The organism is Brevibacterium sp., assembly GCF_031179145.1.
Taxonomy (GTDB): domain Bacteria; phylum Actinomycetota; class Actinomycetes; order Actinomycetales; family Brevibacteriaceae; genus Brevibacterium.
The window spans coordinates 60,187-156,957 of sequence record NZ_JAPSIB010000008.1; the positions used below are offsets into that span (position 1 = coordinate 60,187).

The 96,771-nt window shown below is 65.8% G+C and carries 85 protein-coding genes and 1 riboswitch (1 of these 86 only partly in view); of the genes, 58 read left to right on the forward strand and 27 right to left on the reverse strand.

Going from position 1 to position 96,771, the window contains the following annotated elements:
- On the forward strand, window positions 1-172 hold the final stretch of the coding sequence (locus RIT73_RS07790) for a GAF and ANTAR domain-containing protein (RefSeq protein ID WP_309131507.1). The gene continues 560 nt to the left of window position 1, outside the view; only the last 172 of its 732 coding nucleotides appear in the window; the start codon falls outside the window, past its left edge; it ends in the stop codon at window positions 170-172.
- 118 nt (window positions 173-290) lie between these two features.
- Window positions 291-680: a hypothetical protein gene (locus RIT73_RS07795; RefSeq protein ID WP_309131508.1), complete on the forward strand. Its 390-nt coding sequence runs from the start codon at window positions 291-293 to the stop codon at window positions 678-680.
- A 76-nt stretch (window positions 681-756) separates the two neighbouring features.
- Here the strand turns inward: RIT73_RS07795 and RIT73_RS07800 are convergent, their stop codons facing one another.
- Together RIT73_RS07800 and RIT73_RS07805 are read right to left on the reverse strand one after the other, a co-directional pair.
- A complete protein-coding gene (locus RIT73_RS07800; protein ID WP_309131509.1) occupies window positions 757-1,233 on the reverse strand; it encodes a GNAT family N-acetyltransferase in 477 nt (158 codons plus the stop codon).
- 71 nt (window positions 1,234-1,304) lie between these two features.
- Complete coding sequence (locus RIT73_RS07805; protein WP_309131510.1) at window positions 1,305-1,907, reverse strand: GNAT family N-acetyltransferase; 603 nt, start codon at window positions 1,905-1,907, stop codon at window positions 1,305-1,307.
- Window positions 1,908-2,182: 275 nt separating this feature from the next.
- Between RIT73_RS07805 and RIT73_RS07810 the strand changes: the two genes are divergently transcribed.
- The 12 genes from RIT73_RS07810 (at window position 2,183) to RIT73_RS07865 (ending at window position 15,762) form a co-directional block, all read left to right on the forward strand.
- On the forward strand, window positions 2,183-3,262 hold the full coding sequence (locus tag RIT73_RS07810; RefSeq protein ID WP_309131511.1) for a TetR family transcriptional regulator: 1,080 nt from the start codon (window positions 2,183-2,185) through the stop codon (window positions 3,260-3,262).
- On the forward strand, window positions 3,259-4,806 hold the full coding sequence (locus tag RIT73_RS07815; protein WP_309131512.1) for an ABC transporter substrate-binding protein: 1,548 nt from the start codon (window positions 3,259-3,261) through the stop codon (window positions 4,804-4,806). The genes RIT73_RS07810 and RIT73_RS07815 overlap by 4 nt, the downstream gene beginning before the upstream one ends.
- A gap of 1 nt (window position 4,807) precedes the next feature.
- Window positions 4,808-5,761 (forward strand): ABC transporter permease, encoded by a 954-nt coding sequence (locus tag RIT73_RS07820; protein WP_309131513.1) that lies wholly within the window; start codon window positions 4,808-4,810, stop codon window positions 5,759-5,761.
- Window positions 5,758-6,708, forward strand: a complete 951-nt coding sequence (locus tag RIT73_RS07825) for an ABC transporter permease (protein ID WP_375294985.1) — start codon at window positions 5,758-5,760, stop codon at window positions 6,706-6,708. The genes RIT73_RS07820 and RIT73_RS07825 overlap by 4 nt, the downstream gene beginning before the upstream one ends.
- Window positions 6,705-8,483 (forward strand): ABC transporter ATP-binding protein, encoded by a 1,779-nt coding sequence (locus RIT73_RS07830; RefSeq protein WP_309131514.1) that lies wholly within the window; start codon window positions 6,705-6,707, stop codon window positions 8,481-8,483. Before RIT73_RS07825 ends, RIT73_RS07830 begins: the two co-directional genes overlap by 4 nt.
- Before the next feature lie 116 nt (window positions 8,484-8,599).
- Window positions 8,600-9,238, forward strand: a complete 639-nt coding sequence (locus RIT73_RS07835) for a M23 family metallopeptidase (RefSeq protein ID WP_309131515.1) — start codon at window positions 8,600-8,602, stop codon at window positions 9,236-9,238.
- A 99-nt stretch (window positions 9,239-9,337) separates the two neighbouring features.
- Window positions 9,338-9,682: a hypothetical protein gene (locus tag RIT73_RS07840; protein WP_309131516.1), complete on the forward strand. Its 345-nt coding sequence runs from the start codon at window positions 9,338-9,340 to the stop codon at window positions 9,680-9,682.
- 228 nt (window positions 9,683-9,910) lie between these two features.
- Window positions 9,911-11,977, forward strand: coding sequence for a transglycosylase domain-containing protein (locus tag RIT73_RS07845; protein ID WP_309131517.1), 2,067 nt, complete (start codon window positions 9,911-9,913; stop codon window positions 11,975-11,977).
- Between the two features lie 96 nt (window positions 11,978-12,073).
- Window positions 12,074-13,285: a serine hydrolase domain-containing protein gene (locus tag RIT73_RS07850; RefSeq protein ID WP_309131518.1), complete on the forward strand. Its 1,212-nt coding sequence runs from the start codon at window positions 12,074-12,076 to the stop codon at window positions 13,283-13,285.
- Window positions 13,282-13,971 (forward strand): peptidyl-tRNA hydrolase, encoded by a 690-nt coding sequence (locus RIT73_RS07855; RefSeq protein WP_309131519.1) that lies wholly within the window; start codon window positions 13,282-13,284, stop codon window positions 13,969-13,971. Before RIT73_RS07850 ends, RIT73_RS07855 begins: the two co-directional genes overlap by 4 nt.
- 111 nt (window positions 13,972-14,082) lie before the next feature.
- On the forward strand, window positions 14,083-15,144 hold the full coding sequence (locus RIT73_RS07860; RefSeq protein ID WP_309131520.1) for an FUSC family protein: 1,062 nt from the start codon (window positions 14,083-14,085) through the stop codon (window positions 15,142-15,144).
- A 9-nt stretch (window positions 15,145-15,153) separates the two neighbouring features.
- A complete protein-coding gene (locus RIT73_RS07865; RefSeq protein ID WP_309131521.1) occupies window positions 15,154-15,762 on the forward strand; it encodes a hypothetical protein in 609 nt (202 codons plus the stop codon).
- An 86-nt stretch (window positions 15,763-15,848) separates the two neighbouring features.
- Here the strand turns inward: RIT73_RS07865 and RIT73_RS07870 are convergent, their stop codons facing one another.
- The 3 genes from RIT73_RS07870 to RIT73_RS07880 form a co-directional block, all read right to left on the reverse strand.
- Window positions 15,849-16,019 carry a hypothetical protein gene (locus RIT73_RS07870; RefSeq protein ID WP_309131522.1) on the reverse strand — a complete coding sequence of 57 codons (171 nt, stop codon included), beginning with the start codon at window positions 16,017-16,019 and terminating at the stop codon, window positions 15,849-15,851.
- A gap of 225 nt (window positions 16,020-16,244) precedes the next feature.
- Window positions 16,245-19,508, reverse strand: coding sequence for a choice-of-anchor G family protein (locus RIT73_RS07875; RefSeq protein WP_309131523.1), 3,264 nt, complete (start codon window positions 19,506-19,508; stop codon window positions 16,245-16,247).
- 497 nt (window positions 19,509-20,005) lie between these two features.
- The gene (locus RIT73_RS07880) at window positions 20,006-21,097 is read right to left on the reverse strand and encodes an NYN domain-containing protein (protein ID WP_309131524.1); all 1,092 of its coding nucleotides are present in this window, start codon (window positions 21,095-21,097) and stop codon (window positions 20,006-20,008) included.
- Window positions 21,098-21,261: 164 nt separating this feature from the next.
- Between RIT73_RS07880 and lhgO the strand changes: the two genes are divergently transcribed.
- Window positions 21,262-22,458 (forward strand): L-2-hydroxyglutarate oxidase, encoded by a 1,197-nt coding sequence (gene lhgO, locus RIT73_RS07885; protein WP_309131525.1) that lies wholly within the window; start codon window positions 21,262-21,264, stop codon window positions 22,456-22,458.
- Between the two features lie 129 nt (window positions 22,459-22,587).
- Window positions 22,588-23,157 (forward strand): dienelactone hydrolase family protein, encoded by a 570-nt coding sequence (locus RIT73_RS07890; protein ID WP_309131526.1) that lies wholly within the window; start codon window positions 22,588-22,590, stop codon window positions 23,155-23,157.
- 15 nt (window positions 23,158-23,172) lie between these two features.
- Here RIT73_RS07890 and RIT73_RS07895 read toward each other — a convergent pair whose 3' ends face one another.
- Together RIT73_RS07895 and RIT73_RS07900 are read right to left on the reverse strand one after the other, a co-directional pair.
- On the reverse strand, window positions 23,173-23,985 hold the full coding sequence (locus RIT73_RS07895; RefSeq protein WP_309131527.1) for a hypothetical protein: 813 nt from the start codon (window positions 23,983-23,985) through the stop codon (window positions 23,173-23,175).
- Entirely contained in the window at window positions 23,982-24,947 is a 966-nt protein-coding gene (locus tag RIT73_RS07900) for an ATP-binding cassette domain-containing protein (RefSeq protein WP_309131528.1), read from the reverse strand. Before RIT73_RS07900 ends, RIT73_RS07895 begins: the two co-directional genes overlap by 4 nt.
- 194 nt (window positions 24,948-25,141) lie before the next feature.
- On the opposite strand from RIT73_RS07900, the gene RIT73_RS07905 reads away from it, so the two are divergent.
- The 15 genes from RIT73_RS07905 (at window position 25,142) to RIT73_RS07975 (ending at window position 42,068) form a co-directional block, all read left to right on the forward strand.
- Window positions 25,142-26,635, forward strand: a complete 1,494-nt coding sequence (locus tag RIT73_RS07905; RefSeq protein WP_309131529.1) for a histidine kinase — start codon at window positions 25,142-25,144, stop codon at window positions 26,633-26,635.
- Window positions 26,635-27,354 carry a response regulator transcription factor gene (locus tag RIT73_RS07910; RefSeq protein ID WP_309131530.1) on the forward strand — a complete coding sequence of 240 codons (720 nt, stop codon included), beginning with the start codon at window positions 26,635-26,637 and terminating at the stop codon, window positions 27,352-27,354. The genes RIT73_RS07905 and RIT73_RS07910 overlap by 1 nt, the downstream gene beginning before the upstream one ends.
- 42 nt (window positions 27,355-27,396) lie before the next feature.
- Entirely contained in the window at window positions 27,397-28,392 is a 996-nt protein-coding gene (gene galE / locus RIT73_RS07915) for a UDP-glucose 4-epimerase GalE (RefSeq protein ID WP_309131531.1), read from the forward strand.
- A 71-nt stretch (window positions 28,393-28,463) separates the two neighbouring features.
- Window positions 28,464-29,633, forward strand: coding sequence for an FAD-dependent oxidoreductase (locus tag RIT73_RS07920; protein ID WP_309131532.1), 1,170 nt, complete (start codon window positions 28,464-28,466; stop codon window positions 29,631-29,633).
- 12 nt (window positions 29,634-29,645) lie between these two features.
- On the forward strand, window positions 29,646-29,978 hold the full coding sequence (locus tag RIT73_RS07925) for a VOC family protein (RefSeq protein ID WP_309131533.1): 333 nt from the start codon (window positions 29,646-29,648) through the stop codon (window positions 29,976-29,978).
- Window positions 29,979-30,314: 336 nt separating this feature from the next.
- Window positions 30,315-32,741, forward strand: coding sequence for a DUF222 domain-containing protein (locus RIT73_RS07930; RefSeq protein WP_309131534.1), 2,427 nt, complete (start codon window positions 30,315-30,317; stop codon window positions 32,739-32,741).
- Between the two features lie 166 nt (window positions 32,742-32,907).
- Window positions 32,908-33,384, forward strand: coding sequence for a GNAT family N-acetyltransferase (locus tag RIT73_RS07935; protein WP_309131535.1), 477 nt, complete (start codon window positions 32,908-32,910; stop codon window positions 33,382-33,384).
- A gap of 176 nt (window positions 33,385-33,560) precedes the next feature.
- Window positions 33,561-35,273, forward strand: coding sequence for a formate--tetrahydrofolate ligase (locus RIT73_RS07940; RefSeq protein ID WP_309131536.1), 1,713 nt, complete (start codon window positions 33,561-33,563; stop codon window positions 35,271-35,273).
- 308 nt (window positions 35,274-35,581) lie between these two features.
- A complete protein-coding gene (locus RIT73_RS07945; RefSeq protein WP_309131537.1) occupies window positions 35,582-36,442 on the forward strand; it encodes a transketolase in 861 nt (286 codons plus the stop codon).
- Entirely contained in the window at window positions 36,429-37,421 is a 993-nt protein-coding gene (locus RIT73_RS07950) for a transketolase C-terminal domain-containing protein (protein WP_309131538.1), read from the forward strand. Before RIT73_RS07945 ends, RIT73_RS07950 begins: the two co-directional genes overlap by 14 nt.
- A gap of 10 nt (window positions 37,422-37,431) precedes the next feature.
- Entirely contained in the window at window positions 37,432-38,085 is a 654-nt protein-coding gene (locus tag RIT73_RS07955) for a GntR family transcriptional regulator (protein WP_309131539.1), read from the forward strand.
- Window positions 38,086-38,236: 151 nt separating this feature from the next.
- Window positions 38,237-39,007: an SDR family NAD(P)-dependent oxidoreductase gene (locus RIT73_RS07960; protein ID WP_309131540.1), complete on the forward strand. Its 771-nt coding sequence runs from the start codon at window positions 38,237-38,239 to the stop codon at window positions 39,005-39,007.
- Between the two features lie 47 nt (window positions 39,008-39,054).
- On the forward strand, window positions 39,055-40,095 hold the full coding sequence (locus RIT73_RS07965; protein WP_309131541.1) for a TRAP transporter substrate-binding protein: 1,041 nt from the start codon (window positions 39,055-39,057) through the stop codon (window positions 40,093-40,095).
- Entirely contained in the window at window positions 40,088-40,801 is a 714-nt protein-coding gene (locus RIT73_RS07970; protein WP_309131542.1) for a TRAP transporter small permease subunit, read from the forward strand. Before RIT73_RS07965 ends, RIT73_RS07970 begins: the two co-directional genes overlap by 8 nt.
- The gene (locus RIT73_RS07975; RefSeq protein WP_309131543.1) at window positions 40,794-42,068 is read left to right on the forward strand and encodes a TRAP transporter large permease subunit; all 1,275 of its coding nucleotides are present in this window, start codon (window positions 40,794-40,796) and stop codon (window positions 42,066-42,068) included. Before RIT73_RS07970 ends, RIT73_RS07975 begins: the two co-directional genes overlap by 8 nt.
- Window positions 42,069-42,220: 152 nt before the next feature.
- Here RIT73_RS07975 and ykgO read toward each other — a convergent pair whose 3' ends face one another.
- The gene (ykgO, locus tag RIT73_RS07980) at window positions 42,221-42,343 is read right to left on the reverse strand and encodes a type B 50S ribosomal protein L36 (RefSeq protein ID WP_309131544.1); all 123 of its coding nucleotides are present in this window, start codon (window positions 42,341-42,343) and stop codon (window positions 42,221-42,223) included.
- Window positions 42,344-42,410: 67 nt separating this feature from the next.
- Here ykgO and RIT73_RS07985 point away from each other — a divergent pair, with 67 nt between their 5' ends.
- Together RIT73_RS07985 and RIT73_RS07990 are read left to right on the forward strand one after the other, a co-directional pair.
- Complete coding sequence (locus RIT73_RS07985; protein WP_309131545.1) at window positions 42,411-43,436, forward strand: GTP-binding protein; 1,026 nt, start codon at window positions 42,411-42,413, stop codon at window positions 43,434-43,436.
- A 131-nt stretch (window positions 43,437-43,567) separates the two neighbouring features.
- On the forward strand, window positions 43,568-44,791 hold the full coding sequence (locus RIT73_RS07990; RefSeq protein ID WP_309131546.1) for a GTP-binding protein: 1,224 nt from the start codon (window positions 43,568-43,570) through the stop codon (window positions 44,789-44,791).
- 53 nt (window positions 44,792-44,844) lie between these two features.
- Here RIT73_RS07990 and RIT73_RS07995 read toward each other — a convergent pair whose 3' ends face one another.
- The 4 genes from RIT73_RS07995 to RIT73_RS08010 all read right to left on the reverse strand — a co-directional run bounded on the left by RIT73_RS07995 (window position 44,845) and on the right by RIT73_RS08010 (window position 48,273).
- Entirely contained in the window at window positions 44,845-45,627 is a 783-nt protein-coding gene (locus RIT73_RS07995) for an NAD(P)-binding domain-containing protein (RefSeq protein WP_309131547.1), read from the reverse strand.
- Between the two features lie 119 nt (window positions 45,628-45,746).
- Window positions 45,747-46,583 (reverse strand): MetQ/NlpA family ABC transporter substrate-binding protein, encoded by an 837-nt coding sequence (locus RIT73_RS08000; protein ID WP_309131548.1) that lies wholly within the window; start codon window positions 46,581-46,583, stop codon window positions 45,747-45,749.
- Window positions 46,584-46,630: 47 nt separating this feature from the next.
- Window positions 46,631-47,305, reverse strand: coding sequence for a methionine ABC transporter permease (locus RIT73_RS08005; RefSeq protein ID WP_309131549.1), 675 nt, complete (start codon window positions 47,303-47,305; stop codon window positions 46,631-46,633).
- Window positions 47,302-48,273 carry a methionine ABC transporter ATP-binding protein gene (locus RIT73_RS08010; protein ID WP_309131588.1) on the reverse strand — a complete coding sequence of 324 codons (972 nt, stop codon included), beginning with the start codon at window positions 48,271-48,273 and terminating at the stop codon, window positions 47,302-47,304. Before RIT73_RS08010 ends, RIT73_RS08005 begins: the two co-directional genes overlap by 4 nt.
- A gap of 310 nt (window positions 48,274-48,583) precedes the next feature.
- Between RIT73_RS08010 and RIT73_RS08015 the strand changes: the two genes are divergently transcribed.
- From RIT73_RS08015 to RIT73_RS08025, 3 genes are all read left to right on the forward strand, one after another.
- Window positions 48,584-49,831 (forward strand): metallophosphoesterase family protein, encoded by a 1,248-nt coding sequence (locus RIT73_RS08015; protein ID WP_309131550.1) that lies wholly within the window; start codon window positions 48,584-48,586, stop codon window positions 49,829-49,831.
- Between the two features lie 194 nt (window positions 49,832-50,025).
- Complete coding sequence (locus tag RIT73_RS08020; protein WP_309131551.1) at window positions 50,026-51,024, forward strand: glycosyltransferase; 999 nt, start codon at window positions 50,026-50,028, stop codon at window positions 51,022-51,024.
- Between the two features lie 108 nt (window positions 51,025-51,132).
- Window positions 51,133-51,714 carry a GtrA family protein gene (locus RIT73_RS08025; RefSeq protein ID WP_309131552.1) on the forward strand — a complete coding sequence of 194 codons (582 nt, stop codon included), beginning with the start codon at window positions 51,133-51,135 and terminating at the stop codon, window positions 51,712-51,714.
- 94 nt (window positions 51,715-51,808) lie between these two features.
- Here RIT73_RS08025 and RIT73_RS08030 read toward each other — a convergent pair whose 3' ends face one another.
- The 6 genes from RIT73_RS08030 to RIT73_RS08055 all read right to left on the reverse strand — a co-directional run bounded on the left by RIT73_RS08030 (window position 51,809) and on the right by RIT73_RS08055 (window position 59,009).
- On the reverse strand, window positions 51,809-53,134 hold the full coding sequence (locus RIT73_RS08030) for a polysialyltransferase family glycosyltransferase (RefSeq protein ID WP_309131553.1): 1,326 nt from the start codon (window positions 53,132-53,134) through the stop codon (window positions 51,809-51,811).
- Window positions 53,131-54,150: a glycosyltransferase family 2 protein gene (locus tag RIT73_RS08035; RefSeq protein ID WP_309131554.1), complete on the reverse strand. Its 1,020-nt coding sequence runs from the start codon at window positions 54,148-54,150 to the stop codon at window positions 53,131-53,133. The genes RIT73_RS08030 and RIT73_RS08035 overlap by 4 nt, the downstream gene beginning before the upstream one ends.
- 10 nt (window positions 54,151-54,160) lie before the next feature.
- Window positions 54,161-55,492, reverse strand: a complete 1,332-nt coding sequence (locus tag RIT73_RS08040; protein WP_309131555.1) for a DUF6716 putative glycosyltransferase — start codon at window positions 55,490-55,492, stop codon at window positions 54,161-54,163.
- The gene (locus RIT73_RS08045; RefSeq protein ID WP_309131556.1) at window positions 55,492-56,538 is read right to left on the reverse strand and encodes a hypothetical protein; all 1,047 of its coding nucleotides are present in this window, start codon (window positions 56,536-56,538) and stop codon (window positions 55,492-55,494) included. Before RIT73_RS08045 ends, RIT73_RS08040 begins: the two co-directional genes overlap by 1 nt.
- 129 nt (window positions 56,539-56,667) lie before the next feature.
- Window positions 56,668-57,555: an N-acetylneuraminate synthase family protein gene (locus tag RIT73_RS08050; protein WP_309131557.1), complete on the reverse strand. Its 888-nt coding sequence runs from the start codon at window positions 57,553-57,555 to the stop codon at window positions 56,668-56,670.
- A gap of 119 nt (window positions 57,556-57,674) precedes the next feature.
- Window positions 57,675-59,009, reverse strand: a complete 1,335-nt coding sequence (locus RIT73_RS08055) for an acylneuraminate cytidylyltransferase (protein ID WP_309131589.1) — start codon at window positions 59,007-59,009, stop codon at window positions 57,675-57,677.
- A gap of 149 nt (window positions 59,010-59,158) precedes the next feature.
- Between RIT73_RS08055 and RIT73_RS08060 the strand changes: the two genes are divergently transcribed.
- Entirely contained in the window at window positions 59,159-60,757 is a 1,599-nt protein-coding gene (locus tag RIT73_RS08060) for a hypothetical protein (protein WP_309131558.1), read from the forward strand.
- Here the strand turns inward: RIT73_RS08060 and RIT73_RS08065 are convergent.
- On the reverse strand, window positions 60,744-62,648 hold the full coding sequence (locus RIT73_RS08065; RefSeq protein WP_309131559.1) for a phospholipid carrier-dependent glycosyltransferase: 1,905 nt from the start codon (window positions 62,646-62,648) through the stop codon (window positions 60,744-60,746). The genes RIT73_RS08060 and RIT73_RS08065 overlap by 14 nt on opposite strands.
- Window positions 62,649-62,693: 45 nt before the next feature.
- Between RIT73_RS08065 and RIT73_RS08070 the strand changes: the two genes are divergently transcribed.
- The 12 genes from RIT73_RS08070 (at window position 62,694) to RIT73_RS08125 (ending at window position 76,912) form a co-directional block, all read left to right on the forward strand.
- A complete protein-coding gene (locus RIT73_RS08070; protein WP_309131560.1) occupies window positions 62,694-63,446 on the forward strand; it encodes a DUF4190 domain-containing protein in 753 nt (250 codons plus the stop codon).
- Window positions 63,447-63,602: 156 nt separating this feature from the next.
- Complete coding sequence (locus RIT73_RS08075; protein WP_309131561.1) at window positions 63,603-64,079, forward strand: DUF4190 domain-containing protein; 477 nt, start codon at window positions 63,603-63,605, stop codon at window positions 64,077-64,079.
- Between the two features lie 2 nt (window positions 64,080-64,081).
- Window positions 64,082-65,050: a 16S rRNA (cytidine(1402)-2'-O)-methyltransferase gene (gene rsmI, locus RIT73_RS08080; RefSeq protein WP_309131562.1), complete on the forward strand. Its 969-nt coding sequence runs from the start codon at window positions 64,082-64,084 to the stop codon at window positions 65,048-65,050.
- 484 nt (window positions 65,051-65,534) lie between these two features.
- The gene (locus RIT73_RS08085) at window positions 65,535-66,617 is read left to right on the forward strand and encodes a hypothetical protein (protein WP_309131563.1); all 1,083 of its coding nucleotides are present in this window, start codon (window positions 65,535-65,537) and stop codon (window positions 66,615-66,617) included.
- A gap of 238 nt (window positions 66,618-66,855) precedes the next feature.
- A complete protein-coding gene (metG, locus tag RIT73_RS08090; protein ID WP_309131564.1) occupies window positions 66,856-68,565 on the forward strand; it encodes a methionine--tRNA ligase in 1,710 nt (569 codons plus the stop codon).
- A gap of 5 nt (window positions 68,566-68,570) precedes the next feature.
- Complete coding sequence (locus RIT73_RS08095; protein ID WP_309131565.1) at window positions 68,571-69,650, forward strand: TatD family hydrolase; 1,080 nt, start codon at window positions 68,571-68,573, stop codon at window positions 69,648-69,650.
- A gap of 270 nt (window positions 69,651-69,920) precedes the next feature.
- Window positions 69,921-71,087: a ubiquitin-like domain-containing protein gene (locus RIT73_RS08100; protein WP_309131566.1), complete on the forward strand. Its 1,167-nt coding sequence runs from the start codon at window positions 69,921-69,923 to the stop codon at window positions 71,085-71,087.
- A 344-nt stretch (window positions 71,088-71,431) separates the two neighbouring features.
- A complete protein-coding gene (gene groES / locus RIT73_RS08105) occupies window positions 71,432-71,725 on the forward strand; it encodes a co-chaperone GroES (protein WP_113902438.1) in 294 nt (97 codons plus the stop codon).
- Between the two features lie 37 nt (window positions 71,726-71,762).
- Entirely contained in the window at window positions 71,763-73,352 is a 1,590-nt protein-coding gene (gene groL / locus RIT73_RS08110) for a chaperonin GroEL (RefSeq protein ID WP_309131567.1), read from the forward strand.
- A gap of 261 nt (window positions 73,353-73,613) precedes the next feature.
- On the forward strand, window positions 73,614-74,486 hold the full coding sequence (locus tag RIT73_RS08115) for an ABC transporter ATP-binding protein (RefSeq protein ID WP_309131568.1): 873 nt from the start codon (window positions 73,614-73,616) through the stop codon (window positions 74,484-74,486).
- Window positions 74,483-75,901 (forward strand): FtsX-like permease family protein, encoded by a 1,419-nt coding sequence (locus RIT73_RS08120; protein ID WP_309131569.1) that lies wholly within the window; start codon window positions 74,483-74,485, stop codon window positions 75,899-75,901. The genes RIT73_RS08115 and RIT73_RS08120 overlap by 4 nt, the downstream gene beginning before the upstream one ends.
- Window positions 75,902-75,919: 18 nt before the next feature.
- Window positions 75,920-76,912, forward strand: a complete 993-nt coding sequence (locus RIT73_RS08125) for a pseudouridine synthase (RefSeq protein ID WP_309131570.1) — start codon at window positions 75,920-75,922, stop codon at window positions 76,910-76,912.
- Window positions 76,913-76,916: 4 nt separating this feature from the next.
- On the opposite strand, the gene RIT73_RS08130 is transcribed toward RIT73_RS08125, so the two are convergent.
- Complete coding sequence (locus RIT73_RS08130) at window positions 76,917-78,227, reverse strand: replication-associated recombination protein A (RefSeq protein WP_309131571.1); 1,311 nt, start codon at window positions 78,225-78,227, stop codon at window positions 76,917-76,919.
- Window positions 78,228-78,229: 2 nt separating this feature from the next.
- On the reverse strand, window positions 78,230-78,607 hold the full coding sequence (locus RIT73_RS08135) for an MmcQ/YjbR family DNA-binding protein (protein WP_309131572.1): 378 nt from the start codon (window positions 78,605-78,607) through the stop codon (window positions 78,230-78,232).
- Between the two features lie 270 nt (window positions 78,608-78,877).
- Between RIT73_RS08135 and RIT73_RS08140 the strand changes: the two genes are divergently transcribed.
- From RIT73_RS08140 to RIT73_RS08180, 9 genes are all read left to right on the forward strand, one after another.
- On the forward strand, window positions 78,878-79,459 hold the full coding sequence (locus RIT73_RS08140; protein ID WP_309131573.1) for a dihydrofolate reductase family protein: 582 nt from the start codon (window positions 78,878-78,880) through the stop codon (window positions 79,457-79,459).
- A gap of 58 nt (window positions 79,460-79,517) precedes the next feature.
- Window positions 79,518-80,180, forward strand: coding sequence for a GntR family transcriptional regulator (locus tag RIT73_RS08145; protein WP_309131574.1), 663 nt, complete (start codon window positions 79,518-79,520; stop codon window positions 80,178-80,180).
- A gap of 217 nt (window positions 80,181-80,397) precedes the next feature.
- Window positions 80,398-81,924, forward strand: a complete 1,527-nt coding sequence (gene guaB, locus RIT73_RS08150) for an IMP dehydrogenase (protein WP_309131575.1) — start codon at window positions 80,398-80,400, stop codon at window positions 81,922-81,924.
- 271 nt (window positions 81,925-82,195) lie between these two features.
- Complete coding sequence (locus RIT73_RS08155; protein WP_309131576.1) at window positions 82,196-83,755, forward strand: SidA/IucD/PvdA family monooxygenase; 1,560 nt, start codon at window positions 82,196-82,198, stop codon at window positions 83,753-83,755.
- Entirely contained in the window at window positions 83,752-86,385 is a 2,634-nt protein-coding gene (locus RIT73_RS08160; RefSeq protein ID WP_309131577.1) for a GNAT family N-acetyltransferase, read from the forward strand. Before RIT73_RS08155 ends, RIT73_RS08160 begins: the two co-directional genes overlap by 4 nt.
- Before the next feature lie 89 nt (window positions 86,386-86,474).
- Window positions 86,475-86,576: riboswitch (TPP riboswitch) on the forward strand.
- Window positions 86,564-87,475 carry a hydroxyethylthiazole kinase gene (locus RIT73_RS08165; protein WP_309131578.1) on the forward strand — a complete coding sequence of 304 codons (912 nt, stop codon included), beginning with the start codon at window positions 86,564-86,566 and terminating at the stop codon, window positions 87,473-87,475. (Overlaps the previous riboswitch by 13 nt.)
- The gene (gene thiE, locus RIT73_RS08170; protein WP_309131579.1) at window positions 87,472-88,179 is read left to right on the forward strand and encodes a thiamine phosphate synthase; all 708 of its coding nucleotides are present in this window, start codon (window positions 87,472-87,474) and stop codon (window positions 88,177-88,179) included. Before RIT73_RS08165 ends, thiE begins: the two co-directional genes overlap by 4 nt.
- Window positions 88,176-89,042: a bifunctional hydroxymethylpyrimidine kinase/phosphomethylpyrimidine kinase gene (gene thiD / locus RIT73_RS08175; RefSeq protein ID WP_309131580.1), complete on the forward strand. Its 867-nt coding sequence runs from the start codon at window positions 88,176-88,178 to the stop codon at window positions 89,040-89,042. The genes thiE and thiD overlap by 4 nt, the downstream gene beginning before the upstream one ends.
- Window positions 89,043-89,090: 48 nt before the next feature.
- Entirely contained in the window at window positions 89,091-89,825 is a 735-nt protein-coding gene (locus RIT73_RS08180) for a TenA family protein (protein WP_309131581.1), read from the forward strand.
- An 81-nt stretch (window positions 89,826-89,906) separates the two neighbouring features.
- Here the strand turns inward: RIT73_RS08180 and RIT73_RS08185 are convergent, their stop codons facing one another.
- The 6 genes from RIT73_RS08185 to nadA form a co-directional block, all read right to left on the reverse strand.
- Entirely contained in the window at window positions 89,907-90,122 is a 216-nt protein-coding gene (locus RIT73_RS08185) for a hypothetical protein (RefSeq protein ID WP_309131582.1), read from the reverse strand.
- Between the two features lie 74 nt (window positions 90,123-90,196).
- Window positions 90,197-91,222 (reverse strand): universal stress protein, encoded by a 1,026-nt coding sequence (locus RIT73_RS08190; RefSeq protein WP_309131583.1) that lies wholly within the window; start codon window positions 91,220-91,222, stop codon window positions 90,197-90,199.
- A gap of 123 nt (window positions 91,223-91,345) precedes the next feature.
- Window positions 91,346-92,602 (reverse strand): cysteine desulfurase family protein, encoded by a 1,257-nt coding sequence (locus tag RIT73_RS08195; RefSeq protein WP_309131584.1) that lies wholly within the window; start codon window positions 92,600-92,602, stop codon window positions 91,346-91,348.
- Between the two features lies 1 nt (window position 92,603).
- Window positions 92,604-93,476, reverse strand: coding sequence for a carboxylating nicotinate-nucleotide diphosphorylase (nadC, locus tag RIT73_RS08200; RefSeq protein WP_309131585.1), 873 nt, complete (start codon window positions 93,474-93,476; stop codon window positions 92,604-92,606).
- Window positions 93,470-95,191 carry an L-aspartate oxidase gene (gene nadB / locus RIT73_RS08205; RefSeq protein WP_309131586.1) on the reverse strand — a complete coding sequence of 574 codons (1,722 nt, stop codon included), beginning with the start codon at window positions 95,189-95,191 and terminating at the stop codon, window positions 93,470-93,472. The genes nadC and nadB overlap by 7 nt, the downstream gene beginning before the upstream one ends.
- Before the next feature lie 7 nt (window positions 95,192-95,198).
- Window positions 95,199-96,482: a quinolinate synthase NadA gene (nadA, locus tag RIT73_RS08210; RefSeq protein WP_309131590.1), complete on the reverse strand. Its 1,284-nt coding sequence runs from the start codon at window positions 96,480-96,482 to the stop codon at window positions 95,199-95,201.
- Window positions 96,483-96,771: the final 289 nt, after the last annotated feature.

The following is a 96,771-nucleotide window of genomic DNA, read 5'->3' on the forward strand; positions in this document are numbered from 1 at the left end:
CATCGACATTGCGATTGGAATCACCATGGCCCAAGCGCAGTGCAGTCAGGATGAGGCCTTCGCCATCCTCAAGAACGCGTCTTCACACCGGAACATCAAACTGCGCGCATTGGCTGAAGAGCTCGTGGACACCATGGGCCACTCGACTCCAGTCACGATCTTCGACCGCTGAACGACACCACAGAGCACGGCTGTCTCGGCACCCCGGATCGAGTTGCTGACCTGCACTGCTTTCGATAACCTCAGAACACGGTCAAGCAGTCGGCCCCGAAAACCAAGGGGACCACTGTATGTACACGATGCTGAACAATCGGAAGGCATCCAAATTCGACCTGTATCTTCCAGGACGGCTGGTTGCCTCCCTGCACTACAGCATCGACGAGAACGAGATCCTCTACGTCTTCTGTGAAGTCATTGAGCAGGAGGATTCAGACCAGCATTGCCGAGCCCTGATGCAGCGTGCAGTCAGCGAAAGTCTCAACCGTCGATTGAAGATCAACGTCACATGCCCGATCGCGCTCAACCACCTCGGCGAGACAGCGCTGCGCCTGGGACTCGGCGGGCAGCCGGTGGCACAGACAGCCAAGGCGAGTGAGCCGGTGACGCAGATCAAGCCGAGCGAGCAGTTGATTCAGACCACGCTCAAGCACGAGCCGGCTGGCGCCGAGGCTGTGTCGTAGGCGCTTCTTGGTCTCAACGGGATGAGGGCAGCCTCCACTCGGGCAGTCTGATCACGGGGAGCGGTGCCAGGCGGGGTCACCGATGTTCGCCATCGAGCGGGATCTCCGCGTGCACGGTGCCGTCGCCACGTTGCTGGAGGGTGGCGCCGGCGCGGCGCAGGGTAGCGATGGCAGGGGAGTTGCTCGCAGTCGTTCGTGCGATCAGCCGCAGAGCTCCGAGCTCGTATGCCCGACGAACGATGAGCCGAAGTACGGTGGCGCCCAACCCGAGCCCCCGCCAGGATCGCGCCAGCCAGATGCCGTACTCGAGCGATTCGGGTGCCTCGGAGTCTGAGCGGTGCAGGCGGATGGCTCCGACAATTCGGCCGTCGACGCGGATGGCGGCAGTTTCCTCCTCTCCGCCCTTCAGCCCTGATCGACGATGCCGATGATAGGCGCGCAGCCATGCCACGCGGCGGGGGTTCCAGCTGTCACCGAGAGGTGGAGTGACTTCGTCGGGTGCAGCGTCAGAGGTTGCGACCTTGACCAGTTCGTCCAGGACATCCTCATCCACAGAGACGAGTTCGACGTGTCGCTTCCGCGAGTCTTTCGAACGAGCGGGTTCTGAGGCAGGTGCCGCGTCCATCACCTGGTCGATTCGCCTGCTGGTGGCGTACCAGGAGTCAGGAGCGATTTCCTCATCCACAATTCGCAACCTTTGTCGCAGACGAACTCACTTGCTCCGGTCGGCTGAAATCCAAGGCGGCGATACGCTCTGACACCGGCCTTGTTCTCCTCCATCACGCCCAGCACGAGCGTGTCTGCGCCCGCTTGGCGAGCGACCTTCTCACAGGCCGACATCAGGGCATCCACCACTCCGGTTCCCCGCGCCCCCGGAGGGACCCACATGCCGACAACCACCCAGACGCCGTCGAATTCGTGAACTCCGGTGAGGCCGATGACCTGGTCACCGCGTGAAGCCAGGAACGACACAGGACGTGCTGCGCGTCGACGCCATTCCTGCTCGTCGAAGGCTTCCTCCCGGGACAGCGTGGACCCGAACATCTCAGGAGATTCTGCCAACGCTTCCAGGCGTGCGCTCCGGAATTGCCGCCAGTCGGCAGGGCCCACTGGGACTATGTGAAGTTCAGGGGGAGTCATCATGTCCGTCCGGAGTGCCTGGTGAACGAAATCGGTCGGTCCGGCATCAGTCTCGGCCGGCCGCTGAGAATGGTTGTGCGCAGTCATGATGTGAGCTCCTCTGCTCGGCGAGCATCATCGCGGGGAGCTCATCGGTCTGATGGCTCGCCTGGTCGATGAGTCTACTCATTGGCGTTGCGTCAATTGCACGACCTTTCCGCGTGACTTCGGGCAGATGCAACGCGATCGAGATGATGGGCGAGGACGGGGGAGAGGTGAATGAGATACCGGTCCTTGTGGATGCGGCGCGCTGTCGGTAACGAAAACTACTTAATCTCATAGAAACCATTGCGTTAATCGCAAGACCTGGTAGAACTATAAGGGTGACTTCGACCGGCAATGATGCAGAGGGCGACCCGGGCACCTTGGGAACGCGCGTGCGTCGGGCCATCCAGGCCGCGGGGATCAACCACAGCGAGGTCGCGCGCAGGATCGGAATCGAACCGAGCAAACTTTCCAAATCATTGGCCGGCACCCGCAACTTCCGGGTGGAGGAGCTCTCCCGGATCGCATCCCTGACCAATGTCACCACGGACTGGCTGACGACCGGACGGACCGGGGAGCCACCTCGGCGACGGATGGTGTCGAACTTCAAAGCCGAGCCCGCGGACGGGGCCACGCTCAAATCCACGGCCGTCCCCACTGGCAGCGAGACGTTCACCGCATCGTCCGGCGCCGGATCAACGATCACCGTCGAACCGGCCGCCACCGCCGTCGACAGCGACCAGTGGCTGTCGAAGGGGAAGCGGAACCGCCGCCGCATCGTCGCCGCGGCGTGGGAGCTCTACGCCGATCGCGGTATCGACAACGTCCCCACCAGCGACATCGCCGCTGCCTGCGGGCTGAGCGTATCCACCGTCAACTACCACTTCCGGACGAAGACCCAACTGCTCGAGGCCGCGCTGCGCTACTCCCTTGAGATCATCACCCGCGCCCGTGACCTGACCGCGCCCAAGGACCCGATCGCGGCCCTGCGCCACTTCTCCTGGCTCCACGCCGGCACGGACCAGGGTGTGCGCCGGGTGTGGTCGATCTGGCTGCAGAGCTGGTCGCGCGCCGTCGTCGACGAACGCTCCCGGCTCAACCTCACCTCTGTCTACACCGAATGGCTCGCCGTCGTCGCCGGAGTCATCTCCGCAGGGCAGAGGGTCGGGGCGATCCGGACCGGGAACACCCTGCGAATGGTCAAGAGCCTGTCGATCTTCATCGACGGGCTCGGCATCGCCCGCGCCACCGGGCAGATACCCATCACCGATGAGGAGGCGCTCGGGATGCTCGAGGACTACCTGCGGGCCCACATACTCCACCAGCCCGACGAACCTCAACAACCCGACGAACCTCAACAACCCAACGAACCTCAACAACCCGACGAACCTCAACAACCCGACGAAGGGGAGAGATGACTACACCGAACCGAAGACAAGTCCTGGGCGCCGGGCTCTCGGTGAGTGCGCTGCTCGGACTGAGCGCCTGCGGAGGTCAGACCGGAGCCGCCATCGACGCCGGCGAACCGGTCAAGGGAGGAACCCTGCGGGTGGGCCTCACCGGCGGAAACTCCGCCGACACCATCGATGCGCACATTCCCGTCAACAACGGCGACGTCTGCCGCACCGTGAACATGTACAACGCCCTCTACGGGTGGGACGACAACGCCAAGGTCGTGCCCCTGCTCGCCGAGTCCCTCGAGTCCAATGGTGACGCGACCGTGTGGACGGCGACGCTGAAGAAGGGCGTCAAGTTCTCCGACGGCAGGGACATCACCCCCGACGACGTGATCTTCACGTTCAAGAGGATCACGGACCCCGACGATCCGAAGACCGCGGCGGCGAACTTCACAATGCTCGACGAGGTCGTCGCCACCGGCGATCGCACCATCGAATTCCGACTCAGCGAACCCAACGGACTCTTCAACGACGCAGTCGCCGAATACACCGCGGGGATCGTGCCCGTCGACTACGACCCGACCAACCCGGTGTGCTCGGGCCCGTTCAAGCTCAAATCGTTCACTCCGGCCCAGTCGACGGTGCTCGTGCCCAACGAGCACTGGTGGGGACACGAGGACACATACCTCGACGAGGTGTCGCTGCTCAACTTCAACGACTCCGATGCCCTCATCAACGCCCTGCTCTCGACCCAGGTCGACGCGATCGCGCAGATCCCCGTCGCCCTCGTGGAGGTTATCGACGCCGATGAGCGCATGAACATCCTCAACTCAGAGACCGGCATGTGGCTGCCGTTCACGATGCGCGTCGACAAAGCCCCCTTCGACGATGTGAGAGTGAGGCAGGCATTCCGGCTCGTCGTCGACCGGGAGCAGATGATCGAGCAGGTCCTGTCCGGGTTCGGCACGATCGGCAACGACATGTTCGGCCCGCTGAGCGCGAACTACCCCGACTTCCCGCAGCGCAAGCAGGACATCGCCAAGGCCAAGGAGCTCCTCGCCGAGGCGGGCTACCCCGACGGCCTCGACGTCGAGCTCGTCACCGCCCCCATCCAGTCCGGCGCCGTCGAATCGGCGCAGGTCTTCGCCCAGCAGGCCAAGGAAGCGGGCATCCGGGTGAAGATCCGGCGGGTGGATGTGACGACGTTCTTCGGCGACCAGTACCTGCAATGGGACTTCGCGCAGGACTTCTGGTACACCCGAGACTTCATGCCGCAGGTGATCGCCTGCTGCCTCGAGGAGTCGCCGTTCAACGAGACCCACTGGAACGACCCGGAGTTCCTCAAGGTCTTCGACAAGGCGCGGGCGATTCCGGACGTCGACGAGCGGAGGAACCTCGAGCACGAGCTGCAGCAGATGCTCTACGACCGCGGCGGCTACATCATCTGGGGATTCGCCAACCAGGTCGACGCCTTCCAGAAGTACGTCGGCGGACTCGTGCCCAACGCCACCGGACGTCCGCTGTCCGGCTGGCGCTTCGACCGAGTGTGGATCGGAAAGGTCTGACATGTTCGCAAAAGTCATCGGCCGCAGGCTCATCCTCTCGGCCTTCATCCTGCTCGCGGTCTCGCTGCTGGTCTTCGGAGCCACCCTGCTCCTGCCCGGCGACCCCGCCCGCGCGATCCTCGGCCAGCAGGCCACTCCGGAGCGCATCGCGGCGCTCAACGAACAGCTCGGGCTCAACCAGCCCGCCTGGCAGCGATACTTCAGCTGGCTCGGCGGTCTCTTCGTCGGCGACTTCGGCACCTCGACTGCCTCAGGAGGTCCCGTCTCAGAGCTCATCGGTGAGCGGATCGGCGCGTCCTTCGTCCTCATGCTCCTCGCCGGCGTCATCTCGGTGCCGCTGGGCATCGCGATCGGCGTCTGGTCGGCGCTGCACCGCGGGCGCCGCCGAGACCAGGCGACGACGATGGTCTCGCTCATCCTCGCCTCGATGCCGGAGTTCGTCATCGGCATCGGCCTCATCGCGCTGTTCGCCACCTCGGTGTTCCAGTTCCTGCCTGCCGTGACCCTGGCGCCGCCCGGCGAACCCGTGTGGAACCTGCCGTTGCAGCTGGTCCTGCCCACGCTCACCCTGGTCCTCGTCGTCACCCCCTACATCGTGCGGATGATGCGAGCGACGATGATCGAGGTCCTCGACTCCGGTTATGTGGAGATGGCGCGCCTCAAAGGTGTGCCCGAACAGCGGGTGATCATGCGCCATGCCCTGCCCCATGCACTCGGCCCCGTGGCACAGGTCGTCGCCATCCAGCTGGCCTGGCTGGCCGGCGGCGTGGTCGTCGTCGAGTTCCTGTTCCGCTACCCGGGTCTGGGTCAGGCCCTCATCGACGCCGTGACCTACCGCGACGTGCAGGTCGTCCAGGCGATCTCGATGCTCGTCGCCGCCGTCTACGTCGTCGTCAACCTCGCCGCCGACGTCGTCGGCATCCTCACCAACCCGAAACTGAGGAGTGCAGCATGACCAAGCACACCGCGACCGACACCGCTGCCGGAGGCCCCGGGGCGGTCCCCGCGATGGAAGAGGGCCTGGCGCTCGCCTCGGCGGAGGTGCCGAAGGAGTCGCAGACGACGTACCGTCCGTTCTTCAAGCGGGTGCTCGCGCAGAAACAGGGCCGGATCGGCTTGACGATCACCGTCGTCGTCCTGGCCTTCGCCATCTTCGGGCCGCTCCTGCTGCCGTGGGCGACGGGGAACACCGCAACGGAGTTCGTCGCCAAGCCCTTCAGCGAGTACGGGATCTTCGGCTCCGACAACCTCGGCCGGGACGTGCTCAGCCGGTTCCTCGCCGGCGGTCTCACGCTCTTCGTCTACGCCCTGCTCGCCACGGTCCTGGGCATGGTGCTCGGCACGATCATCGGGATGATCGCCGCTTACACCGGGGGAGTCCTCGATTCGATCATCATGCGCCTCAACGACGTCATCCTCGCCATCCCGCAGCTCGTGTTCGCGCTGCTGGCGATCACGGTCCTCGGGCCGCAGGGATGGGTGCTCGTCACCGTCATCGGCATCACCCACGCTCCGCGCATCGCCCGCGTGGCACGCTCGGCGACCCTCGGGGTGATCACGGAGGACTACATCCTCGCCGCCGAGATGTACGCGGTGCCGCGCTGGAAGATCATCGTCCGTGAGCTGCTGCCCAACATCACCGGACCTCTGAGCGTCGAGGCCGGTCTGCGTCTGACCTACTCGATCGGCTACATCGCCTCGCTGTCGTTCCTCGGTCTCGGCCTGCAGCCGCCCGCCGCCGACTGGGGTCTGATGATCAACGAGAACCGGATCGCGCTGAGCGTCCAGCCCTGGGGCGTGCTGCTCCCGGTCTTCGCCATCGCCGTGCTCACCATCGGCACCAACCTGCTCGCGGACTCCTTCGCCCGGGCGGTCGCCTCGACCTCAGTGGAGAACACATGACCACGAACCCGACCACCACAGACACCGTCACCGAGGCGGGCGATCATTCCGTCGTCCTCCGGCTGACCGACCTGCGGATCTCGACGAATGCCGACGACGAGATCCTCCACGGGGTCAGCTTCGCTCTCAAACGCGGGGAGATCCTCGGCCTCGTCGGCGAGTCCGGATCCGGCAAGACCACGGCGGGCCTGGCCTGCATGGGGCACTTCCGGGAGGGGCTGAGATACTCGTCGGGGTCGGTGAGCCTGTGGCCGCGCGGCGATGAGAACGCCGTCGAGATCGTCGCACTCGACGAGGTGGCCGTCCGGGCCCTGCGCGGCTCCCGGATCGCCTACATCCCCCAGGACCCCGCGCTCTCGCTCAACCCCGCGATGCGGGTGGGCGAGCAGATCAGGGAGGTCCTCGACATCCACGGCTTCGGCAGCTCCGAATCCGAGCGGAGCGCCCGGGTCGCCGAGGTGCTCGGTGACGTCGGTCTGCCCGGGGACAAGGCGTACCAGAAGCGGTGGCCGCACCAGCTCTCGGGCGGCCAGCAGCAGCGCATCGGCATCGCCATGGCCTTCGCGATGTACCCCGACGTGCTCATCCTCGATGAGCCGACCACAGGTCTCGACGTCTCCACCCAGGCGGTCGTGCTCGACACGATCCGGCGGATGACGGTGGCCAACGATGTCGCCGGCCTCTACATCACCCATGACCTCGCGGTGATCCGCGAGATCTCCGACCGGGTGGCCGTGATGCTGCGCGGCGACCTCGTCGAAGAGGGACCTGTCGCCGGGGTGCTCGAGAACCCGCAGCACGAGTACACGCAGATGCTCATGTCCGCCGTGCCCGACCTCGCCGGCCGCAAGACCATCGGCGCTGGCGCCGTCGAAGGGTCCGGCGGGATGACCGCGGCGGGGGCAACGGCGGTTACGAAGGAGGAAGCCACCTCGGCGGAGGACTCCCCGGACGATGGGACGTCGGACAAGGACACCTCGAACAAGGACACCTCGGGTGAGCGCACCACGACGATCCTGATGGACTCGCCGCTGCTGCAGGCTAAGGACGTGGCGCTGGCCTATGGGAAGGCGCAGATCCTCGACGGCATCAACCTCACTCTCAACCCGGGGGAGTGCACGATGCTCCTCGGCGAATCCGGGTCCGGCAAGACGACCCTGTCGCGCTGCATCGCGGGTCTTAACGACGACTACTCGGGGCAGGTGCAGCTGTGGGGTGAGACGATGGCGCCCTCGACGAGGAAGCGGACGAACGAGCAGCGGGTGGGCGTGCAGTACGTGTTCCAGTCGCCGTTCTCCTCGCTCAATCCGAGGCGGTCGATCGGGCAGTCGCTGTCGGTCCCGCTGGAGATGAGCGGCGAGGACAATGCCGCAGCTCGCAAGGCCAAGGTCGAGGATGCGCTCGACGCAGTGCGGCTGGGGCGCAGCTTCTATCACCGGCGGCCCGGCGACCTCTCCGGCGGTGAGCGGCAGCGCGCAGCGATCGCCCGGGCTCTGGTGAATGCGCCGTCGGTGCTCGTGTGCGATGAGATCACCTCGGCGCTCGACGTCAGCGTGCAGGCGTCGATCATCGCGCTGCTGCGGACCCTGCGGCAGGAGCGGGACCTGGCGATGCTGTTCGTCACCCACAACATCGCGCTGTCGCGGCACGTCGCGGACAACCTCGCGGTGCTCAACAAGGGCAAGATTGTCGACTACGGACCCACCGGCGAGGTGCTGGAGAACCCGACGCACGAATACACTCGGGAGCTCATCAACGACGTGCCGAAATTCTGAGGGGTTGGCGCGGGCCTGCGTGGCATCGTGTTGTGCTCGCCGTCATGGTGCGATTAGGGACTCCGTTCGCACCGGACCGGTCGGCACCAGCGTCCAGCGTGTGAGGAGATGTTTGCATGGGACCTGCGCCAACGCCACTCGACATCGAGTACCCGTTCACCGGCCGATGGCTCGTGCAGAACAGTCCGGCCGATCAGGTGCCGAGCCACGGGACGGCAGCATTCGCGAGCTCATACGCCATCGACTTCGTCCCTGTCGACAGCACGGGAGGGACAGCCCCATTGACGTTCTCCTCTCTCGTGCGCCCTGAGCCACCGGACAGGTTTCCCGGGTTTGGGCGCCCGCTGCTGGCTCCGGCTGCGGGGACCATCATTGCTGCCCACGATGAGGAGCCCGACCACGCCGCTCACCGCGGCCTGCCCTCGATCACGTATATGCTCACGCAGCAGAGACGAGCCCGAGCAGGCTGGTTGGAACTGGCCGGCAATCACGTGTTCATCGAACACAAAGGTGTCATCGTCGCACTCTGCCATCTGCGCAGCGGCAGTGTTCAGGTGCGGCCGGGGGAGAAAGTGCGGGTCGGTGACCCGGTCGGCCGGTGTGGGAACTCCGGCAACTCCACCGAGCCCCACGTGCATGTGCAGGTGCTCGACAGTCCTGATGTCGCTTACGCCCGCGCTGTGCCGCTGACGTTCCGAGGAGTTCTGCCGCGCAATGGGGAGATCGTCGACGTCGACCATCATCGGCACGATTGACACGTGCGACTAGGGCAGTGGTGTCGGACTTGCGGGGACGTCGTCTGAGTCTCGTCGTCCCATGGCCTCACGGAGGTTCGATCGGTACATTCGTCAGATATGGAAGACAGATCTGACGAGCCGCTCGACTCAAGTCGTATCAGTGATCAGCCTGCGCTTCGAAGCTCCTCCGGCACTGTCTGGATCGTCGCGGGCGGGCTGTTCCTCATCGTCATTGCAGGCGTGCTGGCAACGATCATTGCCTCCGGGGGCCCAGCGATTCCCTACGCGATCGCCACAATTGCCGTGGCTGGGGGACTGTACCTTGCCTTGCTCATTGCCCGTTTCGCTGTGCGACCGGGGAAGGTCCGCCTGCGGGTCATGGCTGTGTCCATGATCGGCATGGCCGTCGTATCGATCATCGGACTCGTGCTGTGTGTCGGAGCCGCCTCGGGCGGGGCCTGATCAGCCGCCGGTCGATGAATGCGCACGCGGAAGTGAACCGTGCTCTCACGGTGCTCCCCGGTCGCAGTCATTGCATCCTCGAAAAGGACAAGTATCCTGTACCCCGAAACGCCGAGGCGCCTGCTCGGGGCCTCCGATCACTGAAGGGGCTCCGCTATCCGCTTTCGCACTCATGCTTCTCGTCCACAGTCAGCACCGGCAGGTCCCACTCCGCGGACCAGCGCCTTCATGCAGTTCGTCGCTGTGAGCTGCGCCGCCGGGATCCTGGCAGCCGGGATGGCGATTCCCTTCGTGGGGTTCGGAGCCGCGAGCGCCGAGGCGGGTGTCGACATCTTCAACTCGCTTCCCGCCGAGCTCGATGAGCGGCCGCTCGCGGAGCAGTCGCGGATGTTGGCCGCCGACGGCTCGGAGATCGCCACGTTCTATTGGCAGAACCGGCAGGAAGTGGGCTTCGACGACATCTCTCAGGAGATGAAGGACGCCACGGTCGCGGTCGAGGACTATCGCTTCTACCAGCATGACGGTGTCGACATGCAGGGCATTGCCCGGGCCGCGGTGAGCAACATGGTCTCCGATTCCACTCAAGGCGGTTCCACGCTGACCCAGCAGTATGTGAAGAACGTGCTGGCGCAGAACGCGTACGCGGAGGGCGACGAGCAGGGCTATGCCGAGGCGATCCAATCGACCGGCGGTGAGGGCTACGCCCGCAAGGCACGTGAGGTGAAGCTCGCGGTCGCACTGGAGAACCAGTACGACAAGGACGAGATCCTCCACCGGTATCTCAATATCAACAACTACTCGGGGTCGCCGAACGTCTATGGCGTGGAGGCCGCCGCCCAGCGCTACTGGGGAGTGCCTGCCTCCGAACTCAACATCCAGCAGTCGGCCACCTTGGCGGGCATCGTCCAGAATCCCTGGGCATTCAACCCCGAACGCCACCCCGAGCGCACGCTGGAGCGACGCAACACTGTGCTCGCACTCATGCACCAGCACGGATTCATCGATGATGCCCAGTACGAGAAGGCACGCAAGACCGGACTGGACCTCGACATCCATGAGACCGGCAACGGCTGCGCAGCCGCAGGGAACAAGGCGTACTTCTGCGACTATGTGCAGCGCATCATCGAAAACGATGACAGCTTCGGCAAGACCAAGGACGAGAGGCAGCAGCTGCTGCGCCGCGGAGGGCTGACGATCAAGACCAGCCTCGATCCCGACATCCAGGACATCTCGGACAAGGCGGTCAAGGACCGGGTGCCCGTCGACGACGCCTCGCACGCCGGGCATACGTCGGTGACTGTGGAACCGGGCACCGGGCGAGTCATCGCCATGGCCCAGAACCGTGACTACTCGGCGGGTGAGGCAGAGGACTCCTCCCAGACCCAGATCAACTACAACGTCGGACGCAGCCTCAACGGCGCCAACGGCTTCCAAGTGGGATCGACGTGGAAGCCGTTCGTGCTCGCCCAATGGCTCAAAGAGGGGCATGGGCTGAACGAGACCGTCGATGCCAACCGCCGCAGCTATTCCCCGGACTCATGGACGTACGAAGGCTGCCCGTCGATGGGCGGCGAATGGAATCCGCGCAACGCCGAGGATACGAAAGTCAGCTCGTCGATGTCGGCTCTCGACGCCACCCGCACCTCGGCGAACACCGGGTACGCGGCCATGGGGAATCAGCTGAACATGTGCGGCATCATGGACAACGCTCAGTCGCTGGGCGTCAAGTACGGAAGCGGCACCCCCTTGGACGCCGCCCGCGACGACGGCTACATCCCCGCGCTCGGACCCGCTTCGATCCTCGGCACCGTCCAGGTCGCGCCCATCGACATGGCTGCGGCGTACGCGACCTTCGCCGCTGACGGCGAGTACTGCCGGCCGACCCCCATCGACTCGGTCGCGACCAAGGACGGGAAGAAAGTCGATGTGCCCTCGGCCGGCTGCCGACAGGCGCTCGACAAGAAGACGGCCCAAGGCGTCGCCTACGTCATGAGCCAGACCTTCAACGGCGGGACCACGAAGGATCTGAAGATCGGCGCACCGGCAGCGGCGAAAACCGGGACGACGAACTTCGAGGTGGGGTCGACCTCGCTCGGCGGATACACGCGCTCGCTCTCCACGTTCGTCTGGACCGGGGACCCGAAGCGGAACCGTGACTGGCGCAAGGACGGGGCGGGCGCTGTTGACGGGAAGATCTTCGGAGCGACGATCTCCGGCAAGACCTGGCAGTCGATCATGGGCAAGGCGGTCCGCCACACGGAGGGCAACACGGGTTTCCCCAACCCGGGCACATGAGCGCAGGTTCCGGGGAGAGCACAGCGGTTGGCTAGGATGGCAGTCTGGCAAGGTCCCTGGACGGGAACGGGCATCAGCGGACAGGTGTGAGGACGAGTGGAGCAGCTGCAAGTGTCGTCGAACGACGAGCGTGCCGGCGAGGCGCTGCCCGCTCATGTCCGCACAGCCGTCATCGAGACATTCGACCGGCACGCGGCCCAGTGCCGGGGTGGGATGCAGTTCAGCGTCTACCGCGCAGGTGAACCGGTCCTACGGCTGTGCGCCGGCGTCGCAGGAGTGCGCGGGGACACCTCGGCGCGGTCCTGGGGTCCGGACACTCTGGCAGTGGTCTTCTCCGGAACCAAGGGGCTCGTCGCCACGATCGCCGCGATGGCTGTCGGGGCACAGCTTCTAGACGTCGAGGCCCCCGTGAGCAGATACTGGCCGGAGTTCGCGGCCGCGGGCAAGGAATCGGTGACCGTCGCCCACGTGCTCTCCCACACGGTCGGGCTGCCCTACGTCGATCCCGATCCCTCACTCGACGCCCAGAACCGTCCCCGAGAGGGGGAGGGGAAGTGGGCGTTCCTCGACTCGCGGGCGATGGCTGCGATCCTCGCCGGCCAGCGGCCGCAGTGGGAACCGGGAACGGCGATCGCCTACCACGGTGTGACCTACGGATACCTGATGTCCGAGATCATCCTCCGCGCCACGGGCCGCAGCGTCGCCCAGTGGCTGCGGGAGGACCTGGCCGAACCGTTCGGCCTCGACCTCCACCTGGGCCTGGTCGCAGAGGATGAGGACCGGGTCGCCCCGATCATCCAAGCACCGGGGTACAGGGTCGCTCCGCAGGTCACCGACCCGCAGCGCCGCGACGTCATCGACCGGATGTACGCCTCACTGCTGTCGCCGAGCCTGCTGATGAACTCTCGGGAGTTCCACGCCGGCGAGCTTGCGGCAGGAGGCGCGATCGCCACTGCCGACGCGATGGCGAAACTCTACTCACTGCTGGTGACGCCCGGTCACCTCGGCGGGGGCATCGTGGCAACGGAGGCTCTTGAAGTCGCCACGAGCCCGCGCGCCTCCGGGACCGACTGCCTCACCGACCGGCCGCTGGACTTCGGTCTCGGCTACGAACTCGCCGAACCGACGGGCACGTACGGACCGGTGAGCAGGGCGTTCGGCCACTCCGGTGCCGGCGGCAGCATCCACGGGGCGTGGCCGGAGCATGGTCTGGGGTTCTCGTTCCTCACCAACGAGATGCTCAGCGACGCCGCCGACCGGCGGGCGAAGGACCTCCTCGAGGCGCTCGCCGGAATGCGGACATCATGACCGAGCAGATGCGCAGGCACGAACACGACCACGAGATTCCCTGGTCACTGCCCATTGTGGTCCGGCGATCCAAGACTCGGCTCTCCCGACACATCGACGTGCTCGAAGCCACGGCCCGTGCCGTCGTCACCTTCCTCGACGACTCCCGCGCTCAGCCCGGAGGGGAGTGGTACGAGGCCCTCGAGCATTGGCGCGATGGCGCGATCCGCAAAGTCGTGCGCCGCGGAGACGGCAAGCAGTTCGCCGACGCGCAGGCGCTCGGCTGCATCACCGTCACCCACGGAGGCACCGACGACTGCGCCCCCGCCGAGGTGCTCGTGTTCCCGCCCGGGCCCGTGCGGCCCCTGCCGAGGGAACTGGCGAAGCTGCAGGTGGGAGGGACGGAGTTCCCCGACGAAGGGGAAAGTGCGACTCCTGTCGCCGAGGCGGTCGTGACGATCGAGGTGACGCCCCTGGAGACCCTGACGACGGGCAAGGCCGCCGCGCAGTGCGGTCACGCCGCTCAGTTGGCCTATGAGCAGATGCCCGCCGAGGTGCGTGCCCGCTGGCGCGACTCCGGCTTCAGCACTCGGGTGGTGACCGCAACGCGGGAGTCCTGGGCCGTGAATGCGCGGCCGGTGAGCGTCACCGATGCCGGCTTCACCGAGGTGGACGGACCGACGGAGACCACCCGCGCGTGGTGGTGAAGGTGCGGCACTGGTGCTGTGCGGACGGTCCTCGTGACAGAGGGGCGGTCCTCGTGCTGAAGGGACGGTACAGTATCACCGTGCCTTCTCCTCTTCATTCGTGCCGGTGCGATGCGCAGAATCCTTGAGTTCTTCCGCAGCACGCTGATCATGGCTCCCGCCGACTCGGATCGACGGGCTCCCTTGCGCGTCGGGATCGGCGTGGCCGTGCCGTCGCTGATCCTCCTAGTCATCGGTCATCCTGAACTGATCGTCTATGCGGTCTTCGGGGCATTCTGCGGACTGTACGGGCGCGGGGAATCCCATCAGCTGCGCGTCATCCACCAGGTGCAGGCAGCGGGCCTGCTCTTGGCCGGGGTCAGCGGGGGAGTGGTGCTGTCGTGGTTCGACACACCGCTGTGGGGTCTCATCGTCATCGAATCGCTCTTCGCGGCCGCCGGCTCCGTGCTGGCCGACCGCGCCTCACTTCGGCCCGGTGGGCCGTTCTTCGGGATCTTCGCCCTCGGGGCCTGTGCCTCGATTCCACCATTGGGGCCGATCTGGATTCCCATCGCGATCAGCTTTGCCGCAGCCGCCTTCGCCATCGCGGTCGGGTTCCTCGGCTGGTTCCGCAGCCGCAGGTGGAAGACCGGAGCCAAACGCGAGATCATCGACCTTCGCGGTCCCCGCGCCGGGGGAATCATCCGGCACGCCGTGACCTACGCGGTGGCCGTGGGAGCCGGCGGTCTCCTCGGCGCGTGGCTGATCAGCGATCATGCGTACTGGGCGATGGCCTCGGCAGCGGTGCCCCTGGCCGCCGCCGATCTTCCGGGACGCATCGCCCGGGGTGTTCACCGGGTGCTGGGCACATTCTCGGGGCTGATCCTCACCGGGCTGATCCTGCTGCCGGATCCGTCACCGATGATGCTGGCGATCCCGGTGATCCTGCTGCAGTTCCCCACCGAGTACCTCATGCCACGGAACTACGGTTTCGCGCTGACGTTCTTCACCCCGATGATCCTGCTGATGACTCAGCTGGCCAATCCCATTCCACGTTCGACGCTGATCATCGATCGGGGCCTCGAGACCCTGCTGGGAGCTCTGGTCGGCATCGCGGTGGTGCTCGTCGTCGGGTTCTTCAGCTCTCCCAGAAGCCCGGGCGTGCGATTCGTTCGGCGACGAAAGGCTGCGTGAATGATGGGTTTGAGAGCACGACTGCTGGCGGCCGTCTTCCCCGGAGCCTGCCTGATCATCGTCGCAGGGCTACTCATCGACACGGCAGCCCGCACATTCGCGGTGTTTCTGGGGTTCTTCGGGTTCCTCGTGCTGGTGATGTGGCCGATCATCGCCCTCACCGTCCAGATCCGCCATGAGAGCAGATCGTCCCGCGGACGCGAGATCTCGACGCTGCTGGGCAGGTCGTATGTCCTCGTCACTGCCGTGCAGAAGTTCGCCCTGCAGATCGGCATTCCGGTGGTGATGCTGGGCGGCGTGGGGATCTTCTGCCTGATCACAGCAGGGGACGAGCCCGACCAACGGGTTGCGAAGATCGTGTTCGGGTTCGGCGCGCTGCTGCTCCTCGCGGTCTACCTGCTCTTACTCGTCCTCGGTCGCTCCGCGCTGACGCTGCGCTTGGCCGGAATTGCCTGTGTGGTCTTCGGGGCGGGGGCTCTGTTCACTGTGATCACCGAGGTGCAGGATGGGAGCGTCGTCCCCGCGGACATCATTGCTGCCGGTGCCGGCATCGTGGTTTCGGCGGCCGGCCTGTGGCTGCTCGTGACCGGACGCAACTCGATCAAGCGCCGAGGCTGACCAACGCCGCGGCGACGCGGACATCCGCGAGGGCGTCGATCGTACTGTCTGACGCTGGACGTGAGGCTCGACGCGCGCCGGTGGATCTAGAGCTCGTCGTCTTCGCCCTCGTCGAGAGGACGCGTCTTCGTGCCGTTGCCGAACTCGTCGAGGATGATGCGCTGCTTGACCATCTTCCCCTGCTCTTCGTCCCACACCTCGATGATGTCTCCGGGATGGGTGGAGGGCTGGTAGTGGTCTTCATTGACTCCGGTCATTGGACTCACCTCATTCTGTCGTCCAGTGCTTGTACTGACCGTAACCCGGGTCACGTCGGGTGACAAGGGTTTGGGGCAGGAGAGCGGCGAATGCCCGCTCTCCCGCCCCAAACCTCAGCGAGTCACTGAAGTGGGTTTGGTCGATGAATGCCGAACGGCGGGGTTGAAGTCTTCACTTCAACCCCGCCGTTCAGCGGTTACGTCACTGAGTCAGTGTGAACTGATTCAGATCTTGGTGCGATTGCGGCGAGTCACGAGGATCGCTGCGGCACCACCGGCGAGGAGCAGAGCCGCGAGGCCGCTCAGCGCCAGGGTTCCATCGATACCGGTGCGAGGCAGGTCGCCACCGTTGCTGCTGGCCGAGGCGTTCGAGCCAGTCGAAGCGCTTGCAGAAGCGCCTGCGTTGGTCGAAGCCGAAGCCTTGTCCGAGTCATCTGCCGAGGAAGCGTTGGCATCCTTGGCGTCGTCGGAGTCAGCGGTTGCGGCTGCTTCCATCTCGACATCAGCTTCTGCGGCGGCGGCCGGGTCAGCGTCTGCTTCAGCAGCTGCCGACGGGTCAGCGGTTGCAGTTGCTGCTGCGGCCGGATCAGCCGTAGCGGCTGCACCTGGATCGGCGTCGGCGTCAGCGGTCGCTGCAGCCTGAGCCGAGGCGTCGTCCGACGAGGTTGCGTTGGCTGCGACCGAAGCTGCTGCTGCCGGGTTGGCGTCAGCGGCTGCGGTGGTGTCAGCGTTCGCGGTGTCCTCATCGTTGGCGTTGGCAGCTGCAACTGCAGCGGCCTGCGACGAAGCGTTGGCCTCAGTCGTGGCATCGGTCGAGGCTTCGGAAGAAGCGGTCTCGTTCGCTGCCGACTGTGCTGCGGTCTGAGCGTTCGGGTCAGCTGCTGCGGATGCGGTGGTGGTCGCATCTGCGAGAGCGGCTTCCTGAGCTGCAGCTTCAGCAACGGCGTTCTCATTGTTGTCAGCATCGGCGGAAGCGGCTGCGGACGCCGAGGCGTTCACATTCGCTGCTTCATCCTGCGAAGCGTCGGCAACTGCCGAGTCGTCAGCGTTGGCAGCGGCGGTAGCCGAAGCCGTGGTCGACGAATCTGCGGTCGCTGCAACGGCGGCTGCAGCGGCAGGATCGGCGTCGGCGGCCGCTGTGGTGTCAGCGGTCGTCGAGCTTGAGTTATCTGCCAGTGCTGCGGCGTCTGCTGCCACCGTCGCCGAGGCGTTCGGGTCAGCGGACACGTCGGCCGTCGTGTCGGACGATGCGGATTCATTGGCGGCCGTCTGAGCTGCTGCTTCTGCCGAGATATCGGCAGCGGCGGTCTCATCGGTCGATGCATCCGCGTTGGCAGCAGCCTGAGCTGCGACCTGGGCGGCCGGATCGTTGTCACTGTCAGCGGTAGCCGATGCCGAAGCCGAGGCTGCTGCATTGACGTTCGTATCGGCTTCAGCGGCCGGATCAGCGGTTGCGTCATCGTTCGCTGCTGCTTCGACAGAAGCATCAGTCGACGAGTCTGCAATCGAAGCAGCCTGTGCGGCCGAGGCAGCGTTCGGGCTGGCATCTGCAGCTGCAGAGGTATCAGCGTTCGTCGAATCCGTGTTGTCAGCCTGAGCCGATGCATTTGCTGCCTCGTTCGCTGCAGCATTGACATCAGTCGTCACATCGGCCGTGGTGTCGGTAGATGCGGTCTCGTTGGCGGCCGAATCAGCTGCTGCAGACGCGGTTACGTCGGCGGCTGCCGTTTCGGTGGTGGTCGCATCTTCGTTGGCGGCAGCCTGGGCTGCTACCTGTGCGGCCGGATCGTTGTCAGCATCAGCAGTGGCCGAAGCCGAAGCCGAAGCTGCGGCGTTGGTGTTCGCATCCGGGTCCGGCACGACGACTTCAGCGTTCGCACGAACCGAGGACGAAGCCAGGTTGACATCGACGGCGGCAGCTGCCGGCAGCAGTTCGAGGCTGACAGCGTTGACGGTGAAGCCGTCACCGTTGGTGCCGTTGCCCTTGACTTCGCTGTCCTCAGCAGGATCCTTGACCGTGGGCTGCTCGTTGATCGTGAGATCGACGACCTGGTTGAGGCCTGCGAACACGGGATCGAGCGATGCGAGGATCGGATCGACGATTCCGGTGACCGAGCCCGAGATCTCTTCAGCGGTCGAGGTGAGGATTCCACCGATGATCGGCTCAGTGATCGCGAGGACCGCATTGAGCAGGGGCTCGGTGATGGCCGTGACGATCTGTCCGACAGGCAGTCCTACAACCTCCAGGTCGGAGGTGATCGTAGGATCAGAAGGATCGGTTCCCGCCAGCTGTCCGAGGGTCGCATCGATGGTGACGGTGCCCTCTGCAATCACACCGACGATCGCAGCTGAGACCTCAGCCGGGAGTTCGATGATGACGTGCACATCATTGAGTGCATTGGTCAGCGCGGTGTTGAGCTTGCCGCCCACTTCGCCCAGAGCATCGGCAACACCGGTGGTGATCGCGGAGATGGTCTCCGAGGTCAGCACCTGGGTGTTGGGAGCCAGACCATTGAGGTCCGTCGCCCCGGGGCCGCTGACGATCTTGGCCAGATCGATCGTGATCTCACCGTTCTGGAGGTTCACCCGGACTGGGCTTCCCTCTTCACCGAGCTGCTCGTTGATGACGTCTTCGACGACACCGTCCAGCGCGTCGCGAACCTCAACGCTGACGGTGGCACCTTCTCCGCCGATGGCGATGGTGTTGCCCAGCAGGCTGACATCGACACCCAGGGCGACGAGGTCGTCGACCAGGCCTGCTTCGCCGAGAGCGCCCTCGAGCGTGGCGCCTGTCGTGGCGACCAGTTCGTCGAGCTCTGCAGAGATACCGGCGACAGCCGGGCTCGAGAGGGTGAGGATTCCATCCGCGACGACGTATTCCGAAGTCGTGGTGGTTCCATCGGACTCAGCCGTCGAACCGATGGCGCCGAGTTCGAGGGACAGTTCGTCAACGAGCTGATCGCTGAGACCGTCGATGCCGGCCTGGCCGAGAACGTCCGTGAGGTCGATCGTGGCGTTCTTGAACGAACCTTCGTTGGTGTCGTCGACGTTGAGAGCACCATCGGCGCCGACAGCACCAGAGCTGGCCAGTGCCTGGTTGGCCGCAGTCGACTGCGAGTAGGAGTTGAGAGCACCGGCCTCACCGAGCTGGATCAATCCGCCACCGTCGGGGGCACTGACAATCGGAACGTCGATTCCGGGAATGGTCAGACCCGCGAGGCCTCCAAGGGCCTCGGCGTTGATCGGAGCGACGGTCTCGCCCTCGTTGGAAGGAGAGCTGTTGTACGCAGTGACGGCCTGAAGCGCCTCGGCGGACAGAGCATCGGCATCGATGAACTGAGCGAACGCCTCGGCGTCCTCATCGGGGTTTACTTGAGCGGCCATACCGGGTGACGTTGTCATCACGGTGAGCCCCAGTGCGGTAGCGGCTGCGACCGCACCCACTGCTGTCTTACGGCCGGGCTTGAGCCGGCCAGGGAGCATCTTCATGTTCCTCCACATCGTTTGAAACTGGACGATCTCCTCGTCCGAAACGAGCGGGGGCACAACAGTACCCACGTGATTCTCGACTCGAACCTTGATGGAAACGGGCAGTCTCCTGGTAGATCCCTCACAACACTACAGACCTGACGTGAATGTCATGGTCTGGTAACGAAAACTGTTACGGTCCCGTTACAATTACCGTAACGTAACGTCATAGTTCGTATTCAGTGCGAAATTCTCGAATTCAAGGGTCGGTTCTACCGTCCGTAGTCGTTTGGGCGCATTGAACTAGGGGCCGGACTCTCGGACTCGGCTGTGCCCCGTATTCTGGCGGATCGATGATATAGAGAACGCGACTGCCCTCCTGCGCTGAGGGCAAGACGCTTTGCCTCTGACGACGATTGCGTCGGCTTTATGAACAACCGGCGACAAATAATTGAAAGTTGAACTTCACCCGAATGTCACGGATTCGGGATGAATTATCGAGACCTTCAGGTAACGAATCAGTGAAGAAGGTCGATGTGCTCCCAGAACGTCTTCCGCAGTTTCTGTCTCACGCTCTGCCTGTCGGTGTCATACTCGCCGATCTGCGCAGCACAGTCCCGGAGGAGAGTCGCATCGATGTGGATCGGCAGATTGGGGCGATCGCTGAGCACCTCTTCCAGTTCCGCCTCTGTGCAGGTGTCGTACCAACTCTCGGCGACACTGCGTCCGACTTCTGCGGCCACATCGAGCAGCCGTTGCAGAGCGGCGACCTTGGCCTGGTCGGTCGAGAAACCGGGCACGGGACCGACAGCGTCGCGTGGGGATGGGCGCGCGGCTCGTGCGACCGCCTCCGTGGGCTCCGTCGGAGGTTGCCGGTCGGCGGGTGCTGCGGGCGTTCCCAGATCGGATCCATGCTGTGATCCACGGGACCGGTGCGCATGTACCGTCAACGGCGTGGGCACTGGACTCTGCGGCGGCCGAGGCATCGGCGCCGGAACAGGGACAGCGGGCGGCACCGGTGCCTCGCCAGTCGCCTCGGGGAAGTGCTTCATCCGGGTGCGGGGAGTGAAGCAGCTGGTGATCAGTTCATTGGGCAGGGTGATGATGCGGTCGACCTGCATCGCCAGGTGTTCGGCGACGGAGGTGACCTTGAGGTAGTGGGCCTCGTTCTCGATGCCGACGAGCACGACCTTCATGCCGAGGTCCTGGGCGGCTTCGACCGCCTCGGCGAGGTCGTCGTCACCGGTGAGCAGGTACGCGACTCGGGCTGCGCCGTTCCGGGCGATCTCGACGAGGTCGAGGCCCATTCGCAGGTCGACACCTTTCTGGGTGCCATTGACACCGATGCGGCCGAGCCTGACCTTGACGTCGTCGATGAGCGCGATGCGCTTGTGCGACTCATGGAAGACGCCGTCCTTCGACGCGTCGTACCAATACACTCGCAGCGTCTCGAGTCCGGAGTCGCGCGCGGTGGCCTCCACGACTCCCTTGATCAGCGCCTCCGTGTTGACGAGGGTCGCCGAGCGCAGGGATGTGCCTGTCACTCTGGAGCTGCCGACCGCGAGCAGGAACCCGGCGTCGATGAAGACTGCACTCTGCTCGATCGCCATTGGCTGACACCTTCCTGATTGCGGTGGATCCTCATCCTAGCGGAGCACGCTCTATCGGTGCAGGCCAGGGGGCAGGTGGAGATCACCTCGGCGACTTTGGCGAGTCACCGGCTCCGGCTCTAGAGTCAGGGAATCGGACGGTTGCTGGACGAAGGGGTATCGGTATGAGTGCGAGGAAGCGATTCGCCGTCATCGGTGCGGGGATCATCGGCTCGGCCGTGGCGCGCGGTCTGCTCGCTCGCTATGACGGAGCGGAGGTGACGCTCTATGAGAAGGAGGACCGGCCGGCCTCCCACCAGACGGGCCACAACTCCGGGGTCATCCACGCCGGCCTCTACTATGAACCCGGCAGCCTCAAGGCCAGGCTCTGCCGCCGTGGCGTCTCCCTCCTCGTTGACTTCGCCCGTGAGCACTCCGTGCCCTTCGACGAATGCGGGAAGATCGTCGTCGCCACCAACGACGTCGAAGTCGAACGGCTCCACGCCATCCATCAGCGTTCCCTGGCCAACGGCGTCCCCGACGTCGCACTCCTCGACGCCGACGGCCTGCGAGAGGTGGAGCCGAATGCGGTCGGCCTGGCTGCCCTGCATTCCCCGCACACTGGAATCATCGACTACCGCGGACTGACCGAAGCCCTTGTCTCGGACTTCCGCCGAGGTGGGGGCCGGGTCCGCTTCTCCACCGCGGTCAACCGGGTCGAGGAGCGGGCCGGAGGCGCCATCGTCTATTCCGTGTTCGATGCGCAGGAATACGACCAGGTCATCGCCTGCGCCGGTCTGCAGTCCGACCGCCTGGCCGCCCGCTCCGGAGAGGACAGGAATCCGTCGGTGGTGCCGTTCTTCGGTCAGTACTTCATCCTCGAACCCGAGTACGACGACATCGTCAACGGGCTCATCTACCCCGTGCCGGATCCGAAGTACCCGTTCCTCGGCGTCCATGTCACCCGGCGGATCGATGGGGGAGTGATGCTCGGACCCAACGCCTTCCTCTCCTTCTCTCGTGAAGGCTACCGGGGGCTCGGCTTCAACCTGCCCGACTCCCTGCGCATCGCCGTCAACCCTGGGTTCTGGAGGTTCGCGGCCGGCAACATGGCCACCGCCCGGCGGGAGATCGCCGGAGTCCTCTCGAGCGAGAAGTTCGTCGAGGAGGCTGCCCGGTATGTGCCCATGCTCGCAGGGGCGACCGGTCGGCGAGCCACCCGCGGCATCCGCGCCCAGGCGATGAACCGGGACGGATCATTGGTCGACGACTTCGTCATCGACCGCGGCCGCGCCACGATGTTCGTCCGCAATGCCCCCTCACCCGGAGCCACCTCGGCACTGGCGATCGCCGAACACCTCATCGACGAGGCGACGAGGTAGTTCCGGGAACGCTGCCTCGCGGGGTGGTGCGCCCTGTTCCCACTCGGTAATGTGCGATGTGACTGGAACGGTGAGCCCGGATCAGTGAGTCTGGATCGATGAGGATCGAGATCGAGAGGAACCGATGACATGGCCGAGGTGCTGCTCTATCACCACATCCAAGGGCTGACCGACGGGGTGCGACGCTTCGCCGACGAACTGCGAGGGTCAGGCCACACCGTCCATACTCCTGACCTGTTCGACGGGCTGACATTCGACAGCCTCGACGAGGGTTTCGGCTACGTCCGCGAGGTCGGATTCGACAAGATCCGGGAGCGCGGTGCGGCAGTCGCCGACGACCTGGGGCAGGAGCTCGTGTACGCCGGCATCTCCTTCGGCGTCATGATCGCCCAACCACTCGCTCAGACCCGCCCGGGAGCTCGGGGAGCAGTGTTCCTGCACTCCTGCCTGCCTGTGACGGAGTTCGGGGACGCGTGGCCGGACGAGGTGCCGGCGCAGATCCACGGCAAGGACAGTGATGAGTTCTTCGACGAGGATCTGCCTGCCGCGCGAGATCTCGTGGACTCGGCGGCGGGAGCCGAACTGTTCGTCTACCCCGGCGACCAGCACCTCTTCACCGACTCCTCCCTCGATGCCTACGACCCGCAAGCCTCCGCGCTGGTGCTGCAGCGAGTGCAGGCATTCCTCGCCGAGGTGTGAGACGCGGCTGTTCGCTCACGCATCCCGGGACCGCAGCATCGCATATCCGAAGAGCAGCCCGGCGCCGGCCCAACCGACGAGAACGGCCAGGGCGACCGGCCATTCGTAGGGCTGGGTCGTCTCGACCGCGAGGACCGCGATCGCCTGGTTCGGCAGGTATTGCGCGAGGTCGCTGATCGCTTCGACGCCGAAGAGCGGCAGGATGTTCGGGACCACGTGAAGCAGTGCCAATGCAGTGATGATGGTGAAGGCCGCGCTGCGCAGAGCCGCACCGAGCCCGAGGACGAAGATGCTCAGCAGGGCCAGGCCGACGCCGGTGCCGATCATCGCGCGTGCGAGGTCCGGGGATTCGAACCGTCCGAATTCGGCCGCGGCGCCTGCCGCGACAGGAGTCCCGACGAGGATGAGAGCAGCTCCGGCGACGATCCCGATGATCAGCAGCACCACCGTCTTTCCGGCCAGGACCCGGAACCGCCGGGGAACACTCTGCAGCGTCGTCATGATCGACCCGGTCGAATACTCGCTCGTGATCGCGAAGGTGCCGAGCAGGACCAGGGCCATCTCCACGATGAGCATCGTCTGGACGACGATGGCGGGGGCGGGCATTGCGGTGTCGAACCCGTTGCGTCCGCTGGCCAGCGCCGAGGCGCCGAGCAGCCAGCTTCCGGCGAGGGTGCAGGCGAGAGCGCTGGCGAGGATCCACCATGTGGAGCGGACACTGACGAGCTTCGTCCACTCGAAGGCGACCGTGCCCCACCAGCTACTCAGGCGTGAGGTCCCAGCTTCCGAAGTCGGTGAGATCGAGTTCTGCGGGGTTGCGGTGGTCATCGGAGTGCCTCCGAGCTGAGAGCGGCCGGGTCCTGCCCGGCGGTGGTCGGATGGGTGGGGGTCGCCGGGGAGATGGCCCGGTAGTCGGTGCCGCCCGCGGTCAGGCGCGCGTAGACGTCTTCGAGGGAGGAGCCGGTGAAGGCGAGTTCGTCGATCCGGATGCGGTGGGAGTGGGCGAGGGCACCGATCGAATCGATGTCGGTCCCGCTCACCCGCAGCCCCTCCTCGGCGGCGGAGACCTCGAGGCCCGCATTCGCGAGGACCACGGCCAGAGCTGACGCTTCCGGGGTGCGGACGTGGGCGGTGCGGGTGACGTCGAGGAGCTCTCGCAGCGGCGCATCGGCGACGAGGCGACCGCGGGCGATGATCACGAGGTGATCAGCCGTGTCCGCCATCTCACTGAGCAGATGACTGGAGACGAACACTGTGCGTCCCTCGGCCGCGAGGGAGCGCATCAGGCGCCGAATCCAGCTGACCCCTTCAGGATCCAGTCCGTTGACCGGTTCGTCGAAGACGAGCACCTTGGGGTCGCCGATGAGCGCCGAGGCGATGCCGAGCCTCTGCCGCATCCCGAGAGAGAACGTGCCGATCCGCGACCGGCCGACGTCGTCGAGTCCGACGGTGGCCAGCGCCTCATCGACCCGGCGAGGACTGATTCCGTTGCTGCGAGCCATGCCGAGCAGGTGGCTCCGGGCCGATTGGCCGGGGTGGCCGGTGCGCGGCTCCAAGAGCGCGCCGACCGTGCGCAGGGGGCGGTCGAGTTCGGCGTAGCGACGGTCGTCGATGAGTGCGGTGCCGGCGCTCGGGCGGTCGAGGCCGAGCAGCATTCGCATCGTCGTCGACTTCCCAGCGCCGTTGGGGCCGAGGAATCCGGTCACCCGACCGGGGTGGATCGTGACCGTGATGTCGTCGACGGCGCGTTTGTCCCCGTAGACCTTCGTGAGCGATTCGAATCTGATCATGGTGTTCGTCCTTTCTCCATGCCACTCAGCCTAGGAGTCGCCGGCCCGGCGCGAACCGGTCCGGAGTCGGTTGTCGACCCTGTCGTTCGTCGGTATTCTCCGAGGGAATGGCCCTGACTTTCGTCAGTGCCGTCGAGTCCGTGGCGGTTGGTAGCATTCGAATCGAGAGGTGCTCTCGAGAGGCGGAACCGCGGATGAGGCGACACGAGTGGTGGCAGCTGGCCGGCCTCGTCGCATGCGCGGTGACGATTCCACTGCTCGTCGGGGGACCCTGGTCCTTCCTGCTGGCACTCCTCGTCATCCCGTCCCTTCTCATCGGACGTCGCAGCACCGGTCTGCGTCCGGCCCTCGTCGCCTTCGCCCTCGGCCTGCTCGTGCAGCTTCTCGTCGCATGGCTGCGGGAGCCGGGGTCGATCGTCTCCGAATGGGTGCACTATCTGCTCCACGACCTCGTGGTTCTCCTCATCCCGTGGTGGATCGGGCGGGTCCTGCAGCTGAAGCGACTGCGCCGGTCGAAGGAGGAGGCGATCATCGCCGATCTCGCTCGCACCCGCGAGCGGACGCGCATCGCCGAGGACATGCACGACGTGCTCGGCCACGACCTCGCGCTCATCGCCCTGCACAGCGGCGCGCTCGAACTCCTGCCCGAATCCACCGACGAGCAGCGCCGGGCAGCAGCCCAGATCAGGGAGCGGGCGGTCTCCGCCACCGACCGCCTCCACGAGATCCTCGGCGTCCTCAGAACCGGTGACGTGCTCAGCGGCGAGGAACCCGGGGACCGCCGCAGTCCTGAGGGATTCGGCCTCTACCGGATCGTCGACCGCGCTCGCGAATCGGGGATGGAGGTGACCATCACCCCCAATGGGCCGGCTTGGGGCCGGCACACCCCCGCTTCGAGTCGGCGCTCATCTGCCGATGTGATCATCCCCGCCTCGAGTCGGCGCTCATCTGCGGAGGCGACGGTCCCCGCCGAGGCGACTGTCCGTGCCGTCGAACGCGTGGTTCAGGAAGCACTGACCAACGCGGCCAAACACGCTCCCGGAGCGCCGGTCGACATCGAACTCGGCACGACCGCGGACGAGACGCGAGTCTCGGTGACCAACGGTCCGCGCGGCAGCAGGGAAGGGTACGCTGAGGCGCGCGGCGGTGGGATGGGGCTCACCGCGGCGCAGGAGCGGGTCCGACTGCTCGGCGGAACACTGACGGCCGGCCCCCACCTCGGCGGCTTTCGGGTCGAAGCTCGGATTCCGTCGAATCCGAACGGAACGGTGAGCAAGGGGCAGTCCGACCCCGAGGCGGAGCAGAGGCTGCGGACTCTCCATCGGAGCATCCGGGCGAACCTGGGCCGCGCCGCGCTCGTGCCGGCGGTCTGTGCAGTGCTGGTCCTCGGTGCCTTCGCCGTGTTCCACGTCCTCACGTTCACCAGCCTCGCCCTGCCGTCCCAGGACTTCGCGCAGATCGAGGTCGGGGACGACCGCTCGGAGGTGGCGGGGCTGCTGCCTCCCTCCAGCATCCCTGTCGACAGGTTGCCGGATGCGATTGAGGTGCCGCCGGTTCCGGAGGCGGGCCGGTGCGAGTTCTTTCTTGCGCGTGATTCTCTCGTCGACCTCGGCGGCGACGTCCACCGCATCTGCACAGCCGACGGTGTCATCATCACCGCAGACCGACTGACGCCAGGAGGACGCTGATGATGCCGAGCGACCAAGCTGCCGGTCTCGGCGCGGAGGGAACGGCGTCCGCTTCGGACGTCAGAGTGGTCATCGTCGACGATGAGCCTCTCGTCCGCGGTGGGGTGCGCGCGATCCTCGCCACCGACCCCGACATCGAGGTGGCCGGGGAAGCGGGAGACGGGCGTGAAGCGATCGAAGTGATCAGGGCGCTGCGCCCGGCGGTGGTGCTCCTCGACATCAGGATGCCGCGCCTGGACGGGCTCGAGGCGATACCGGAGATCCTCCGCCTGCTGCCGGAGACCAGGATCGTCGTCCTCACCACTTTCGGCGAGGACGCCTACATCGCCGAGGCGCTCGCCCGCGGGGCGGCCGGATTCCTCCTCAAAGCCTCCGATCCCAGGGAACTGCGAGATGCCGTCCATGCCGTCGCCGGCGGAGCCGCTTACCTCTCGCCCCGCGTCGCCCACCGGGTCATCGATCAGCTGCGCGAGGGTCCTCGCCCCGATCCTGCCGCGGGCAGCCGAATCTCGCGGCTGTCGGAGAGGGAGAGGGAAGTCCTCGCGCTGGTCGGCGCCGGTTGCTCGAACTCGCAGGTGGCGACGCGGCTGCACCTGACTGAGGGGACCGTCAAGGGATACGTCAGTGGGATCCTGACCAAACTCGACGTCGAGAACCGGGTGCAGGCCGCCATTCTCGCGCACCGCGCCGGAATCATCCCGGGACCGGAGAGTCGGTAGGCTGGGGGCGCAGCAGTACATGAGTGAAGGAGAATGCGGCGCATGGCAGTTCTGGTGACCGGCGGGGCAGGATACATCGGGTCCCACGTGGTGAGGCTTCTGGTCGAACGCGGTGACGATGTGCTCGTCGTCGACGACTTCTCGACCGGGATCGAGAACCGGGTCGAGGGCCTGCCGCTTGTCAGCCTGGACCTGGCCGCACCGGATGCTGAGGACCGCCTCGTCGCCGCGATCGAGGAGCACTCCGTCGACTCGATCATCCACTTCGCCGCGAAGAAGCAGGTCGGCGAATCCGTCGAGCGGCCGCTCCTGTACTACCGGCAGAACATCGGCGGACTGACCAACGTTCTCGGTGCTGCCGAACGCACCGGCATCGAATCCCTCGTCTTCTCGTCTTCGGCCGCGACCTACGGCATGCCCGACGTCGAGATGGTCGCTGAGGATCTCGACTGCCGTCCGATCAACCCCTACGGCGAGACGAAGCTCATCGGCGAATGGATGATCGACAATGCGATCACCGCGGCGAAGATGCGCGGGGACACGTTCAAGGCCGTGAAGCTGCGCTACTTCAACGTCGCGGGCGCCGGCTGGCCCGAGCTCGCCGACACCGCCGTCATGAACCTCATCCCGATCGTCCTCGAGCGCGTGGCGGCCGGCAAGGCGCCCATCGTCTTCGGCAATGACTACGACACCCCCGACGGCACGTGCATCCGCGACTACGTCCACGTCAAGGACCTCGCCGAGGCGCACATCGCCTCCCTCGACTACATGAAGTCCGACGACGAGCCCGCTGAGACCGTGTTCAACGTCGGCACCGGCAAGGGTGCCTCCGTCAAGGAGGTCATCGACGCCATCGCCGAGGCGACCGACCGTGAGATCGTGCCCGAGATGGGCGAGCGTCGCGCAGGAGACCCACCAGCGCTCGTCGCCGACGTCTCCCGGATCTCGGCGCAGTTGAGTTGGAAGGCTGAGTTCGGCCTCGAGGAGATCGTGCGCAGCGCCGTCGACGCGGCGGGAATGTCACCGACGAGCAAGTAGTCTCGAGCACGGTCGGAGCATGGCCTGTTTCGTCTCCGGGCGCACGCTCGTTTCGGGGCACAATTGTGCTCATGAGCGAATACATTGTGGTCGGAGCCGGGCTGGCAGGGGCCGCCACGGCATGGGAGCTGACCTCCCGAGGCGAGAACGTCACCGTGCTCGAAAGGAGCACACCGGCCAATGACGCCGGCAGCTCGCACGGTTCTGCCCGGATCTTCCGCTACGCCTATACCGACCCGCTCTACACTCAGCTGCTGGTGAAGGCCAAGCGCCGCTGGGACGAGCTCGAGGAGACTGGCGGAGTCCAGCTCATCACCCGCACCGGGTCCGTCGACCACGGTCCGGTCCGTGACGTCGCCCAGCTGGCTCCGATCCTCGACGCCGCGGGAGTGGAGAACGAGCTGCTCTCAGCCGCGGACGCGCAGGCCCGATGGCCTCAGTTCGCCTTCGACACCGAGGTGCTCTGGCACCCCGACGCCGGTGTTCTCGATGCTCAGACCACAGTCGAGACGATGCTCAGGCTCGCCGAGGGCACCGGTCATGCCAGAGTGCTCACCGACTGGACGGTCGCCGGGATCGAACGACGTGCCATCGGCGGATTCACGGTGCGCTCGACCTCCGGCGAGGTCATCGGAGGTGATGTCGTCGTGGTGGCGGCCGGGGGATGGCTTCCGAGTCTGCTCGGTGACCTTGCCCTGCCGACCGGGTTCATCGAATCGTTCCCGACGCTCGAGGTGCGGCAGGAGCAGGCTTTCCATCTGCCGTATCGCGACGAATCCGGCGGCGTTCAGGCAGGTCAGACAGGCGGTGGCGAGTTCGGTGTCTGGCCGACTTCGATCCACATGACCCCCGAGACTATCGTCTACAGCCTTCCCGGAGGTCGGGATGCCGGCTTCCGTGGGCAGAAGATCGCCGAGTTCAACGGGGGACCGGTCATCGATTCAGCACTCGACCAGGACGGGCAGATCCGTCCGGAGATGCGCGAGAAGATGGTCGACTACGCCACGCGGTACCTGCCGGGAGTGGTGCCAGAGCCCTATGCGGAGACCACCTGCCTGTTCACCAACACGAGTTCCGAGGACTTCGTCATCGACGTCGCGGACGGTGTTGTCGTCGTGTCTGCGTGCTCGGGCCACGGAGCGAAGTTCGCACCACTCCTCGGTGAACTCGCCGCCGATCTCGCCACCGGAGCGGGAACCGTGCCCGATCAGTTTCGGGTCGCCGCGCATCGCGGAAGGTGAGACTGTAAGACCATGATCAATCGCATTCTCGCCAACTGCACAGTCTCGGACCTGGACCGTGCTGAAGAGTGGTATGCCCGCCTCTTCGAACGCGGACCCGACGCTCGTCCGATGGCCGGGCTGATCGAATGGCACCTCGGTGCCGACTTCGGTGTGCAAGTGTGGCTCGACGCCGATCGTGCGGGGAAGTCGACGCTCGTGCTGGGGGAGACCGACTTGGATGCGGCGGCAGCGCGTCTGATCGAGGCGGGCATCGACCATGCTGGTCCGCAACCCGGAGGTGGAGCGCGCATCCTGCAGCTGGCCGACCCTGACGGCAATTTCGTCGTGTTCTTCGGAGCTTGAGCTCCGACTCCCCATTGCCGCCGAGGCGGTGCTGCAGTTCCGTGCGAACACTCCGTTCACGCCGGTTCCCCACGCGAACACACTGTTCGCGTGGGGCAGCACCCCCTCGGCGGCACTGTTGTCACGCTTCTCTGACACTCTCGTGTCAGCCCCTCACGATAACCTGAAAGCACTCAACAACATCAAGCACCAGGAACAGAAAACGACACGACAACACAACCTGAACAGGCGGCTGAAAACTAATAATAATCGAAGAAAAACGTAGACGGATTCGAATCATGCGCGTAACATAGACACCAAGCGGGCAACACAGACGTTGACGAACGGACCGAGACGATGACTCTCACCCCCGACCGGAACCACCCGAAGCAGAACAGGCGCACCCCCAGCGCCGCTTCGCCCTGGTGCGCCGGCGGGAACAATCCGAAAACCACCGAACCAGGCGGGGCCGAGCCCGGCGTATCCGGTGTCTCTCGCGTGCCTGACCCGCCCGATGCGCTTGCACCGCGTGAAGTGTCGCCCGAGACGTCCGAGGCGGGCAGTTGCAGTGGTGCTGGTTCGAGTGCTGGTGCTGATTCGAGTCTCGGCCAGTGGGGTGGCCGGACTCTGTGGGAGGCAACGGTCGATGATCCCGCCGCCCAAGCTGAGGCTCGCCGGATCAGTGCCGAACGCGATGCCGAGATCCGCGCCCGCCAGGACGCCATCGACCAGGCCCGTGAACACGCCGCCGACCTCGCGCGTGAGGCGGGCACCGGTGCCTGGGGCAAGTCTGAACGTGAGGCTGCTGGAGGTCCTCCTGCTGAGACTCCAGTTTCCGAGGCTGGCGCCGGTCCTGATGCCGACGTAGCTGCTGCTGGGGAGTCGCGGAGCGCTCCTGGCTCGGGTGATGAGTTCGCGGGCACTGCTGTCTGGGGCGTCGCCCCGCGAGGGCATCACGGCGACGACGAGATCCCAGTTTCTGAGGTCAACACTGATGCGCAGGCCGGTGCGGACGCGACGACCGGCATTCAACCTGAGACCGGCGGCGGTGCTGAAACTCGGATCGACGTTGACCCCGGTGGAACCGGCGTTGACCATCCGTCCAGTAGTGAGGCTGAGCCCGACGCCGACGCCGATGCTGTTGGGGCTGGTCCGCACCCGTTGCTCTCTGAGGAGGCATGGGCTGATCTGGTCCGGTTCGCTCCCGAGATCACGGACTCGATCACCGCCCTGCAGACACTGGTCGAGGGCCTGTTCTCGTTTGCTCGTCCGATGGGCCCCGACCAGGCCGTGACCATGCTCGATGGCGTCGAGGCACTCGAGCGTCTCGTCGAGTCATTGTCGGTGGTCGGGGTGTCGGTGTTCGAGCGGTCCGGAACGCCGCGGGACTACGGGGCCAAGGATGCCCGGGCCCTGATCGAGGACCGGTTGCATGTGAGCGGCTATGAGGCGTCGCGTCGGGCGAATCTGGCGAAGTCGTTGGGGAACAGGGTTGAGATCAGTGGGCAGTCACGCGAGCCTGAGTTCCCGCAGGTCGCAGCCGGCCTCAGGTGTGGGAGGTTGTCGGCGAATCAGGCGAGTGTGATCGCTGAGTGTCTGCGGAAGCTGCCGGGCTGGGTCAGTGGTGAGCAGCGTGTCGAGGCGGAGCGGGTGCTGGTGGAGAATGCTCCGGCGGTGCGGGTGCGTGATATTCGCCTGTTGTTCGAGGAGGTTCTGGCCTGGATCGATCCTGATGGGTCGGTGCCTGATGAGGAGCCGCGGGCGGAGGAGTACTGTGTGAACTTGCGGGCCCGGAAGGATGGGGCGTGGGTGCTCAAGGGCCTGTTGGATCCGACGACGGGTGGGATCATGCACGGTCTGCTGACCTCACGAATCACCACTGACCCCGAGGCTGGGAGCACCACCACCGACGGCGAGAACGATAAAACCGACGCTGAAGAGGTCGGCACTGACGCTGATGGCGCTGACGTGAGCGTGGGATCGGCCGCTGATGGCGCGACTGCAGGGTCTGCTGCCGATGGCGAGGCCAGTTCAGGAGGCGATGAGTCCCTGGATGCGGCGGTGGTGGAAGCGTTTGAGGCGGTGTTGTCCGGGGACCGTCACGATGTGCTCGACCCGACTGTCGGTGGCGAATCCGCCACCGGGGTTCCTGGGTACGGGGTGCGTGAGGACGGGACTCGGGTCGCGATGACATTACAGCAGCCGGGTATCCGGACTCGGATCTATTCCCGGTTCGCGACACTGGTGTCGCGGGTCGAGATGAACCGGGTCGGTGCCGGTGCCCCGTTCGCTTTGGTGGTGACGGCGAAAGCCAGTGATCTCGCTGCTGGGTCGGGGCGGGCGGAGACAGGTGCCGAGTCCCGGTTCCCAATGGCCACGGCGGTGCGTGAGGGGCTCAATGGGGCGGTGTTCTTCCATCTGATGAGTGAGAAGGCGCGCACGGTTGAGGTGTGTACGGAGAAGCGGTTCGCGAATGCGAAGCAGTTGGCGATCCTGACTGCCCGGGATCAGGGGTGTACGTTCCCGGGCTGCGATACTCCGCCGGGGTGGTGCGATGCCCACCATATTGTGGAGTGGGCCCAGGGTGGGAAGACGGATATCAACAATATGACCCTTGCCTGTGGTGTCCATCATCGGCTGTTGGATAAGTCGGGATGGGAGACGGTGATGTTGGTCGATGGGCGTCCGGCGTGGGTGCCCCCTGCCACGCTTGATCCGGCTCGGCGCCCGATCCTGCATGCCCGGTTCGAGGCTCGCGATATCGCGGAGACTCTCTTCGATTAACTGCCTGACGGAACCACAGGGGACAAGTGTGCCTGTGGCCGTTGGCGGGCGGCCGGGACACGCGGTTGTTGTGCTCGGGTGAGCACTGAACTGCATTTCATTGCTCAGCCAGACTATTTCGGCTCGCTGATCGCCGCATACTCGCTGATCGACACATACTGTTGGTATGAACCCTGTTCATCCCATCTCAGTCGCCACAGTCGAGAACGCAATGGCGGTCACCCGCCTGCAGATCGACTTCAACGCCGAATTCGATTCCACGACGCCCCCGCCTGATGTGCTGCTGCGACGCTTCCGCGCGCTGCTCAAGCATCCCGATGCCTTCGTTCTCGTAGCAGGCGATCCGGAAGAACCCACCGGGTATGCTCTCGTCACGTTGCGCCCGTCCATCTACTGCGACGGTCCGCTGGCCGTCCTCGACGAGCTGTACGTGCAGCCGACCTTGCGCGATCAGGGGATCGGCACCCAGCTGCTGCAACGAGCGATCGCCGAGGTGGTCGCCCGCGGCGGCGGGGAGATGCACATCAACGTCGACGAGGTCGACACGGATACCCGGCGCTTCTACGAACGCCACGGCTTCCTCAACATCGAGCCCGGAACCGATTACCGCATGCTCTGCTACATCCGCGAATTCGAGTCCTGAGCATACGACCCGGCCGTCACCTCGGCGGTCGACCGTCGCCTCGTCGAGGAGGCGCTCTCCTCTGCGGGGACACGACCACCTCGGCGAGGGTTGCGGAAGACGGACCCGATGCGGACGATGCAAAAAGTCAGCGTGGTCCGCGTCACAAAACGTGTAGTCCGGGGCATGATGGCCTTATGAACGTTGATCTGGAAATCGCACTTGCCGCTGAGCTTGATCCCATCGTCGATGTCGCCTCTGAACTGGGCCTGGATCCCGAGCAGATCATCCCCTACGGGTGGACCAAGGCCAAGGTGCCCATCGAAGTCCTCGACGAAGCAGCGCAGACCAACGCTGACGGCAGGCTCATCCTCGTCACCGCGATGAGCCCCACTCCCGCGGGGGAGGGCAAGACCACCACGAGCATCGGCCTGGTCGATGGTCTCAACGAACTCGCCCGGCAGAAGCCCGAAGTCGGCACCGCTGTCCTCGCTCTGCGCGAACCCAGCATGGGTCCGGTGTTCGGAATGAAGGGCGGCGCCGCCGGCGGTGGGCACGCTCAGGTGGTGCCGATGGAGGATATCAACCTCCATTTCACCGGGGATTTCGCCGCCATCGCGGCGGCGAACAACCTCGCCGTGACGATGCTCGACAACCACATCCACCACGGCAACGACCTCGACGTCGACCTCCGCCGGGTCCACATCCGCCGTGTTGTCGATCTCAATGACCGGGCCCTGCGCAACGTCACCATCGGCCTCGGCGGGATCAATGGGGGTGTGCCGCGCGAAGACCACTTCGACATCGTCGTCGCCAGCGAGGTCATGGCCGTGTTCTGCCTGTCCACCTCGGTCGCCGACCTCAAAGAGCGCCTCGGACGGATCGTCATCGCCCACAGCCGCGCGCGAGAGCCGATCACCGTCGCCGACATCGGCGCCGCCGGGGCGATGACCGCGCTGCTGCGCAACGCACTCTCACCCAACCTCGTGCAGAGCCTCGAGCACTCGCCGGCGTTCATCCATGGCGGTCCCTTCGCCAACATCGCCCACGGCTGCAACAGTCTGCTCGCGACGAGGGCGGCGATGACGCTCGGCGACTGGGCCGTCACCGAGGCGGGATTCGGCGCCGACCTCGGTGCCGAGAAGTTCCTCGACATCAAGTGCCGCGTCGCGGGGATCTGGCCCTCAGCCGTGGTCGTCGTCGCGACGCTGCGGGCGCTGAAGTACCACGGCGGCGTCGAGGTCGCCGACGTCGAGACGCCGAACGTCGACGCGGTCCTCAGCGGAATGAGCAACCTCGAACACCATTGCCAGAACCTGCTGAACATCTACGGGCTGACCCCGGTCGTGTGCTTCAACCGGTTCCCGACCGACACCGATGAGGAGATGTCGGCGGCGATCGAGCACCTGCGGGACCAGGGCATCGCGGCAGTCGAGTCCACTCACTGGGCCGACGGCGGCAAAGGTGCGCTTGCCCTCGCCGAGGCGGTCGTCGAGGCTGCGGTTAAGGCTGGGGACGCGGACGGCGCCGGGTCGAGGGCACAGTACAGCTACGACTTGGAGTTGCCGCTCGAGGAGAAGATCCGCACCGTTGCACGGCGGATCTACGGGGCCGCCGATATCGACCTGCCGGCAGCTGTCAAGCGCAAGCTCGAGCAGTTCACGGACGAAGGCTATGGTGATGCCCCCATCTGCATCGCCAAGACCCAGTACTCGCTGAGTACCGATCCGAAGCTGCGCGGTGTCCCGAAGGACCATACGATCGTGGTCCGCGATGTGCGGTTGTCGGCCGGCGCCGGGTTCGTCGTCGTCATCGCCGGAGACATCATGACTATGCCCGGCCTGCCGAAGGAACCCTCGGCGTTCAATATCGACGTCGACGAGAACGGGAACATCACCGGTCTGTTCTGAGCGGCGGGGCGTACATGTCGCCGAGTTCGGCGCCGATGCGCACAAGTTCGGCCCGAAATTCGGGCGCACCAAGTGTCTCGATCCGCCGTCCCCACCCGGCCAACTGCTCAGCGAGCGATGACGAGATTCGCCAGCACCTCGACCCGTTCGGCAGTTTCCTGCGCTTCATGTACAGCCCGCACTGGACTGCTCGACACTGATCGAGCCGGGCCGGCTACCGACAAGCGCTCGCGAATCGGCTATTGCGAGTCCGCACTTCGTCGCCTATGATGATTGTTAACAGTCAGCACTCAACAAGGAGGTGAGCGGTGCTGGACACAACAGGAGTATCGGATGAGAGACTTCTCCGGCTCAGGGAAGCTGCGCTTCGGATCCGCGAGAACAGTCTGATCCAAGCTGAAGTGCAGGGCCAGGGGTATATCGGTCAGGCGCTGGGAGTCAGCGACATCCTCGCAGCTCTCTACACCGATCAGATGCGATTCCGACCAGAAGAACCCGAGTGGGAACACCGTGACCGGTGCCTGCTGTCGATCGGCCACTACGCGCTGGCGCTCTATGCCGCCCTGGTCGAGGCGAAAGTACTGCCGTTCGAGGAGCTCGAAAGCTATGCGGCGGACGACTCGCGGCTGCCCATGTCGTCAATGTCGACCTATACGCCCGGCGTGGAGATCTCCGGCGGGTCCCTGGGGCACGGGCTCGGAATCGCCGTGGGAATCGCGCTTGGGCTGAGGCGCAAGGACAGTGACAGTCATGTCTTCAACATCCTCAGCGACGGAGAACTCGGCGAGGGTTCGACATGGGAGGCGGCGCTGGAGGCGGCTCAGCATCAGCTGAGCAACATCACCGCAGTCGTCGACTTCAATGGGCTGCAAGCCGACGGTCCATCGCAGGACATGCTCTCGACCGAACCGGTCGATGAGAAGTTCCGGGCATTTGGCTGGGAGGCGATCCGCGTCGACGGCAACGATCCGGCACAGATCGTTCTGGGACTCGAAGCACTCCGCGCCAACCAGGATCAGCCGGGCGTCCTCATCTGCAACACCAAGGTGGGCAAGGGCGTGCCGATGCTCGAAGACCGCGAGAAGCTCCACTTCATGCGAGTGGCTGAAGACGAATGGACCCAGGCCCGAGCTCAGCTGAAAGAGGTGTTCGACAATGAATCCAAGTAAACCACCCGTCCGCCGATCGGGAGCGATGTCGGCGTCGATCGCCGGCGAAGACCAGCGAACCGTCAAGGCACCGCTCGGTCATGCCCTCGTGGATGTCGCTCGGGAAGACGAGCGCATCATCGGTCTCAGTGCCGATCTCGCGAAGTACACCGACATGCACATCTTCCGCGATGCCATGCCGGATCGCTTCTACCAGGCGGGGATGGCCGAACAGGTCCTCATGGGGATGACGACGGGATTGGCGATGGAGGGGTTCGTCCCCTTCACCTCGACCTACTCGGTATTCGCCACGAGACGGGCCTACGACTTCATCTGCCTGGACATCGCCGAACCCAATCTCAATGCGAACTTCGTCTGCGCACTGCCCGGACTGACCACGGGTTACGGGCCCAGCCATCAGGCCACAGAGGACATCGCAATCCTCCGTGGGATGCCGAATCTGACGATCATCGACCCCTGTGATGCCCTCGACATCGCACAGGCTGTTCCGCAGATGGCGAGCTCCGAGGGTCCGACCTACATGCGGCTCTTGCGCGGCAATGTTCCATTGGTCCTCGATGAGTACGACTACGAGTTCCAGCTCGGCAAGGCTGCGCTGCTCAGACCGGGTGCCGACGTACTCTTCATCTCGTCCGGCCTGATGACGGAGCGGACGTTGGAGGCGGCCAAGCGCCTGGCCGAGGACAGGATCGATGTGGCGGTGCTTCACGTGCCCACAATCAAGCCCTTTGACGCCGCAACCGTGCTTCGGGAACTCGCAGCCGACCGTCTGGTCATCTCTGCGGAGAACCACTCGGTGGTCGGAGGACTCGGCGAAAGCGTGGCGTCGACGATGGCCACCGGCGGGGTCGCCCGTAAATTCCTGCAGGTGGGACTGCCGGACCAGTTCCTCGAAGCCGGAGCTCTGGAAACTCTGCACGAACGGTATGGGCTCGACGTTGATAGTCTCATCTCAACGGTGAAGAACAATATCGGATAGGGACAACCTCATGTCGATCAGCGACGGAGCTCTGCGCAGCGTACCCCGGGCAACTCTGCGCGAAGGAGCGCTCGCCCAGATCCGAGATGCGATCCTGGCGGGCCATCTCAAGCCGGGAACACCTCTGGGAGAAGTGGCGGTGTCGGAGCAGCTGGGAGTCAGCCGTGGGACCGTGCGCGAATCATTTCGCACCCTGCAGCAGGAAGGGCTGATCGAACCCTTCGGTCGCGGACTCCGGGTCAAGCTGATGACGGGCATCGAGATCGAAGAGCTCTTCCTGGTGCGTGCGGAGCTCGAGAGTCTGGCTATCGAGCAGGTGCTCCAACGCGACGACAAGGATGAACTCGTCGAGGCGATCGCGGAGCAGCTTCCACCTGGATCCGAGGCGAAGTTGACCTATGCCCAGCGCCTGGACCGCGACTTGGCCTTTCATCGGGCGCTCGTCAGGAGTTCCGGCATCGGTCTCCTCATCAGGATGTGGACGAATCTGGAGAACTCGGCACGAGTGGTGGTGCTCGCGCACCAGAACTCGGACGTCGTTCCATACATGGGCCGGGATCATCATTCTCCGATCGTCGAGGCGATGAGGAACGGCGACGCTGCCGCGGCGCGGACGGCCCTGCAGTCGCATATGCGAGCCTCGGCGAAGTTCTTCGCAGAATAGGCACCGCGGACTCGCAGGCGACGGGACCACCTGAGACTGAGCTCGACGCTGCCGCCGAACTCGGCCTGCTCGAAACACGACATTGAAGTCCGGACGAAGCGCAATAATCGAACCCAGTGTCAACACTCAACAATCTACAGAAGGATTTGCCATGACACTCACACCGTCAACGCGGACTGCAGTCATCACCGGGGCCGCAGCTCGCAACGGAATCGGATTCCACGCCGCCCGACGAATGGCCGGGGCCGGTTGGTCGCTAGCGCTGCTCGACCTCAACGGGGAGGCTGCCGCCTCCGCGGCCGATGCGATCGCCGACGAATTCGGGGTTGCGACCACAGGACGAAGCGTTGATGTGACCGACGAAGAATCGGTCGCCTCGGTGATGGAAGCAGTGGCCGGCAGCGACCTGCCGCCGATCGGAGCGCTGCTCAACATCGCCGGCATCCCGTCGCCGTGCCCCTTCCTCGACCTCACACTGCAGGAGTGGAACACCGTGGTCGGCGTCAACCTGACCGGAACGTTCCTCATGGCCAGGGAAGTCCTTCCGGAGATGATCGAGCAGGGCTCCGGGCGCATCGTCAACATGTCCTCGGTGTCCGCCCAGCAGGGCGGGGGAGTGTACTCGAAGACGTCGTACTCGGCGGCGAAGGCGGGTGTCCTGGGGCTCACTCGCTCGCTGGCCAGGGAAATGGCCGAACACAACATCACCGTCAACGCGATCTGCCCCGGAGTCGTCGATACCGGGATCCGGGCCGCTGAGACCAACGAGGAGAACGAGAGACAACTGGCCGCAGCGGTCCCGCTGGGCCGGCAGGGAACTCCCGACGAGATCGGAGCCCTGTGCGCCTGGCTGGCCAGCCCCGATGCCGGATACATCACGGGAGCGACCCACAACATCAACGGCGGATCCTACATCGCCTGAGAGCCGGACGGCACGCGAGCTCAACTCAGCAAAGGAGCTGAAAAGCTATGACACGAAGACTCCCCGTCCGATCCCTGATCGCGGCCTCGGCAGTTGCCCTCCTGGCTGTGACGGGCTGCGCCGGGCCGCGGTCAGCGGGCACCGATGGCATGGTCGAGCTGACGCTCGGCCACGGTGCGGCCCCAGGCAACCCGCGAACCCTGGGCGCTGAAGAATTCAAGCAGATCGTTGAATCCGAGTCCGGCGGGAAGATGAAGATTCAGATCCTCGGTCAGGAGACCGTGGGGTCGGACCCTGAGATGCTCACTTCGGTGCAGAACGGGGCCCTCGATCTGTCGATCAACTCTCAGGGGCCGTTCGCCTCCTATGTTCCGGAGATCCAACTGGTGGGACTGCCGTTCCTGTTCGAAAGCAGCGAGCACGCCTACAGCGTGATCGACTCCGGCATCCTCGACGGGTTCACTGACGACGCCGAATCGAAGGGCCTCGTCGTCCTCAATTACTGGGACAACGGGATGCGCGAAATCACCAACAGCAAGCATCCGATCAATGTTCCTGCGGATCTTGCGGGACTGAAGATCCGCACCCCTGATGACCCGATGACCCTTGCGATCTTCAATGCCCTGGGGTCGAACCCCACTCCGATGGCCTTCGGTGAGCTCTATCTGTCTCTGCGCCAGGGTGCTGTCGACGGGCAGGAGAATCCTGTCGTGAACATCAAGTCCGCAAAGCTCGACGAGGTGCAACAGCACCTTGCAGTCACAGGACATCAGTACCAGGTGAATCCGTTCGTCGCGTCGAAGATCAAATGGGAGACCCTTACGGATGAGCAGAGGGACATCCTCCGTCGAGCTGCGGACGAGGCGTTGGTTGATCAGCGCCAGATGATGCTGGACCAATCAGCGGAGATCTACCAGGAGTTCGAGAAGACTCTCGACGTCACCCACCCGGACAAAGCGCCGTTCCGCGAGATGACACAGAGCGTCTATGACGACTCCCAGACCGAGTTTCCCGACTTCTATTCGGATCTGACTCAGGCAGCCGATCAGGGTCGAACCGAGTTCGCTGAGGACAACAGCCATGAATGAGAAGAACAGCAGTGCGCGAGCGACGGTGATCACGGAGGAGGATCTGGCCGCCATCGATGTTCAGGGAGTCCTGAACGAACCTCTGCGGGCGACCGATCCGATCAACAAGATCTTCTTGGTCATCGGAACGGCGATGGCGGTGATCGCCACCATCGGCATCGGCGGCCTGATGCTCATCAATGTCGCGCTGCGATACATCTGGGGGTCGAGCCTGCCGGTTGCCACTGAAGGTCCCAGCTACTTCTTCGGCTGGCTGATCGCGGCGGGGGCCATCATCGCTCAGGCCCAGTTGGGCCACGTCGCCGTCGATCTGGTGCCGAGCCTGCTGCGTCCCCGTGCCCGCAAGGCACTTCTCGTCGCCATCTGGGTCGCCAGCACGCTTCTGCTCGCGTACGGGGCGTACCTCGGTCTCTACCTGTCGGGAGTGCTCAGCGATCAGAAGACACTCGTGATGGAATGGCCGGTCCTTGGCAGCTTCGCCGCTTTCATCGTGATGATGCTGGTCATGGCAGTGCAGGCTCTGATCCGAACGATCCTCCTCCTGCGCGAGCCGGCGGGAGCGATATCAGGGCAGTCAGCCGACTCGGTGCTCACGGGTGGAGTCGGCACCGCCGCTTCGGCGGATCCGGATTCGAACCGGAGACCACATGTCGACGACAGCCGGGACGATTCGGGGTCCGACGAGAAGGGAGCGCGCGATGTTTGAGGTTCTGCTGTCAATCGGCGTGTTCGTCGGGCTGCTCGTGATCGGAGTCCCGGTCGCGTTCGCAATCTTCGCAGGGTGTGTTGCCGGGGTCTATGCGCTTGGCCATGTGCCGATGGAAGTGGTGGCCCAGCAGTCCTTCTCGCAGACGTCGTCCTATGAGCTGCTCGCCATCCCCTTCTTCATCTTCACCGCGGATCTGCTGTTCGGGGGAAATCTCGGCAAACAGGTGATCGGGCTCGCGACACGAATCGTCGGCAGGCTCAGGGGCGGAGTCGGAATGACTTCGGTCCTGACCAGCTTGGTCTTCTCCGGAGTGTCCGGTTCGGCAGTTGCAGATGCGACTGGCCTCGGCAAGGTTCTCATCCCGTGGACCACGCGCATTGGCTACCCAGCTTCGTACGGAGCAGCAGTCAACGCATCGTCCTCGGTCATCGGCATCATCGTGCCGCCGTCGATTCCGATGATTCTGTATTCGGCGGCGTCAGGGGCATCGGTGGCTGCGGTGTTCACGGCCGGCATCGTTCCGGGCATCATCATGGCAGCAGTGCTGATGGTCGGCTGCTGGTTCGTCGCGATGTGGCAGAAGCTGCCGACGGTGCGCGCCAAGCTCACGCCCAAGAAGCTGCTCATCGATCTGCTGCTGGCAACGCCTGCGATCCTGATCCCGGTGATCCTCATTCGCGTGGTGCTGTTCACCGGAGTGGCAACGGTCACCGAGGTCTCGGTCCTCACCACTCTGTACGCATTGCTGCTGCGGTTCCTCATCTACAGGGACCTGAGCTGGCGCGGCTTCGTGCGCTCGACCGCGGAATCTGCGGCCGCCAGTGCGATCGTGCTGCTGTTGGTGATGTTCTCATCCGCGATGGCCTGGCTATTCACCATGCAGCAAGCACCGCAGATGATGGCCGATTTCCTGACCGGCACCTTCACTTCCGATGCGATGGTGACTGCAGCGATGATCGTCACGCTGCTCGTCGTCGGGATGTTCCTCGATATGTCGCCGGCGATCCTGCTGCTCACACCAGTGCTGATTCCCACCGCCGAAGCCATCGGCATGGGGCCGATCCACCTGGGGATCGTCATGGTCGTCACTTTGGCAATGGGGCTCTACACCCCGCCCGTCGGGACCACGCTGTACATATCGGCTGCCATCGGGCGGGTGTCCATCGTGGACACGGTCAGACAGCTGATCCCGTTCTACGCGATGGCGATCGTTGTGATCCTGCTCGTCGCCTATCTGCCGGGCTGGATGGCGATTTCCGGCTGATCTGGCACGCTCGTCGTCAGGTGGCGAAGACCGCACTCTCAGATCGAGGGTGCGGTCTTCCGCGTGATCTCGTTCGGTCGTCCACGATCTCACGTACAGCCCGCACTGGTCAGAGCGATGAGCTCAGTTCCGATTTCTGCCTTGTCGGCTGCTCAGCCCTGGCGTGCCTTGAACCGGGGATTCTTCTTGTTGATGACGTAGACCCGGCCGCGGCGGCGAACCACCTGTGAGCCGGGCTGCTTCTTCAGCGACCGCAGTGAACGACGAACCTTCATATTTCTCTCCTTAGTGAGAACGAGTATCATTAACGAAAATGATAGACGGTTCTCCGAAGGGACGCGAATGCCACAGGTCGACGTGATTGCAGTAACGGGAGTCTGCGCAGCAGAACGGCGGAGCTATGCACTTGAGCTGGCGAAGGAACGGGGATATATCTTCATCCCCGGCGAGCAGACGAGTCGGGGAATCGACGCCGTCGATCGGATGATCTCACTGGCCTGCAGCGCGTTCAACGCTCCCGGCGTTCTACTCGAGTACCCCGCTGAAGCTCCCGCGCAGGAGATCGTCGGCGCGCTGACCACGGGAGGCGTCGAGGCAAGGCTCTCAGACCTGGTTTGCGTCCTCGACGTCGGACATCTGCTTGAGGACCTGGATTCCGACGTGCTCATCTCGAACCTCGTCGACAGAGGCGACGCCTCCATGGAATATTCCACTCGGGCCGAACTGCTCGTCAGCCAGCTCGAATTCGCATCCACTGTGGTGCTCGTCAACTCCGACTCTCTGCCTCCAGGCGCGATCGAACAGATGGCCGCGCTCGTCAGCCATCTGGCCCCGAATTCTCACCTGTTTCACCGCGGAAATCGGCGATCGGTGCACCGGTCCGCCCGGTATTCCTTCCTTCCCGAGCCGCCGAGCGCAGGCTGGGTCGCGCTCCTCAACCGCGAGTTCGCGCCCCGGTTCCATGCTCCCGGCATCACCGCCTACCGGTACGAACAGGTCCGACCCTTCCACCCGGGACGCTTGTGGCAGGCACTTTCCGTGCTCCTGTCCCGAGAGAGCAATGGGCGAGTGCTGCGGTCGGCGGGGTTTGCGCATCTGGCGACGCGGCCGCACATCACTGCCAGTTGGGATCAGGTGGGACGGTCGTTCCAACTGACCGCGCTGTCCCTCGATCATCAGCTCGCGGCGGAGGACGAGGTTCTGGCCTTCGGTCAGGACCTGGCGCTCTTCGGCATCGGTCTCGATCAGCAGGAGGTGAGTGGGATGCTCGACGAAGCGGTCCTTGACGATGGGGAGCTGACTGCGGGGCCGATGTTGTGGGCGACCTTCCCCGATCCGTTTCCCGAGTGGAACACCGCCGACACGTGAGAACTATGGCTGCCACCGGAGGAGGAGCGCCGACACGTGAGAACGATGGCTGCCACCTGAGGAGGAGAGCTGGCACGTCGGCTGTGCTCGCGGCGATATCATCGGACCATGAACTGCCCCGTGATCACCGAATGACCTCTCGACGCACCGAGACACGACGCTCCGAGACACGCAGAGCGGTGCCGGTCATCCTGCTCACCGGGTTTCTGGGCGCGGGGAAGACGAGTCTCCTCAACCACCTGCTCCGGCACCCCGACTCACGCATCGGAGTCGTCGTCAACGACTTCGGGGAGCTCAACATCGACGCCGGACTCGTCGTCGGACAAGTCAACGAGCCGTTCTCGATCTCCGGCGGATGCATCTGCTGCCTGGACGACGACGGCTCGCTGGAAGACGCGCTCATCGCGCTGGCAGATCCGACCCTGCGCCTCGACGCGATCCTCGTCGAAGCCAGCGGATTCGCCGAGCCGCTCACCCTGGCACGGATGGTCTCGCGGATGGGGCGCCATCGCTTCCACCTCGGCGGGGTGATTGATGTCGTCGATGCTCCGATGCATTCGTCGACGGTCGACGTCGCTGAACACCCGCCGGTCCGTTACGCCGCGACCACCCTCGTGATCGTCAACAAGCTGGATCAGGTTCCGGCGTCCGACCGGGATGCTGTCATCGAATCGATCAGGTACCGCGTCCATCAGCGCAATCCTCGGGTGCTCGTCGTGGGCGCCGCATTCGGACGCCTCGACCCGAACCTCATCTTCGAACCCGGTGCGGGGGAGCGCGAAGCGGCGGCGGACGATGAGGAAGAATACTGGCAGGCTGAGCTGCCGTTGCGAGAACTCCTGCGCGAGGCCTATGCCGAGCGCGAGGAGAAGCTCGAGGTGGAGGACCTCGGGGCTGACGCCGGCATCGGTCACCGACACGCGCAGTCAGTGACGGTGACGGGATCCGGATGCGCGCACGCGCACGCGGCGATGGACTTCGTCGAGGAACTGCCGCGCGGTGTGTACCGGGTCAAAGGCACCGTGACGGTGCGGGACCAGGGTCGCATCCGGTCCTTCGGGGTGCAGGCGGTCGGGCCGAATGTCTATGTATCGACCTCCGTGGCGAAGTTCCGAGGCCAGGAGTCCGGCGGCTCGGAACAGCGTGGCGAATCGGACAGTGTTCTTGTCGTCATCGGTCAGTCGTTCGACACCGATGAAGTTCGGTCACGATTGGAATCGGCGCTCAACCAGGAGACATACTCTCGAGCAGACGCAGACGTAGACGCAGGCACCAGGGTGAGAGACGACGATGAGATCCACGAGGGAAAGAGCGCGATTGAGCGATTCCTCCACTACGTCCGGCTGCACGCCTGAATCGACGCTGCGCGCTGGAAGGTTCGGATGAACTGAGTGCGCCTGCACTGCCGTCACTCGGACGTCGTCGCACCCCTGACTCGATCATGGACATGGTCGAGAGCTTGAGCCAGTCTCGCCTGATTGTCCTCGCCCATCCACTCCCTGCGCAGCATCTCGTTGAGCCCGCCGGGAGTCTCGTGTCCGTGGATGAGGTCGGGCAATGGGGTCTCCGGATCCGCCAGGGTAGTCGCCAAGCCGACGAACTCGCCGCGGACGAAGTGCTCGGCATCGGCGCGGTCCCATCCCTGTGCCTCGAGCCAAGCGGCGATGCCGGCAACGAAGGCGAAGTGGGCCGACATGGTCGCTGTGACGGCCGACAAAGTGTTGAACTGGGCTTCGTCGGCGGCGGCGACGGTTCCGCCGAGCGCGTCGAAGATCTCCTCGACGGCGGGCTCTGCGGGGAACATTGCTGTCACGCCTCGGCGTTCCCGCACCGCGGGCAGCGGGATGACCCGCACCAGCGACGGCCGGTGGGGAAGCAGCGGGGTGAGTGCGTCCATCGAGACCCCGGCCACCGCGCTCACGACCGTGCGTTCGGACGGAATCTCCAGCTCTGCGAGCACCGATTCGACCTGGCCCGGCAGTACGGAGAGGACGACCAGCTCGCTGCGGTCGACGACGTCCTGATTGCTGTCGCATACCTCGATGCGCTCGTGCGCCTCGGCGAGGCGAGCCGCCCGCTGCGCATTGCGCGGGGAGAGGAAGAACTGGGGGTGGTCGGGGAGGGCACAGAGCCCGCCGACGATCGCCGAGGCGATCTCACCGACGCCGATGATTCCGATGCTCGTGGTCATGGAACGTCATTCTGCCAGACGACAAGCATTCTGCCAGACGACAAGGGCGGATGGTCCGAGCCGAATCCACAATGGGATATCGACCCGGACCATCCGCCCTGTCCGGCTGAACCGCCCGCTCAGAACGACGGCAGGACCGAACCGTCGGACCACTTCTCCTCGATGAACTGCTTCACCTCGGGGGTGTGGAGGAGCTCGTTGAGCTTCTTGATGTTCTCATCGTCCTTGTTCTCGGTGCGAGCCGCGAGGAAGTTGCCGTAGGGGTTGTCCTTCGGAGACTCGATGAGGATTCCGTCCTTGGCCGGGCTCAGCCCCGCCTCGAGGGCGTTGTTGCCGTTGATGACCGAGGCGTCGACATCCTGGAGGGTGCGGGCCAGCTGTGCGGCGTCGGCTTCGATGAACTCGAGGTTCTTCGGGTTCTCCTTGACGTCGGAGAGCTTGGCGCTGACGGCGTCGACACCGTCAGCGAGCTTGATGAGACCGGCCTGCTCGAGCAGCTTCAGCGCACGGCCCTGGTTGGCGGGATCGTTGTTGATGCCGACCTTCGCGCCCTCGGGCAGGTCCTTGACGTCCTTGACCGTATTGGAGAACAGTGCGAAGGGTTCGAGGTTGATCGGTTCGAACGCGGTGATCTCGTAGCCCTGGCCGTCGATCTCGGAGTCGAGGTACGGCTTGTGCTGGAAGTAGTTGGCGTCGAGGTCGCCGTCCGACAGTGCCTTGTTCGGCAGGGTGTAGTCGGTGTATTCGCGGACGTCGATGTCGAGCCCCGCCTCGGCGGCGAGGTTTTCGTCGACGAAGCGGAGAATGTCACCCTGGGGCACAGGGGTGGCCCCGACGGTCAGCTTGACGACGTCGCCGTCCTTCTCGCCGACCTCGCTGGTTCCGCCGCCCATCAGGCCGCAGCCCGAGAGCAGCAGGGTGGCGGCTGCAGTGAGTGCAATGAGCTTGGTTTTCATGTCTCTCCTAAGGATGTGTCACTTGAGTCAGATGGAAGATTGCGAAGTCAGCGGTGGTCGACGACACGGGCGAAGCGGTCGCCGAGGAATTGGATCACGGCGACGATGAGGACGAGGACGATGATGCACGCAAGCATCGTGTCCGACTGGTACCGCTGGTAGCCATACGAGATCGCCAGTGCTCCCAGGCCGCCTCCGCCCACGGCGCCGGCCATCGCGGTGTAGGACACCAGGGTCACCGAGGTGACCGTGGCGGCGCCGATGAGACCGGGCAGCGCCTCGGGGACGTAGACCTGACGGATGACCTGGCCGTTCGAGGCGCCCATCATCAACGCCGCTTCGACCTTGCCCTCGGAGACCTCGCGCAGGGAGTTCTCCACCAGCCGGGCGTAGAAGGGGATGGCGCCGACGGTCAGGGCCACGACGGTCGCCTGCCAGCCCAGCGCGGTGCCCACCATGAACCGGGTGAACGGGATGAGGGCGATGATGAGGATGATGAACGGGATCGACCGGGTGATGTCGACGATGAGCGACAGCACGCGATAGAGGGCGGGGCGAGCCTTGATCCCGCTCTTCGAACTCGTGAACAGCCAGATGCCCAGAGGCAGGCCGAGCAGGACCGCGAGTCCCGTCGACCAGGCCGTCATCAGCAGGGTCTCAATGGTGGCGGGCAGCATCTGCTGGGTGATCGCCGGGTTGTCGAACCACATCGGATCGTTCACTTGAGAGCCACCTCCGCGTAGATGCCGTCTGCTTCCAGGGCAGTGATGAGTTCCTCCGACTTGTCGGCACCGGGCACGGTGAACCGGATGCGGCCGATCTGCCGGCCCTCGATGGTTTCGACGGCCCCGGCGAGGATCGAATCGGCGCTCACACCTACCGACTGGGCGCTGCCGAGGACCGTGGGCAGGTCGGAGCCTGCGAGAGAGGCCTCGACGATGACGGTGTCACCTTCGTCGAGTCCGACGGGAGGAAGGGGGACGAGATCCTTGGCCAGGTCGGATCCGGGCTCGGAGATCACCTCGGCGAGCTTCCCGGTCTTCGCGACCCGGCCGCCGGCCAGCAGGGTGACCGAGTCGCAGATCTCGCGGACGACGGACATCTCGTGGGTGATGATGAGGACGGTGATGCCGAGGCGATCGCGCAGGGAGCGGATGAGGCCGAGGATCTGGTCCGTGGTGACCGCATCGAGTGCCGAGGTGGGCTCGTCGCACAGCAGCACCTTCGGTTCGGCGGCCAGCGCCCGGGCGATGCCGACGCGCTGCCGCTGTCCGCCCGAGAGCTGCGACGGGTAGTTGTCGACACGATCGCCGAGGCCGACGAATTCGAGGAGCTCACGGGCCTTGGCCTGGCGTTCGGCCTTGGAGACGCCGGCGATCTGCAGCGGATGGGCGACGTTGTTCAGCGCGGTGCGCGAATCGAGCAGATTCACGTGCTGGAAGACCATGCCGATGCTGCGACGAGCCTGGCGCATCTCGGCGCCCGCCTGGTCGGAGAGGTCGACGCCGTCGATCGCGACCGAGCCCGAGGTGGGGCGGTCGAGACCGGTCAGGCAGCGGATGAGGGTGGATTTGCCGGCTCCGGAGCGGCCGACGATGCCGTGGATCTCTCCGGCGGGGACCGACAGGTCGATCTCCTCCAGAGCAACGGTGTCTCCGAACACCTTTCTCAAGCCGCGCAGTTCGATCACAGGCGTCTCCTCGATGGTTTCTGGGTACATGCGCTGAGCTTCCCGGCAGCAGGCCTGGGCGCGACGGACACATGTGACAACGGTTCAGCATGACAAGAGCGGAACTTCGCGCCCGTCATAAATGACACAAAAAGACGCATAGGGACGCACTTCGTGACGAAGAACTCAGTCGCTCGGCGTCACCGTCCGTTGTACATCGGTTCAACTGGCCGTCATTGCGCCCCCGTAGTTTCCCGATGGTGACTTCCCCGCTGAACGGTGAGGAAGTCGCCCGCAGCATTTCACCTTCGATGACACGAAAAGGACCACGATGACGAACGATGACAATCCGACCTCGACCCCTGCGGCCGGCGGCCGGGGCGGTTGGGGCCGACGCGGAGTGCTCCAGGCGGCTGGTGCCTCGGCGCTGGGAGCGGGTCTGGCGACCCTCGGCGGCGGGACTGCCTTCGCAGATGGACGCGGAAACGGGAACGGCAAGGGTCACGGCGCGGCACACAGCAGTGACGGTGTGGTCCGGCAGAAGCTGCGATTCCCGGCGAACGGGCGGTTCCGCATCGTCCAGTTCAACGACACCCAGGACTCCCACCGCACGGACACCCGCACGATCGAGTTGCAGAAGGCCGTCCTCGACGAGGTGAGGCCGAACTTCGTCGTCATCAACGGAGACGTCATCAACGGCGGGCCCGCCTCCGTCGCGGAGACCAAGCAGGCCATCAACAACGTCGTTCTGCCGATGGAGGAGCGCGGCATCCCCTGGGCTCTGACCTTCGGCAACCATGACGAGGACAGCACCGGCAGGACCGGATTCGACGAAGCCGACATGATCGCCTTCATCCGCCAGTACAAGCACAATCTCAACACTCCCGGCGCCGAGGTGACCGGAACGTCCAATCAGGTCCTCACCGTCTCCGCGGCGAAGGGGGATGAGGACGCCTTCGCGATCTGGCTGCTCGACTCGGGACGCTACGCGCCGAAGACCATCGCCGGCCAGGACATCGAGGGGTACCCGCACTGGGATTGGCTGCGCTTCGATCAGGTCGAATGGTATGCGCGCACCTCGCGAGAGCTCGAAGAACGCCGGGGCTCGGCACTCCCCGGACTCGTCTTCCAGCACATCGCCCTGCATGAGCACCGGGCCATGTGGTTCGACAGCATCGACTCGCGCACCGAGGCCGACCACTCGCGGGCCAGGGAGAAGCACTCGATCGTGGGGGAGCGCCATGAGGACGAATGCCCCGGTCCGTTCAACTCGGGCATGTTCAACGCGATGCTCCACCGTGGTGACATCAAGGGCCTCTTCGTCGGCCACGACCACATCAACAGCTACACCGGCGACTACTTCGGCATCGAGCTCGGCTACTCGCCCGGCACCGGGTTCGCCCCTTACGGTCTGCCGGGGGCTGACAAGCATCGCCTGCGCGGCGCGCGGGTGTTCACCCTGGAGGAGGGCGCCGACGGCTTCACCTCGGAGTTGAAGTTCGCCCGCGACTACGGGATCGATATGAGCCCGACGGCGAAACCGGGTGAACCCGCGCCGTTCCCCGATTATGTGAAGTAGGGGATCGCCTTCGTCGAGGCGGGGGCGGATCGCGGAAAGGTGACATCGATGTGAACAGTTGCTCAAATCGCCTTGACGTCACCGGCGAACGCCCCTGCCTGGCGCCTCGGCATCAGGTGCGTTCACTATGCTGGTGAGGAACATGCTCTCCGATCGGCGCCATATGCGCGGTCGTCGTCGACGAAGGACCTCCCATGCTTGAAGCCTCCACCAGAATCGCAGCCATAGTCCCCTGCCACAATGAGGAGATCACGGTGGCGAAGGTGGTCCGTGACCTGCGAGCGGCGGTGCCGGGGATGACCGTCTACGTCTACGACAACTGCTCGAGCGACCAGACCGCCCAACGCGCCGCCGAGGCGGGGGCGATCGTCCGCCGGGAGGACACCCCTGGCAAGGGCAACGTCGTCAGGCGGGCGTTTGCCGATATCGAAGCCGACATCTACGTGATGATCGACGGTGACGACACGTATGAGGCCTCCCACCTTCCCGAGATGATCGAGACGCTGGTCTCCGGCCCCTACGATCATGTGCTCGGGGTGCGGCAGGACAACCAGGAGACCACGTCGTACCGGCCGGGGCATGAGCTCGGCAACCGGATGTTCAACCAGCTCACCGGGTGGCTCTTCGGCTCCGAGGTCTCGGACATGCTGTCGGGCTACCGGGTGTTCTCCCGCCGGTTCGTCAAGTCGTTCCCCGCGATCAGCCGGCAGTTCGAGATCGAGACCGAGTTGACTGTGCACATGATGGCGCTGCGGCTGCCCACCGCCGAGGTGCCCATCGACTTCCGCGACCGCCCCGACGGCAGCGAGTCCAAACTCTCGACCTTCCGTGACGGGTTCCGCATCCTCGGTCTCATCACCGCGCTCGTGCGTCACGAACGTCCCCGTCTGTTCTACGGTCTGCTGACGATCATCCTGGCCCTGGCCTCGCTGATCCTCGGGCTGCCCGTGGTCTGGGAGTTCTGGCAGACCGGGTTGGTGCCGCGCTTCCCGACGGCGATCCTGGCGACTGCGCTGATGGGTCTGGCGTTCCTGATGGGCAGTGTGGGTCTGACCCTGGATGGTCTGCGCAGGGCGCGTCGGGAGACGTCGCGCCTGTGCTACCTGGGACTGCCCGCCGTCAACACCGAGGCGGGTCAGCGGGACCTGGGGTCGCGACCTGAAGGTCGCCCATCGGGCTCGCACCTGGCTTGATGAGGACGGTCGTCCATTCGAGCCTGGTCTGGGACGGCTGCTCGCAGGCGTCGAGAGCCGGGTCATTCAGGAACTCCGAAACAGAGCCCACTAGACTGCGTAACCGTCATGAATGAATCTCTTTCGGTCCGGTCGCGACGTCTCGCGGTGGAAGCCTTCAAGTTCCTCACGGTCGGCGGTCTGGGCTACGTCGTCGACGTCGGGCTCTCGAATCTCCTCGCCTACGGGCTCGGTCCGGTCCCCGCCCTGCTCGAGGGCAGCCCGATCAAAGCCAAGATCATCTCGACGATCGTGGCGATGATCGTCGTCTGGATCGGCAACAAACTGTGGACCTACAGCGATCGGACCACCCACTCGAACCTCCGTGGGATCATGCTGTTCGTCCTGGTCAACCTGGCCGGCATGGTGCTCTCGGTGGTGCCGCTCGGAATCACCTGGTACCTGTTGGGCTGGCACGACCAGCTCAGCTACAACATCTCGACGAACGTCATCGGCATCGGCCTCGCCATGCTCTTCCGTTTCTACGCCTACCGGACGTGGGTGTTCAAGGAAGCCTCTCCCGCCGCCGAGGTGGTCGTGGAATTGGACGACCCCGCGCTCGCGGAGACTGCCGAACTGGACGACCCTCCGGTCGTCGAATTGGACGACACTGCGGTCGCGAAGGCCGTCGACCCCGACTCGCGCCGCTGAGCGGCGCCCACTCCCACAGGCGCCGCTGAGCGGCGCCCACTCCCACAGGCGCCGCTGAGCGAACCCGACTCGCGCCGCTGAGGGTTCGGTTCGTTCAGACCCGGGGAACGGGTAGTCCCAGCTCGCGAATCGTCCGGCCGCCCTTCCGCGCGGCCCTTCGCGCCAGGACGACGGGGTTCGCCCGCAGCCGTGCCGCTGGAGGAAGTCGCCCGGGAAGGTCGAGCTTCGTCAGCCGGCGGCGCTTGAAGTACCGCCGGATGTCCTCCTCCGGCAGACCGTCGAGGAACCTCACAGCGGTCTCGCGCAGCGCCGGCAGCTGATCGGCACGCATGCAGTACGACACCGCATCGACCAGGTCCTGCAGGCTGTAGGCCCGGTGGTGCTTCTGGGCATCGGCGGAGAAGAGGTGATCGCAGATCGTCACGGGGATCCGGTTGCTGTTCTCGTATGGGGTGAAGTTCTCCAGCGCATGCTCGGTTCCGGCCGCGATCACTCGCGACCCGAACAGGCTGTGGGCGGTGGCCAGACCGGTCGAGAAGCACCCGGCCACAGTGGCCGGACGGAGACGGGCGATGCACACCTCGACGGGGACATCGCCGGGAAGCAGGTGGAACTCGATGCCCCGGTCCGCTGCCAGGTGAGCCAGGATGCTGCTCACCGACGCCGAGGCGGCTGGATGCGGTTTGAAGTAGACGGACGAATGCGCGGCGGCATCCTCAAGCAGGCGGGAATAGATCTCCACTTCCTCCTCTACGGAGAACAGCCCGATGTCGGAGAGGTACTGTCCGATGATCACGGTCGCCTCTCTGTCCTCTGCGAGCGCCTCGGCGGGCAGCTGCGCTTCGACCACGGACAGGGTGTCGCGCAGCGCTTGGCGATCGACCACCGTCGCTTCCACCCCGTATTCGCTGAGCAGTCGGGGAGTGAGACCCGGAACGAGATCCATGGTGTACAGGGCGCTCAGGCGCTGCCGGACCCGCGACTCGACGCGATTGCGGGTGGGGCCGTAGCTCATCAGTCCATCGGAGTGCACCCTCACCTCGGCGCGGGAGAACACGCGAGCCAGCGCCAGTGCCGGGTGGGCCTGAAGGGATTCGACGTAGAGCTGGAGGTCGGCATTGTCCACGCCCCAGGCGCGGGAGAAGAACCGGGTCCAGACCGGGATGTCGGAATCGCGAGGGCCCCACTGAGCGGGGTGATAGGGATGAAGCCACTCGTTGAGGTCGATTCTGCGGTCGAAGACGTCGAGCAGGGGCGCTGCGAACGGAGAATCCGAGAACGACGGGCCCACCTCGTTGATGATGCGATTGTCGCTGATGAGGAGGATGCGCTCCTCGGCATCCTCGATGAGACCGGAATCGATCGCCGCATGGAGGTTGACGAGCTGGAGCAGTGAGGAGACTTCGAACAGCTGTTTCATGACGTCCTTCCGTCCGATCCTGCGACCAGTTGCTTGCGGTGCCTGAGGGTCCGCCGGATGATCGGAGCGAGGCGGCGGCGGCGCTCGGGTTTCATCGACGCGAGGATCGCGGTCCAATCGTCTTCCGGAAGCTTCGCCGCGGCGCGGGCGGTGCGGTCGATCAGCTCATGCTGGATCTCCCGGGTCATCTCGGACTTCCGCTGCAGGTGGATGTCCGCCAGCGCCATGAGGTTGTGCCCGGCCTTGATCGTGAAATCACGGAACTCCTCCCGGTCGAGGGTCTGCTCGATCGAGGCCTGGCAGCTGTCGATGAAGCAGAGCTGGCGTTCGTCATAGACCGCGGTGATCGAGGTGGGGACGTTCCTTCGATAGACCGGCCCCGGAGAGTCGACGACGGCGAACGTCTCGGCTTCGAGGAACACTCGCCAGTTCCATTCCCGGTCCTCGGCCGACAGCAGGGACTCATCGAATGCGAGGATCCCGGACTCCCACAGCTCGCGTCGGTAGAGACCGGCGAAGGCGTTGGGGAAGTCGACCATGGTCGCTGCGAACCCGTCGACGATGAAGTCCTTGGTGTTCAGGGCTCTCGCACGGAGTGAGACGGGCGCGGTCATCAGCTTCCGGGTCTTCCCGGTGGCGCGGATAACATCGGTGCGGACGAAGTCGACCCCCAGTGTTTCGATCGCGTCGAGCATCACCCGCAGGTGGCCGTCGGCGAACCAGTCATCGCTGTCGATGAAGGTGATGTGACGACCGGTGGATGCCGACATTCCGGAGTTGCGAGCCGCGGGCAGCCCGCCCGGCTTCGGTTTGCGGATCATCTGCATCCCAGGGAACTCGGGGCGGCGCGATTCGACGATCTCGGCGGTCGAATCCGTTGAGCCGTCGTCGACGACGATGACTTCGAGCTCGTCGGCGGACAGTCCCTGGTGGCGCAGGCAGGTGAGCGTGTCGGCGATGTAGAGCTCGGCATTCAGGGCCGGGATGATCACACTGACGGCGGGGGGTGAAGTCATGGAAGCCTCGTCATTGGTCGTGGGCGTGCGGTGGGATCGCGCTGGCAACGTGCGGCGGGATTGCGCTGTCGACGTGCGGTGGGACTCGGCGGTCAACGAGCGGGGCGGCGCTGCCGGCTGATGGGCGCGGCCGTCCGTAGCGCACCCGGCGGTAGGCCCGGACGACGAACTCGGGGGACACGGTGCGCAGTTCGGCGCGCGCGAGCATCCGCTTCTGCTTCCACAGAGCCCGGCGCATGTCGGGCAGCTGCCCCTGCCTGGCGCGCAGGCCGAGCAGACCCAACCGGCGTCGGAGGTGCCCGTCGAGGGGATGGAAGTAGTTCGCCGACAGCCACTCGGTGGTGGGGAAGGGGATCCGACCGGCGGCCACCTCGGCGAGGCTGGCCGTCGCGCCGGAATCGGCGAAGACCTCGTTGAGCAGCTCGGGCTCGAACCCGAAGTCCGAGATGAGCGCGGTCGGGATCCCGCGGTCGATCGATTCGAGTGCTGCGGTCGAGGACACGGTCACCAGCGCCGAGGTGGGGGTGAGGAAGTCGCTCATCGGCCCGTATCCGAGTTCCAGACGGTCACTGCCGGGCACTCGCGCCGCCCGCAGCTCGTCGAGGATCTCGTGATACGGGTGCTGCTCGTGGTGCGTCTCCTGCTCACCCGGGCGGGACCGGACCTTGATGATCGTGCGCGAACCGGGGTGGGCGGCGGCGAACCGGGCGAGGGCGCCGACGATGGCGGTGCGATCGAGGCGGTCGGCGGGCACCTTGGCCTGTGTGGCGAAGACGAGCGTCTCAGGGACAGCGGAGCCGGTGCGGATCGGGGCCGGGATTCCCACCGACCTCAGCATCGGCAGCCGCCCGAGGATGACCTCGGTGGGGACTTCGACTCGGGCGCTGACCCGTTCGTACTCGGAGACCTCGAACTGGGAGTGGGCGATGAAGGCATCGCCGAGGCGGCGGTAGCGCATCCCCTTCTGCCGGGCGGGCAGTCCCATCCCCGGAAGCCCGGAGACGAGGGCCGGCCGCGGGGAGAGGGCGTGCGCGCTGGCGAAGACCTGGGCGACGACGGGCCCGGTGGCGGCGGCGAGCACGATATCGGGACGCAGCGATGCCACGGTGGCGGCCACCTCGGCGCGGGTGATGGTCTCGATCTCGCGCGATGCCCACGGTGTCCCGGCCACCGCGTGTCTGATCTGCTCGGGGGTCGGCAGGATCGGGTTGTCGATGAGGAAGACGTGGGCGTCGACGCCGGGCAGGGTGCTCAGCAGAGCGCAGGCCCATTTCAGGTAGGACTCGCTGTCGGAGATCGAGACGATCCGCAGCGTCTCCGGATAGTGGTTCGCAGTGCTCATCAGCTCGCGGCGGCCTTCAGCGTCTGGGAGTTCAGGGACGTTCGGAGACTATCCGGTGCGGCTCCGGTCCACCAGTCGGCGGGGATCTCGGTGACGTCGATGGTGACATCGGGATTGAGCACGGTCAAGGACACGACGGCGGTGCTCGGCAGGCTGCGGATGGTCGATTCCGCGGGCAGATTGACCAGACGCAGTTCGATCGGCAGTCCGACGTGTTTGATCCTCACTCGGGGGTCGGTTCCGAGTGCGGACAGGAACTCATCGGTCTCCCGCCGGTGTGGGTAGTAGGTGATCGGCCCCAGGTCGATGATGGCCTCCAGCCACTCCCGGTACCTGGCCTCGGAGATCAGCCCATCCGCGGCTAGAGAGGAGCCGATGACCGGGTTGTCCCTGGGGTGGCTGCCACCGGTCGGCAGCGTCTGCAGGAAGTCGAAGCGATGGGTCGCGATGCCGGCCCCGGTGGCGGTGAACGCCGCGGCGAGGGCGTCGGGGACCGGCAGCGCGGTGTGCCAACTCAGACGCCCCGATGCCGCGAGGCCGCGGAGCCGGTCGGCGACGTAGGCGGCGATGATCCTGCGGGAGGGTTTGAGGGTCTGCCGGGCGCGGATCAGGGGGCCGCCCGGCGACGACAGGATGTCGATGGTCGAGTACGTCGCCAGCCCGTCGTCGAGGATGACCACCTCGGGCAGGCGCCGTTCCAGGTAGGCCAGGGACAGCGCCTTGTGCATCTGCCCGGAACAGGGATCGCCGAGGTAGATGCGCTCAGGCGGTCGGTCGCGCAGGATGCGGTGCTTGGCACCTTCCCGCTCGACCCGGACGTTGTCCGGCAGCCAGCCGAGGTCGAAGGCATCGAGGAAGGAGGTCATTCCCTTCGCCTGGGAGCGCGCGACGATGAGCAGCTCTCCCAGCCCGGCCGGTGCCGCAGCCCGGCGCTGTCCCTCACCTGTCGCCCGTGCCGGGGAGATCGCGGAGGTGTGGGCTTCGAGGGCGGAGAGGAACTGCAGTGGGGACTCGACGAAGGCGACGGAGTAGGAGGGAGAGTTCATTCTGACGTGGTCACGGATTCCTTCGGTGCTGGTCGTACGCTGATGTGAGGCCGATGCAGGAGGAACCGCCCCACCACCTCGGCGAGGTGATCGGGCAGTTCGGGCTCCTGGCGGGTACTGGCCGGTGTCTCAGACGGAGACTTTGCGCAGGGAATCGATCTTCGACTCCTCACCGGGCATGACGCGCTTGATGCCGTCCCCCTGGGCGACTTCGAGCACGCGCACACCCTTGACCAGCGAGGTGAACTCGCGCGGTTCCATCGAAGCGGACTGGTCCGAACCCCACATCGAGGAGTCGAGGGTGATGTGGCGCTCGATCGTCGCAGCACCGAGGGCGGCGGCCGCGAAGGAGATCTCGAGGCCGAGCTCGTGGCCGGAGTAGCCGACAGGCACCTCGTAGCGCCGACGCATCGCGGGGATGGCGGCGAGGTTGACCTCTTCGGGAGGCAGCGGGTAGGTCGAGGTGGCGTGCATGAGGACGAGCTTGTCACGGTCGAATACCTCGACCGCGGCATCGAGGGTGGCCCAATCGGACATGCCCGACGAGCACAGGACCGGCTTGCTTGTGTCCGCGATCGCCCGCAGGAGCTCGAAGTCGGTCAGTGAGGCGGAGGCAACCTTGTAGGTCAGGGCGTCGAACTCGGTCTCGAGGAATTCGACCGAATCAACGTCCCACGGGGAGGCGAACCACTGCAGGCCGATCTCCTTGGCGTACCGGTCGATCTCGGTGTATTCGTCCTTGCCGAACTCCACCCGGTATTTGTACTCGAGGTAGGTCATCTCGCCCCACGGGGTGGAGCGCATCTTCGACTTCTGGTGTTCGGGCACGGCGACGTCGGGGTTGCGCTTCTGGAACTTCACGGCCTGGGCGCCGGCGGTGACGGCGACATCCATGAGCTGCTTGGCGATCTCCACGTCACCGTTGTGGTTGATGCCGATCTCGCCGATCATGTACACGGGCTGGCCGTCACCGATGAGGTGATCTCCGATGGCCACGGGAGCGAGCTGATCAGTCATGGAACCTGCTTTCGAAGTTGGATGGTGCTGGTTGGACGGTGCTGGTTGGTGGATTGCGTTCAGTGTGGTGGGGCCGGTCGATCAGGGCTGAGAGTCTGACTGACAGGCACCATGGCTTCTCAGCGCTGCGCGTGCGCCAGGGCCGGCTCCCGGTGAACGGGATGGGGAACGTATGAGGTTGTCTCCGGCGCTTCGCCTGCTTGAGGTTCCGCCGGTGCCTGGGCAGCCTGCTCCCGGTTCGCGGACCCTGCCTGCACGGGCTCGGCCCGGACCGGGATCAGATCGCAGACCTCCCGGACCGCGCCGCGTCCGCCCGGCCGATCGAGCACGACTCGGGCAGCCGCCCGCACCTTGGGGTGGGCGTCGGCGACGGCGATGGGCCAGCCGACGACGTCGAAGGCTTCGAGGTCGTTGATGTCATTGCCGACGTAGGCCACGCGGGACGCGTCAAGACCGTTGCGGTCGATCCACGCACGCAGGACCTGACCTTTATTGTCGACGCCTTGGGTTACTTCTACGTGAAGTTTCTCCGCCCTGCGGGTGACGACTGGATTGCGTTCTTTCGACAGGATCATCACCGGCACTCCGGCCTTCACCAGTCGGGAGACACCCATGCCGTCACCGCGGTGGACGCGGACCTGCTCATTGCCGTCCTCGTCGACATAGGCACCGTCGTCGGTGTGGACGCCGTCGAAGTCGGTGACGAGTGCGTCGACGTCGATGATCTCCGCCGTCTCCTGCGTTGAGGCGATCGCCCGGACCAGGGTCAGGTCAGACATGTCGTCGATCTCGCGGGCATGCTCGGGCGGGACCTCCTCGATCGCGATCCGACCGAAGAACCGGTGCTCGTGGAGGAGCAGGCCATCGGTGCGCATGACGTAGAAGGCGCCGGTTTCGTTGAAGTGCTGCGCCCGGTCCTGGCGGCGGGGACGGAACGAGGCGTCGTGGCCGACAGCCACGGCATGCCCCTCGGCGTCGAGGCGCCAGAGGAAGGAATGGTCCTCGACCGCGGAGAACACGACGTCGGCAAGACCTGAGGACACGGTGCGCACCGCATTGTCGATCGACGCGGAGTCGATGAAGGGGGAGGTGCACTGGAGGAACACGGTGGTGTCGAAGCGCTCGTCAAGGCTGCCGAGGGTGTGGATCAGCGCCGACTCACTCGTCGCCAGGTCTCCGGCGATGTCGGCGGGACGGTGGGACACCTCGGCGCCGGCCCGGATGGCCTCGGCGGCGATGTCCTCGTGATCAGTCGATACGATCACCCGGTCGATGCTCGGGGTGGCCCTGGCGGCGTGGACGGCGCGGGCGAGGAGCGAGGTCCCGGCGACCTTCTGCAGGTTCTTCAGGGGGATGCCCTTGGAGCCGCCGCGGGCCGGGATGATCGCCACCGTGCGGTGCGGCCTGTCCGTCGTCGCCGGAGGGTCGGGGAGATTCGTCGTCGTTTCTGCAATCACAATGATTCGACGCTAACGAGGCGGGGTGACGGGACGGTGAACGGAGATCGACGCCGAGGCGAGGGCTGGATTGCCGGCCGGTGCCGGGTCCGCTGGTGGGAGGGCCGAGGTGAGGGGGTGGTTCTGTCCTCGGACATAATGGTGGGATGCCATTCAAACGTTTCACGGCAAGAGTGCTGTCTTCTTTCGGCGCGAATGTCTCCCCACTGCTGCCCGTTAGGAAGCTTGGCTCACGTGAGAAGTGGGCGTTTGCGCTCAGCAGTGCGGTCGGGCTTCTCGTGGCCCTCTATCTCATCCGGGCGACAGCGCCGGGCCTGCTCACCAACGACAGTTCCTTCCAGCTCGCGCAGGCGCTGGGCCAGGAGCCGTTCAACGACTGGCACCCGGTGATCATGAGCGTGGTCTGGAGCGGCCTGATCTCGATGACGGGCAGCATCGGGTCGATGGCGGCGGCCCAGATTCTCTTCGCCTGGCTGTGCGCCTGCGGTCTGTCCGTGTTCCTGCTGCGGGCCACGGGCCGGTGGTGGACTCCGGTGGTGGCTCAGGTCTTCATTCTGCTGCCGAACACGATCAACATGTGGGGAATCGTGTGGAAGGACGTCCACCTGGCTCTGGCGCTGGTGTGCTCGATCGTGTGCCTGTTCCTGATCCGGACTGCGGGCAGGCGGATGGGCTGGGCGCTGTTCGGTGTGAGCGTGCTCGCGCTGATCTACGCCGTGCTGGTGAGGAAGAACGCGATCGTCATCGCCCCGCCGATTCTGTTGGCGGGAATCTTTGTGCTCACCGGGCCCTGGTCGGCTCAGCGTCTGCGTCGGCCTGTGCTCATCACTGTGGCGGCGGTCTGTGCTTTCGTGATCGCGGTGCTCGGTGTCGGCAAGGCGATCGATCTCGCCGTCGATCCCTCGCACAATTCGCAGTTCACCCAGGTGATGATCGACGACATCATCTTCGCCCTGCCCACCGAGGCCGTTGAGCGCAGCGAAGTCGCATCCCCTGAGCTCAAGGAGAAGATGCTCGCTGCGAAAGCCGAGTGTGAAACCAAGGAGGCGTACTGGGACGCCTACTGGAAGTGCTACGGGCGCGGTGCCTCGGGGAAGGGCTTCACGAGCGTGGCCCGTCCCGATGAGATCACGGCGCTGTGGATGGAGCAGGTGCCGAAGGAGCTGCCCCGTTATGTCGACTATCGGCTCTTCACGTTCGGCAAGCTGCTGTTCACGAGCAAACTCGAGTTCGTCAACCACAACAAGGCGTTCGAGCCGTTGGAGTACCCGCGAGCCAATCAGGCGGTGGAGTCCTATGTTGTGGATCTCGGGGTGACTCAGCTGCCGTGGCTGTTCCACGGCTGGTTCTGGCTGCTGCTGAGCCTGGCGGGACTGGTCGCGGGCTTCAGGGCGCGATCGTTCGTGGGGCTGTGCGTGCTGGCGGCCGGTGTTCTGTATCTCGCGAGTTTCATCCCCACCGTGCCGGCCCAGGACTACCGCTACATCTTCCCGCTGGTCCTCACGACAATGCTCGGCGGGGCGATCGTCGCCATCGATGCCCGTGTCCGCGCGAGGGGCGTCGCTCGTTCGCGCGGTGGCGATCGTCTGGACGGGGGAGGCGACCGTCTCGACGCGGCCGACGATCGTCTGGACGGGGGCGGCGACCGTCTCGACGCGGCCGACGATCGTGTGGACGGGGGCGGCGACCGTCTCGACGCGGCCGACGATCGTGTGGACGGGGGCGGCGGGTTCAGCGCCAGGTGACGTTCCACATGCGGGCGTTCCACGCCTCGAACGGGATGACTTCACCCGTGTAGATCGGCCAGAAGTAGGCGAACGCCATGATCGCGGCGACGAGGACGAGCCCGACGCCGAGTCGACGCAGGAGCAGAGGGCCGGGCACCCGCCGGCCGCGGGGGACGCCGACGGGCGCTCGCCCCCACAGCAGTGCGAGGCAGTACGTGAGCGCGAGGACGACGAAGGGCACCATGACAATGGTGTAGAACGTGAAGATCGTGCGCTCCTGGTAGGCGAACCACGGCAGCCAGGTCGCGGCGAGGCCGGTGAGGATGACTCCGGCACGGACATCGCGGCGCAGGATCCAGGCGGCCAGGACGAGGAGGAGCGCGACGGGTGCCAGGCCCCAGATGACGGGATTGCCCACCGAGGTGATCGCCGAGGAGCACTTGGTCGCGGCGCATCCCAGGTCGCCATGGCTGAGTGACTCGTAGTAGAAGGACGTGGGCCGCCACTGCACGATCCAGCCCCACGGGTTCGACATGTAGGGGTGTTCGGATTCGAGTCCGACGTGGAAGGAGTACGCCGTGTAGTGGTAGTGCGCCAGGCCCGGCAGCCAGTCCAGCCAGGAGGGCAGCGCCTGCCACCAGCCGGGCGTCTCGGCCGCCCATTGCCGATCCCAGGCGTCGGCGGAGAGGATCCACCCCGACCAGGTGACGATATAGGTGACCAGTGCGACCGGCACGAGTCGGAGGAACGCGGGCACGCTGTCCCTGATCAGAGCGCCGAGCCACGGGTGGACGACGCCGGCGCGGTGTCGCGAATGCACATCCCAGGCGACGACGAGAATCCCTAACGCCGCGACCGCATAGAGACCCGACCACTTCACCCCCATCGCCAGCCCGAGGCTGAGGCCCGCGGCCAGCAGCCACCAGCGCGCGCCGAGGCGGGGGCCGAAGTTGAGCGCGTCTCGGTTCCGTCGGGCAGCGGCCGCGGCATCGAGGGCGTGTGCCGGTTCTTGTGTCGACTCCCGGGTTTCTTGGATCGACGGGGACCCCGCGACCGACTCGGTGGCAGGAATCTGCTGGGTCGACGCAGACCAGGCGGCCAGCCGCTTCGTCACCTGCTCGCGGTCGAGGACGATGAAGGCGAAGGCGAGCAGGATGAACGCCATCAGGACGATGTCGAGCAGACTCGTGCGCGAGTGAACGAAATGCTCACCGTCGATGGCGAGCAGTCCGGCAGCGACGCACGCGAAGAACGGGGAGCGCAGCAGCTTCCAGGCGATGAAGCCGATGAGGAAGATCGTCGCCGTGCCGAGGATCGCGACGGAGAAGCGCCAGCCGAACGAATCGTCGGCCCCGAAGAGATGGATGCCCGCGCCGATGATCCATTTGCCCAGCGGAGGATGGACGACGTACTCAGGGGTCGACTCGATGACGCTGGGATCGCCGGCATTGAAGGAGTCGTCGGCGCCCTCGGGCCAGGATCTCTCATAGCCGTACTTGAAGACGGAGTACCCGTCCTTGACGTAGTACGTTTCGTCGAAGATGAGGCGATGCGGGAAGTCGAGGCGGAACAGCCGCAGCACGCCGGCGATCACTGTGATCAGGAGGAGCGCCGGCCACATCCACACGGGCGCCCGAGTCGACCACATTCCTGCGGTGAAGAGTTCGCGCCGGATGGCAGCTGCGTTGGAGAGGAGCGTCTCGTGCCGCCGCGCTCGCTGCTCCTTGGCCATGCGGGAGTCGTGCCCCGCAGGTGTGGAGGAGTCGTGCTCCGCAGTCATGGGGGAGTAGTGCTCCGCAGTCAGGGGGGAGTAGTGCTCCGCAGGGGCGGCCTCGGGGATGCCGTGCAACGATTCGTTTTCGGGGTCGGTGGACCGCCTCGGCGGAGGGGGATCCTGGGGCTGGTTCATCAACGACAAGTTTAAGGTGCTCGGCTGCGCAGAGTTGCAGGGCCCATGCAGACTGAGGTCGCATGTGCCGACCGGGGCCGATGCGGGCCTCTGCACTTCACCCGGCCGACAACCCGCAGTGCTCGGTTGCGGGCCTCCCGCTCCGGTGCCCCGCAGACGCCGACCGCCTATACTGGCGGCATCGACTACGACACCAGCTCCCCCTACGGCACCAATGCCGCCTACGGGCCCAACTCTGCATATGCGCCTGATGGAGGCTGCGGCCCCAACCCCGCACAAGGGCCCAACTCTGCGCATTTCCATGACCCCGCCGCCGTATACGGTCACAATTCCGCGTACGCTCACAACCCCACCGCAGCGTACGCACATGATCACAACACTGCGTACGGTCACAACGCCGCGTACGCACATGATCACAACGCCGCGTACTGGCCGCAGATGCCTGTCCCGGTCAAGCCGAAGGCCAACAGCACAGCGACTTGGTCCATGTGGTTGGGAATCGTCGGGCTGGCCGGCGGAATCATCTGCCAACTGCTCACGTTCTTCCTCTCCTACGTCGGGCTCATCTTCATATTCGTGACCATGGTTCTCTGGTTCGCGCCGATCCTCGCGGTCGTCTTCGGCGTGAAAGCTCAGCGACAGGTGAAGCAGAGATACGAACGCGGTGCCGGTCAGGCGACCGCCGGCCTGGTGATGGGGATCGTCGGAATCATCGCGGCGCTGCTCTATCTGATTCTGCTGATCATGTTCGCAGGAGCGGCGATCGCGTTCTTCGGAGTCGTGGGCGCCTTCAACTGATTCTCGGACCCGTGCAGACCGAAGTCACCGCTGTGGGCCGGGTGCGGAACGGTGCCGCATGGGAAGAGCGCGCTGCAACAGGATTGCAACCTCGTCGCCTTGGGTTGCGCCTGCCGACTGGGTACCGTTGTACCTGAGTTCAAGGAGAGCAGGCCAATGAGCAGTCAGAACAACTGGAACAATCCAGACATGTACTACCAGCAGGAGCGTCCTCAGTCCGGACCCTCTTATGATTCCAACTACGGATCGAACGTCAGCAACGTTCCGGCCAGCTACAACTCCGGTTCCGCCTACGGGGCCGGAGCCGCCTATGGGGCACAGCCCAACTATGCCGGATCGGCAGCCGGCTACCCGATGCTGCCCCCGAACAACACCCTGGCGATCATCGGCATGGTGGCATCGATCTTCGGGTTCGTCTCCTCGATCTTCATCGCAGGAATCGCCGGAATCATCATGGGTCACATCGCTCTCAAGCAGATCCGCGAACGTGGTGAACGCGGCGAGGGGATGGCGAAAGCCGCACTCTGGGTCGGCTACATCGGCACCGCACTCTGGGTGCTCTTCTGGATCGTCTATGTGCTGTTCTTCGTGGTCATCCTCGGCGGCGTGTTCTTCGCAGCCGGAGTTTCCTGAGGATGACCACCTCCTCATCGGAGCAGAATTCCGATGGACCGACTGCCTCGGGGGAGGAGATCTCGGCGGAGCCCGACTCCGTCGGTGACCCCCTCGAGAAGGATGTTGACCACTTGACCGGGATCGACCCCCTCGCCGACCCCGCAGGCGGGCGACTGGTGCTTGTCGGCACTCCGATCGGCAACCTCGGCGACGCTTCGCTGCGGATGCAGCAGGCCATCGAGACGGCCGACGTCATCGCCGCCGAGGACACGCGGCGCTTCCTCTCGTTGGCGCAGCGACTCGAACTCGAGCACACCAATCGTGTGATCAGCGTCTTCGACCACAACGAGCACAGTCGCGCCCCCGAGCTCGTGGAACTCATCCGCGCCGGCAGGACCGTCGTCCTTCTCAGCGATGCCGGCATGCCGGCTGTCTCCGATCCCGGGTATCGCGTCGTCAAAGCCTGCGCCGAGGCAGATCTGCCGATCACCGCCACCCCGGGCCCCTCTGCGGTCCTGATGGCGCTCGCGGTCTCGGGGCTGCCGAGCGACCGGTTCAGCTTCGAAGGGTTCCTGCCGCGGAAGGGCGGAGCGCGCAGAAAACTGCTGGAAGAGCTCAAGACGGAGAAGCGGACGATGGTCTTCTTCGAAAGCCCGCATCGGATCACCGACACGATGGAGGACTTCCTCACCGTGATCGGCGCCGACAGGCCGATGAGCATCAGTCGGGAGCTGACCAAAACGTACGAGGAGACCCTCCGCGGAACCATCGGCTCGCTGCGCGACCAGGCTGCCGGGGGACTGCGCGGGGAGCTCACCCTGGTGCTGGCCGGTGCCAGCGAGGAGGAGACGAAGCCGGAGGACCACCTCGGCCAGATGGCGGTGCTGGTCGACTCCGGCGTCCGCGCGAAAGAAGCCGCCGGGCAGGTGGCGAAACGCTTCGGGCTGTCCAAGCGCGACATCTACGAGGCCTGGCTGCACCGGGAGTGACGGGCGGTGCTTCCCGGCCGGCGCGGCCACTGGCAATTCCGCTGCATGGTCCGTCAACTGCGGTATTTCCTCCTGCGGAACTTCAGTCCCGTCGAGCCGAGCATGCGGACTTGAACGTGACAGGTTGTGGATATTTGAAGCCTGCTTTGCTTTGAATGGCACGGTTTGCAACTCGTGCTAGTCAAAGTGGACCGGGCACAAATGGTCAGGTGCCGTCGGAAGTGGAACCGTTCCGGCCACTTCGCGGCATCCTGAGGAAGTCACTCCGAAGGCGTTAGAGCAACGGCTCCGCAGACTCGCGTGCGTGCCGGCCTTGAGTAGACGTGTGACTGCATGACAGCGACGGACTGCTGATGACTCGTGCTCTCGAATCCGTGGACATGTGCTCGAACTTGGGCTCTCAGGCGCTGTGGGATGAGAACGCCTGTCCACATCCAAGAAATCCGAGCGTGAATTGCGCCTTTCACTCGGAGAGAGTGAACGCATGATCGAAGGAATTCGGGGCAGGTACAACGTTGTCACATACACCGACCTCAGGGCCGCAGGAGTATCGACAGTGGAGATCTCGAGGGCGAAAAGCTGCTGCCTGATGGTGCTGAGTCGAGGAATCTACTCGATCGTCGCTGAGTGCTCGAAGCCCCAACATTCGCGAATACGTGGTTTCGCAACCGACAGCGAGTGGGTGGACTACTTTCGCACAACTTCAGTGGCAGATCGCCTTCGCGATCGCAGATTTCAGCAACACGTTGCCCGCCTGGCAGTTGTCCACTATCCGAGTTATCGGACCGACGACGTCGTATTCGGAGTCTCGGCTGCTCTGCTGCATGAGCTTCCACTTTTCGATGTGGCGCTCAGACCGATCACGGTTGCTCATTCGAGTGCGAGCTCCGTGACGGGTGAGATCAAGCGACTGCGGCGCCCGATTTCCGTCGAGGACCAGGCGATCGTCGCGGGCGTCCGCGTAATCACCGCTATACGTACGGGTCTCGAGCTTATTTCTTTGGAGAGTCCTTCCGCAGGCCTTGCAGCACTCGACTGCGTGGTCAGAAGGACGGTCGTCGCGAAAACGGGTGACAAACGGCTGGGAGCCAGGAATCCCCGACTCATGTTCACCAAGGGACGAGAAATCGTGGACGCTGAGTTCGTACCTGCAGCACTGCGGCTGAAGCGAGGGAAGCGTTTGGCACTGAAGTTACTCGACATCGTATCGCCGCTCTCGGAGAGCTACGCGGAAAGCCGGTCGTCATTCAACCTGCATCAGCTCGGGCTGCCCGACTTCGTGCAGCAATGGAACGTCGTTCACGAAGGCAGTCTGCTCACTCGACTGGATTTCCTGCACAAAGAGACTAAGACTGCGTTGGCCATCGATGGGGTGGGAAAGTACGTCGAAGCTGGGCGCGGCAGGCTGAAGAGGGAAAGCTACCAACACAACACTCTGCTGTCGATGGGGTTCAAGGTCATCCACTTCAGCTTCAGTGAGGTGATGCACCTGCCGGTTTTCGGTCTGAAGCTCTTTGAACAGGTGCCAGAACTGCTCAAGTTCCGGCGCTCCGCATTCCTGAAGTGATCATGAGCCCTCCTCGCGGGGACCATTGGCGACTCGATCTATTTGAAGCACTGGTTGCTTTGAAAAGCACTGGGCGGAAACCGTGCCTTTCAAAGCAACCAATGCCAATTGGGAAAGCATCCAGTGCCAAAGCCCGTTCCTGTCGCTCGGCGATTGTCCCTGCCACCACCCCGTGAACCCACCCGCCCCTTGGACCCGCACCGACCCTCTGCAGCGCGTCCTTTAGACTGAGATACCTATGGGTTATTACTTGACGACAGCCATCGCCTACCCCAACGGGGCCATCCACATCGGGCATGCCTACGAATACATTGCCGCCGATGCTCTTGCCCGGTTCAAGCGCCTCGACAATCACGAGGTCTTCTTCTGCACCGGCACCGACGAGCACGGACTGAAGATGCTGCAGTCGGCGAACAAGCTCGGCATCACGCCCAAGCAGCTCGCCGATGACAATGCCGCGAACTTCCGTAATACCCAAATCGCGCTCGGCTCGACCTACGACCGGTTCATCCGCACCACCGACCCGGACCACTACGCCACCTGCCAGGCCGTGTGGCGCAGACTCGAGGAAGCCGGCGACATCTACCTCGACTCCTACTCCGGCTGGTACTCGGTTCGCGACGAGGCCTATTACACCGAGGACGAGACCGAGGTCGTCGACGGCGTCCGCCTGTCGAAGGAGACCCGCACCGAGGTCACCTGGACCGAGGAGGAGTCCTACTTCTTCCGCCTCTCGAAGTACCAGGACAAGCTGCTCGAACTGTACAAGAACCACCCCGAGTTCCTCGGCCCGGATTCGCGCCGCAACGAGATCGCGTCCTTCGTCGCCTCCGGGCTCAAGGACCTGTCGGTCTCCCGCACGACCTTCGACTGGGGCGTGCCGGTGCCCGGCGACGAGAAGCACGTCATGTACGTGTGGATCGACGCCCTGACCAACTACCTCACCGCCGTCGGCTACCCCGACGACGAGGAGCGATTCGCCAAGTGGTGGCCCGCCGACGTCCACATCATCGGCAAGGACATCACTCGCTTCCACGCCGTCTACTGGCCCGCGTTCCTGATGAGCGCCGGCATCGAGCTGCCCAGGCGCGTCCACGCCCACGGGTTCCTCTTCAACGCCGGCGAGAAGATGTCGAAGTCCGTCGGCAACGTCGTCGATCCCATCGACCTCGTCGACGCGTTCGGGCTCGACACGCTCCGCTTCTTCCTCTTCCGCGAGTTCTCCTACGGCCAGGACGGCTCGTACACCAAGGACTCGATCATCACCCGCAAGAACTCCGATCTCGCCAACGAGTACGGAAACCTCGCGCAGCGTTCGCTGTCGATGATCGCGAAGAACTGCGACGCCCAGGTGCCGCAGCCCGGAGAGCTCTCCGACGCCGACGAGGCGCTGCTCGCCCAGGCCCGTGCGGTCCTCGACACCGCCCGCCGCCACGTCGACACCCAGAGCCTCCACCTCTACGTCGAGGCCTGCTGGAAGGTGCTGTCCGAGGCCAACCGCTACTTCTCCGCGCAGGAGCCGTGGAAGCTGAAGAAGACCGACCCCGACCGCATGGCCACCGTGCTGTGGGTGACGATCGAGGTCGTGCGCATCATCTCCATCCTGATCCAGCCCGTCATGCCCGGCTCCGCCCGCAAGATCCTCGATCTGCTCGGTGTGGCGAAGGGCGGGGCCGAGGCGGGCGCGAAGGTGCTGAGCACGGCGATCGAGAACGGCTCCGGCGCCGAGGCGATGGCCTCCGTGGGTGCGGGCGCAGCAGTCGGCGTCGCCGCCGGGGCAGGGGTCGCGGCGGCGGGGATCGCTGCTGCCGCCGCCGAGTCCGCGGAAGCCGGAGTCACTGCCGCCGAGGTGGACCCGCGGTCGTTCGCAGCGATCGACTATCCGCTGGTGCCGGGTACGCCCCTGCCCAAGCCCGAGCCGGTGTTCCCGAAGTTCGTGGAGGAGTAAGAGCAATGGCCTCTCGTGCCGCCGGGACCTACCCTCCGGTACCGGCTCCGCTTGCCCATCCGGTGGTCGACACCCACACCCACCTCGACATCTGCACTGGTGCCCGTCTGCCTCTGGGCCAGGGCGAGCCCGAGCCGCAGCTGGCGCCGAAGGAGGATGAGGAGTTCCCCGGACTCGACTTCTTCCACGACACCGCGCAGGCGGCCGATGTGCGGCGGATCGTTCAGATCGGCTGCGATCTGGCCGCGGCGAGGTGGACCGCGGAGCTCGTGGCCAGCGAGTATGCGGGGACCACCCCAGCCGAGATTGCGCTCGGACGTGACGCCTCGGAGCTCCTGAGCGGCGTGAACGCTCGCGGCGCCGAGACGATGACCCCCAATGCGCGTCCGGGCGACGCGGCGGAGTCGGGCGCCCAGAACGCATCCATTGCCGTCGCTGAGGCGCGAGCCCCACGCACGTGGATGCTCGGGGGAGCGGCGCTCCACCCGAACGAGGCGCCGAGGCTGGCCGAGTTCGGCAAGCTGGACGAGGCCCTGACGGAGATCGAATCGCTCGTGACCTCCCATGACCGGATGCGCGTGGTGGGGGAGACCGGCCTCGACTACTTCAGGACGGGGGAGGAGGGGATCGCCGAACAGCAGCGGTCCTTCCGCGCCCACATCGAGATCGCCAAGCGCACCGGCCGCGCCCTGCAGATCCACGACCGCGAGGCCCACGCCGATGTTCTGCGGATTCTGCGTGAAGAGGGCGCCCCCGAGGTGACCATCTTCCACTGCTTCTCGGGCGACGAGGCGATGGCTCGCGAGTGCGCCGAACACGGCTACTTCATGTCATTTGCCGGCAACATCACCTTCAAGAACGCGGACGAGCTGCGGCGTGCGGCGGCCGTGGCTCCATTGGACCTGCTGCTGACCGAGACCGATGCACCCTTCCTCACCCCGCACCCGCATCGCGGCAAGCCGGGTGGGCCCTACCTGACTGCGGTCACCGCACGGAAACTCGCCGAGGTGCGCGGAATGCCCGAGGAGGACCTCTGTGCGGCCGTGTGGGACAACTCCACCCGAGCATTGGGCTCCTGGAACTGAACGTGATCTGCGTCTCTCGACCGAGATCTTTTGATGCCGACTCTGTGATCAAGTTGTTTTCCTGCAACCGGGGTGACCTGGGCTTCTCACGCCGTGTTCAGCTTGGTTCCAGGGTTACCGGGTCATGCCTTGGCGTTACATTCTTGTGATGTTTTGCCCTCCTTGTAACGAATCGGTTACAGTGGATGAGTCGATGAACTCTGCCCCAGGGATATTTCTGTGATTGATTTTCTCAAGAACCGCAAAGCGCAAATAGTTGCACAGGCGGTTGTGATTACCGGACTCGTGGGCGGCACGGGTGCCGTCGTCACGATGAACAAGCCTGTGACCCTGTCTGTGAACGGCCAGTCCGAGGAGGTTCGAACCTTCGGCGGAACTGTCGGCGATATTCTCGAGAGCCGCGACATCAAGCTCGACAAGCGCGACGAGGTCAAGCCCGGCCTCGACAAGAAGGTCGACCGCGACATGGATATCACCGTCAACACGGCCAAGCAGGTCACCCTCGACGTCGATGGAAAAGAATCCAAGGAATGGACGACGGCGAACACCGTCGGCCAGGCTCTTGCTGACCTGGGCGTCGATGCCCGTGATGCCGAGCTCAATGCCAAGGTCGACCAGAAGCTCAAGGAAACCGGCAACGACATCGACGTCACCACTGCCAAGGATCTCACCGTCCTCGCCGACGGCAAGGACCACAAGGTCACCGCTCCGGTGGAGACCGCAAAAGAGGCTCTCAACGAGGCCGGCGTACAGCTGGACAAGGATGACTTCCTGTCGGTTCCGCTCAGTGCCGCTCCCGCCGATGGTCAGGTTCTCACGGTCAACCGTGTCGAGAACAAGACCGTCAAGGAGAAGGAGTCGATCGAGCCGAAGGTCGAGAAGAAGAAGTCCGACTCTCTGCCCAAGGGTGAGACCAAGGTCGAGAAGAAGGGCAAGGACGGTCAGAAGGAGATCGAGTACACGGTCAAGACCGTCAACGGCGAAGAGGTGAAGAAGGAGAAGAAGGCCGAGAAGGTCCTCTCCGAGCCCGAGACCAAGGTCATCGTCGAAGGCACCAAGGAGAAGGAAGCTCCCTCCACCGGCGGCGGATCCGGCGACTCCGGTTCCGGTGGCGACAGCGGTGACTCCGGATCCGGTGGAGATTCCGGTGAATCCGGCTCCGGCGGCGGAGGCGGCGGCACCATGAGCAAGGATGAGATCAAGGCCATGCTCGGTGGACCCGGCAGCAAGTGGTACTCGATCGCCAAGTGCGAATCGGAGTTCAACCCGAAGGCCGTCAACCCGAATGGCCACTATGGACTGTTCCAGTTCAAGATGGCCACCTGGCAGTCCATGGGCGGATCGGGCAACCCGGCCGACGCCAGCCCGCAGGAGCAGTTCGACCGCGCCAAGAAGCTGCAGCGCGAAGCCGGCTGGAGCCAGTGGGCATGCGCCTGATCGCGTAGTCCAGCTTCAGCTGACAGCCACATGACCGAGGGCCCCGGAGAGATCCGGGGCCCTCGGTCGTATCCGGCGATGCCTTGGCGAGCATGATCACTGCACTCGACGACCGCCTCGGCGAGGCTCCTTCCTGGGGTTTCGCCCAGAGCATGAACGATCCTTGGCACTCAAGTTGACCGAGTGCTAATTGCGTCCTAAAGTCGAATTAGCACTGACACTCCATGAGTGCCAGTTTCACCAGACGGTCGATCCGCTCGGCACCCGCGACGACGAGAGGGTCATGGCAGCAGCCGCCGTCTGATCTTTGTCAAGAAGAACCCAGCGAAGGGAGAGGGCCCGATATGTCGGTCTCCATCAAGCCACTCGAAGATCGGATCGTTATCCGTCAGGTCGAAGCAGAACAGACCACTGCCAGCGGTCTGGTCATCCCCGACACCGCCAAGGAGAAGCCTCAGGAAGGCGAAGTTGTCGCAGTCGGCCCCGGCCGCGTGTCGGACAGCGGAAACCGCGTTCCGGTTGACGTCAACGTCGGCGACCGCGTCATCTACTCGAAGTACGGTGGCACCGAAGTCAAGCACGGTGGCGAAGAATACCTCGTGCTCTCGGCTCGTGACGTGCTCGCCGTCATCGGCTGAATCCTTCCGAATCACTTTCTAACATCACGGAGGACGAATGCCTAAGACTCTAGAATTCAACGACGAGGCCCGCCGCGCACTCGAACGGGGTGTCAACGTGCTCGCCGACACCGTCAAGGTGACGCTGGGACCTCGCGGACGCAACGTTGTTCTCGACAAGAAGTGGGGTGCACCCACGATCACCAACGATGGCGTGACCATCGCTCGTGAGATCGAGATCGACGATCCCTACGAAAACCTCGGCGCTCAGCTCGCCAAGGAAGTTGCCACCAAGACCAACGACATCGCCGGTGACGGAACCACCACCGCGACCGTCCTGGCTCAGGCCTTCGTTCACGAAGGAATGCGCAACGTCGCCGCCGGCGCCGCTCCGGGCGCCCTCAAGCGCGGAATCGAAACCGCCGTCGAGGCTGTCTCCGACCAGCTGGGCACGATCGCCCGCGATGTCGCCGACTCCTCTGAGATCGCACACGTCGCCGGTCTGTCCGCCCAGTCCGAGGAGATCGGCTCGCTCATCGCGGCCGCCTTCGACAAGGTGGGCAAGGACGGCGTCATCACGATCGACGAATCCCAGGCTGCCAATGTCGAGCTCGAGATCACCGAGGGCATGCAGTTCGACAAGGGTTACCTCTCCCCGCACTTCGTCACCGACGCTGAGCGTCAGGAGGCAGTGCTCTCCGACGCGCTGATCCTCATCAACCAGGGCAAGATCTCCAACATCCAGGAGCTCCTGCCCGTGCTCGAGAAGGTGCAGCAGGCAGGCAAGCCGCTGTTCATCGTCGCCGAGGACATCGAGGGCGAAGCCCTGTCGACCCTGGTTGTCAACAAGCTGCGCGGAATCCTCAACGTCGCCGCCGTCAAGGCACCCGGCTTCGGTGACCGCCGCAAGGCGATCCTCGAAGACCTCGCCGTCCTCACCGGCGGCCAGGTCGTCACCGCGGACATGGGCATGAAGCTCGACCAGGTCACCCTGGAAGAGCTCGGCAACGCCCGCACCATCACCGTCACCAAGGACAACACGACCATCGTCGATGGTGCCGGGTCCGATGAGGATGTTGCCGGTCGCGTCGCCCAGATCCGCTCCGAGGTCGAGAACACCGACTCGGATTGGGACCGCGAGAAACTGCAGGAGCGCTTGGCCAAGCTCTCCGGCGGTGTCGCAGTCATCAAGGTCGGCGCCGCCACCGAGGTGGAGCTCAAGGAGCGCAAGCACCGCGTCGAAGACGCTGTGTCGGCGACCCGCGCCGCCATCGAAGAGGGCATCGTCGCCGGTGGTGGATCGGCTCTGATCCACGCCGCGAAGGTCCTCGAGGGCAACGACCTCGGCCTGACCGGCGATGCAGCCACCGGTGCTGACATCGTCCGCCGCGGTGTCGTGCAGCCGCTGCGCTGGATCGCCGAGAACGCAGGCCAGGACGGCTACGTCGTGGTCTCGAAGGTCGAAGAGCTCGAGTCGGGGCAGGGCTACAACGCTGCCACGAACTCCTACGGTGACCTGATCAGCGCCGGAATCATCGACCCGGTCAAGGTCACCCGTTCGGCACTGCGCAACGCCGCTTCGATCGCCGCCCTGGTGCTCACCACTGAGACCCTGGTCGTCGAGAAGAAGGAGGAGGAAGAGGACTGATTCCAGTCTGACTCTTCGTCACCGTTTCACGCGTGGCCCGGAACTTCGGTTCCGGGCCATTCGTGTGCCCGGAGGCCGGGTGACCACTGAGGTGCCGGTCGATTCGCCGAGGAACCGGGTGACCGGCCGGTGAGCCGGGTGACCAGCAGAGCTGTCGGGTTTTCCCGAGGCCGCCCTCAGGGTTACTGCACCGTCACCCGATCGAGGGCTCAGTAGTGTGGAAACCGATGACAGTCCCCTCGAGATCAAGGTGAACCAGCAGTGACCCAGCCCCTCCCCGACCCCGCATCCCCGACAACCTACTCGGCGCCGCCGATCGCTCGAGTCCGCAACGTCACGAAGACCTACGCCAGCGCGCACACGTCGGTGACAGCCCTGCAGGATGTCGATCTCGACGTCGCTCCCGCCCAGATGACCGCGATCATGGGCCCCTCGGGGTCGGGCAAGTCGACGCTCATGCACATCATGGCGGGTCTCGACACCCCGACCTCGGGCAGAGTCCTCATCGGCGACCGGGAGATCTCGGCACTGGACGATGACGAGCTGACGAAGCTGCGTCGGCGGAAGATCGGCTTCGTGTTCCAGGCCTTCAACCTCATCTCCACTCTCACCGTCATCGACAACATCCTTCTGCCGTTCGAGCTCGACGACCGGAAGCCGACGACCCAGGAACGCGAATGGGTCGACCACCTCGTCGCACGTCTGGGAATCGACCACCGACGCGACCACCGACCGAACGAGATCTCCGGCGGTCAGCAGCAGCGCGTCGCGATCGCGCGGGCCCTGGCCACCCGCCCCGACGTTCTCTTCGCCGATGAGCCGACCGGCAACCTCGACTCCCGGTCCGGACGCGAAGTCATGCGGATCATGTCCGAGGCGGTGCGGGACCTGGGCCAGAGCATCGTCCTCGTCACCCATGACCCACTCGTCGCCGCCTCTGCCGGGCGCGTCGTGTTCCTCGCCGACGGTCGGCCAGTCACCGAGCTCGCCGGGACGTTCCGCGCCGAGGAGGTCGCGCAGACCATGCTCGACCTCGAATCCGATGCAGCTCTCGACTCTGAGTCGGACGTCGAAACCGGCACGGCCCACGGCTCCCACGTCGTCACCTCGGCGACAGAGGTGGAGGCGCCGTGAACCCGATCCGCGAGATCCGCGCGAACCCCCGACAGTTCGCCCCCAGCTTCCTCGTCGTCTTCATCGCCGCCCTGTTCGGCACCGCGATCATGCAGGGCATCGGCATCCTCAGCGCCCTGATGCGCTCTGCCGAGGTGGTGTCCGGCTCCGACACCGCGACCGTGATGATCATGGTCGTCGGCATGACGTTCTTCCTCATCGCCCTGTTCGTCTCCAGCATCGTCATCGCGAACACCTTCAGCATCATCATCGCCGGACGCAGTCGACAGCTGGCCCTGCTGCGACTCATCGGGGCGTCGACGAAGAGGCTGCGCCGCTCCGCAGGGCTGGAAGGGCTCATCGTCTCGATCCCCGCCACCCTGGCCGCGGTGGTCGTGTCGACCGGTCTGGCCCTGGTCACGCTCGGACTCCTCGGCGACGCGGTGACCGCCGACCCGGGGGTCGGGAGCTTTCAGATGTTCGTGCCCGCCGTGGCCACCATCGTCGTCACCTGGTACGCCGCCTTTCTCGGGGCGAAGCGGATCTCCGGGATCTCCCCGATCGAGGCGACCTCGCAGGCCGTCGAACAGCGCTCGGAGGACGCCCGATCATCGAAACGGTCACTGGGGCTCGCCCTGGTGCTGCTCACCCTCGGCCTGATCATGCTCGGCGGCGGCGCTTTCCTCGGCTTCGCCCTGTCGAACCCGGCGGGCCTCCTCATCGCCACCCCGGGAGGAGCGTGCTCGTTCCTCGGACTCATCATCGGCAACGCCTGGTTCCTCCCGCCGCTGCAGAGGTTCACGGGCGCAGTCATGGGCCGGAGCGCCGCGACCCGATTGGCGGCGAAGAACATCGACCGGCATCCGACCCGCAGTGCCCGCACGGTCATCGGCCTGATCATCGGCATCACGCTCGTCACCATGTTCGCCACCGCGATGACGACTTTCCGCGACCAGCTCGTGAGCTATGCGCAGAGCCTGGGCCAGGAGGGGTTCGAGATCGTCGAGGACGCGCTGATGCAGGTCATCGACCGCACGATGCTCTTCTTCCTCGGCATGGTGGCATTCTCCGTGATCATCGCGGTCATTGGCGTGGTCAACGCGCTGACGCTGTCCGTGAGGCAGCGGACCAGGGAGATCGGCCTCCTCATGGCTCTGGGGCAGAGTCCGGCGAAGGTCAGGTCGATGGTGCTCGGCGAGGGTCTGCAGCTGACCGCGGTCGCCTGCCTCGTCGCGGTTCCGCTGGGCATCGTCTACGGATGGATCGGAGCTCTGGCGGTCATCTCGCCGCTGACCGGGTTCTTCGCCCCGAGTCTGCCGTGGTGGGTGCTGGGCGTCGTCGTTCTCGGCTCGCTGCTCGCGGTGGCTCTGGCCAGTCGGGCCCCGGCGAAGGCGGCGACGACGATCAACCCCATCGAGGCGCTCGAAGCGGTGTGACGACGTTACCATTGAGCAATGCCGCGCAGCCCGCTTCCGCCCCGTGAGGGAATCTCGGCGACCCCGTTGCGGGCGCCGGGTGGAAAGGCCACCCACGCCAAGGCCGAGCTGCCGGTTCCCGACACGATCGGGACGTGGCTGCGGGAGGAGTTTCCCGATGCGCCCGTCGATGACTGCCGCAACCTGCTCACCACTGGTGAGATGTGCGACGAGGCGGGGGAGCCGGTCGCCTGGGACGATCCCGTCACCCCCGGCGGCTTCTACTTCTTCCACCGTCCGGTCCCGGTGGAGGAGCCGATCCCGTTCGAACCGGTGATCGTGTGCGAGGACGACGACCTGCTCGTCGTCGACAAACCGCATTTCCTCGCGAGCACCCCGAACGGCCGCTTCGTCCGCGAATGTGTCGTCACCCGGCTGCGCGTCGAGCTCGACCTTCCCGACCTCGTCGCCATCCACCGCCTCGACCGGATCACGGCGGGACTGCTCATCCTGTCGAAGCGCCTGGAGACGCGGGGAACCTACCAGCGGCTGTTCCAGGACCGCCTGGTCAGAAAGACCTATCGGGCACTCGCCCCACTGCCGCCTCCGGGCCTTGAGTTCCCGCGCGAGGTCCGGTCACGGCTGGTCAAACCGCGCGGCGGCCGGCAGGTGCTCGAAGTCGACGGTGAACCGAACGCGCACAGCCGGATTCGCTTCCTGGGACCGTTCGAGACTCCCTCGCCGAGGCGTTCGGGAGGTGACGTGCGCGAGTGCCCAGGTGCGGGCATCAGTTCCACCGACGAGATCGGCGAGTACGAACTCGAACCCGTGACCGGCAAGACGCATCAGCTCAGAGTGCACATGGCGTCCTTGGGTCTGCCGATCCTCGGCGATCCTGTCTATCCGGTGGACTTGAGCCCCGACCCCTATGACTTCAACTCCCCGCTCCAGCTGCTCGCGTCCTCGATCGGCTTCACCGATCCACTCACCCGGCACCCACGCAGGTTCGAGACCACACTGCGCCTGGGGTGAGTGTCTACGCCTCGGGGTCTGCGCGATTCTGCCGCCGGAGACGGTCCCATTCGGCGACGTGCTCGCCGATGATCCGCTCGTAGCCGTTGCCCGTGGGCCGGTAGAGCTTCTCGCGTTCGACGCCCTCGGGGAAGTAGTCCGCGCCGGAGAACCCGCCTGGAGAGTCGGGGTCGTATTCGTAGTCCTTGCCGTAGCCGAGGTCCTTCATCAGCTTGGTCGGGGCGTTGAGGATGTGCTCGGGCGGCATGAGCGACCCCGTGCGCTTCGCGAGCCTCGTCGCGGCGTTGAACCCGCGGTAGACCGCGATCGACTTCGGCGCCGTGGCCAGGTAGACAACTGCCTGAGCGATCGCGAGCTCGCCCTCGGGCGAGCCGAGACGTTCGTAGACGTCCCAGGCCGCCAGCGCCTGGTGGACGGCCTGGGGATCGGCGATCGCGATGTCCTCATTGGCGAACCGCACCAGGCGGCGGGCGATGTAGAGCGGGTCCTCCCCGCCGTCGAGCATGCGAGCCAACCAGTAGAGCGCGGCATCGGGGTCGGAGCCGCGCATCGACTTGTGGAGGGCGGAGATGAGGTTGTAGTGGCCCTCCTGCGACTTGTCATAGACCGGAGCCCGCTGTTGGACCAATTGCGCGAGCCCTGCGACGTCGAGGGTGTCGGTGATGGTTTGGAGCTGCTCGACGAGGTTGAGCAGATAGCGGCCGTCGCCGTCGGCCATCGCGATGAGTGCCTGCCGGGCCTCGGTGGTCAGTGGCAGCGGCGTGCCCGTCGTCTGCTCTGCTCGGTCGATGAGTGCGACGAGGGCGGACTCATCGAGGCGTCTGAGGACGAAGACCTGGCAGCGAGAGAGGAGTGCTGCGTTGAGTTCGAAGCTGGGGTTCTCCGTCGTGGCGCCGACGAGCACGATCGTGCCGTCCTCGACATAGGGCAGGAAGGAATCCTGCTGGGCGCGATTGAAGCGGTGAATCTCGTCGACGAACAGCATGGTTCCCTGCCCGATCTCCCGGCGCTTGCCAGCCGCCTGGAAGACCTTGCGCAGCTCCGCAACCCCGGAGAACGTCGCCGACAGCGGTGCGAACACCAGGTCGGCGCGCTCGGCGAGGAGACGGGCGATCGTCGTTTTCCCACACCCGGGCGGCCCCCACAGCACCATCGAGACGAGACGATGTTCTGCGACCATCCTCCCGATCGGGGCATCGGCGCCGAGGAGGTGGTCCTGACCGACCACCTCCTCAAGGCTCTGCGGCCGCAGTCGGTCGGCCAACGGTCGGCCGACCTCGTCTGGTTCGAACAGTGACGGCGCATTCTCACTCATGGTCACGGCCCCTCTGCCTCGGGGCGGTCCTTGACCGGCAGCTGCTCTGCCGCGAGGTCGTAGGAGCCCCGAACCAGATCCTCGACGACGGCTTTCGTGATTCCCGTTCCCGCCCCGATCGAAATCCAGTGCTCCTTGTCCAGATAATGTCCGCGTGTGATCGCCTCGTGATTTCGGCGCAGCTCATCGCCCTCGTCGGGGTCGATCTTGACGGTGATGATCTCGAGGTCCGGGTCGTCCTCAGTGACGATGAGGAAGACCTTCCCGGAGACCTTCCACACCCGCAGGTGCTCGGTGAACGGGTATCCGGCGCTCGTTCCGGGCAACCCGTCGGCAACCTCCTGAGCCGTCCGTTGAATGTCGCGTCCACTCAATGTCATGGCTGCTCCTTCTCCGATCGTCAGGCTGGGGCTGGGTCTCTTTCTCGCCAGTTTCTCGCCAATCGCGTGCCCTCAGTCTTCAAGGGACAGCGTGACGGCGCAAGGGGCCGGGCTGACCGAGAAATCTGATTCTTTCGAGGCGAGTGTCGATCCGGAGCTCGCCCGGACGACGTATCAGTAGGAAGCATCCCGTGAAGCGTCCAGCACAGGCAACGCTGATCGGTTGCTCCTGGTTGAACCGAACTCACGACAACGACTTGAGGAGTCGCCATGAGCACAGTAGCCGCAGCAATCACCATGTCCCTCGACGGGTTCGTCACCGGACCGAACGTCACCCGCGCCCGGCAGCTCGGCGAAGGAGGTGACGTGCTGCATCGGTGGTTGGAGACACCCGACCCACGCGACCTTGAGGTGCTCAGTGGAATGGGAGAAGGCGCTGGAGCGGTGCTCATGGGCAGGCGCTCCTATGACCTCGCCGAAGGCGACGGAGGCTGGTACGACGCCGGACCGGTCGGACGCACCCCGTGCTTCGTCCTCACCCACTCGGCGCCTCATCCCGACACGGTCCGGGCACCCGATGTCTTCACCTTCGTCACCACCGGCATCCACTCCGCGGTCGAGCAGGCTCGAGCCACGGCAGGGAACAAGGTGGTCGCCGTCCACGGCGCCAGCGCCGCGCAGCAGTGCATTGCGGTCGGGCTCATGGATGAGATCCAGATCCACCTGGCGCCCGTCCTCCTCGGCGACGGGACTCGTCTCTTCGATCACCTGGGTGGTCAGTTCCCGCTGGAGAGGATCGCAGCTGTCGCGACTCCCAACGCCACCCATCTCAGGTTCCGTGTCCTCCGCTGAGGAGGGCTCTCGGCCCGGACCTCACGGAACTCTCACATGGAGGCGGTAACCTATTGATATGCCAGATTCTGCCCACGGTTGTACCTCAGAGGCCATCGTCAGTCGTGTCCGGTCCCGGATCACGACCGGCGAGTACCCTGCCGGCAGCCCGATCCGCGATGGTGCAGTGGCCAAGGAATTCAACGTCTCCCGCAACACGGCCCGCGAATCCCTGAGCCTGCTCCGCCACGCGGGTCTGCTCGTCCAGGAGCCCAACAGAGGATTCTTCGTCCGCACTTTCGGCATCGAGGAGCTCAAGGACCTCTACCGAGCCCGCCGAGTGTTCGAGATCCGCGCCGTGCAGGAATCGCAGGACGCCACCGACGAAGCGATGGACCGGGTCGAGGCAGCCGTCGTCCGCGCCGAGACGGCACCCGCCGATGAGGGCTGGGCCGATGCGGTCGAGCACTCCATGTCCTTCCACCGGGCGATCGTCGGACTGCTGGGCAGTCCGCTGCTCGACGAGTTCTACCTCAACCTCCTCGCTCGGTTGTCGACGACGTTCTCCCGCTCGGCCGAACCGGGCAAGTACCACTCGCATTGGGCCAATCCGCACCGCGACATCCTCGACCGGATCAAGTCGGGGGACCGCCACGGCGCCGAAGGCCTGCTGCGCATCCACCTCGACGACTCCGAGGCCTCGACCCTCGACCTCGCACGCTCCGTCGGCGAGGGCCGCTGAGACGGGAACCACCTCGGCGAGGGTGCCTGCCGCGTGGGCGGCCGCGGATTGCCGCGGGTGCTGACGTTCCCGACGGACCGCTTCGACGAGGGCTGCTGAGACCCGGGTGTGCGTGTAGGCAGACTCACAATGTGCGGTGCTTGAAACTGTGGCTCAGGCATGTTCCGGTTCGATAGCATTGACCCCACCGAACACACCGCGTCGAAAGGCTCTACTCATGGGGATCCCGGAGCAGGAATCACAGGCCGCTAACGATCCGTTCTCCCTCACGGGACTCACGTACGACGATGTCCTTCTCCTGCCCGGTGACACCGATGTCATCCCTTCAGAAGCCTCGACCACCACCCGTCTGACCAAGGAGATCGAGCTCAACATCCCGCTCGTCTCGGCGGCGATGGACACCGTCACCGAGTCGCGGATGGCGATCGCGATCGCGCGGATCGGCGGGCTCGGGATCATCCACCGCAATCTGTCGAAGGAAGATCAGGCCGATCAGGTCGACTACGTCAAGCGCTCCGAATCGGGCATGATCAACGACCCGCTGACGATCACCGCGGACAAGACGCTCGAAGAGCTCGACGAGATCTGCGGACGGTACCGGATCTCCGGGCTGCCCGTCGTCGATGAGAACGATGTCCTCGTCGGCATCGTGACCAATCGCGATCTGCGCTTCGTCACCAGGAGTGAGTACCCGAACCGCACCGTCGCCGACACCATGACCCCGATGCCGCTGGTCACCGCGCCCGTCGGTGTGTCCGCGGACCGGGCCTTCGAGCTGCTGGCCAAGCACAAGGTCGAGAAGCTGCCGCTGGTCGATGACGACAACGTCATCAAGGGTCTGATCACCGTCAAGGACTTCGTCAAGACGGAGGAGTACCCGCTGGCGACCAAGGACGACGAAGGGCGGCTGCGCGTCGGTGCGGCCGTCGGCTTCTACGGCGACGCCTACGAGCGTGCCGGCCTGCTGGCCGAAGCCGGTGTCGACGTGCTCGTCGTCGACACTGCGAACGGACACGCCCGCGGGGTCACCGACACGATCCGCCGCCTGAAATCCGACCCGGCGTTCAAAAACGTCCAGATCATCGGCGGAAACGTCGCCACCAGGGAGGGTGCGCAGGCGCTCATCGACGCCGGAGTCGACGCCGTCAAGGTGGGTGTCGGGCCCGGATCGATCTGCACCACCCGGGTGGTCGCCGGCGTCGGCGTGCCCCAGGTGACCGCCATCCACCTGGCTGCTCAGGCCGCCCGCCCCGCCGGCGTCCCGGTCATCGGTGATGGTGGACTCCAGTACTCCGGTGACATCGCCAAGGCGATGGTCGCCGGCGCCGACACGGTCATGCTCGGCTCCCTGCTCGCCGGCTGCAGCGAGTCGCCCGGCGACCTGATCTTCGTCAACGGCAAGCAGTACAAGGCCTACCGCGGGATGGGATCGCTGGGGGCGATGGCGCCGCGCAAGGGCAAGTCGTACTCGAAGGACCGCTACTTCCAGGCCGACATCGCCACCGACACCGACCTCATTCCGGAAGGCATCGAGGGTCGCGTGGCCTACCGCGGGCACCTCAAGCACGTCGCCCACCAGCTCACCGGCGGGTTGCGCCAGTCGATGTTCTACGTCGGCGCGCGCTCGATCGGCGAGCTCAAGGCCAAGGGCAAGTTCGTCCGGCTGACGACGGCCGGGCTCAAGGAGAGCCACCCGCACGACATCCAGATGACCGTCGAGGCGCCCAACTACACGAGCAAGTAGGGACGAGTCGAACAGGACGTGAGAAGAGGTCCGGTGCAAGTGCACCGGGCCTCTTCTTGTTCTGCGTGCATGCGGGCTTGGGACATGTGACACAGGTATTCGGGCAGGGGACTGAGCAGGGGACTGCGGGGAAGTGACGCAGAACACACCTGCAGACGCTCTTACTTAGGGTAGGTTTCCCTAAAGAAGGATCACCTAAGTTCCTGGTCCGAGGTTCTCGACCAGTCGATGAGAGCGTCGGTCGGGAGCGAAACCCTTGGAGGACGACCGCATGACAGCCACCCCTCAGCCATCTGCCGACACCGGCCCCACTGACAGCAGCAACCGTACCGCCGACCACAATCGGAACTCCGACCACGGCCGGAACGCCGACCACGGCCGGAACACCAGCCAGGTCCGCATTCGCGATGCTCGCACGAACGACGGCATCCGCATCCGGGACCTTGGTGACAGGGCTGACCACGTCCATGACCTCGTGGGGATCGGCATCGGTCCGTTCGGCTTGGGCCTGGCCGCTCTCGCCGATCCGCTGCCTGACGTCGACGCCGTGTTCCTCGACCGACGGGACGGGTTCCGCTGGCACCCGGGAATGATGATCGAGGGATCGACGGTGCAGGTGCCGTTCCTCGCCGACCTCGTGACCATGGCCGATCCCACCTCGCGGCTGTCGTTCCTCCAGTTCCTCAAGGAGAAGGGCCGGCTCTACCCGTTCTACATCAGGGAGTCGTTCTACCCTCTGCGCGCCGAATACGACGAATACTGCCGGTGGGTCGCATCCCAACTGAACACGCTCAGATGGAACCGTGAGGTCACCTCGGTGACCCGTCAGGGATCGATCTTCACGATCGTCGCCGAGGTGCGCGACGACTTCGGGCGCCGCCTCGGCGAGGAAACCTACCGCGCTCGTCACGTCGTCCTCGGCGTCGGGACCGCCCCCGTCATTCCGCCGGCTCTCCAGGGACTTCAGACGCCGGGCGCCGGGCCCGTGATCCACACGGCCGACTACCTCGAGCACCGCGACGAGCTGCTCGACAGCGGCTCCGTGACGATCATCGGCAGCGGGCAGTCGGCGGCGGAGATCTACCGCGACCTCATCGAGGACGCCGTCGGTCGCGACGTCCGGATCGATTGGGTGACGCGCTCGCCTCGATTCTTCCCGATGGAGTACACGAAGCTCACCCTGGAGATGACATCGCCGGAGTACACGGATCACTTCCGCGCGCTGCCCGATCAGCTGCGAGACGCGGTCGGCCGCGACCAGCGGAACCTCTACAAGGGCATCAGCGCCGACCTCATCGACGACATCCACGACACGCTCTACCGGTTGAGCCGCGGCGGGAGGCAGCTGCCGACGAACCTCCTCACCGACGCCGAGCTCCGCACCGCGGCGCACGACGACGGGGATTACGTCCTCCGGTTCCGCAACCAGCTCCTCGGGCGCACCTTCGACCTGCGGAGCCGATCGGTCGTCGCCGCCACCGGCTACCGCTCTCAGGTCCCCGACTTCCTCAACCCTCTCGGCGCCGAGGTGCGCACCGACAGGCACGGGCGGCTCGACGTCAGCCGCGAGTACACGATCAATGCCGCCGCCGACCTCCACGTCCTCAACGGGGAAGAGCACACTCACGGAGTCACCGCTCCTGACCTCGGATTCGGCCCCTGGCGAGCCTCGGTGGTGCTGGCGGCGGTGACCGGCCGCGAGCCCTACCCGATCGAGCGCAGGATCGCCTTCCAGACCTTCGGCGTCCCGCCGGGCGAGGACCCGGAGGACGAGAGCATCGACGAACCGAGCACCGAAGCGCTGACGACCAAGGAGAAGACACTCGCATGAGCCAGACACTCGACACCACATCCATCGATCAGGACACGGCGCTTCCCGGCGTGGACGCACTGTCCGCCGAAGTCCGCATCGACCCGATGGTCCCGGCCCGGGACACGGAGCTGATCCATTCCTGGCTCAGCGATCCACGGTCGCGCTACTGGCAGATGACCGAACTCAGTGACACCGAGATGCGCGACTATCTCGACCAGATCCTCCGTTCACCCGACGACAACGGATGGGTGGGCTCGGTGGATGGGCACCGCTGCTTCTACGTCGAGACCTATGCGCCGTCCACACTCATTCCCGCAGCTGTCATCGACGAACAGCCCGGTGACATCGGAATGCACCTCCTCGTCGCCCCACCCCAGGGAGAGCCGGTGAGCGGTCTCACCGACCGCATCATGGCCGAAGTCATCGCCTTCTGCCTGCGCCCCCACAGCCACGGTGGACGCGGGGGGACCCGAGTGATCGTCGAACCCGACGTCCGGAACGCCGCAATCATCGCGAAGAACGCGGCCGCCGGGTTCCGTCCCGTGAGAGAGGCCGACATCGTCCAGGACGGAGTTCCGAAACGAGCACTGGTCAGCGTGTGCACCTGGGAGGACTTCGACGCCAGCGCCCTGGCGCCGTTGGTGGCAGACCCGGACGTCCCCGCGGCACCGACCGCGGTCGCCGGTGTCTCGACCGCCGCGACCGAGAGCGGGGACCGGGCCGACGCGATCCACTCCCACCTCAACGCCGACACCTTCGCCGTCGTGCAGCGCCACCTGGCGACGAAGGCGCTCGCCGAGTTCACCCACGAACGGCTCATCCAACCCCGGAAGGTGGAGGCGCGGGCAGCCGGAGTTAGGGAGGCGCGGGCAGCCGGAGTTGGGGAGGTCACTGAGAATGTGGAGGCGGCGGTCACCGGGATGGAGTCCTACGAGCTGCGGATCCCGGACTCATCGGTCCGTTACGTCTTCCGGGCGAAGGTGCTGCCGCTCGAGCACTGGGCCATCGACGAGTCCACCGTCCGTCGTTTCCGCGACACCAGCGCCACCACGAACGACAGCGCCATCGCCGACACCAGCGCCACCGCGAACGACAGCGCCACCGCCGACACCAGCGTCGAGGTGCCTCTCGACGTCCAGGAGCTCATCGTCGAACTGCAGCGCGACCTCGGTCTGCCCGACGAACTCCTCTCGACCTACCTCGAGGAGCTTGCCTCGACGCTCGCCGGCGCGGCATTCAAGCTCAGCGAATCCTGGACGGGGCAGCGGCCGACCTCGGCCGGCCTCCTCGACGCGGACTTCCAGACCACCGAGGCGACGATGACCGAGGGACACCCTGGATTCGTCGCGAACAACGGTCGGATCGGGTTCGCCCTGTCCGACTACCGGAAGTGGGCTCCGGAGACCGGGCAGCGCAACCGCCTCGAGTGGGTGGCGGCCAGTCGCGAGCACACCCACCTCTCCTTGGGCGCGGGCCTCGAGGAGTCGGCGCATCTCGAGCGTGCACTGAGCGCTGCCGAACACGACCTCTTCCACTCGCGGATCCGGGCTGCCGGGCGCAACCCCGACGACTTCCATCTGCTGCCGATCCACCCCTGGCAGGCCGACCACCGTCTCGCGATCACGTTCTCCGCCGACATCGCCCGCGGCGACCTGCTCCCGCTCGGCCCCGGACTCGAGGAGCACCAGGCGCAGCAGTCCCTGCGCACATTCTTCAACCACTCACGCGCCGGAGCCCCATACGTGAAAGTGGCGCTCGCCGTGCAGAACATGGGCTTCCTCCGGGGACTCTCGCCCGAGTACATGCGCGCGACCCCGGCGATCAACGACTGGGTCTCGGGACTCGTGGACTCGGATCCCGCGTTCGCCGCCGCAGGCTTCCGGCTCCTGCGCGAACACTCCGCCATCGGCTACACCGGCGACGTCTACCATCGCACGCCGACGTCGAACCCGCACCGGAAGATGATCGCCGCCCTGTGGCGGGAGAACCCGCTGCCGATGATCGAGCGCGGCCAGCGACTGATCACCATGGCGGCGCTGCTCCATCGCGACCACCTCGGCGTGTCCTATGCGAGCGAACTCATCCGTGCCTCCGGACGGGCCCCGCACGACTGGGTGCGCGACTATCTGCGGGCCTATCTCCATCCCCTCATGCACGGACTGCTCGCCCACGACCTCGTCTTCATGCCCCACGGGGAGAACCTCATCCTCGTGCTCGAGGACCATACCGTCACCGGTGCGTTCATGAAGGACATCGGAGAAGAGGTGGCGGTGCTCGGTCACCGTGAGCTGCCCGCCGAGGTGGAGCGGATCCGGTCCCTCGTCTCCGGTGAGGAGAAGGCCCTGTCCGTCTTCACCGACATGTTCGACGGAGTGCTCCGGCACCTGGCCGGCATCCTCGACACCGATGAGGTGATGCCGACGCAGACGTTCTGGCGCCTCGTGGCCGACGTCCTCGACGAGTACGAGGCCGCACATCCCGAATTCGCCCGCGGATTGGCCGGCGACGTCGACCTCCGCGCCGAGACGTTCGCCCACTCCTGCCTCAACCGGCTGCAGCTGCGCAACACCCTCGAGATGGTCGACATCGGGAACCAGGCCGAATCGCTGCTCTACGCCGGCCAGATGCCCAACCCGGTGGCTCGGTGAATCGGCTGGTCAGCTGAATCGAGCCGCGGAACCGAGTCCGCTGGGCGGGCAGAGCTCGCCGCGCCCGCGGCGATCCTGCTACAGTCGAGAGCTATGACATGGGGTGCCATGCACGTGAGTGCAGGCTGAGAAGACACCCATCGAACCTGATCTGGGCAACACTAGCGAAGGGATTGTCATGGTTGACATCGACCTGCATTCTGCGCACCGACAGCTGGGTGCGACCAACCCTCTGATCCAATGCATCACGAACACCGTGGTGCAGCAGTTCAGCGCCAACGTCCTCCTCGCCGTCGGCGCCGCCCCGGCCATGCTCGACCACGAGGCCGATGCCGCGCAGTTCACGCAGATCGCGTCGGGGCTGCTCGTCAACTTCGGCACTGCGACGAGCCACCAGTTCCTCGCCGCCGACGCCGCCATCGAAGCCGCGACCGCTCATTCCACGCCATGGGTCCTCGACCCCGTGAGCATCGGAGCCGCCGACTTCCGGACCACCCGGATCCGCCGTGCGGCACGCTGCCATCCGACCGCGATCCGCGGCAACGCCTCGGAGATCGCAGCCCTGGCCGGCTTCGGCCTCGGCGGGCGGGGAGTCGACTCCACCGACGAGGTGGAGGCCGTCCTTCCCGCCGCCGTCCACCTGGCGGCGACGACCGGAGCGATCGTCGCCGTGTCCGGCCCCGTCGACGCGATCGTCGCCCAGATCGACGGAGTCGACCATGTCGTGCGCATCGAGGGCGGACATGCTCTGATGCCCCTGGTCATCGGCACCGGGTGCTCCCTCGGCGCCGTCACCGCCGCCTACCTGGCGAGCCCGCCGACCACCCCGGGGAGCTCCGCAGATCCCTCCGCCGACCTCGCGACCACCTCGGCGAGCCAGTCCGCGAACCCAGCGATCACCGCGGCGAAGCTGACCGCGGTCGTCGCCGCGCATGCCCACTTCGCGGTCGCAGGTGCGCAGGCGGCCGAGCACGCGCAGGGACCGGGCAGCTACTCAGTCGCGTTCCTCGATGCCCTCCACGCACTGACCGCCGATCAGCTGGCTCAGGCACGCATCGAGATCGGCACGTTCGAAAGCTCAGCAGCATGACCGCCGCGCGCTCACCGCAGGCCCCGCGTCTGGCGGGGATCGACACCCGGCTCTACCTCGTCACCGACACCGGCCAGTGCCGGGAGGCCGGCCGGACCGTGGCCGAGACCGTGCGGGCGGCCGTGGCCGGGGGAGTCGGAATCGTGCAGGTGCGCGACAAGGACATCGACGACGAGGCCTTTCACACCCTCGCCCGCGAGGTCATCGCCGCCGTCGACCTCGCCGTGGCCGGCACCGACCGCCACGTGCCCGTCGTCCTCAACGACCGCGTGGCCGTCGCGCAGCGGATCCTCGCCGACGGCACTCCCGTCCACATCCACGTCGGTCAGACCGACACCCCCGTCGCCGAGGTGCGCGCCGCCATCGGTGATGAGCCGCTCATCGGTCTCTCGGCCGCCACCGGCGCCGAGTTCGCCGCCGCCCGGGAGTCGGGCGCCGTCGACCTCGTGGGGATCGGGCCCGTATTCGACACCACCACGAAGACCGACGCCCCCGGCGGCATCGGACCCGAGCGCCTCGGCGAACTCGCCGCAAACGCGGGACTGCCCGCGGTCGCGATCGGCGGGATCACCGCCGCCAACGCCGGTGAGCTCCGGGGTGCCGGGGCGATCGGGATCTGCGTCGTGTCCGCGATCTGCCGCGCAGCCGACCCCGCGGCTGCCGCCGCCGAGCTGCTCGCCGCCTATGAGGGCGGTGCCCAGTGAGCACCCGCCCGCCCATCGCCCTGTCCATCGCCGGCACCGACCCCAGCGGGGGAGCCGGCATCCACGCCGACCTCAAGACCTTCACCGCTCGCGGAGTGCTCGGCACCACGGCCATCACCGCGCTGGTCGCCCAGAACACGCACGGCGTCTCACGCGTCTACCCGATCGCTGAGGACTTCGTCTCCGACCAGCTCGACAGCGTACTCGGGGACATGCCCGTCGACGCGACGAAGTCCGGGATGCTGGGCACCCGTTCCCTCGTCGAACTGGTCGTCGCCCGCGCCGCCACATCCGACCTCGGGTTCTACACCGTCGACCCGGTGATGGTGGCGACCTCGGGACATCGACTGCTCGACGTCGACGCCGTCGAGGCGGTGCGCACACAGCTGCTCCCAGTGGCCGATCTCATCACTCCGAACCTCCCCGAGGCGGCCCTGCTCCTCGGCGACGATGTGCCTGAGGCCGGCACCCGGCAGCAGATGCTCGACCAGGCCAGGGAACTCGTCGCCCGCGGAACCGGGGCGGTCCTGCTCAAGGGCGGGCACGGCGGCGACGATGAGGTCACCGACATCCTCGTCACCGCCGACGGCTCGCTCACCGAGTACATCCATCCGCGGATATCGACGCCCAACACGCACGGCACCGGGTGCACGCTGTCCGCGGCGATCACCGCCGAGGTGGCCCACCTCAAACACGACCGCACGCTCGCCGAGGTGGACGCCGGGCTTCTGGCCGAAGCCGTGGACAGCGCACTGAGCTACCTGGGACGCGCCCTGACGTCCGCAGCCGGCTGGCAGGTCAGCCTCGACCCCGAGGGCGCCCATGGTCCCGTCGACCACCAGGTCGACATCGTTCGTCGCTGATCGTCCGCCGCAGAGCTTTTCCCACAGCACTTCTCAAGGAGACCCGTCATGATCACGAACTTCGCCGCCGGCCCTCAGTCCACTCAGTTATGGAACCAGGTCCGGCCGATCATCGAGGAGATCGAGAACCTGCCGTTCCTCAGCCAGCTGGCCGACGGCAGCCTCGACCCGGTGGCATTCACCAACTACATCACTCAGGACAGCATCTATCTCACCGGGTATGCCCAGGCGATGTCCTTCCTCGCCGCCCGCGCCGAGGATCGCGACGAATCACGATTCTGGGCCAACTCGGCCGCGGAGGCGATCACGGTGGAGGAGTCGATGCATGAGGAGCTGCTCGCGGACGAGCGTCTGGCTGCGGCTCGCGAGTCCCTCCTCGGCGGGGGAGCGGTCAAGGCGTCGCCGACCACCCTGGGCTATGTCTCCTACCTCGTCGCCACTGCCGCCGCCCGCTCCTATGGAGAGGGCGTGGCTGGAGTGCTTCCGTGCTTCTGGGTGTATGCCCACATGGGCAAGGTGCTCGTCGAGAAGGCCGGGCGGATGAGCGAGGACCACCCGTATCGGACCTGGGTCGAGACCTACGATTCGCCGGAGTTCGACGAGGCGACGCGGCTGGCGGTGGAGATACTCGAACGTGAGCTGGAGACCGCCCCCGCGGCTGAGGCCGCCCGGATGCGGGCCGCGTTCGAACAGGCCTGCGTGTACGAACTGCATTTCTGGGCCTCCGCCCATGCTCTGCAGAACTGGGACGCCACAGTCTTCGCCCCCGCAGTCACGGTCTGAGGCTGAGCCGCGGTCTGAAGCCGGGGCGCGGTCTGAGGCCGCACTCGATCTGGAGTTGAGGGTCGGGGTGCGAGACCTCGCTCAGGCCCGGTTTCCGTCCGGTGTGTCGTCGACGATGTTCGTCAGCGGCCCGATCGCCCCCAGCGCATGCCAGCCTCGGCGCAGCGTCGTCCAGGCGATGACATGATCGACCTCCATGAGCGGGACGCGATCATATCGGGGGCAGGCGAAGCGCCCGATCACGAACACAATGGTCGTGAAGAACACGCCGATGAAGAAAAGCACGAGCAGATCCATGACATCCCCCTCACACTCCGTCGAATGCGTACACCCATCTTCTCTCCAAAGCGTGCAGAAAGATAGAGCCGTAATCAGCTCGGAACGGGCTGATCGCGCAGACGCTCGTCATCCAGCGGCGGCACCACCATCACCGGGCCCTCCGCCTGATGGAGCAGCGAGCGCGACGTCGACCCGAGCAGGACGCTCTTGAGCGCACCCCGACCCCGGGAGCCGACGACGGTGAGCTGAGAGGTGCGGGTGGCATCGCGCAAAACCTCCACCGGGTCGCCGATCTTGACCGAGCCGTCGACGTCGAGCGTGCGGAAGTGGCCCTCGACCCAATTGATCTCGGCGCGGAGGGATTCGTCGAGCTGACCTCGCCGCCTGTCCGTCAGATCCTTGTAGTCGATGATGAGTTCGGGGTACCAGACGAGTGGATCGTCCAAGGGCGGAAGGGCCATGAGGAGGTGGAGCGAGGTCTCGGCCTCGACGGCGGCCAGAGCCGCCTGGAGCACCGCCGTCCGACTCCGCGGCGAGCCGTCGATGCCAGCGACGACAGGGGCATCGGAGTGCGTGAGCGCGAACCGGTCCGTGGACCGCTCGGCGGATTCCGCGATGCCGGTGTGGATGTTCTCGCGCTTGTGGTCGAGGACGATCGTCGGGCACTTCGCATGCGCGGGCAGAGCCGAGGCGACGGACCCGAGCACGCGCCCGAGGAAACCACCGCGGCCGCGAGCGCCGACGACGGCCACCTGAGCATGTTCGGTGAGACCGACGAGGGCACCGACCGAGTCGCCCTCGACGCGGCGGAAGTCGACCTCACCGGGGTAGCCCTCGAGCAGCGCACGGGCGCGGTCGAGCACGATCTCCGCCTCTTTCCTGCGGACTTCGTCCTCGGGCTCATGGGGCATGGCGGCCAGGTTCGCATAGATCATCACCGGCACCTTGTAGGCCGTGGCGACGGTCAGCCGGATCCCGCGGCGAAGGGCGATGCCGGCGGCGTAGTCGAGCGCCAGAGATGCGTTGTCCGACCCATCGAAGCCGACGAGCACCCCTGCGTCGCGGAGATTCGCGTGAAAGGGAACGCCGTCGATGGCGGACGGTACTTCGTTGCTCATGACTGCCCTCTTCCCGGGGGCTGGGTGACGGCTCGACGGGACTGGAGCCCCCGACAGCGAAAGCCACCCCCGTCACTGTCGATTCTACGCGGGAAGTCGGAACCTGCCGAGGGATTCTGCTGGTCAGGTGTAGGCGAGGGCGAGTCGGCTGGCCGCTTCGATCACTGCGCCCGCGGCGGCACGTCCCTGCGCGGCGGTGATGGACGAGGGGAAGGTGAAGCGGACGCTCGTCTTGGCCACCTCGGCGTCGACTCCCAAGGCCGTGAGCACATGGGAGGGTTCGTCGGAGCCGGCGGCGCACGCCGACCCGCTCGAGGCGATCACGCCGAGGCGCTCGAGTTCGAGCAGCATCGCCTCCCCGCTGGTGCGGGAGAAGCAGAACGACGCATGGTTCGGGGTCCTGGAGTCCGGGCTGCCGGTGAGGAAGACGCCGGAGATCGAGGCGAGCACCTCGGCGATGAAGTCGTCCCGGATCGCCGACACCCGGTCGGCGGCCTCGAGGCGTTCCGCCTCAGCGAGTTCGAGCGCGGTCGCGAACGCCACCGCCAGCGCCACGTTCTCCGTCCCCGAGCGGCGCCCCGATTCCTGACCGCCGCCGTGGATGAGGGGTTCGAGCGGGATCCGTGAGCGGATCGCCGCCGCCCCGATTCCCTTCGGCGCCCCCACCTTGTGTCCGGCGAGGCTGAGCGCATCGGCCCCGAGCCCCGACAGCGGCAGCCATCCCGCGGCCTGCACGGCATCGGTGTGGAACCGGGCACCGGCGCTGTGGGCGACGGCGGCCAGGGCGGGCACGTCGGCGATCGTACCGATCTCGTTGTTCGCATACCCCAGGCTGACCACGGCGGTGTCGTTGCGCAGGGCCCGGCTCAGGGCCGCGGGAGTGACCGTGCCTGAGGAGTCGACGGCCACCTCGGTGACGGTGAACCCGTGCCTGCGGCGCAGGAAGTCCGCCGAGGCGAGCACCGCCTCATGGTCGAGAGGTGAGATGACGAGATGCCGCCGGGGCGCGCCGACCACTCCATCGCCACCGGAGGTTGCGGTGGGGTCCTCGGGCACGGCGCCCAGGGCCATCCCGATGATCCCGAGGTTGTTCGCCTCGGTGCCGCCGCTGGTGAAGACGATGTCGGTGCTGCGCATCCCGAGCACCCGGGCGACGCTGCGGCGCGCCGCGAGCAGCGCCTCGGCCGACGCCCTGCCGACTTCGTGGTGGCTCGAGGGATTGCCGAAGCTGCCGGTGAGGTATGGCCATGCGGCCTCCAGGGCTTCGCGGCGGACCGGGGCGGCCGCGGCGGTGTCGAGGTAGAGGGGAGCCGTCGGAAGCCCGGCGTCGCCGCGGGTGGGGGAGGCGTCACTGCGGGTGGGGGAGGCGTCGAGCGTCATGTCAGTTCACTTCCAGGTCGAGGTCGAGCCCGAGGTCGATCGCGCGGACGCTGTGGGTCAGTGCTCCCGAGGAGATGACGTCGACTCCCGTCGCGGCGATGTCGGCCACCGTCTCGAGGCTGACGTTGCCGCTGGCCTCGACGACGGCGCGGTGGTCGATGAGTTCGACACCGGAGCGCAGGTCCGCGAGGGAGAAGTTGTCGAGCATGATGATGTCCGCCCCGCCGTCGATGACCGCGGGGATCTGCGCGAGGCGGTCGACTTCGACCTCGATCATCGTGGTGTGGCCGACGACGGCCCGGGCGACGCGCAGGGCGGCGGTGACGTCGGCGCCGCGACCGGCGAGGACGGCGAGGTGGTTGTCCTTGACCATGATCGCGTCGGAGAGGCCGAACCGGTGATTGTGCCCGCCGCCGCAGCGCACGGCGTACTTCTCGAAGGCCCGCAGGCCGGGGGTGGTCTTGCGGGTGTCGGCGATGCGCACCGGGTCGTCGTCCGTGCGAGAGGCATTCGCCGCAGTGACGAACGCGTGGGTGAGTGTGGCGATCCCGCTCATCCGTTGGCAGAAGTTGAGCCCGATCCTCTCGGCCCGGAGCACGGCCCGTGCAGGTCCGGTCACGGTCGCCAGCGTGTCCCCGGCGGAGAAGTCGCTGCCGTCGGCGGCGTGCACCTCGACGTCGACGCCGGAGTCCGTGAGGGTGAAGGCGCGGGCGAAGACGTCGATCCCGGCGAGCACCCCGTCCTCACGAGGTCGGAGCGCTGCTCGGGCGCTCGCCTCGGCGGGAATGAAAGTCTGCCCCGTGATGTCGCCCCAGGGCGCGTCCTCGTCGAGAGCCCGGTGCAGAGCGGCGTCGATCGTGGGGGGAGTCAGCATGAGAGGGCCTCCTGAAGTGGGGGAGTGGGAAGCGGGAAGTCGACGCGGACGTGCGCCCCGCGACTCTCCTCCCGGTCCAAGGCGTGAGCGGCGATGGTCTCGGCGATGAGAGCGAGATTGGCCGTCTCGACGTCGGACCGAGGATCGGCAGGTCGACGATCGTCGAGTCGACGAGGGGCCGGTTGAGGATCGGCACGTCGACGACCGTCGAGTCGACGATCGGTGATATCGCCGAGGTGGTCGAGCACCGCGCGCAGGCCACGCTCGTCCCGTTCGACGCCGAGGTGGGTCCATGCGAGCTCCTGGAGCTGGGACCGCGCCCACGGGAGCGGGCGAGTGCTGGAGCCGACCAGACCAGAACCCGAGACCGGATCGCCGGCAGCGCTCGGATTCGGGGCCGGGATCGAAGCGGTGGACTGCCTGTCCGGGGTCCGTGCGGTGGACCGACGGTGGGCGCGCTCGGCGGGTTCCCGGAGGTCGGCGTCGACGGCGCTCGCCGCTCTGGCCCCGAACACGGCGCCCTCGAGCAGGGAGTTCGACGCCAGACGATTCGCGCCATGGACCCCGGTGCATGCGACCTCGCCGACCGCGTAGAGACCGTTGAGGCTGGTCCGGCCCTCGAGGTCGGTGGCGACGCCGCCCATGAAGTAGTGGGCGGCGGGGGTGACCGGGATCAGGTCCTGGGCCGGGTCGACTCCGTGTGCGGCCAGCCCTGCGGTGATGCTCGGGAAGCGCCGGGCCACCTCGGGGACCGCGCGGGCGTCGAGGAAGCAGGGAGCCCCGCCCTGGCCTGCCATCGTGCGGTGGATCGCAAGCGCCACCACGTCACGGGGTGCGAGTTCGGCGCGGGGATCGATGCGCGGCATGAACCTGGTGCCGTGGGCGTCGAGGAGGACGGCTCCCGCACCGCGCACCGCCTCCGAGATGAGGAGTCCGGTTCCCGCCAGGGCGGTGGGATGGAACTGGTAGAACTCCATGTTCCGCACGGCGGCTCCGGCCCGGATCGCCGCGGCCAGTCCGTCGCCCGTGGCCTCGGGAGGGTTCGTCGTATGGACGTAGAGGCGCCCCGCCCCGCCGGTGGCGAGGACGACGGCGTCGGCGAGCAGGGTCTCGACCGTCCCGCCGCCCAGCAGCGTCACTCCGGTGCTCTGCCCGTCGGTGGTGAGCACGTCGACGAGCATCGTGTCCTCGCGCAGCACCACGGTGCCGGCCACCACCTCGGCGCGCAGAGCCAGGGTCAGGGCGTCGATGATCGCCCGACCCGTCGCGTCGCCGCCGGAATGGTAGATCCGCGGCACCGAGTGCGCGCCCTCGAGTCCCCGCGCCCAGTCCCGCCAGATCTCGCCGCCGAGGTGGTCGCCGGGACGACCGGCTGCGGGGCCGCCGAGGTGATCGCCGGCCCCCGAACGTGCAGGCGCGCAGTCGAAGCGGACTCCGGCGGCGGCGAGCTCGAGGATCCGCCCGGGACCCTCCGCGCACAGGACGCGCACCGCTGCCTCGTCGCAGAGACCGGCCCCGGCGGTCAGCGTGTCCCTCACGTGGGAGGCGATGCTGTCGTCGGGGAAGAGCACCCCGGCGATCCCGCCCTGGGCCAGGGCCGTGTTCGACTCGCCGAGGCGCCCTTTCGTCACCACGGTGACATCGTGGCGGCCGACCAGGCGTAGGGCGGTGGTGAGTCCGGCGATCCCGGAGCCGACGATGACGACGTGGGCCATGTCGGGCTCAGATGCGCGGCTTCGCGGCGAGCATTCGCTCGAGCGAGACCCGGGCGGGTTCGGCGACCGCGGGGTCGACGGTGATCCGGTTGACCACTGTGCCGGCGAGCAGGGATTCGAGGACCCAGGCGATGTAGCCGGGGTGGATCCGATACATCGTCGAGCACGGGCAGACGACCGGGTCGAGGCAGAAGATCGTGTGCTGCGGGTGTTCGGCGGCCAGCCGCTGGACCAGGTTGATCTCGGTGCCGATCGCGAAGGTCGTCGGCTCCTCCGCCTCGGCGATGGCCTTCGTGATGTACGCCGTCGAGCCGGATTCGTCGGCGGCGGCCACCGTCTCCTGCGGGCATTCGGGGTGGACGATGACGCGCACACCCGGATGCGTGACGCGCGCCTTCTCGATCTGGGTGGGGGTGAAGCGCTTGTGGACCGAGCAGAAGCCCTGCCACAGGATGACCTTCGACTCGCGCAGGGTCTGCTCGTCGTTGTTGCCCAGCGGTTTGGCGGGGTTCCACAGCGGCATCGCCGCGAGGTCGATTCCCATATTCAGGGCGGTGTTGCGCCCGAGGTGCTGATCGGGGAAGAACAGCACCCGCCGTCCGCGTTCGAACGCCCACTCGAGGACCACCTCGGCGTTGGACGAGGTGCACACGATGCCGCCGTTGCGGCCGCAGAAGCCCTTGATCGCCGCGGAGGAATTCATGTAGGTGACCGGGACGACGGGCACCTTGCCCTCGGCGTCGGGTGCGGTGCCGAAGACCTCGGCCAGCTGCTCCCAGCAGTCCTCGACCTGGTCGATGTCGGCCATATCGGCCATCGAGCAGCCGGCGGCGAGGTTGGGCAGGATGACGGCCTGATCGGGGGCCGAGAGCAGGTCGGCCGTCTCTGCCATGAAGTGGACGCCGCAGAAGACGATGGCCTCGGCCTCGGGGTGGTTCTGCGCGGCCCGAGCGAGCATGAACGAGTCGCCGATGTAGTCGGCGTGTTCGACGACCTCGACCCGCTGGTAGTGGTGACCGAGCAGCACGACCCGATCGCCGAGCTCAGCCTTCGCCCGCACGATCCGCTCCCGCAGCTCGGCGGCCGAGGCGTCCCTGTACTCCCGGGGGATCTCACCCTGGCGTGGGGCGGTGGCCGGGATCGGATCGGCGGTCGAGGCTCCCGGGCCGTAGCCCGGTGCCGCGTCGATGTCCCAGGGCGCTTCGATGAGGTCGGTGGAGCACATCGAACCAGCCGACTGGCCGGCGGAGATGTCCTTGAGCGTGAGCTCGATCGAAGCAGTGGTGGTCATCATCGTCCTCAGGATAGGGTTTATTTGCGCAGTTTTGAGCTTAATCCTCTGCGACGGCAAAGTGCAACTGCGGCGGACGATGGCATCCGCGAGGCCGCTCGAGCCGAACATGTCTTAGGGTGGATGCAGAATCGCCCGGACGACGACGACCGGTTCCACCGACCCGTTACATTCATTGTCAAGCAGCAGCCGGGGTCTTCGCCTCGTAGAAGACCCCGTGCTTGACCATCGCGAACATGACATTGAGCCGACGCCTGGCCAGACACATCACAGCAGCATTATGACGCTT

Coding starts and splice junctions, on each gene's coding strand:
- RIT73_RS07795 (WP_309131508.1), top strand. CDS start 291: ATGTACACGATGCTGAACAATCGGAAGGCATCCAAATTCGACCTGTAT.
- RIT73_RS07805 (WP_309131510.1), bottom strand. CDS start 1,907: ATGACTGCGCACAACCATTCTCAGCGGCCGGCCGAGACTGATGCCGGA.
- RIT73_RS07815 (WP_309131512.1), top strand. CDS start 3,259: ATGACTACACCGAACCGAAGACAAGTCCTGGGCGCCGGGCTCTCGGTG.
- RIT73_RS07820 (WP_309131513.1), top strand. CDS start 4,808: ATGTTCGCAAAAGTCATCGGCCGCAGGCTCATCCTCTCGGCCTTCATC.
- RIT73_RS07825 (WP_375294985.1), top strand. CDS start 5,758: ATGACCAAGCACACCGCGACCGACACCGCTGCCGGAGGCCCCGGGGCG.
- RIT73_RS07830 (WP_309131514.1), top strand. CDS start 6,705: ATGACCACGAACCCGACCACCACAGACACCGTCACCGAGGCGGGCGAT.
- RIT73_RS07835 (WP_309131515.1), top strand. CDS start 8,600: ATGGGACCTGCGCCAACGCCACTCGACATCGAGTACCCGTTCACCGGC.
- RIT73_RS07840 (WP_309131516.1), top strand. CDS start 9,338: ATGGAAGACAGATCTGACGAGCCGCTCGACTCAAGTCGTATCAGTGAT.
- RIT73_RS07845 (WP_309131517.1), top strand. CDS start 9,911: ATGCAGTTCGTCGCTGTGAGCTGCGCCGCCGGGATCCTGGCAGCCGGG.
- RIT73_RS07855 (WP_309131519.1), top strand. CDS start 13,282: ATGACCGAGCAGATGCGCAGGCACGAACACGACCACGAGATTCCCTGG.
- RIT73_RS07860 (WP_309131520.1), top strand. CDS start 14,083: ATGCGCAGAATCCTTGAGTTCTTCCGCAGCACGCTGATCATGGCTCCC.
- RIT73_RS07870 (WP_309131522.1), bottom strand. CDS start 16,019: ATGACCGGAGTCAATGAAGACCACTACCAGCCCTCCACCCATCCCGGA.
- RIT73_RS07875 (WP_309131523.1), bottom strand. CDS start 19,508: ATGAAGATGCTCCCTGGCCGGCTCAAGCCCGGCCGTAAGACAGCAGTG.
- RIT73_RS07880 (WP_309131524.1), bottom strand. CDS start 21,097: ATGGCGATCGAGCAGAGTGCAGTCTTCATCGACGCCGGGTTCCTGCTC.
- lhgO (WP_309131525.1), top strand. CDS start 21,262: ATGAGTGCGAGGAAGCGATTCGCCGTCATCGGTGCGGGGATCATCGGC.
- RIT73_RS07890 (WP_309131526.1), top strand. CDS start 22,588: ATGGCCGAGGTGCTGCTCTATCACCACATCCAAGGGCTGACCGACGGG.
- RIT73_RS07895 (WP_309131527.1), bottom strand. CDS start 23,985: ATGACCACCGCAACCCCGCAGAACTCGATCTCACCGACTTCGGAAGCT.
- RIT73_RS07900 (WP_309131528.1), bottom strand. CDS start 24,947: ATGATCAGATTCGAATCGCTCACGAAGGTCTACGGGGACAAACGCGCC.
- RIT73_RS07905 (WP_309131529.1), top strand. CDS start 25,142: ATGAGGCGACACGAGTGGTGGCAGCTGGCCGGCCTCGTCGCATGCGCG.
- RIT73_RS07910 (WP_309131530.1), top strand. CDS start 26,635: ATGATGCCGAGCGACCAAGCTGCCGGTCTCGGCGCGGAGGGAACGGCG.
- galE (WP_309131531.1), top strand. CDS start 27,397: ATGGCAGTTCTGGTGACCGGCGGGGCAGGATACATCGGGTCCCACGTG.
- RIT73_RS07920 (WP_309131532.1), top strand. CDS start 28,464: ATGAGCGAATACATTGTGGTCGGAGCCGGGCTGGCAGGGGCCGCCACG.
- RIT73_RS07925 (WP_309131533.1), top strand. CDS start 29,646: ATGATCAATCGCATTCTCGCCAACTGCACAGTCTCGGACCTGGACCGT.
- RIT73_RS07930 (WP_309131534.1), top strand. CDS start 30,315: ATGACTCTCACCCCCGACCGGAACCACCCGAAGCAGAACAGGCGCACC.
- RIT73_RS07935 (WP_309131535.1), top strand. CDS start 32,908: ATGAACCCTGTTCATCCCATCTCAGTCGCCACAGTCGAGAACGCAATG.
- RIT73_RS07940 (WP_309131536.1), top strand. CDS start 33,561: ATGAACGTTGATCTGGAAATCGCACTTGCCGCTGAGCTTGATCCCATC.
- RIT73_RS07950 (WP_309131538.1), top strand. CDS start 36,429: ATGAATCCAAGTAAACCACCCGTCCGCCGATCGGGAGCGATGTCGGCG.
- RIT73_RS07955 (WP_309131539.1), top strand. CDS start 37,432: ATGTCGATCAGCGACGGAGCTCTGCGCAGCGTACCCCGGGCAACTCTG.
- RIT73_RS07960 (WP_309131540.1), top strand. CDS start 38,237: ATGACACTCACACCGTCAACGCGGACTGCAGTCATCACCGGGGCCGCA.
- RIT73_RS07965 (WP_309131541.1), top strand. CDS start 39,055: ATGACACGAAGACTCCCCGTCCGATCCCTGATCGCGGCCTCGGCAGTT.
- RIT73_RS07970 (WP_309131542.1), top strand. CDS start 40,088: ATGAATGAGAAGAACAGCAGTGCGCGAGCGACGGTGATCACGGAGGAG.
- RIT73_RS07975 (WP_309131543.1), top strand. CDS start 40,794: ATGTTTGAGGTTCTGCTGTCAATCGGCGTGTTCGTCGGGCTGCTCGTG.
- ykgO (WP_309131544.1), bottom strand. CDS start 42,343: ATGAAGGTTCGTCGTTCACTGCGGTCGCTGAAGAAGCAGCCCGGCTCA.
- RIT73_RS07985 (WP_309131545.1), top strand. CDS start 42,411: ATGCCACAGGTCGACGTGATTGCAGTAACGGGAGTCTGCGCAGCAGAA.
- RIT73_RS07990 (WP_309131546.1), top strand. CDS start 43,568: ATGACCTCTCGACGCACCGAGACACGACGCTCCGAGACACGCAGAGCG.
- RIT73_RS07995 (WP_309131547.1), bottom strand. CDS start 45,627: ATGACCACGAGCATCGGAATCATCGGCGTCGGTGAGATCGCCTCGGCG.
- RIT73_RS08000 (WP_309131548.1), bottom strand. CDS start 46,583: ATGAAAACCAAGCTCATTGCACTCACTGCAGCCGCCACCCTGCTGCTC.
- RIT73_RS08015 (WP_309131550.1), top strand. CDS start 48,584: ATGACGAACGATGACAATCCGACCTCGACCCCTGCGGCCGGCGGCCGG.
- RIT73_RS08020 (WP_309131551.1), top strand. CDS start 50,026: ATGCTTGAAGCCTCCACCAGAATCGCAGCCATAGTCCCCTGCCACAAT.
- RIT73_RS08025 (WP_309131552.1), top strand. CDS start 51,133: ATGAATGAATCTCTTTCGGTCCGGTCGCGACGTCTCGCGGTGGAAGCC.
- RIT73_RS08030 (WP_309131553.1), bottom strand. CDS start 53,134: ATGAAACAGCTGTTCGAAGTCTCCTCACTGCTCCAGCTCGTCAACCTC.
- RIT73_RS08035 (WP_309131554.1), bottom strand. CDS start 54,150: ATGACTTCACCCCCCGCCGTCAGTGTGATCATCCCGGCCCTGAATGCC.
- RIT73_RS08040 (WP_309131555.1), bottom strand. CDS start 55,492: ATGAGCACTGCGAACCACTATCCGGAGACGCTGCGGATCGTCTCGATC.
- RIT73_RS08045 (WP_309131556.1), bottom strand. CDS start 56,538: ATGAACTCTCCCTCCTACTCCGTCGCCTTCGTCGAGTCCCCACTGCAG.
- RIT73_RS08050 (WP_309131557.1), bottom strand. CDS start 57,555: ATGACTGATCAGCTCGCTCCCGTGGCCATCGGAGATCACCTCATCGGT.
- RIT73_RS08060 (WP_309131558.1), top strand. CDS start 59,159: ATGCCATTCAAACGTTTCACGGCAAGAGTGCTGTCTTCTTTCGGCGCG.
- RIT73_RS08065 (WP_309131559.1), bottom strand. CDS start 62,648: ATGAACCAGCCCCAGGATCCCCCTCCGCCGAGGCGGTCCACCGACCCC.
- RIT73_RS08070 (WP_309131560.1), top strand. CDS start 62,694: ATGCAGACTGAGGTCGCATGTGCCGACCGGGGCCGATGCGGGCCTCTG.
- RIT73_RS08075 (WP_309131561.1), top strand. CDS start 63,603: ATGAGCAGTCAGAACAACTGGAACAATCCAGACATGTACTACCAGCAG.
- rsmI (WP_309131562.1), top strand. CDS start 64,082: ATGACCACCTCCTCATCGGAGCAGAATTCCGATGGACCGACTGCCTCG.
- RIT73_RS08085 (WP_309131563.1), top strand. CDS start 65,535: ATGATCGAAGGAATTCGGGGCAGGTACAACGTTGTCACATACACCGAC.
- metG (WP_309131564.1), top strand. CDS start 66,856: ATGGGTTATTACTTGACGACAGCCATCGCCTACCCCAACGGGGCCATC.
- RIT73_RS08095 (WP_309131565.1), top strand. CDS start 68,571: ATGGCCTCTCGTGCCGCCGGGACCTACCCTCCGGTACCGGCTCCGCTT.
- groES (WP_113902438.1), top strand. CDS start 71,432: ATGTCGGTCTCCATCAAGCCACTCGAAGATCGGATCGTTATCCGTCAG.
- groL (WP_309131567.1), top strand. CDS start 71,763: ATGCCTAAGACTCTAGAATTCAACGACGAGGCCCGCCGCGCACTCGAA.
- RIT73_RS08125 (WP_309131570.1), top strand. CDS start 75,920: ATGCCGCGCAGCCCGCTTCCGCCCCGTGAGGGAATCTCGGCGACCCCG.
- RIT73_RS08130 (WP_309131571.1), bottom strand. CDS start 78,227: ATGAGTGAGAATGCGCCGTCACTGTTCGAACCAGACGAGGTCGGCCGA.
- RIT73_RS08135 (WP_309131572.1), bottom strand. CDS start 78,607: ATGACATTGAGTGGACGCGACATTCAACGGACGGCTCAGGAGGTTGCC.
- RIT73_RS08140 (WP_309131573.1), top strand. CDS start 78,878: ATGAGCACAGTAGCCGCAGCAATCACCATGTCCCTCGACGGGTTCGTC.
- RIT73_RS08145 (WP_309131574.1), top strand. CDS start 79,518: ATGCCAGATTCTGCCCACGGTTGTACCTCAGAGGCCATCGTCAGTCGT.
- guaB (WP_309131575.1), top strand. CDS start 80,398: ATGGGGATCCCGGAGCAGGAATCACAGGCCGCTAACGATCCGTTCTCC.
- RIT73_RS08155 (WP_309131576.1), top strand. CDS start 82,196: ATGACAGCCACCCCTCAGCCATCTGCCGACACCGGCCCCACTGACAGC.
- RIT73_RS08160 (WP_309131577.1), top strand. CDS start 83,752: ATGAGCCAGACACTCGACACCACATCCATCGATCAGGACACGGCGCTT.
- RIT73_RS08165 (WP_309131578.1), top strand. CDS start 86,564: ATGGTTGACATCGACCTGCATTCTGCGCACCGACAGCTGGGTGCGACC.
- thiE (WP_309131579.1), top strand. CDS start 87,472: ATGACCGCCGCGCGCTCACCGCAGGCCCCGCGTCTGGCGGGGATCGAC.
- RIT73_RS08180 (WP_309131581.1), top strand. CDS start 89,091: ATGATCACGAACTTCGCCGCCGGCCCTCAGTCCACTCAGTTATGGAAC.
- RIT73_RS08185 (WP_309131582.1), bottom strand. CDS start 90,122: ATGGATCTGCTCGTGCTTTTCTTCATCGGCGTGTTCTTCACGACCATT.
- RIT73_RS08190 (WP_309131583.1), bottom strand. CDS start 91,222: ATGAGCAACGAAGTACCGTCCGCCATCGACGGCGTTCCCTTTCACGCG.
- RIT73_RS08195 (WP_309131584.1), bottom strand. CDS start 92,602: ATGACGCTCGACGCCTCCCCCACCCGCAGTGACGCCTCCCCCACCCGC.
- nadC (WP_309131585.1), bottom strand. CDS start 93,476: ATGCTGACTCCCCCCACGATCGACGCCGCTCTGCACCGGGCTCTCGAC.
- nadB (WP_309131586.1), bottom strand. CDS start 95,191: ATGGCCCACGTCGTCATCGTCGGCTCCGGGATCGCCGGACTCACCACC.
- nadA (WP_309131590.1), bottom strand. CDS start 96,482: ATGACCACCACTGCTTCGATCGAGCTCACGCTCAAGGACATCTCCGCC.